Origin of the sequence: Mesorhizobium sp. M0615, from assembly GCF_040320805.1 — a bacterium.
Taxonomy (GTDB): Bacteria; Pseudomonadota; Alphaproteobacteria; order Rhizobiales; family Rhizobiaceae; genus Mesorhizobium.
Map to the genome: position 1 here is coordinate 1 of NZ_JAMYQI010000016.1, position 112209 is coordinate 112209.

At 61.2% G+C, this 112209-nt stretch carries 111 protein-coding genes and 4 pseudogenes; 32 read left to right on the forward strand and 83 right to left on the reverse strand.

Annotated features, from left to right (window positions below; all coding sequences use genetic code 11):
• Nucleotides 1-102: 102 nt before the first annotated feature.
• Entirely contained in the window at nt 103-2622 is a 2520-nt protein-coding gene (locus tag NKI46_RS25255; protein WP_352748360.1) for an AAA family ATPase, read from the forward strand.
• Between the two features lie 237 nt (nt 2623-2859).
• Here NKI46_RS25255 and NKI46_RS25260 read toward each other — a convergent pair whose 3' ends face one another.
• The 3 genes from NKI46_RS25260 to NKI46_RS25270 form a co-directional block, all read right to left on the reverse strand.
• Complete coding sequence (locus tag NKI46_RS25260; protein ID WP_352748362.1) at nt 2860-4296, reverse strand: hypothetical protein; 1437 nt, start codon at nt 4294-4296, stop codon at nt 2860-2862.
• Nucleotides 4262-5467 (reverse strand): MFS transporter, encoded by a 1206-nt coding sequence (locus NKI46_RS25265; protein ID WP_352748364.1) that lies wholly within the window; start codon nt 5465-5467, stop codon nt 4262-4264. Before NKI46_RS25265 ends, NKI46_RS25260 begins: the two co-directional genes overlap by 35 nt.
• Nucleotides 5468-5574: 107 nt before the next feature.
• Nucleotides 5575-6462, reverse strand: coding sequence for a helix-turn-helix transcriptional regulator (locus NKI46_RS25270; RefSeq protein WP_352748367.1), 888 nt, complete (start codon nt 6460-6462; stop codon nt 5575-5577).
• A gap of 278 nt (nt 6463-6740) precedes the next feature.
• On the opposite strand from NKI46_RS25270, the gene NKI46_RS25275 reads away from it, so the two are divergent.
• Nucleotides 6741-7736, forward strand: a complete 996-nt coding sequence (locus tag NKI46_RS25275; RefSeq protein ID WP_352748370.1) for a class I SAM-dependent methyltransferase — start codon at nt 6741-6743, stop codon at nt 7734-7736.
• Between the two features lie 41 nt (nt 7737-7777).
• Nucleotides 7778-8707 (forward strand): LysR family transcriptional regulator, encoded by a 930-nt coding sequence (locus tag NKI46_RS25280; protein ID WP_352748664.1) that lies wholly within the window; start codon nt 7778-7780, stop codon nt 8705-8707.
• 145 nt (nt 8708-8852) lie between these two features.
• On the opposite strand, the gene NKI46_RS25285 is transcribed toward NKI46_RS25280, so the two are convergent.
• Both NKI46_RS25285 and NKI46_RS25290 read right to left on the reverse strand, forming a co-directional pair.
• Nucleotides 8853-9032, reverse strand: a complete 180-nt coding sequence (locus NKI46_RS25285; RefSeq protein WP_352748373.1) for a transposase — start codon at nt 9030-9032, stop codon at nt 8853-8855.
• Nucleotides 9032-9553 carry a hypothetical protein gene (locus NKI46_RS25290; protein ID WP_352748376.1) on the reverse strand — a complete coding sequence of 174 codons (522 nt, stop codon included), beginning with the start codon at nt 9551-9553 and terminating at the stop codon, nt 9032-9034. The genes NKI46_RS25285 and NKI46_RS25290 overlap by 1 nt, the downstream gene beginning before the upstream one ends.
• Before the next feature lie 44 nt (nt 9554-9597).
• On the opposite strand from NKI46_RS25290, the gene NKI46_RS30975 reads away from it, so the two are divergent.
• The gene (locus tag NKI46_RS30975; protein ID WP_502896841.1) at nt 9598-10026 is read left to right on the forward strand and encodes a hypothetical protein; all 429 of its coding nucleotides are present in this window, start codon (nt 9598-9600) and stop codon (nt 10024-10026) included.
• Between the two features lie 660 nt (nt 10027-10686).
• Nucleotides 10687-11091 carry a GNAT family N-acetyltransferase gene (locus NKI46_RS25300; RefSeq protein WP_352748381.1) on the forward strand — a complete coding sequence of 135 codons (405 nt, stop codon included), beginning with the start codon at nt 10687-10689 and terminating at the stop codon, nt 11089-11091.
• Between the two features lie 47 nt (nt 11092-11138).
• Here the strand turns inward: NKI46_RS25300 and NKI46_RS25305 are convergent, their stop codons facing one another.
• From NKI46_RS25305 to trbB, 14 genes and pseudogenes are all read right to left on the reverse strand, one after another.
• On the reverse strand, nt 11139-11786 hold the full coding sequence (locus tag NKI46_RS25305; protein ID WP_352748384.1) for a glutathione S-transferase family protein: 648 nt from the start codon (nt 11784-11786) through the stop codon (nt 11139-11141).
• Nucleotides 11783-12223, reverse strand: a complete 441-nt coding sequence (locus tag NKI46_RS25310) for an SRPBCC family protein (RefSeq protein ID WP_352748386.1) — start codon at nt 12221-12223, stop codon at nt 11783-11785. Before NKI46_RS25310 ends, NKI46_RS25305 begins: the two co-directional genes overlap by 4 nt.
• Complete coding sequence (locus NKI46_RS25315) at nt 12220-12558, reverse strand: ArsR/SmtB family transcription factor (protein WP_352748388.1); 339 nt, start codon at nt 12556-12558, stop codon at nt 12220-12222. Before NKI46_RS25315 ends, NKI46_RS25310 begins: the two co-directional genes overlap by 4 nt.
• Nucleotides 12559-12609: 51 nt before the next feature.
• Nucleotides 12610-12843, reverse strand: a pseudogene (locus tag NKI46_RS25320) (DUF2274 domain-containing protein).
• Nucleotides 12833-14086 (reverse strand): TraB/TrbI/VirB10 family type IV secretion system protein, encoded by a 1254-nt coding sequence (locus tag NKI46_RS25325; protein ID WP_352748390.1) that lies wholly within the window; start codon nt 14084-14086, stop codon nt 12833-12835. The pseudogene NKI46_RS25320 and the gene NKI46_RS25325 overlap by 11 nt, the downstream one beginning before the upstream one ends.
• Entirely contained in the window at nt 14083-15222 is a 1140-nt protein-coding gene (gene trbG / locus NKI46_RS25330; RefSeq protein WP_352748393.1) for a P-type conjugative transfer protein TrbG, read from the reverse strand. Before trbG ends, NKI46_RS25325 begins: the two co-directional genes overlap by 4 nt.
• Nucleotides 15219-15902, reverse strand: a complete 684-nt coding sequence (gene trbF, locus NKI46_RS25335; RefSeq protein WP_352748395.1) for a conjugal transfer protein TrbF — start codon at nt 15900-15902, stop codon at nt 15219-15221. Before trbF ends, trbG begins: the two co-directional genes overlap by 4 nt.
• Before the next feature lie 2 nt (nt 15903-15904).
• Nucleotides 15905-17266 (reverse strand): P-type conjugative transfer protein TrbL, encoded by a 1362-nt coding sequence (gene trbL / locus NKI46_RS25340; protein WP_352748398.1) that lies wholly within the window; start codon nt 17264-17266, stop codon nt 15905-15907.
• 1 nt (nt 17267) lies between these two features.
• Nucleotides 17268-17663, reverse strand: a complete 396-nt coding sequence (gene trbK-alt / locus NKI46_RS25345) for a putative entry exclusion protein TrbK-alt (RefSeq protein ID WP_352748401.1) — start codon at nt 17661-17663, stop codon at nt 17268-17270.
• Between the two features lie 10 nt (nt 17664-17673).
• Nucleotides 17674-18432, reverse strand: coding sequence for a P-type conjugative transfer protein TrbJ (gene trbJ, locus NKI46_RS25350; RefSeq protein ID WP_352748404.1), 759 nt, complete (start codon nt 18430-18432; stop codon nt 17674-17676).
• Nucleotides 18433-18466: 34 nt separating this feature from the next.
• Nucleotides 18467-20881 carry a conjugal transfer protein TrbE gene (gene trbE / locus NKI46_RS25355; RefSeq protein ID WP_352748406.1) on the reverse strand — a complete coding sequence of 805 codons (2415 nt, stop codon included), beginning with the start codon at nt 20879-20881 and terminating at the stop codon, nt 18467-18469.
• Nucleotides 20882-20895: 14 nt separating this feature from the next.
• A complete protein-coding gene (locus NKI46_RS25360) occupies nt 20896-21192 on the reverse strand; it encodes a VirB3 family type IV secretion system protein (RefSeq protein WP_023832366.1) in 297 nt (98 codons plus the stop codon).
• Complete coding sequence (locus tag NKI46_RS25365; protein WP_023694927.1) at nt 21192-21524, reverse strand: TrbC/VirB2 family type IV secretion system protein; 333 nt, start codon at nt 21522-21524, stop codon at nt 21192-21194. The genes NKI46_RS25360 and NKI46_RS25365 overlap by 1 nt, the downstream gene beginning before the upstream one ends.
• Entirely contained in the window at nt 21521-22537 is a 1017-nt protein-coding gene (gene trbB, locus NKI46_RS25370) for a P-type conjugative transfer ATPase TrbB (protein WP_023715508.1), read from the reverse strand. The genes NKI46_RS25365 and trbB overlap by 4 nt, the downstream gene beginning before the upstream one ends.
• A 343-nt stretch (nt 22538-22880) precedes the next feature.
• On the opposite strand from trbB, the gene NKI46_RS25375 reads away from it, so the two are divergent.
• Nucleotides 22881-23009 (forward strand): hypothetical protein, encoded by a 129-nt coding sequence (locus NKI46_RS25375; protein WP_023694925.1) that lies wholly within the window; start codon nt 22881-22883, stop codon nt 23007-23009.
• Between the two features lie 223 nt (nt 23010-23232).
• Here the strand turns inward: NKI46_RS25375 and NKI46_RS25380 are convergent, their stop codons facing one another.
• The 27 genes and pseudogenes from NKI46_RS25380 to iolG form a co-directional block, all read right to left on the reverse strand.
• Nucleotides 23233-23550, reverse strand: coding sequence for a helix-turn-helix domain-containing protein (locus NKI46_RS25380; RefSeq protein WP_023707464.1), 318 nt, complete (start codon nt 23548-23550; stop codon nt 23233-23235).
• A complete protein-coding gene (locus NKI46_RS25385; protein WP_502896839.1) occupies nt 23547-23894 on the reverse strand; it encodes a type II toxin-antitoxin system RelE/ParE family toxin in 348 nt (115 codons plus the stop codon). The genes NKI46_RS25380 and NKI46_RS25385 overlap by 4 nt, the downstream gene beginning before the upstream one ends.
• A gap of 112 nt (nt 23895-24006) precedes the next feature.
• Nucleotides 24007-24462, reverse strand: a complete 456-nt coding sequence (locus NKI46_RS25390) for a ribbon-helix-helix protein, CopG family (protein ID WP_352748410.1) — start codon at nt 24460-24462, stop codon at nt 24007-24009.
• Between the two features lie 7 nt (nt 24463-24469).
• Nucleotides 24470-26449, reverse strand: a complete 1980-nt coding sequence (locus NKI46_RS25395) for a conjugal transfer protein TraG (RefSeq protein WP_352748412.1) — start codon at nt 26447-26449, stop codon at nt 24470-24472.
• A gap of 27 nt (nt 26450-26476) precedes the next feature.
• A complete protein-coding gene (locus NKI46_RS25400; protein ID WP_352748415.1) occupies nt 26477-28216 on the reverse strand; it encodes a relaxase/mobilization nuclease domain-containing protein in 1740 nt (579 codons plus the stop codon).
• A 243-nt stretch (nt 28217-28459) separates the two neighbouring features.
• Complete coding sequence (locus NKI46_RS25405; RefSeq protein ID WP_352748418.1) at nt 28460-29233, reverse strand: lytic transglycosylase domain-containing protein; 774 nt, start codon at nt 29231-29233, stop codon at nt 28460-28462.
• 3 nt (nt 29234-29236) lie between these two features.
• Nucleotides 29237-29572 (reverse strand): DUF736 domain-containing protein, encoded by a 336-nt coding sequence (locus NKI46_RS25410; protein WP_352748421.1) that lies wholly within the window; start codon nt 29570-29572, stop codon nt 29237-29239.
• 70 nt (nt 29573-29642) lie between these two features.
• Nucleotides 29643-30188, reverse strand: a complete 546-nt coding sequence (locus NKI46_RS25415) for a S26 family signal peptidase (RefSeq protein ID WP_352748424.1) — start codon at nt 30186-30188, stop codon at nt 29643-29645.
• Nucleotides 30185-30706, reverse strand: coding sequence for a DUF2840 domain-containing protein (locus NKI46_RS25420; protein ID WP_352748427.1), 522 nt, complete (start codon nt 30704-30706; stop codon nt 30185-30187). The genes NKI46_RS25415 and NKI46_RS25420 overlap by 4 nt, the downstream gene beginning before the upstream one ends.
• Nucleotides 30703-30945: a hypothetical protein gene (locus NKI46_RS25425; protein ID WP_352748430.1), complete on the reverse strand. Its 243-nt coding sequence runs from the start codon at nt 30943-30945 to the stop codon at nt 30703-30705. The genes NKI46_RS25420 and NKI46_RS25425 overlap by 4 nt, the downstream gene beginning before the upstream one ends.
• Nucleotides 30942-32091 (reverse strand): annotated as a pseudogene (locus NKI46_RS25430) (replication initiator protein A). The gene NKI46_RS25425 and the pseudogene NKI46_RS25430 overlap by 4 nt, the downstream one beginning before the upstream one ends.
• Nucleotides 32092-32108: 17 nt before the next feature.
• Nucleotides 32109-32390, reverse strand: coding sequence for a helix-turn-helix transcriptional regulator (locus tag NKI46_RS25435; RefSeq protein WP_352748432.1), 282 nt, complete (start codon nt 32388-32390; stop codon nt 32109-32111).
• A gap of 141 nt (nt 32391-32531) precedes the next feature.
• On the reverse strand, nt 32532-33077 hold the full coding sequence (locus NKI46_RS25440; protein WP_352748435.1) for a DUF2285 domain-containing protein: 546 nt from the start codon (nt 33075-33077) through the stop codon (nt 32532-32534).
• The gene (locus NKI46_RS25445; protein WP_352748438.1) at nt 33049-33297 is read right to left on the reverse strand and encodes a transcriptional regulator domain-containing protein; all 249 of its coding nucleotides are present in this window, start codon (nt 33295-33297) and stop codon (nt 33049-33051) included. The genes NKI46_RS25440 and NKI46_RS25445 overlap by 29 nt, the downstream gene beginning before the upstream one ends.
• Nucleotides 33298-33432: 135 nt before the next feature.
• Nucleotides 33433-33693 (reverse strand): DNA -binding domain-containing protein, encoded by a 261-nt coding sequence (locus NKI46_RS25450; RefSeq protein WP_352748441.1) that lies wholly within the window; start codon nt 33691-33693, stop codon nt 33433-33435.
• A 177-nt stretch (nt 33694-33870) separates the two neighbouring features.
• Complete coding sequence (locus NKI46_RS25455; protein ID WP_023816712.1) at nt 33871-34197, reverse strand: DUF736 domain-containing protein; 327 nt, start codon at nt 34195-34197, stop codon at nt 33871-33873.
• 604 nt (nt 34198-34801) lie between these two features.
• Nucleotides 34802-35242 carry a hypothetical protein gene (locus NKI46_RS25460; protein ID WP_352748444.1) on the reverse strand — a complete coding sequence of 147 codons (441 nt, stop codon included), beginning with the start codon at nt 35240-35242 and terminating at the stop codon, nt 34802-34804.
• 134 nt (nt 35243-35376) lie between these two features.
• Nucleotides 35377-35544 (reverse strand): hypothetical protein, encoded by a 168-nt coding sequence (locus tag NKI46_RS25465; RefSeq protein WP_352748447.1) that lies wholly within the window; start codon nt 35542-35544, stop codon nt 35377-35379.
• Between the two features lie 476 nt (nt 35545-36020).
• Nucleotides 36021-37037, reverse strand: coding sequence for a Gfo/Idh/MocA family oxidoreductase (locus NKI46_RS25470; protein ID WP_352748450.1), 1017 nt, complete (start codon nt 37035-37037; stop codon nt 36021-36023).
• Between the two features lie 58 nt (nt 37038-37095).
• Nucleotides 37096-38220, reverse strand: coding sequence for a Gfo/Idh/MocA family protein (locus tag NKI46_RS25475; RefSeq protein ID WP_352748666.1), 1125 nt, complete (start codon nt 38218-38220; stop codon nt 37096-37098).
• Nucleotides 38221-38313: 93 nt separating this feature from the next.
• Entirely contained in the window at nt 38314-39318 is a 1005-nt protein-coding gene (locus NKI46_RS25480) for a substrate-binding domain-containing protein (protein ID WP_352748453.1), read from the reverse strand.
• A gap of 62 nt (nt 39319-39380) precedes the next feature.
• A complete protein-coding gene (locus tag NKI46_RS25485) occupies nt 39381-40472 on the reverse strand; it encodes an ABC transporter permease (RefSeq protein ID WP_352748456.1) in 1092 nt (363 codons plus the stop codon).
• Nucleotides 40462-41202, reverse strand: coding sequence for an ATP-binding cassette domain-containing protein (locus NKI46_RS25490; RefSeq protein WP_352748459.1), 741 nt, complete (start codon nt 41200-41202; stop codon nt 40462-40464). The genes NKI46_RS25485 and NKI46_RS25490 overlap by 11 nt, the downstream gene beginning before the upstream one ends.
• A 304-nt stretch (nt 41203-41506) precedes the next feature.
• Nucleotides 41507-42493 (reverse strand): hydroxyacid dehydrogenase, encoded by a 987-nt coding sequence (locus NKI46_RS25495; protein ID WP_352748462.1) that lies wholly within the window; start codon nt 42491-42493, stop codon nt 41507-41509.
• The gene (locus NKI46_RS25500) at nt 42493-43305 is read right to left on the reverse strand and encodes an HpcH/HpaI aldolase family protein (protein WP_352748465.1); all 813 of its coding nucleotides are present in this window, start codon (nt 43303-43305) and stop codon (nt 42493-42495) included. Before NKI46_RS25500 ends, NKI46_RS25495 begins: the two co-directional genes overlap by 1 nt.
• Before the next feature lie 10 nt (nt 43306-43315).
• On the reverse strand, nt 43316-44752 hold the full coding sequence (locus tag NKI46_RS25505; protein ID WP_352748468.1) for an NAD-dependent succinate-semialdehyde dehydrogenase: 1437 nt from the start codon (nt 44750-44752) through the stop codon (nt 43316-43318).
• Complete coding sequence (iolG, locus tag NKI46_RS25510) at nt 44745-45764, reverse strand: inositol 2-dehydrogenase (RefSeq protein WP_352748471.1); 1020 nt, start codon at nt 45762-45764, stop codon at nt 44745-44747. The genes NKI46_RS25505 and iolG overlap by 8 nt, the downstream gene beginning before the upstream one ends.
• A 108-nt stretch (nt 45765-45872) precedes the next feature.
• Here iolG and iolD point away from each other — a divergent pair, with 108 nt between their 5' ends.
• From iolD to NKI46_RS25525, 3 genes are all read left to right on the forward strand, one after another.
• Entirely contained in the window at nt 45873-47717 is a 1845-nt protein-coding gene (gene iolD / locus NKI46_RS25515; protein WP_352748474.1) for a 3D-(3,5/4)-trihydroxycyclohexane-1,2-dione acylhydrolase (decyclizing), read from the forward strand.
• 122 nt (nt 47718-47839) lie between these two features.
• Nucleotides 47840-48745, forward strand: a complete 906-nt coding sequence (gene iolE / locus NKI46_RS25520) for a myo-inosose-2 dehydratase (RefSeq protein ID WP_352748477.1) — start codon at nt 47840-47842, stop codon at nt 48743-48745.
• Nucleotides 48742-49557, forward strand: a complete 816-nt coding sequence (locus NKI46_RS25525; protein ID WP_352748479.1) for an SDR family oxidoreductase — start codon at nt 48742-48744, stop codon at nt 49555-49557. The genes iolE and NKI46_RS25525 overlap by 4 nt, the downstream gene beginning before the upstream one ends.
• A 64-nt stretch (nt 49558-49621) precedes the next feature.
• Here the strand turns inward: NKI46_RS25525 and NKI46_RS25530 are convergent, their stop codons facing one another.
• Both NKI46_RS25530 and NKI46_RS25535 read right to left on the reverse strand, forming a co-directional pair.
• On the reverse strand, nt 49622-50497 hold the full coding sequence (locus tag NKI46_RS25530) for a MurR/RpiR family transcriptional regulator (protein ID WP_352748482.1): 876 nt from the start codon (nt 50495-50497) through the stop codon (nt 49622-49624).
• Nucleotides 50498-51072: 575 nt separating this feature from the next.
• A complete protein-coding gene (locus NKI46_RS25535; protein ID WP_352748483.1) occupies nt 51073-51921 on the reverse strand; it encodes a hypothetical protein in 849 nt (282 codons plus the stop codon).
• Nucleotides 51922-52059: 138 nt separating this feature from the next.
• Here NKI46_RS25535 and NKI46_RS25540 point away from each other — a divergent pair, with 138 nt between their 5' ends.
• From NKI46_RS25540 to NKI46_RS25550, 3 genes are all read left to right on the forward strand, one after another.
• Nucleotides 52060-52860 (forward strand): carbohydrate ABC transporter permease, encoded by an 801-nt coding sequence (locus NKI46_RS25540; protein WP_352748485.1) that lies wholly within the window; start codon nt 52060-52062, stop codon nt 52858-52860.
• Nucleotides 52861-52971: 111 nt separating this feature from the next.
• Entirely contained in the window at nt 52972-53535 is a 564-nt protein-coding gene (locus tag NKI46_RS25545; protein WP_352748487.1) for a COG4705 family protein, read from the forward strand.
• Between the two features lie 214 nt (nt 53536-53749).
• Complete coding sequence (locus tag NKI46_RS25550) at nt 53750-55228, forward strand: prolyl oligopeptidase family serine peptidase (RefSeq protein WP_352748489.1); 1479 nt, start codon at nt 53750-53752, stop codon at nt 55226-55228.
• A 115-nt stretch (nt 55229-55343) separates the two neighbouring features.
• Here the strand turns inward: NKI46_RS25550 and NKI46_RS25555 are convergent, their stop codons facing one another.
• The 4 genes from NKI46_RS25555 to NKI46_RS25570 all read right to left on the reverse strand — a co-directional run bounded on the left by NKI46_RS25555 (nt 55344) and on the right by NKI46_RS25570 (nt 59065).
• A complete protein-coding gene (locus tag NKI46_RS25555) occupies nt 55344-55928 on the reverse strand; it encodes a cytochrome b (RefSeq protein ID WP_352748492.1) in 585 nt (194 codons plus the stop codon).
• Between the two features lie 559 nt (nt 55929-56487).
• On the reverse strand, nt 56488-57648 hold the full coding sequence (locus NKI46_RS25560; protein WP_352748495.1) for a sugar ABC transporter substrate-binding protein: 1161 nt from the start codon (nt 57646-57648) through the stop codon (nt 56488-56490).
• Between the two features lie 95 nt (nt 57649-57743).
• Nucleotides 57744-58355, reverse strand: a complete 612-nt coding sequence (locus tag NKI46_RS25565; RefSeq protein WP_352748498.1) for a sensor histidine kinase — start codon at nt 58353-58355, stop codon at nt 57744-57746.
• Entirely contained in the window at nt 58298-59065 is a 768-nt protein-coding gene (locus NKI46_RS25570) for a CHASE3 domain-containing protein (protein ID WP_352748501.1), read from the reverse strand. The genes NKI46_RS25565 and NKI46_RS25570 overlap by 58 nt, the downstream gene beginning before the upstream one ends.
• A 67-nt stretch (nt 59066-59132) precedes the next feature.
• Between NKI46_RS25570 and NKI46_RS25575 the strand changes: the two genes are divergently transcribed.
• Complete coding sequence (locus NKI46_RS25575) at nt 59133-59714, forward strand: tetratricopeptide repeat protein (protein WP_352748504.1); 582 nt, start codon at nt 59133-59135, stop codon at nt 59712-59714.
• A gap of 711 nt (nt 59715-60425) precedes the next feature.
• On the opposite strand, the gene NKI46_RS25580 is transcribed toward NKI46_RS25575, so the two are convergent.
• The 11 genes and pseudogenes from NKI46_RS25580 to NKI46_RS25630 form a co-directional block, all read right to left on the reverse strand.
• The gene (locus tag NKI46_RS25580; RefSeq protein WP_352748507.1) at nt 60426-61340 is read right to left on the reverse strand and encodes a DUF2493 domain-containing protein; all 915 of its coding nucleotides are present in this window, start codon (nt 61338-61340) and stop codon (nt 60426-60428) included.
• 343 nt (nt 61341-61683) lie between these two features.
• Nucleotides 61684-62718, reverse strand: a complete 1035-nt coding sequence (locus NKI46_RS25585; RefSeq protein WP_352748669.1) for a DUF7146 domain-containing protein — start codon at nt 62716-62718, stop codon at nt 61684-61686.
• Complete coding sequence (locus NKI46_RS25590) at nt 62718-67046, reverse strand: strawberry notch-like NTP hydrolase domain-containing protein (protein WP_352748510.1); 4329 nt, start codon at nt 67044-67046, stop codon at nt 62718-62720. Before NKI46_RS25590 ends, NKI46_RS25585 begins: the two co-directional genes overlap by 1 nt.
• Nucleotides 67047-67218: 172 nt before the next feature.
• The gene (locus NKI46_RS25595) at nt 67219-67485 is read right to left on the reverse strand and encodes a DUF6117 family protein (RefSeq protein WP_352748513.1); all 267 of its coding nucleotides are present in this window, start codon (nt 67483-67485) and stop codon (nt 67219-67221) included.
• Nucleotides 67482-67898 (reverse strand): hypothetical protein, encoded by a 417-nt coding sequence (locus NKI46_RS25600; protein ID WP_352748516.1) that lies wholly within the window; start codon nt 67896-67898, stop codon nt 67482-67484. Before NKI46_RS25600 ends, NKI46_RS25595 begins: the two co-directional genes overlap by 4 nt.
• Nucleotides 67899-67998: 100 nt before the next feature.
• Nucleotides 67999-68478: pseudogene (locus tag NKI46_RS25605) on the reverse strand (UCP036055 family protein).
• Between the two features lie 96 nt (nt 68479-68574).
• Nucleotides 68575-70704, reverse strand: a complete 2130-nt coding sequence (locus tag NKI46_RS25610; RefSeq protein ID WP_352748519.1) for a ParB/RepB/Spo0J family partition protein — start codon at nt 70702-70704, stop codon at nt 68575-68577.
• Nucleotides 70705-70880: 176 nt separating this feature from the next.
• On the reverse strand, nt 70881-71252 hold the full coding sequence (locus tag NKI46_RS25615; protein WP_352748522.1) for a DUF2958 domain-containing protein: 372 nt from the start codon (nt 71250-71252) through the stop codon (nt 70881-70883).
• Nucleotides 71249-72226, reverse strand: coding sequence for an ArdC family protein (locus NKI46_RS25620; RefSeq protein ID WP_352748525.1), 978 nt, complete (start codon nt 72224-72226; stop codon nt 71249-71251). The genes NKI46_RS25615 and NKI46_RS25620 overlap by 4 nt, the downstream gene beginning before the upstream one ends.
• Before the next feature lie 186 nt (nt 72227-72412).
• Nucleotides 72413-74404, reverse strand: a complete 1992-nt coding sequence (gene ligD, locus NKI46_RS25625; protein ID WP_352748527.1) for a DNA ligase D — start codon at nt 74402-74404, stop codon at nt 72413-72415.
• Between the two features lie 372 nt (nt 74405-74776).
• Nucleotides 74777-75238 carry a hypothetical protein gene (locus NKI46_RS25630; RefSeq protein WP_352748530.1) on the reverse strand — a complete coding sequence of 154 codons (462 nt, stop codon included), beginning with the start codon at nt 75236-75238 and terminating at the stop codon, nt 74777-74779.
• 402 nt (nt 75239-75640) lie between these two features.
• Between NKI46_RS25630 and NKI46_RS25635 the strand changes: the two genes are divergently transcribed.
• Both NKI46_RS25635 and NKI46_RS25640 read left to right on the forward strand, forming a co-directional pair.
• Complete coding sequence (locus NKI46_RS25635) at nt 75641-76051, forward strand: hypothetical protein (protein WP_352748533.1); 411 nt, start codon at nt 75641-75643, stop codon at nt 76049-76051.
• Nucleotides 76052-76174: 123 nt separating this feature from the next.
• Nucleotides 76175-76321, forward strand: a complete 147-nt coding sequence (locus tag NKI46_RS25640; RefSeq protein ID WP_352748536.1) for a hypothetical protein — start codon at nt 76175-76177, stop codon at nt 76319-76321.
• A gap of 201 nt (nt 76322-76522) precedes the next feature.
• Here the strand turns inward: NKI46_RS25640 and NKI46_RS25645 are convergent, their stop codons facing one another.
• The 4 genes from NKI46_RS25645 to NKI46_RS25660 all read right to left on the reverse strand — a co-directional run bounded on the left by NKI46_RS25645 (nt 76523) and on the right by NKI46_RS25660 (nt 79499).
• On the reverse strand, nt 76523-77122 hold the full coding sequence (locus tag NKI46_RS25645) for an SOS response-associated peptidase family protein (RefSeq protein WP_352748539.1): 600 nt from the start codon (nt 77120-77122) through the stop codon (nt 76523-76525).
• Nucleotides 77123-77325: 203 nt separating this feature from the next.
• On the reverse strand, nt 77326-77508 hold the full coding sequence (locus tag NKI46_RS25650) for a hypothetical protein (protein WP_352748542.1): 183 nt from the start codon (nt 77506-77508) through the stop codon (nt 77326-77328).
• A 451-nt stretch (nt 77509-77959) separates the two neighbouring features.
• The gene (locus NKI46_RS25655) at nt 77960-78541 is read right to left on the reverse strand and encodes an arginase family protein (RefSeq protein ID WP_352748545.1); all 582 of its coding nucleotides are present in this window, start codon (nt 78539-78541) and stop codon (nt 77960-77962) included.
• A complete protein-coding gene (locus tag NKI46_RS25660; RefSeq protein ID WP_352748547.1) occupies nt 78441-79499 on the reverse strand; it encodes an AraC family transcriptional regulator in 1059 nt (352 codons plus the stop codon). Before NKI46_RS25660 ends, NKI46_RS25655 begins: the two co-directional genes overlap by 101 nt.
• A 321-nt stretch (nt 79500-79820) precedes the next feature.
• On the opposite strand from NKI46_RS25660, the gene NKI46_RS25665 reads away from it, so the two are divergent.
• The gene (locus tag NKI46_RS25665) at nt 79821-81560 is read left to right on the forward strand and encodes a tetratricopeptide repeat protein (RefSeq protein WP_352748550.1); all 1740 of its coding nucleotides are present in this window, start codon (nt 79821-79823) and stop codon (nt 81558-81560) included.
• 59 nt (nt 81561-81619) lie between these two features.
• Here NKI46_RS25665 and NKI46_RS25670 read toward each other — a convergent pair whose 3' ends face one another.
• The 12 genes from NKI46_RS25670 to NKI46_RS25725 all read right to left on the reverse strand — a co-directional run bounded on the left by NKI46_RS25670 (nt 81620) and on the right by NKI46_RS25725 (nt 93092).
• The gene (locus NKI46_RS25670; RefSeq protein ID WP_352748553.1) at nt 81620-81997 is read right to left on the reverse strand and encodes a DUF1622 domain-containing protein; all 378 of its coding nucleotides are present in this window, start codon (nt 81995-81997) and stop codon (nt 81620-81622) included.
• Nucleotides 81994-82971 (reverse strand): formylglycine-generating enzyme family protein, encoded by a 978-nt coding sequence (locus tag NKI46_RS25675; protein ID WP_502896840.1) that lies wholly within the window; start codon nt 82969-82971, stop codon nt 81994-81996. The genes NKI46_RS25670 and NKI46_RS25675 overlap by 4 nt, the downstream gene beginning before the upstream one ends.
• A 273-nt stretch (nt 82972-83244) precedes the next feature.
• Nucleotides 83245-84105 (reverse strand): bile acid:sodium symporter family protein, encoded by an 861-nt coding sequence (locus tag NKI46_RS25680; RefSeq protein ID WP_352748556.1) that lies wholly within the window; start codon nt 84103-84105, stop codon nt 83245-83247.
• A gap of 78 nt (nt 84106-84183) precedes the next feature.
• Nucleotides 84184-85599, reverse strand: a complete 1416-nt coding sequence (locus tag NKI46_RS25685) for a DUF1254 domain-containing protein (protein WP_352748559.1) — start codon at nt 85597-85599, stop codon at nt 84184-84186.
• A gap of 103 nt (nt 85600-85702) precedes the next feature.
• Nucleotides 85703-87076: a DUF1254 domain-containing protein gene (locus NKI46_RS25690; protein WP_352748562.1), complete on the reverse strand. Its 1374-nt coding sequence runs from the start codon at nt 87074-87076 to the stop codon at nt 85703-85705.
• A 78-nt stretch (nt 87077-87154) separates the two neighbouring features.
• Nucleotides 87155-88711, reverse strand: a complete 1557-nt coding sequence (locus NKI46_RS25695; protein WP_352748565.1) for an arylsulfatase — start codon at nt 88709-88711, stop codon at nt 87155-87157.
• Between the two features lie 61 nt (nt 88712-88772).
• Complete coding sequence (locus NKI46_RS25700; RefSeq protein WP_352748568.1) at nt 88773-89003, reverse strand: hypothetical protein; 231 nt, start codon at nt 89001-89003, stop codon at nt 88773-88775.
• Nucleotides 89004-89009: 6 nt separating this feature from the next.
• Nucleotides 89010-89489: a YidH family protein gene (locus NKI46_RS25705; RefSeq protein ID WP_352748571.1), complete on the reverse strand. Its 480-nt coding sequence runs from the start codon at nt 89487-89489 to the stop codon at nt 89010-89012.
• Between the two features lie 135 nt (nt 89490-89624).
• Complete coding sequence (locus NKI46_RS25710) at nt 89625-90845, reverse strand: alpha/beta hydrolase (RefSeq protein ID WP_352748574.1); 1221 nt, start codon at nt 90843-90845, stop codon at nt 89625-89627.
• A 17-nt stretch (nt 90846-90862) separates the two neighbouring features.
• Nucleotides 90863-91822 carry a SphA family protein gene (locus tag NKI46_RS25715; RefSeq protein ID WP_352748577.1) on the reverse strand — a complete coding sequence of 320 codons (960 nt, stop codon included), beginning with the start codon at nt 91820-91822 and terminating at the stop codon, nt 90863-90865.
• 34 nt (nt 91823-91856) lie between these two features.
• On the reverse strand, nt 91857-92711 hold the full coding sequence (locus tag NKI46_RS25720) for a hypothetical protein (RefSeq protein WP_352748580.1): 855 nt from the start codon (nt 92709-92711) through the stop codon (nt 91857-91859).
• A gap of 132 nt (nt 92712-92843) precedes the next feature.
• Nucleotides 92844-93092: a hypothetical protein gene (locus NKI46_RS25725; RefSeq protein WP_352748582.1), complete on the reverse strand. Its 249-nt coding sequence runs from the start codon at nt 93090-93092 to the stop codon at nt 92844-92846.
• A gap of 461 nt (nt 93093-93553) precedes the next feature.
• On the opposite strand from NKI46_RS25725, the gene NKI46_RS25730 reads away from it, so the two are divergent.
• The 5 genes from NKI46_RS25730 to NKI46_RS25750 all read left to right on the forward strand — a co-directional run bounded on the left by NKI46_RS25730 (nt 93554) and on the right by NKI46_RS25750 (nt 98523).
• Nucleotides 93554-94345 carry a DUF2092 domain-containing protein gene (locus NKI46_RS25730; RefSeq protein WP_352748585.1) on the forward strand — a complete coding sequence of 264 codons (792 nt, stop codon included), beginning with the start codon at nt 93554-93556 and terminating at the stop codon, nt 94343-94345.
• Nucleotides 94342-94674, forward strand: a complete 333-nt coding sequence (locus NKI46_RS25735) for a hypothetical protein (protein ID WP_352748588.1) — start codon at nt 94342-94344, stop codon at nt 94672-94674. The genes NKI46_RS25730 and NKI46_RS25735 overlap by 4 nt, the downstream gene beginning before the upstream one ends.
• A 19-nt stretch (nt 94675-94693) precedes the next feature.
• Complete coding sequence (locus NKI46_RS25740) at nt 94694-95689, forward strand: HAD family hydrolase (protein WP_352748590.1); 996 nt, start codon at nt 94694-94696, stop codon at nt 95687-95689.
• A gap of 56 nt (nt 95690-95745) precedes the next feature.
• Complete coding sequence (locus NKI46_RS25745) at nt 95746-96165, forward strand: hypothetical protein (RefSeq protein ID WP_352748593.1); 420 nt, start codon at nt 95746-95748, stop codon at nt 96163-96165.
• A gap of 132 nt (nt 96166-96297) precedes the next feature.
• A complete protein-coding gene (locus NKI46_RS25750; protein ID WP_352748596.1) occupies nt 96298-98523 on the forward strand; it encodes a mechanosensitive ion channel family protein in 2226 nt (741 codons plus the stop codon).
• A gap of 378 nt (nt 98524-98901) precedes the next feature.
• On the opposite strand, the gene NKI46_RS25755 is transcribed toward NKI46_RS25750, so the two are convergent.
• Nucleotides 98902-99294, reverse strand: coding sequence for a response regulator (locus NKI46_RS25755; protein ID WP_352748599.1), 393 nt, complete (start codon nt 99292-99294; stop codon nt 98902-98904).
• Between the two features lie 387 nt (nt 99295-99681).
• The gene (locus tag NKI46_RS25760; RefSeq protein ID WP_352748602.1) at nt 99682-101937 is read right to left on the reverse strand and encodes a heavy metal translocating P-type ATPase; all 2256 of its coding nucleotides are present in this window, start codon (nt 101935-101937) and stop codon (nt 99682-99684) included.
• Between the two features lie 67 nt (nt 101938-102004).
• Between NKI46_RS25760 and NKI46_RS25765 the strand changes: the two genes are divergently transcribed.
• Nucleotides 102005-102430 carry a MerR family transcriptional regulator gene (locus tag NKI46_RS25765; RefSeq protein ID WP_352748605.1) on the forward strand — a complete coding sequence of 142 codons (426 nt, stop codon included), beginning with the start codon at nt 102005-102007 and terminating at the stop codon, nt 102428-102430.
• An 18-nt stretch (nt 102431-102448) separates the two neighbouring features.
• Here NKI46_RS25765 and NKI46_RS25770 read toward each other — a convergent pair whose 3' ends face one another.
• Nucleotides 102449-103057 carry a class I SAM-dependent methyltransferase gene (locus NKI46_RS25770; RefSeq protein WP_352748608.1) on the reverse strand — a complete coding sequence of 203 codons (609 nt, stop codon included), beginning with the start codon at nt 103055-103057 and terminating at the stop codon, nt 102449-102451.
• 134 nt (nt 103058-103191) lie between these two features.
• Between NKI46_RS25770 and NKI46_RS25775 the strand changes: the two genes are divergently transcribed.
• The 10 genes and pseudogenes from NKI46_RS25775 to NKI46_RS25820 all read left to right on the forward strand — a co-directional run bounded on the left by NKI46_RS25775 (nt 103192) and on the right by NKI46_RS25820 (nt 110559).
• The gene (locus NKI46_RS25775; RefSeq protein ID WP_352748611.1) at nt 103192-103662 is read left to right on the forward strand and encodes a hypothetical protein; all 471 of its coding nucleotides are present in this window, start codon (nt 103192-103194) and stop codon (nt 103660-103662) included.
• Nucleotides 103663-103862: 200 nt separating this feature from the next.
• Nucleotides 103863-105221: a multicopper oxidase family protein gene (locus tag NKI46_RS25780; protein WP_502896838.1), complete on the forward strand. Its 1359-nt coding sequence runs from the start codon at nt 103863-103865 to the stop codon at nt 105219-105221.
• Between the two features lie 31 nt (nt 105222-105252).
• Nucleotides 105253-105693: a DUF411 domain-containing protein gene (locus NKI46_RS25785; protein WP_352748617.1), complete on the forward strand. Its 441-nt coding sequence runs from the start codon at nt 105253-105255 to the stop codon at nt 105691-105693.
• A gap of 38 nt (nt 105694-105731) precedes the next feature.
• Nucleotides 105732-106172: a DUF411 domain-containing protein gene (locus NKI46_RS25790; RefSeq protein WP_352748620.1), complete on the forward strand. Its 441-nt coding sequence runs from the start codon at nt 105732-105734 to the stop codon at nt 106170-106172.
• Nucleotides 106173-106183: 11 nt separating this feature from the next.
• Nucleotides 106184-106897: a TlpA family protein disulfide reductase gene (locus NKI46_RS25795; RefSeq protein ID WP_352748622.1), complete on the forward strand. Its 714-nt coding sequence runs from the start codon at nt 106184-106186 to the stop codon at nt 106895-106897.
• Nucleotides 106898-107237: 340 nt separating this feature from the next.
• Complete coding sequence (locus NKI46_RS25800) at nt 107238-107987, forward strand: SCO family protein (protein ID WP_352748625.1); 750 nt, start codon at nt 107238-107240, stop codon at nt 107985-107987.
• A gap of 164 nt (nt 107988-108151) precedes the next feature.
• Complete coding sequence (locus tag NKI46_RS25805) at nt 108152-108808, forward strand: DsbA family protein (protein WP_352748627.1); 657 nt, start codon at nt 108152-108154, stop codon at nt 108806-108808.
• Between the two features lie 23 nt (nt 108809-108831).
• Nucleotides 108832-109555, forward strand: a pseudogene (locus tag NKI46_RS25810) (cytochrome c biogenesis CcdA family protein).
• A gap of 22 nt (nt 109556-109577) precedes the next feature.
• Entirely contained in the window at nt 109578-110141 is a 564-nt protein-coding gene (locus NKI46_RS25815) for a hypothetical protein (RefSeq protein WP_352748630.1), read from the forward strand.
• Between the two features lie 70 nt (nt 110142-110211).
• Nucleotides 110212-110559, forward strand: coding sequence for a MerR family transcriptional regulator (locus NKI46_RS25820; RefSeq protein WP_352748633.1), 348 nt, complete (start codon nt 110212-110214; stop codon nt 110557-110559).
• Here NKI46_RS25820 and NKI46_RS25825 read toward each other — a convergent pair.
• Nucleotides 110504-111892, reverse strand: a complete 1389-nt coding sequence (locus tag NKI46_RS25825; protein ID WP_352748636.1) for a calcium-binding protein — start codon at nt 111890-111892, stop codon at nt 110504-110506. The genes NKI46_RS25820 and NKI46_RS25825 overlap by 56 nt on opposite strands.
• Nucleotides 111893-112209: the final 317 nt, after the last annotated feature.

Here is a 112209-nt window from a genome sequence, read left to right on the forward strand (position 1 = left end):
CGCGGGAATCAGGTGACGTGAACAATCACCAGCCTGCCATGACCGCCCCCTCTCAGCGAATTTGCAGAACTCTCAGCACACTACCCTTTACATGGATTGAGCATGAGACTTTCAACCGTCTATGCGCGCTTCTACAAGTCGTTCAACTTCGACCATATCCGCAAGGCGACGCCCCACGCCCAGCCCAAGGGCGACTGGGAAATTTTTCGTGACGCCTGGTATCCCTACGTTGAGGTCGAGTTCGATAGTCGGATTACGACCATCGTCGGCGCAAACGAATCTGGGAAGAGCCACCTTCTGACTGCGGTCGAGAAGGCCGTGTCAGGGATTGGCTTCGAGCAGCGCGATCTATGCCGCTACTCGCCTTTCTTCAGCGTGGAGCGGGAGGCGACTTGCTGGCCGCACCTTGGCCTCGGTTGGAGTATGGTCGAGCCGGATGAGGCGGCAGCGATCGCCCACGTCGCCGGCACAAGAGATGTACAGTTCGACCGCTTCATGATGTTCAGGGAGAGGCCCGAGGTGCTCGACATTTGGATCCCAAACCCGGATGAAGGGTGGAAAAAGCACGTGGTCGAGGCGTCCTCCGTGGCACGAGCGCTCGCCGACATCCTGCCGAAGCCCTTCCGTATCATGCCGGACGTCGCCTTACCCGCAGCGGTCCCCCTGCACTGGCTGGCAAATGGGGACGCCCAGCCCAGCAGCATCTCCGACCGCAGACAGCGCACGACGCTCCTCGAAGTCGCCGGCAGCTTCGCGGAGATGCTAGGAGATGATAAGATATTCGCCGCCAACGCTCCCAATATACGGCTGGCGCTGTCACCAATCGCGAACGCCCTCCGCGAGGCTCGCCGCGTAGATGGCGCGGAGAAGTCGCTCGCTCTCGCGCGCGATTTGCTCTTGAAGCTCGGCAACGTCGAGCCGGCCAGGCTGAAGGATCTGCGCGAGGCGATCGCGGACGGCAAGGAGGGCTACGCCAACGCGCTAGTGGAAGCCATTAACGAACAACTGGAGCGCTATCTCAACTTCAAAAAGTGGTGGGTCCAGGACCGTGATTTCTCGCTGAAGGTCACACCGCGCGAACACGAGTTGGTATTCACGATCAGGGACCGTACGGGGACCGAGTATACCTTCGACGAGCGCAGCAGCGGCCTCAAATACTTCCTCTCATATCTCATCCAGGCCCAGTCGCACCGTCCACAGACTGAGCGCGAAAGCCTCTTGTTAATGGACGAACCAGATACCTACCTTTCCGCCGAGGCTCAGCAGGACCTCATGAAAGTCCTCCAGGATCTTGCCGACCCTCAGGACGGCCGCCCACCGGTGCAGGTGATCTACGTCACGCACTCGCCGTTCCTGCTGGACAAAAACTACGCCGAACGTATCCGAGTGCTCGAGAAAGGGCGCGGCTATGACGGCACACGGGTTGTTCGAAACGTTTCGCGAAACCACTATGAGCCCCTTCGCTCTGCTTTTGGTGCGTTCGTCGGCGAAACGGCCTTCGTGGGCTCAGTCAACTTGCTCGTCGAGGGGGTTACGGAACAGGTGCTTCTAGCGGGAGCCGCCCGAATCATGCGGCAGAGGCGTCCCGGCGTAGCGGCCGAGACCCTCGACCTCAACAATCTAGTGATTGTGCCCTGCGGATCGGCGAGCGAGATTCCTTACATGCTTTACCTGATCAGAGGTCGGGATACCGACAAGCCGCCTGTTGTCGCCCTCCTTGATTCTGACACCGCAGGCAACGATGCGGCCAACCATATGCGGACAGACAAGAAGGCGAAGCGCCTAATTGACAGCCAACACATCTTGCAGCTGGGAGCACTTGAACTCGCAGACGGCGTCGAGGTGAAGGAGATCGAGGACCTTATCCCCGTTGAACTCGCCACCGCCGCGATGAACGCGTGCATCGGCGAGATCACGCGGTTTCGCGATACGGAAGCTCCTACCATCTCCCTTCAAAGCATTCAGAGTCAGATTGAAACCGGCAAGTCGATGTTCGCCGCCATTCAGGCGGTCGCCAAGGCGGAGAGTGGACATATCGAGAAGCTCGGCTTCGCGCGTGCCGTCGTCGAAATAATCGAGCGAGACAAGGGTGATCTCCAGGGGCCCATCGACATCTTTCTCGAGCGTATGGCAATGCTCTTCAAGGTCGTAAACAAGGCGAGGCGGCAGGCACAGCGGGAAGCGAACCGCGAACGCCTGGGGGCAATGATCATGCGCTATCACAGCATCTTCATCCGCGATCACAAGAGCAGCGGGACTTGCGAGCAGGGCGCCGAGATTCTCGAGGAAATCCAGAGCCAACTCGACGACACGCCACAGTCCGACGACGTCCGCATCCGCATCCAGGTCGTCCGCCGCGAGTTTGCCCTGGACGAAGATCCTTCAGCGCCGATACCTCGCTTCGAGGCTTTTGTGGAGAGTCTGGCGAATCTCAGATTGCCCATGCAGGAGGTTGTCGAGCCCGACACGAAGAGCGAGGCCAAAGTGGCCGCATCCATATCGAGCCCGGTCAAGGGTAAGGCGGCCTCTGCTGAGGTTGTTGAACTCTCAACCGAAACTACCCCTTCGGAATTGGTCCAGTCGCCGCCGGCGGCGACCACTAAAACAACAAAGACTGCCTGACACGCCCGTCAGATCGAGAGCGCTGCAGTTCAGCACGTTGCTACTATTGGCCAGCCGCAATAATTCGGGAGATTCTCGATCTGTGTGCCTGTGTATGGCCTTTGGGTCGTGCGTCGGACTGACTGGAGAACGTCAGGTTTCGGGATCCGGGTCTGGCGGCTCCAACTACCGACATTGGGCGCAAAGCAGCCCTTCGCATTCCGGCACATATGCCAGCCGCTAGATCATATAAACAGTTCAGGAGAAGGCCCATTCCTCGTCGGCCGGCGTGACCAGCCCGTTCCGCAGGCGGCTGTGAAGTTCATGCCACGACGGGTCTGACACGAAGCCTTTCATGTCTCCACATGCCTCGGAAAAGGAAATGTCGCCCAGACGGTCGATAAAATCACTCATCCCGCCGTTCCTGCTATTTAGGAATAGCTCGAGCGGATCATCATCACACTCAATTACCCGATGTCCCCAAGCTCCCGGTACGTCGTCGGTTGCGAGAGCCTGCCGGAGATCTTCATCCACGCCTGCGGCCTCGAGCGCCCGGCAGACGACATAGCGCATCAGCGGGTAGTAGATCGGCTGATAGCTGCCTCCAAGCGCACGCACGCCGGGCAGGATCGACAAAACCAGAAACATCAGCAGGAGATTCGGAACAAGACTGCGGTTGGCCAACCGCTCGAGGATGTCGCAGGCTGTGAAGCACGCCACCTTCATACCGGTCGCAGGATCGATGAGTTCTCCGGCGATCAGACGCAGCGGAAGGCGTTTACCATTTTCATAGAGCCAGAAGAAGTCGGTACCGCGCGCCAGCCAGCCACTCCAGGGGCCGGACGCAACCCCGTCGAGACCGGCAAGGATATTGGAAGCGAACTTCGGGTCTTCCAGCAGTCTCATACGCAACCAGGAGTTTTCGTCCGACAGATGGTCGGCCACCAGGTCGGCGATATCCTCGTCGTCGATCTGCAGGAAGGCAAAGTGGTCTCCGAACATTTTTGGCCAAAGGATGAGATTGGCTGCCTTGATGGCATGCGCCGGCCGCTCGAATTGCGTCTTTGGCAGAAGGCTACGAAGCAGCGTGAGCGCGTCCCCCTCGGTGTTCGGCTCCCTCGGTAACAATTCGAATCTATAGGGTCCCGGCCCGGCTAGCAGGCTGTATCCGATCATCCGGCTGCGGCTGAGGCCGAAGACGTTGACCGGCTTCCCGTCAACGGTGAGCCAGCCTGGTCCCTTGCGTGGCTTTTCAACGAGGTTCACCGTCGACACGGCGTAGGAAACATAGGTCGAACATCCGTGCGCCGAGAGACCAAGGAGGCTGAAGATATGCGTGTAATAGGCTTCTGGCTCCATGAGGAGAAACAAATGAGGGCCGGTCTGCAACACGCGGCGCCTTTCGAAATCCCTGCAGATTTCCGAGACGGTGTCGGTCGACAAGCCGTTTCGTGTCGCTGCCTTCCTGATGATGTCCAGTAGTTTGGTGAACGCTCGGACCCGGATTTCTGGCATGGGAACCCAAGCCGGCGCCGTAAACAGGCGAAACGCATAATCGCGGATCGGCCGGGAATGGTATCGGCTCATCCAGGGGTAGAGTGCCGTCAGCGATTCCAGGACTGCCTGTTTCGCATCTACGCCTGCTGTTAGCTCTTCCACCTCACGATTCACCTTTTTCTTGTGGCTGACCGGCACCGACGCTCAAACACAAAATACTGATGAGGAGCACTACTCCGAAGCTGAAGAAAATCGTCGAAGGAAATGCTCGATCTCCAACAGCGGCGGCGATGCCGAAGGCGAGTAACCCGAGCGCCACGGCCACACTATGCATAGTGCCTTTGACCCGGCCCAACAGATAAACGGATACATGCGACTGCAATGTGACTTCAACGCTGACGCGTCCAAGATTGTATAGAAATCCGAGGGCGGCAAAAAGGATCACTGTCCAAGGCGTGGGCAGAGATGTCAGCGCCATGAGGACCAGCGCCGTTAAGCTCAAAAGCATGAGATGCCGCGCGTGGGTACTCATCGCTCTTTCAATTCGGAATAGAGAGACCGCGCCGATCAGTGAGCCCGCCGACCATGCAGCCTCGAGGTAGCCGAAATCCACGGCAGTTCCCTTCTGCTCCTGGAAGACGAAGCTAGATCCCATGACGCTGACAAGCACCGCGCTTGTATAGAGAAGTGCGTAGACGACAATGAGACGCCGCAGGCTCGGATCGATTTGGGCTGCCGAGATTTTGGCGATGCGGACATCGCGCGAAACCGGTTCCAGCCGCATCATGGCTAGGCAGCCCGCTGAAAACAAAAAGAAGGCAGCAAGAACGGTGAATGGCAGGGCTGGAGAGCGTTCATGCAGCAACGGCCCTGCAAGCAGAGCAGCGCCGAGGTTGCCGAACTGCATGGCGAAGAAGACGGCGGAATTCGTGGCTACAAGATAGCGGCCGTCAGCTATCACGGGGATCAATGATTGAGAGCTCGTAAGCGCGACACGGTCGCAAAACGAAAAGAGGGCCGCTGACAGGCAGATGATCAGCAACACGTCCATGTAGAGGAGCGCGCAAGCGGTAGCCAGCATAACGAGGAAGCGGCTGAGGTCTGCCGCAACGTTCAAGCATCGCCTGTCAAATCGATCCGCCGCTACGCCGGCCAAAGGGCTCGCGATGAATTCGACAACGCTGACGATCGCAAGGAACGTCGCCACGCCGGCAGTTGCGTATCCTCGGTCGACGAGAATCCAGGCGGAGGCGATGTAGTAGCCGTTTCGGGCAACAGCCGCCGATAGCGTGCTGGCCAGGAAACCGAGGCAGGGATTGGACCGGCCGGCCCGTCCTTTGCCATGATGATTTCGAACCATGTTTGACATGAGCGGCGTATCCGGGCTGACCGCCGATGGATACCTTCTTCCGCCGAGCTTGCTTTACTGTGATGTTGGGGTTTGCCGATACTTGCTGAGAACCAACAAGCGGCGGCCTAGATTCTGCTGTTACGACGAAATTCCGTGGGGGCCGTGCCGAAAGCCCGCTTAAAGGCGGTCGTGAAATGGCTCGAGCTGCCGAAACCACATTCCATCGCGATTTCCGTCGCCGACAGATTAGTCGATCGCAACATGTCCGCGGATTGCTCCAACCGTCGCTGCGCAATGAATGCGTGCGGCGTCATGCCTGTCGACTGCTTGAAGGCCCTCCAGAAATGGAACCGGCTAACCCCAATTTCTTTTGCCAGATCGGCGAGCGTAGGCCTGCCATCCGACAGCGCCTCGATCATTGCCACCGCGCGCTTGAGATCGAACGATGACAAACCGCCTTTTACCGGTTCCTGATGGACGCCGTTCAACCTTAACATTTGGCCAAGCAATTGCGTGGCCTGGCACTCCACCATCGTTGCGCTTATGGGGTCGGGCTGCTTGAGCTCCAAGGCAATCCTCTGCAACGCCAACTCTACAGTGCCGTCCCGAAACCCGATCGACGGCGGCAGCACTGCCGGGCGATGGCGAGCCGTTCCCGCAAACACATCGTCGGCGAACTCTTTTGCAATCGAGACCAGGAGGTAGGAAGCGGTCGCGTCCCCCTCGTCCCACCCATTCCAATCACTGCCGGCGGGCATGAAGATTATCGAACCGGCCCGGCGCGGCAAAAAGGCAATCCGGCGCCCATCCACGATGTCTTCTCCGCGGCGCGCCGTGCCCTTCAGGTTCATCAGGAACAAATGGTTTGGCTGCAGGATTCTTGTTTCCTGGCGCTCAAGCCCGGTTCTTTTGACCACGTCCGCCCGCACGCTCCCCCAATTCTCATACTTGTGGGCAAGCGATTGGTGCCGTGAACGGCGGTTCTCGGTCGGGTCGAGCGCAAGAGTATTCACGTATCCACAGCCTCCTTACAGGCGAGTGGCCAGTCGTCGCATGATGTGGCGAACCATGGGTTGCTGAACAACACGCAAATAACTCTGGATTGGTAGAAGATGTGACTTTAGTGAAAAAATGGCAAAGGAGTGAAAGCCGCCTGTATCCGGCAGCCCTACCAGTTGGCTCAGCCAATACTTGAGCGCGGTGAAATATTAGACCCCACTTATTTTCGTGGAATTTCCCTCGTCGACGTATCGGCATCTCACCAATGGAACGGTGCTGGAGGCATACTGCGATGCGTGGACTCGACGACTTTCTGGCTGAGTGCGACCACGGCCCACGGATCAACGGACTGGCAGGCTTTTTCGCGGCGACCGCCGCTGGCAAGAGCGGGATGCCAACCCGCAAGCCCGTCGCCGACGCCCGCCTTCTGCCCAGCGATGAACTGCTGCGCGGCCTGGTCAGCCTGCATGCGGCACGACAAGGGTTTTTCGACCAGCACTATCACGGCAGCATTCCTTACAGATTGGAAGAGGAGTGCCGGATGGCCTACGCAGTGCTGAAATACGCACGGGATCGTGGTGGTCCGCATTCCCTATACAGCCTTGGAACGGCGGAAGGCACGATGGCGAGGACACTGTCCGAACTGTCGGAGGGACAGGTACGCTCCCTGTCGTGCAGCCCGAACGCGGAGAATTACAATTGCTTCATGGCTTATGGCGAACCGCCGCACGCCGACTTTTTCGTCGGCCCCTTTCATCATTTGACGAAGGACGTCCTGCGTTCAGATCCGCGACTGGCAAATTTTGCCCACGGGTTCGACATTATTCTCGAAGATACGACCTTTCAGATGTACTCGCCAAACAGAGCAAGCCAGATCGAATTCGTCACCCAGCACCTCAAGCAGGACGGAATCTTCGTCTTCGTCGAAAAGTTCCGGGCAACCGAGGAGCCGGACTACAGGCGTCGCGAATACCAGAAGGATTTTGGGTTCAAGGCGCGCTATTTTCCCCCAGATGAAATCGAGAAGAAGCAAACCCTCGTTCTGGATACGATGTTCGGCAATGAGGTGACTTTGGCACAGATGGCCGACGCCATACGCCAGCATTTCAGCCACTGCGCCCTGACGTGGAACAGCGGAAATTTCTGTAGCCTTGCGGCGAGCAATAGCGAGGAAAACCTGAACCGGTACCTTTCCCAGATGGCCACTCCGGCAATTCCGCACGAGTACGTTTACGAAACGAGCTTGCGTCCGCCCCTGCCCGTGAGCGTCCCCGCCGCGCAGGAATAGGCTCCTTCGCCTTGGGACAGGTCGACAACACGCTCCGCCGTTTGGACCATGTCTTCGCAGCTGTCGATCATGGTAGCCTCAGGCAGGCCGCAAGAGTTCTCAGAGTGAGGGAATCCTGTGTCAGCCGCAACATAGTCGCTCTCGAGCAGTTGCTCGACATGCAGTTGTTTGAGCGCGACGTCCATGGCGTTCGGCTGACCGAGGCAGGCCGGGCCTGGGTCGATCTTGTCCGGGCCCATTATGAAGGCTTGCAGGATGCATTGGCTGGAGGTAGTCGCGGTCACCAGGATGTCAAAACGCTCAGGATAGGGTTATGCGCCCAGATGGGGCGCACGTTCGTGACGCGTCTCATCGATCGTTTTGGCCGTTTGCATCCAGACGTGTGCGTCGCGATCGAAGACGTTCCACTCGAACAGTGCCTGGCGGCTATACGCCGCCGGCGCCTCGACATCGTCTTCACGCACGGGCTTGAGGACGCCGCTTTGTGCCGTAGTGAGATATTTGCGCACGAGCGCTTGTTCGTTCTCCTGCCCTGCCGCCATCCGCTTGCTGAAAGGCCTGCGGTCACATGGGCAGATCTTGCAGACACGTGTCTGCTGGTCTCAGGCGGATCCTCCCGGGACCTGCGTTTGCTGGAGCAGATCGCTGCGAATGGTGGCCCCACTGTCCAGATATGTTGCGCCAGCGAAGCAACGGTCATCCTCAAGGTGCAACTCGGTCAAGGCGTGGCTCTGGCGGGCGAGGGTTTTGCCAGGACAGTCGCCATCGACGCCACGGTGTGGAAACCGATCAGTGGGCAGCACAGCGTCAGTTCGATCAAGGCAGTGTGGCTGGAATCGAACCCAAAGCGCGCGCTTTTGCGGCTGGTTGGGACCGCAAGAAACATGGTGGCAGCAACGCGACCCGGGCCTACCCCTGTCGATGCAGGAAGTTCGGAACGCCGCGGCACGATTTCTGAAGTCACGCCATGACTCGGAGGCGCGACTAACGCGGTTCGACTTCGGTCGCCCGGCCCTTAGCCAGTTTCCGAACGCTTTGCCCTCCAGGCTGTGGCAAAACGCCAACGGCCGGCCGCATCGGCAGCCAAGTTCAGCTGAAGCGAAGCGCAGCCTCGCCTCAGTTCGGGGTAATTACCCTTGTTCCGAAGGTGTTCGCGTCGTGAAGGATGTTGAAGGCCAGAATCGATAGAGCCGCTTCCGCCTTTACCGCCCTAAGCCCTCTGGTAAGGAACCTTCCGCCCGACATCCGCTTTATGGTGCCAAATGGATGCTCGACCGTGCATCGTCGGATCGTCATCAGGCTGGGGTTGGCGTGGATTCGTGCCTCATGCGATCAAGGGCACTGTGATCGACAAGCCGATGGATGGTGCGTTGGGCACCCGGTGTGCATCTCGGCTTCAACGCGCAGGTCGTGCAGGCCGACGTGCGATAGCGGATCGCCCAATTACGAGTATGGATTCCAGACCGGCGCATGGTTTGCCCGCCGGGGCATCGGATCGTGTCGCTGTCCTCGTCGTAGAGGAACTGGACCGGCCTAAAAAGTTCTGAGTTCATCGCGCCGCGCTTGATCGGCGCAGCGACCTCAATGTTCTCGCGTTCGCAGCGGGCGACTTCCTCGGCGTTTGAATAGCCCCCGTCGGTCAGCACCTGAAGCTGATCTACCTCCAGCACGGCCTTTGCCGCGACCGACATGGGATGAAGGAGACGGCTGTCGTTCGCGTCATTGTAGACGTCGTGGTGGACGATCAGTCCGCTCGCGACGTCGACGACGCTTTGCAGATTATATGAGGGGAGCTTCGGCGCATGGGCATATCCCATCGGCTTGGCCTCCGGTTCGCCAACACGAGGACCTTCTCGTCTCGTTGCTCGAGTTCCTGCTGTCGCCCGGACAGCCGATCCTTTCGACGCTGCAGGGAGGCAATGGCGGCCTTAAAGCCCTCGCGGTGCAGCGGCTGATCTTCAAACCGCTGCGCGACAGTCTCGTCGATGATATCGAGGCGGTCGAGGCAATAGGATCTCTTTTTCAGTATGCGCGATCCCGCGCGAGCCGCTCCGCGCCCGCGATGTTCTTCGGACTGGCGACGGCGCGCATCTTTTGGTGCCGTCGAGCGCGACCGATCGGCGCCAACCAAACTCTGTTCGCGACAGAACAGCACGAACGCGGCGTTGGCCGCGACGATCGCGTCAGGATAGTCATGGCGGAAAGCGGCAATGGTCCGATAATCTGGCCACATGCTTCAAGTCGCGCTTGCAGCCGCGCTCCAGATGCCGCGATGATCGGATCTGATTGAGGTAACCCCAGATGTAGAGGCGGAGCATATCGCCAGGATGATAACCTGGTCGCCCGGTCGAGGCCGCTATAGCGCGTGTGAAGCCAAGGTCGATGGAGATCCAGGCTGTCGACGAAAGAAAGCATCTACAACACGGACGAGCGTGTCAGGCCCGACATAGTCATCGATACAGGGAGGGAGCAGATCAACATGATCTCGCGCTGTACCCTCAATGAAGCTCATTGACATCTCCACGAAGCAGATCAGGTTTTGTTTGATTCTACACTTATTTGTTCACGGGAAAGGCTTTGCGTTGATTTTCGAACACCAGCGGAGAGGCAGGATCGCGGCACTTCGAAGACCTTACAGCTTCCGAGAACAGTGGATCCTTGCCAGACCATCTGCGCCTCTCATGGTTGGATATCTGCCGTCCTTAACACGAGAGATGATGAGCAAACGAGGCGTCGATCCGCTGCTTCTGAATGCGTGGCTTTCAGCCCGATCGCTCGCCCGAGGACTGCCATCGCCGGTCCCCCAATATGGAGGCTTCCGCGTCGATACCAATTCGGATGCCGAGGTCGCCCGCTGGGTTTTCCCCGAGATGGGGCCGGGTCTCGAAGAGCTTGCTCATTCTATCAACGACCCTCGCTATTCCTGAAACTCTGCGGTTCAGCCGACGAATTGCAAGCAGTCCTGCCGATTGGTTGGGTGCTTCACGCCCCAAGCTACTTCATGCAGGCAGGCGATGAGCCCGCCGGGAGGCACCTGACCGAAGGATATAGGATAGAGACGAAACGCGTCGGCATGGTTTCAGAGGCACGGATATATTTCGAAACGGGAGCGCTGGCGGCCAGCGGTTATGCGGCGGAGACGCAGGAGGTCTTCATCTACGATCGGATCGTGACGGAGCCTCAGTATCGTCGGAAGGAGCTAGGACTCGCCATAATGACGACTTTGCATGCGGCCAAACAGCATCCCAGCATCCCCGAATTGCTCGTCGCCACGGAAGACAGCCGAGCGCTCTATTCGACGCTGGGATGGGAAACGATCTCGCCGTATTCCACAGTATCGATCGTCACGCCGTGACAACGGCTATTGGCGCTTGCCGCATCGCCGTTTAGCTGGCGCAAGTATCAAGCTACGTCTCCCGCAGCAAAGTGAGCCATCTGGTCGTCATACGCCGTTAGGAAGGCCGGTCGCGCCGTCATGCGCGCGACATAAGCGTGGCAAGCCGGGTACATCGCAAGACCATCGAACTTATCCACCTGCCGCAGCACGTCCGCCATCAGCAAGTCGGCAACTGTAAATCGATCGGCCACCAGCCACGCGCGGCCGGCCAACACCGCCTCCATCCGCTCGAGCCTGGCCTTCAGGAAGTCCTCTACGAACTTGGCCTCGGGCGATTCGCCAGGATAGCCCATGAAGCGGAACAGCGCCCATGGCTGGCTCGGCAGGTCGACTGAGTTGAGTGCGGCGATGACCCACTCCACCACTTCGGCCCGGCCGCGTGGATCGGTGGGCATCAGCGCCGGGCTCTTCTCGGCAAGGTGCAGCAGGATCGCGCCGCTCTCGAAGATGGTGAGGTCTCCATCGGTCAACCACGGAATCTGGCCGAAGGGTTGGGCAGCGAAATGCTCAGGGCCTCGCTCTCGAAACGGCGTGCTCTCCACGCGGTAAGGCAGCCCCGCCTCCTCCAGCGCCCAGCGCACCCGTAGGTCCCGCACAAGACCGCGCGGCGGCTCGGGAACCCAGTCGTAGGTGGTGAGGATAAGTTCGCTCATGGGGCAACTCCAAGGAAGACGGGAAGCTTGTCGAGAAGGCCGTTCCAGCCGTGCTCATGGCTGTCGCGAGCTTCCTCATCGGGCAAGCGTTCATGGGTGAGGGTGAGCTCCGTTCCGCCGTCGAATGGCTCCAGGCGGAAGGTCACCAGCGATTCCGGTTCCGGCGCTCCGGGCACGTCCCAGGTGAAGACCAGCTTCTTCTCGGGCGCCACCTCGCGATAGACGCCGGTCGGATTGTGCTCGTCACCGTTCAGCAATCGAAACACGACGCTGAACCGGCCGCCCGGACGAACGTCCGCCTCCACGCTGAGGGTCGGCCCAGCGTCGGGACCCCACCATTGCAGCATCAGGTCCGGCTGGGTGATCGCCGCCCAGACCTTGGCGGGCGGGGCCTTGATCCGGCGGACTAAGGTGAGGCTCGGCAAGCGGTCGGTCATGGCTCGCCATCCTGTTCAACAAGGGCAGTCAGCCGATCGAGGCTAACCGACCAAAAGCGTTCGTAGCGGTTGAGCCAGGCGATCGCCTCTTGCATCGGCGCCGGCGAGAGGGTCACCGCCACGGTGCGACCGGTCTTGGTCCGGGTAATCAGGCCCGCGTCTGACAGGACATCGAGGTGCTTGGTCATGCCGGGCAATTTCAGCGAAAACGACTCGGCGAGGGCGCTGACAGAGAGGCCGGGTTCGTCGATCAGACGCTGCAGGACGCCACGCCGAGTGGAGTCGGCCAGAGCCCAGAAGGTGCGATCCATGCCGGAGGAATGATACTTCGCCATGCAGCGAAGTATCATTCCTCCGGCTAACAATGTCAATCAGCGAATGGCTTGCTAGGGGTTTTGCGCAGCCTGCCTCGCAAAGCCCCGATCCGTCGCAATGAACCGTCCCAACATCGCAACGATGAGCCGCGGCGCATCGGCTGGCCGTTGCCCGCTTCGCGGCCGAGGATCTCAGCATGAAGCGGTCAGATTGCGGTGCAGTGCCGCAGGGAGTTCCACCATGACCTTGACGGCTTTGTCGTTAGCAATTGGCCCCAGTTTCAGCTTGGCCATTTCAGCCTCCATAAGGTTCAAGCACGAGATCACGCGTGACGATGACGCGCACCGGGTATCCCGGTCGGATGGTGAGTGTCGGCGCTATATTGAGCTGCCGCTGGACGATCTGCTGGCCTGTCTGGCTGATGCTGTCCGAGGCGCCCTGGCGAAGAGCGCGCATGATGTCGCTCTCCTGGCCCGATGAGCCTGCCTGTGCCCCGATGCTCAGAACTGTGGAAAGTGCTGCAGCCTTGAAGAGCTCGCCCCAATGATAGTCAACGCCATCCTGAAGGCCAGCATAGCCCTCGGCGTCCGCGCCAGGCTCACGTTCCAGAACGATGGAGCGGCCGTCAGGAAAAATCAGCCTCGTCCAGGCCAGCAACACGCGACGCTGGCCGAAGCCGACACCATTGTCATACTGGCCGATGAGACGCGTGCCCTGCGGAATGAGCCGGATGTGTCCGGTGGGGCTGTCATAGACATTCTCCGTCACCTGTGCGGTAATCTGACCCGGCAGGTCCGAGCGAATGCCGGTGATGAGGGCGGCGGCGATGACGGCGCCCGCCTGCAGGACGTTTTCCGACGCCGGCGCCGCGACGCGATCTGGCGACACGGTGCGCTTGTCCGGCGGCTGATCGAGGAACGCGCGCTGCCGGTCCTGCGCCGAGGGCGTGGCCGGCTGCGGCGCGAGCCCAAGGCTGGCGAGATCAGTCGGTGACGGGGTGGCTGTCGTGCCTGTTCCAGGCTGAGGGGCCATCGTGTCACTTGCAGGCCGCGTTTGCGTGGACGCGAACAAGCGCGCCGTCCTCGCCGCTTCCAGTTCCTGCTCCCGGCGCTGCTCCTCCTGGTCCGGTCCAACGGGACCTGTCGATGGCGCGGGGCCGCCATTCTGCGCGGCGAGGATCGGGCGGCCAAGATCGCCGGGAAGCGGTGGGCCAAGCTTCGGAACGCCCGCATAGTCCTTCGGCAGGCCGGCGAGCCCATCGGGCATCGAACGATTATCGGTTGAATACAGCTCCTGACCCTGGCCTTGTTCACGGTTCTGCAGCGCATAAATCAACGCACCGCCGACAGTGAGGCTTGCGGCGAGCCCTAACCCGGCCAGCGCCTTGCGGGACAGACGCGTCACCCGCGGCGGCTCGGCGCGCAGCCGCATGGCCGCGGCCGGCTCGCCTGTCAGCGGCCGGGCGCCATCCTCGACCGACGCCTCCGGCCGGGCGTCATCCGCCGGCCCCCGGCCTTCTTCCTTCCCGGGATCCAATCTCTCGCTCATGATGACGACCCTCCCCCGTCTGTTCGGAGGTTCGTCGCTGGCGGGGTCTCAGCAGGGCCACGCATCCATGAAAATCGACTGCTCCTCACCCCGTCGGTGCGGGAGATGCGGACGCGCTGCTGGTTCTTGCCGGCGCCGAAGCGCAACTCGGCGGCGGCAAACAGCCGGTCGACGATCATGTAGTTGCCGCGCACGCGATAGTTGACCAGCTCGGACGTGTCACCTTCCGGCCCGACCACGAAAAGTGGCGGCATCTCGCCCTGGCCGATGCCCCGCGGGAATTCGATGAACACTTGCTTGCCGTCGTCGAAGGCGCGCAACGGCCGCCATGGTGCGCGATCGCCTGTCACCTCGTAGCGGAAATTGACGCGAGAAAGATCGATGCCCGTCGAGACCGGCTGCACAGCTTCAGCCTCTTGGTTCTGACGCCGCAAAGCGATGAGTTGGTCCTGCGGGTATTGCCAGGAAACCGACGCCATATATGTCGACGGCGTCGAGCGCAGTTCCATGTGATAGGTACGCCGATCGGTATTGATGACGAGATTGGTGAGAAGGTCGGCGCGCGTCGGCTTGACGAGGATGTGGACTTGCTTGGCCCCGCCCGTACCGCTCTCGGTATCGCCGATGATCCAGCGCACGGTGTCGCCGGCGGCGACGGGACCGGAGCCGACGAGCTGCTCGCCGGGCTGGAGCGCGATATCGGTGATCTGCCCTGGCGAGGCATAGACCTGATAGAGCGCGCCATCGACGAATGGATAGACCTGCATCGAGTTGATGAAGCCGTTGCGGACAGGCTGGACGCGCGCGGCCGCATTGGCCAAGTTCACGCGCGCGGCCGGATCGGTCGGTTCCGGGTCGGGCTTTGCGGCCTTGCCGACCGGCTTCAACTGGCCTGGAAGCGGCAGCGGCTTGGACAGCTCAACCACCTTGACGGGCGGTGGCGGATCGACCGCCTGCACGGCCGGGACCGGATCGTCATAGGAGATCTCCGGCGGCTTCTGCTTGGTGGCGCAGCCCGCAAGCGCCGAAGTGCAAAGCAAAAGTGCTGGAAAGGCCATTTTGCGGAAGGCCGACCTTGTGTGGATGAGGAAAGCCGGACGCCCCCAGGGGGCGGCTTTGCAGAGTGCGGGCATCATTGTCCAAGCTCCTTCGACCAGTTGATGGCATTGATGTAGATGCCGAGCGGGTTCTTCCTCAGCGCGTCGGCGTCGCGCGGGGGCTGGACGACAATGGTGAGGATGGCGGACCAGCGCTCGGTAGAAGCGAGTGAGCCGTCCTGATAGCGGCGTTCGACCCAGGCGATGCGGAAGCTCGACGGCGATGCGCGGATGACCGACGACACGTCGACGGCGACCTGCTGCTTGCCGACCTTGGTGAAAGGGTCATTGGCGCGCGCATAGTCGTTGAGAGCCAGCGCACCGCCCTGCGTCGCGAAGTCATAGGCGCGCAGCCAGTTCTGCCGCACGATGACCGGATCGGCGGGGATCGACCTCACCTGTTCGATGAAGTGCGCCAGGGAGAAGGCGATCTGCGGATCTTTCGGCTGATAGTCGCCGGCCGCAGGCCCCACAGCCTGCGCCTGACCGAGACGATCGACCTGCACCACCCAAGGCACGATCGAGCCGTTGGCGGATTGCCAGACGAGCGCGGCGGAGAACCCCGCGGCGAGCGCCAGGCAACCAAAGGCCATGGCGCGCCAGTTGCGCGCCTGCACGCGGGCCGAACCGATGCGCTCGTCCCAGACCTGGGCAGCGCGCTGGTAGGGTGTCTCGGGTTGTGGGGACTTGCCGTAGTGCGTTGACGGTCGTTTGAACATGCTCAGTCACTTTCAGAGAGGTTGATTGAGGAGCCGCCGCCATGGCTGTCGCCACTGCGAACGGCGTGAGCGGCGGCCTGGACGCCATGGGTCATCCGTTGCGAGCGCTTCATGCGCTTTGCCCAGGCAGGCTGACTTTCGGTTGCGGAGGAGGCGAAGGGAGCGGAGCCGGCTTCGACAGCGTTCGCGCCGATTGTGCCAGCGGTGGAGGATCCACCCGTCGTCTCGAAGGCAGCGCGAGCGCCCGACTGGTAGCTGTGCTTCACGCTGCCTGCCGCATGATTGGCCGCGCGCTTCAGCGGTGAGATGGCACCTTGGGCGCCGGCGCTGATGACACCGCCGACACCGGATGCAACCCCGGAAAAGCCAGACTCTCCGGCAGCGCCGAGGCCGTAGGCTGTGGATGCCCTGCCCGCCATGGCGGCACCGCCACGGGCCGCCGATGCAGCACCGCCGCTGACAGCCGCGCCTCCAGACACGACTGCGCCGGCGGCCGCTGCGCCCACTGCTGCCATGCCGCCGGCGGCTAGCCCGGTGCCGACTGCCGCACCCGCGCCGAGCTGCGGGCCGCCGGAGACGAGACCATTGGCAATGCCCGGTCCAAAGATCCCAAGGCCGAGCAGTGACAGCGCGGCCAGCACGATCGCCATGGCATCGTCGATCGACGGCGTGGTGCCGCCGAATCCCGAGGTGAACTCGGAAAAGAGCGTCGAGCCGATGCCGATGATGACGGCGAGCACCAGCACCTTGATGCCGGACGAGATGACGTTGCCAAGCACCCGCTCGGCCATGAAGGCGGATTTGCCAAACAGACCGAATGGGATCAGCACGAAACCGGCGAGCGTCGTCAGCTTGAACTCGATCAGCGTGACGAAGAGCTGGATCGCCAGGATGAAGAAGGCCAGTAGCACCAGCGCCCAGGCGAAGAACATGCAGGCGATCTGGATGAAGTTCTCGAAGAAGGACCAATAGCCCATCAGGTTCGAGATCGAGGCCAGCAACGGCCGGCCGGCGTCGAGCCCGGTCTGCGCCACCTTGCCCGGGCGCATGAGATCGTTGACGGTAAAACCCGTACCCGAGGCCTTCAGACCAAGCCCGGCGAAGCTTTCGAAGACGATGCGGGCGAGATTGTTCCAGTTGGAGATGAGATAGGCGAAGACGCCGACGAACAGCGTCTTCTTGACGAGGCGCGCCATGATGTCGTCGTCCGCCCCCCAGGACCAGAAGAGCGCCGCCAACGTCACGTCAATGACGATAAGCGTCGTGGCGATGAAGCCAACCTCGCCGCCGAGCAGGCCGAAGCCGCTGTCGATGTAGCGCGTGAAGACTTCGAGGAAATGGTCGATGACCCCCATGCCGCCCATATCAGCGGATCTCCGGCCGGGGCGGCTCGACCTGCATCTCAGGAGCGGTCACATCCGCTCCCTCCCCTTCTTGCCGGTCGCCTGACGCCGGCACTTCAGGGAATAACGTTTTCGGGGCAACGGCAGCAGGCGCCGGTGCCGAGTCATGTTGACCGAGAAACCGGCGCCGGCTCTCTGCCCACGCTTTCAGACAACCGGGATCGCGAGGACCGGCCTCGCCGATCCCGGAACAGCGGCGCAATTCGGCCGCGAGCGGGTCTTCTGACGCGATGGAACGGTCCCGTGTCCCAAGGGCGTCAAGCTCATCGTCCTTGCTGCTCATCTCGATCGCGGTCACTGTCAAAGCGACCGCGATGAAGACGACCGCACTGACACGAGCGAGGATCTTGCCATCCATCTCGCCGGCCTCAGTTCTTGCCATAGAACATCTGCGCACTGCCGGGCTGGTAGCCCGAGCCCTGCGTCAGGAAGCGGCGGCGCTGCTCTCGGCCCTGGTCGGCGGCGGTGGCCTGCTCGGCCGATTGCAACGCTTGCGCCCGACCGTTCGCGGCGACGACAGCGGCGAGATCGGCGAGCTGCTGCACTTGGAGCGCGAGGAGCTGGTTGCCGGCCTGTGTTGCCTGAAGCGCGCCGGTCGCACCCTGGCTCTGGCCGACCAGCGCCGACATCTCGTTGCGATTGGTGTCAATGTTGCCGACGACGCCCGCCTGCACACGCATGGCATCCTGAAGGCCACCGACCGTGTTGCCCCAGCGCGAACGCGCGTCGGCGACGAGTTGCTGATCCGAAGCCGACAGCGAGACGTTGCCGTATTTCTGCTGGAAGGCCTGATCGATCTGTTGGACATCATAGGCAACGTTCTGCGCCTGGCCCAGCAATTGCTGCGTACGCTGCACGGACTGCTGGAGCTGTTGCAGCGAGGAGAACGGCAGGCTTGCGAGATTGCGGGCCTGGTTGATAAGCATTTGCGCCTGGTTCTGAAGCGAGGTGATCTGGTTGGTGATCTGCTCGAGCGAGCGCGCTGCCGTCAGGACGTTTTGCGAATAGTTGGAGGGATCGAACACGATCAAGGCGTGTGCCGGCGTCGTCAGCATCGGCGCGACGGCGGCGGGAGCGACAAGCAGGGCGGCAGCGAGCCGCATGCCAAGGGAACGGCGCAGTTTCATGGGGACTTCTCCTTGTTGGTGACGGCGGGGCTGGTTAGGCGGGAACGAGTTCAGCGGCCCAGCCGACGCCACGGTGGTTGAGCCAGGCAGCGAGGAAACCGTCGTGGCCGTGCTCGGCCACGATGCTGGAGATCGCGGCCTGGTCGGTCTTCGCGGATACGGCGCAAAGCGCGAGTGCCACATCCGACAGACCGAGTTCGAACAGCCGGTTGCCGCGACGGGACTGGCAATAATAGTCGCGCTTCGGCATTGCCCGCGCGATGATCTCGATCTGCCGATAGTTGAGGCCGAAGCGGCGGTAGATTGCCGTGATCTGCGGCTCGATGGCGCGCTCGTTCGGCAGCAGAAGCCGAGTCTGGCAGCTCTCGATGATCGCCGGCGCGATCGCCGAACCATCGATGTCGCTGAGCGACTGCGTGGCGAAGATGACGCTGGCGTTCTTCTTGCGCAGCGTCTTTAGCCATTCGCGGAGCTGGCCGGCAAAGCCCTCATCGTCCAGCGCAAGCCAGCCTTCGTCGATGATGAGGAGGGTTGGCGAGCCATCGAGCCGGTCCTCGATGCGATGGAAGAGATAGGACAGGACCGCGGGCGCAGCACCCGTTCCGATCAGCCCTTCGGTTTCGAATGCCTGGACCGACGCCGATCCGAGCTGCTCGCGCTCGGCATCGAGCAGGCGGCCGTAGGGACCCCCAACGCAATAGGGGCGCAGCGCCTGCTTGAGATCATTTGATTGCAGCAGGACGAACAGACCGGTGATGGTGCGCTCCTCGACAGGCGCGGACGCCAGGGAGCTCAACGCCGTCCAGATATGCTCCTTGACCTCAGGCGTCATCGCCACGTTCTCCCGCGTCAGGATCGACACGATCCAGTCGGCGGCCCAGGCGCGCTCGTGGACATGATGAATGCGGGCGAACGGCTGAAGGCTGACGCTGTCGATCGCCCCATCGCTGAGATCGCCGCCGAGATCATGCCAGTCGCCGCCCATGGCGAGTGCCGCCGCGCGGATCGAGCCGCCGAAATCGAAGGCGAAAACCTGCGAGCCTGCATAGCGGCGGAACTGCAGCGCCATCAGCGCCAAAAGCACGGACTTGCCGGCGCCGGTCGGGCCGACGACCAGCGTGTGGCCGACGTCGCCGACGTGAAGCGAAAGCCGGAACGGGGTCGAGCCTTCGGTCTTGCCGAAAAGCAGAGGGGGCGCTGCAAGATGCTCGTCCCGGACCTCGCCCGCCCACACCGCGGAAAGCGGAATGATGTGGGCGAGATTAAGCGTGGAGATGGGAGGTTGACGGACGTTGGCGTAGACGTGACCCGGCAGGCTGCCGAGCCAGGCGTCAACGGCGTTGATGGTTTCGATGATCGCCGTGAAATCGCGGCCCTGGATGACCTTTTCGACCAGGCGCAGTTTTTCGTCGGCGATGTTGGGATCATCGTCCCACACCGTCACCGTCGCGGTGACATAGGCCATGCCGGCATAGTCGGCGCCGAGTTCCTGCAGCGCCATGTCGGCATCGGCGGCCTTGTTTGCGGCGTCGGTGTCCACGAGGACGGACGCCTCGTTGGTCATCACCTCCTTGAGGATCGCCGCCACTGACTTGCGCTTGGCGAACCATTGACGCCGGATCTTCGTCAGCAGCCTGGTGGCATCGGTCTTGTCGAGCAGGATCGCGCGTGTCGACCAGCGATACGGAAACGCCAGCCGGTTCAGTTCGTCGAGCAGACCCGGCGTGGTTGCGGTCGGGAATCCCGTGACCGTGAGAATGCGCAGATGCGACGCGCCAAGCCGCGGCTCGAGCCCGCCGGTCAGCGGCTGGTCGGCCAGCATGGCGTCGAGATACATCGGCGTTTCGGGAACGCGGACACGGTGGCGATTGGTCGAGACGCAGCCATGCAGATAGGTCAGCGTCTCGGCGTCATCGAGCCAGCGGCACTCCGGCATGAAGGCTTCGACAAGGCGCAAGACGCGGTCGCTGCGATCGGCGAACCCGGTCAGCGCCGCGTTGGGGTCGAGGCCCTTCTTCTCGCGGCCTTCGTAGAGCCAGCTTTCCGCGCGGGCGGTGTCTTCGGCGGGCGCAAGATAGGTGAGCGTCAGGAAGTAGCTGGACTCGAAATGCGCGCCGGCCTCCTCGAAGCCCGCCTTTCGCTCCGCATCGACTAGCGTGGAGGCCGCATCCGGAAAGCTGCTGTCGGGATAGCGGGTCGAGGCATGGCGCTGCGCTTCGACGAAGATCGCCCAGCCGGAGCCGAGACGGCGGAAGGCATTGTTGAGCCGGCCGGCGACGGCAATCAGTTCGGCCGGAACGGCGCTGTCGAGATCGGGGCCCCGAAAGCGCGCGGTCCGCTGGAAGCTGCCATCCTTGTTGAGGACGACGCCGGCACCGACCAATGCCACCCAGGGTAGGAAGTCGGCGAGCCGGCTGCTACGGTTGCGATATTCGGCAAGGTTCATCATCGGTGCGACCTCGCTCAAACAGTGAGATGCGCTGGGATGCGCAAATGCCGGCGAACGACGTCGACGAAAAGCGGATCGCGCTTGGCGGCCCAGACGGCGGCGACATGGCCGATGGCCCAGATGGCGATGCCGACGAGCCAGAGACGCAGTCCCAGCCCCACGGCGCCCGCGAGCGTCCCGTTCATGATGGCAATGGCGCGCGGGGCGCCACCGAGCAGGATCGGCTCGGTCAGCGCCCGGTGCACGAGGACCGCATAACCCGGCACTGCGTAGTCCGGCATTGGGCCGCTCTGTTCGACAGCGCCCGCCATCAGACCAGCGCTCCGCCGCCGAACGAGAAGAACGACAGGAAGAAGCTCGACGCCGCGAAAGCGATGGACAGGCCGAACACGATCTGGATGAGCCGGCGGAAGCCGCCCGACGTGTCGCCGAAGGCGAGCGTCAGGCCGGTGACGATGATGATGATCACCGCCATGATCTTGGCAACCGGGCCTTCGATCGACTGGAGGATCTGTTGCAGCGGTTGTTCCCACGGCATCGACGAGCCGGAGGCATGGGCGGGCGCGGCCATCACCAGGATGAGCGTGGCACCCGTAACTGTCATGGCGAGACGATGGCGCGTGAGGCGCAGGCGTTGGATCATGGATTTTCTCCTTCAGGGTTTTGGACGAGCAAGGTCGGGCCCTCGTCGCCATCGAGGACGGCTGGCGCGACCCGGTAATCACCGTCCGGGCGCAGGCCATCGACACGGGCGAGTTCGGACAGCCGGCGCGCGGAACCGCGGCCGGAAAGGACGGCAACCAGGTCGATCGTTTCGGCGATCAGAGCGCGTGGAACCGTGACGACGGCTTCCTGGATGAGCTGTTCCATGCGGCGGAGCGCGCCAATGGCGCTGCCGGCGTGGATCGTGCCGAGGCCGCCGGGATGGCCGGTGCCCCAGGCCTTGAGCAGTTCGAGCGCCTCGGACCCGCGCACCTCGCCGACCGGGATGCGGTCGGGGCGCAGGCGCAACGATGAGCGGACAAGATCAGATAGAGACGCGACGCCGTCTTTCGTGCGCATTGCCACGAGATTTGGCGCGGCGCATTGCAGTTCGCGCGTATCCTCGATGATGACGACGCGATCGGCGGTCTTGGCCACTTCAGCGAGCAGCGCGTTGATCAGCGTGGTCTTGCCCGTGGAGGTGCCGCCTGCAACGAGAATGTTGGCGCGGTTGGCAACGCCCTGGCGCAGCGTGTCCGCCTGGCGCGCCGACATAATCCCGGCCGCGACATAGTCCTCAAGGGTGAAGATGGCGACGGCGGGCTTGCGGATCGCGAAGGCGGGCGCCGCGACGACGGGAGGAAGAAGCCCCTCGAAGCGCTCGCCCGTCTCGGGCAACTCCGCCGAGACGCGTGGGGCGCCGGCATGGACTTCGGCACCGACATGATGAGCGACGAGGCGAACGATGCGTTCGCCGTCCGCCGCCGACAGGCGCTCTCCTGTGTCGGACAAACCCTCGGACAGGCGATCGATCCACAAACGCCCATCGGGATTGAGCATCACCTCGACGATGCCGGCGTCGTCGAGATAGCGCGCGATCGCGGGTCCGAGCGCCGTGCGCAACATGCGTGCGCCGCGAGCCAGACCTTCTGAATTGTGAGGCGAAGCTGCCATCCTGTCCCCGTTTCGATCCGGGGAACATCGGCGGCCCCTGGACGGGGATGATTAAGAGAGCCGTATCTCGAGTGGTTTCAACACCTATGTCGAGGCGTAGTGACGTAGCGTGCAAATACAGGAGATTGGCGGTGCCGACGTAAACGGCGCAAGGCGGCCATTATTAGTTCTGCTTTAGGTACGGCGATTATATTATGGTCCTCGACAGGACGGGACCCGTAATCCACGTATTAGACTGCGCATGTCACGCCGTACAAAGGCGAATCCGCTGCGACAGCTGCGAGGGTTGCCCAGCGTCTCTTGATTTTGTACCCAGCCAAGATCGAAAACATGGAGCCTGATTATGGACGACTACGACAACGAAAAAGGCGCAAAGCCTGAAGACGTGCGCGCCTCGTTGAAGGGATGGGCTTGGTTTATTGCTCTGACGCTCGGGATCTTTGGTGCCGCCTACGCTTGGATTGAGGTCTAAGCGCGCGCCTTAGGTCCGGGGCTTAGAGAGCCGACGCTGGCGCGCTGCAACACCGTCGATAGCCTCGAAGTCGCTGCGAAGCCCAGCTGCGAAATTGTCGCCGTAGGTCTGACGAAGGGTGTCCACCTTCGTGCGTGCTTTTCGCTAATCCTACCGTCCTGTTGCGGTGGCGCCCATCCAAACCTGGACAATCAATTGTCCGCTCGTAGGCAAAGCTGTCTGATCAAGCGGCTTCAGCACGAGTTGACCGTCGAGGCTTGTGGCGAACCACCACGTCGACCTTGTAGTCGAGCCGGTCCAGACAGCGAACCAGCCTGTCTATTGAAAACTTACCCGTGCGCCCGGTGACGATCGCGGAGACGTCGGGCTGTTTCATTCCAAGCAGTTCAGCCGACTTCGCCTGGGTCAGGCGCCGGCGCTTGATAATGGCGCGGATCTCGCGGGCCAGCTTGGCCTTGAGCAATTCCTCTTCGGGATTGTCAAAGCCGAGGTCCGCAAACACGTTGCCGCTGCTCACTTCGGCGGTGATGTCTTCTGTCATGACTTTGTTCCTTTCCCATAGTTTTCGCGGTAGTGAGCCTCGGCCGCCTTCAATCGCACTGTCACGAGATCGATTTCGTGCCTGGGTGTCTCCCTGCCCTTCTTCGACTTCTTCTGGAAGCAATGAAGCACGTAGATCACCCCGGCAAAGCGCACGGCATAGACGGCCCGGTAGGTATCTCCGTCGAAGTCGTCGACCACCTCAAGGATGCTGCGGCCGCCAAACCCTTTCAGGGCCTTGACAGCCGGGTGCTCCTCACCATTCTGGGCGTCGTCGATTGCGACACCCATCAACCGGCGAACATCGACCGGAAACTCGCGCAGGTCGCCCTTCGACGACCCCATCCATACTGCGGGCTTTTGGTTTTTCATTCGCCCTCGCCTTATAGCATACAGACTATACTTTTCAACGAAGAATCCTGATCGAGGCTTGTAAAATCTCAGTCCGCCCGTCCATTTAGCCCACGGGCCTGCCGGGCTGGTTTGTGTCCAGGCCGCCATCGATATCCTCGGAGATTTCCTGTCGGAGCTTTGGACCTTTCGCCAGGCGCCGGCCGAGCGCTGTGACGAAGGCATCATAGCGCTCGCCAGCCTTGGCGTGGGCTGCCTGCGCCGCAGGCTCGGGCAACGCTGGTGTTGTCGCCAGCCAGAAGCGGACGAAAACAGCGAGCGTCTCCACGGCAATCGCGACATCGCGCTCCTGGCGCGTCATACGGCGATCGAGCTGGTCAAGCCGCTTGGTGATCGCCGCCTCCTGCCGCTCGGCGGCATCGGGTGAGAGAAACGACTCGATGGCCGCCTCCGCGACGAGCGACCGTGAAAGATCACGGCGCGCCGCATGTTCGGCCAGCCTGCTCATGACCTTCGAATCGAGATAGACGGACAGGCGTTGCTTGCGAGGTGGCTTTACCATGGCAGCGTCACATATCCACGCCGTCGCCGGGGTCGAGCGACGCCTGCCGCGCAACGCCTTGCATCAGGCGCGCCAGTCGACGGTTGCGGGCAACCTCGTCCTCTACATCGTCCAGGTCGATCTCGAATTCATTCCCGGTCGAAGGCTTCACGACCTGCTCGACTCGACTGAGCTCGGGTTGCCGACGACGCTCGGAATCAGTTGTGTCGTCATCCGTGGCCAACGGCGCCGACATGGCTTCGGCAATCTGCGGACGGGAAGGCAGAGGCAGTCTGGTCCAGTCGTCGGGCCTCCCCTCCGCCGCCGCTGCCAGCACCGGCGGCGGCAGGATACGCTCCCGGAGGCGAGCATCCTCATGATAGCGCGCCTTTTTGGCGCGGATCGGCGGAGCACCCGCGACCATGACAATTTCGTCGGTCGCCGGCAGCTGCATGACTTCACCCGGCGTGAGCAGCGGGCGAGCCGTCTCGGAGCGGGAGACCATGAGATGACCGAGCCACGGCGACAGCCGGTGGCCGGCATAGTTCCTCATGGCCCTCATCTCGGTCGCTGTTCCCAGAGCGTCGGACACCCGCTTGGCGGTGCGCTCATCATTGGTCGCAAAGCTTACCCGGACGTGGCAGTTGTCGAGGATCGAGTTGTTGGCGCCATACGCCCTCTCGATCTGGTTGAGCGATTGAGCGATGAGGAAGCTTTTCAGGCCGTAGCCGGCCATGAAGGCGAGCGCCGACTCGAAGAAGTCGAGGCGGCCAAGCGCCGGAAACTCGTCGAGCATCAGGAGCAGCCGGTGCCCTTGCGCCCTCACCTGCAGATCTTCCGTCAGGCGGCGGCCGATCTGATTGAGGATCAGGCGAATGAGCGGCTTGGTCCTGTTGATGTCGGACGGCGGCACGACGAGGTAGAGCGTCGTCGGATGCTTGTCGTCGACAAGGTCGCTGATGCGCCAGTCGCAGCGGCGCGTGACCTCGGCCACGACAGGATCGCGATAAAGGCCAAGGAACGACATGGCGGTGGACAGCACGCCGGAGCGCTCGTTGTCTGATTTGTTCAACAGCTCTCGCGCGGCGCTGGCGATGACCGGGTGCGGACCGGCTTCACCCAGATGCGCCGTTTTCATCATCGCAGACAGCGTCGATTCGATCGGACGCTTTGGATCGGAAAGGAAACCGGCGACGCCGGCAAGCGTCTTGTCCCTCTCGGCGTAGAGGACGTGCAGGATCGCCCCGACCAGCAGGGCATGGCTGGTTTTCTCCCAATGGTTTCGCCTCTCAAGCGAGCCTTCGGGATCGACCAGGATGTCGGCAATGTTTTGAACGTCTCGGACTTCCCATTCGCCGCGGCGCACCTCGAGCAGCGGGTTGTAGGATGAGGATTTCGGATTGGTCGGATCGAACAGCAGGACACGGCCATGCCTGGCGCGGAAACCTGCGGTGAGCTGCCAGTTTTCGCCCTTGATGTCATGGACGACGGCTGAACTCGGCCAGGTCAGCAGCGACGGGACGACGAGGCCTACACCCTTGCCCGAACGTGTGGGCGCAAAGCACAGCACGTGCTCCGGTCCATCGTGGCGCAGATAGGCGCGGTCAAACCGCCCAAGCACCACTCCATCGGAGCCGAGAAGGCCCGTTGCCTTGATCTCCTGCTTGTCGGCCCAGCGGGCGGAGCCGTAGGTCTCGACCTTCTTGGCCTCGCGCGCCCGCCAGACCGACATGCCGATGGCGACGGCGACGCAGGCGAAACCGCCGGAAGCCGCGATAAAGGCTCCCTCCACGAAGATCGACGGCGCGTAGGCATCGAAGCCATACCACCACCAGAAGAAGGACGGCGGAAGGTAAAACGGAAAGCCCAGGACATGGAACCATGGCCTGCCGAGCTCGGGCTGGAACGCCAGGCGCCAGGCCACCCATTGCGTCGCGCTCCAGATGGTGATCAGCACGATCATCAAGACCGCGAGGATCTGGCCCCAGAGTATCTTGGTGGCGGACATAGAAGCGGTCCTTTCTTCAACATGAGGTTAGAGGCCGAGGCCTCGCTTGCGGCCGAAGCTCCAGTCGATGCCGCCGTCATCGCGAGCGGTGCCCGAGACGTGGCGGCCAAGATGCTTTTCGAGGGACGGCGTCCAGGGCACCAGTTGGAACCCGAGGCCGTCATCGAGCATGGCGAAGCGGCCCGACGCGAGCGTGAAGCGCTGCCGGTAGGAACCGGTGACATATTCGCCGCCGCGGGCGCGGTTGAAGGCCTGGCCGGTTTCGGCCGAGAGCTTTTCGCCGAGCGTCTCCAGTTCGCGGCGACGCAGCGTCTCGATGAGGCTGCGGGTGAAGGTTGTGCGTTGGCCATGTCGCTCGCCGAGGCCCTGTTCGACCAGATGGTCGGCGCGGCGCTGCATCGCCTGCCGCACCTCGGCGCCGAAGCCGCCTTCCGCCAACGCAGTCGGTTCGCGGGCGATGTTCTGGCGGTCAAGCCAGGTCGCGCCGGCGGCGGTGACCTGCCGCTCAATATCGAGATCGGAACGGACAGCGAGTGCTGCGCGCCCATGTCCCTGCGCGTCATGGAACTTGCGCAGCTCAACGATGGAACCCGGAGCGCTGTCGCCGGCGGCATCGAGATCGGACAGCTTGATGTGATGGGTGCGGCCGTCGGTGCCATCGACCACGGCGTAGGCACTGCCCTTCAACTCGTCATCGAGACCGCGGTCGACCAGCCGACCGACGATCGGCGTGTCGAGGCGCTCCGCCGCCAGCACATAGGTCGCCGAGCCGCGCTCGATGCCCTGCTCCGTCAGGGCGCGGTGCATCCGCTTGATGATGTCACCGCGCTCGCCAAGCTCGCGCAGCGTCGCCTCGGCCTTGTTGTGGATCATCCATTGGCCCGGGCCGATCTGTTCGGCAAGGCCAAGGGTTTCGAGCTTGCGCACCCGCCCGACCTTCAGCACGTGAAACTCATCGGGCTGAGCGTTCGCCGGGGACCCAAGATCGACAACGCCTGTGTCGCGGCCGTTGCGAACAAGCTGCCGGTCAAGCTGGGTCCAGCGTTCGGCTTCGACCTGGCGCTGCAGATTGCGATGGATGTCGAGATCGGTGCGCGGGCCGAGCTCCTGGGTAACAAGATCGGCCGCGCGGGCGCGCATCCCCTCCTTGATGTAATCGCGCGAGATCACGAGATCCTGCCCGTCATCAGTCTGGCCGCGCAGGATGATGTGAAGGTGCGGGTTGTCAGTGTTCCAGTGATCGACGCCAGCCCAATCCAGTTTCGTGCCGAGGTCCTTTTCCATCTGCCCCATCAGATCGCGGGCGAAGGATCTGAGGTCCGCCATGTCGGCGGCATCTTCGGGCGAGACGATGAAGCGGAAGTGGTGCCGATCATCGCCGCACCGCTCGGCAAAAGCACCGCCATCCACCTCCCCGGTCTGCGGCCCGAACAGCCTGGCCTTCTCCCCGTCACGGGTGACGCCCTCGCGGCGCAGATAGCTGAGATGGGCGGCAAGCGGCGCGGCGCGCGCGTGATGGCGCACCAGCCGCGTCTTGATGATCACGGCGCGCGAGCGGCCGGTGAGGAGACGATTGGCGCGCACGCTCGCCGAGCGGCCACGCCCGAAGGTCGAGCGATTGCCCGGACTGATCCGGCCGGAGCGGGAGATGCGGGCACCGGCCTTCTGGGCGGCGGCAAGCGCCTGCGCGATAAAGGGCCTGGCGCGCTGGGCACTGGGCGAGCGGATACGGCCGGGCCGGATGCGGAAACCATCCTCGTCAGTCATCGTGAAGATCCGCACATCGTCTCAAGGCACCGAAATCACAGGTGAAACGGTGTTCCGGCGAGGCGTGCGAAACCTTCGCACCTCGCGGAAATGCCACATAACCTCTTGAAACAGCACAACCGATCGACGCCGCACCTCGCGGCCTTTTATCTCGCCATCTTCCGGTTGTTCTGCACATTTTCCGCCTCCACCCACCCCATGGTGCGCTGGAGCTTGCCGTTGCGCGAAGACGCCCATGTGCGCTCATGGCTGTATCCCTTCGCCCGCTGGCGCCACGAAGAGGCCTTCGGACAGCGGCACGATGGCGGACACATCGCGCAAGGTGGGCGCAGAGCTCGCGTCATTTGGTGGTCGCTCAGTTGGCACCCGAGCGACAGCTTGTTTGCGATCCGGCTGACCGACGAACAGCGAGCCGCGCTTCCAGGGAATGGCCTCGACAGACGTAACGGCGAAAGGGCGCATACCCTCGCTTTCACCGATCAGGGGCGCAAATGCGGCGACATAGGCGCGGGTCTCGGCCGGTAACGGACGCCCAGTGAGGTAGGCCTGGTAGCGTGCAGGTCCCGCATTGTAGGCGGCCAGAAATCCCGGAGAGCCGAAGCGATCGTGCAGTTCGCGCAGGTACGCCGTTCCAGCCAGGATATTGTCCCGGGCATCGAATGGATCGTGGCCGAGCGACCAGCGGGCGCGCAGTTCATCCCATGTGCCGGGCATGATCTGCATCAAGCCGCGGGCGCCTGCGCTGGACACGGCGCGCACAGCCCCCGCACTTTCCTTGCGCATGATGGCGCGTATCAACGCGGTCGGAACGCCGAAGCGGCGCGAGGCTTCTGCGATATGCGCGCCGAACGGATCGCGTTGCGACGATCGTGTGAGAGGTGTTTGCTGCGCCAAGGTCGCCGCCGGCATGACGGTCGCGACGGACAGGCCGCAAAGGAGGAGCAGAGCCATGCGCCGGGCAGCGCGAAGCGGCCCGGGCGCACCGCGATGGCTCGTCGACGGACGGCGAGCGCGCATCGTTCAATCCTTCTCGCTACGGTCGCGCGGGCGCGCCCAGTGCAGCGACCAGGACGTCTTGTCGTCGCCATTGCGAAAGAGGTTGGCGCGTATCGGCTGCGCGAAGGTCGGGTCGTCGAGCTGGATCGAGACATAGTCTCCGGCCTTTTCGCTGGAGCGTTTCCAGCCGGCGCCAATCTCGGGGCCGTCCTCGTTTCCGGCGTGAATGCGGTAGTCAGGCGCATTGTCCGTTTCGCTCGCCTCTGCCGCCACAATGGCGATATCCAGGTTGAGACTGAGCGTGTGGATGCGCCCGCGATAGCCAGTCTTCTGGCGCGTGAATTCTCCGATCTGTTGCATGTCAGGCTCCTGTTTTAGAGTGGTGCGGTGATGAAGGCTGGCGGCACGACGCGCGCCGCCGGTCGCGCGCTCACCGCGTTGGCGCGCGCCATTCGAAGCGGCCGTTGCCGTCCTCGTCGGTCCACAGCGGGACGGCGTGGCCGATGATCTGGCTGGTGGCGAGGAGGCCGAAGTAACGACCGTCGAGGCTGTCGCGGACATGCCGGTTCATCAGGAAGACTTCGCCGCTCGCGATGCGGCGGCAGCCCTGCCAGACCGGCAGGTCACGGCCGGCCCGGTCACGCGTCAACGCCATGCCCGCCTCGATACCATCGACAGTGATGGTGAGGTTCGAGCGACAGACCCATTGCCCCGATACGCCAAGGATGCGCTTCAGGAGTGGCACGCCCCTCGGCAGATAGCCGCGATCGGTGAGGAACGCCGCGAGCGGCTCGGGCGCGTCGACGGCCACAAGATCGGTGACCTCGAAGGGTCCGTCGAAGTCGATCGTGTAGAAGCCGATCGGTGCGCTGGCTGACGCATTCCAGATGAGCTTCGCGGGCATGGAAGTGAGGCCGGGATAACCGACGCCCATGGTTGCTATCACGCTGGCTAAGATGATCCCGGCGCGCGTCACGGCTCGGTCCTCTTGCGCAGCAGGAAGGCACGATGTTGGTCGAGTGTGTAGCTGCGCGGCGCATGGCCGGCGGTTATCCGGTTGTGGATGTGCCGCCAATGATCAGGCGACACCAGCTGAGGCTCGATGCCGAGGCGCTGGATGGCGTCGATCGCCTGCAGCACGCGTTCGACCTTGGGCCAGCCCTCGACCTTCAAAAGGATGTCGCCGCCGGGGCGCACGAAGGGCAGTGTCTGATAGGCTTCGCCACGTGTGACCGCACGCACGATATCGATGCGTGAGATGATCGTTCCGAAGTCGTTCGCGGCCCAGCGAACGAACGCGAAGACCGTGCCGGGGCGAAAGGACAGGATGCGGCGGCGACGATCAACGATCTGTTCGCGGGCGTGCGTGCCGAAACGGATCCAGTTCTCCTGTCTCTTCTCGACCCAGGTCAGTTCGACATGGACGAGATCGTCGCGAGCGTGGTGCGTGGCCGGGAACGCGTCGCGCATGCGGGGAGCCGCGATGCCAGTCATTTCGGTTCTCCTGATGTGGTGGGAAATTCGCGCGCGAGCCTCGCGCGCAGCGTGTCGGCGACGATGATGTCGTGCTGGAGAGCGGCGATGCGGTCGCGCTCCTGAGCCGTCAGCTCGGTGGTCGGGCGCACGACGAAAATCGCGAACTGATTTCCCTTGGAGGTCAATTCACGGGCGAGATGCAGCGTCAAAGTTGCCTTGCCGACACGGCTCTTTCGATTGAGGGGTGCGGCGCTCATCGGGTGGCTCCCGAGCGCGGATCAAGCGGCGGAGTCGGACCTTCGGAAGCGCTGGTTGCCGTGATGCGACCGCCAGAAACCGATGGCGCATTGGAGGTCTTGTCGGTCTCTATCCCGAGTGCGTCGCTGGTTCGGCGGATCAGCCTCTGCACATTGCGCGCGCGCTCTTCAAAGTTAGAATCTGGGTTAGAGTCTAAGTTAAGGGCGCGATTTCTGCTTTGCTTTCCTAGGGTTAGGCCCCGTTTCGGTTCCTGATAGCACGAGCCTGCGGTTCCCGATGGCACGATAGGTCCGGTTCCCGATAGCACCAGGCCTTCCACAGGAGCCGATCCGCTCGAAGGCAAGCAGAACCCGGCCGCCAATCTCCACTTCCAGCGCAAGGGTGTAGCCGGGCAGCGGCTGGCGGCGGATGATGTCGCGCAGCTCGAAGGCAAAGCGCTTGTAGGGCGACAGGCTGCCGGATTTCTGGTGAAGGTGACGGAAGTCGAAGCGCCAGCCGTCGCGCTGGCGTCCGCCATGCTTGCGCACCAGCCGATAGAGCCAGCGCTCCAGCCCCCCAGTCAGGTCGAAATAGGCCCGATTGATCGTCAGCACGAGCGCGTCATCGAGGACCGCCCGGTAGAACCAGTCGGGGACGATCAACTCGATCCCCGCGGGCTTGCCATGGCGGTCGATGCGCTCCTGCCACTCATTGATCCAAGAGAAGCGGTGACGCCGGCCCTCGGCGGGCTGACGAATTGTCGTCGAGACGGTGGTCGACTGCAGTCGATCAAGCCCCGCCTTCAGGCGCTGATAGTCGCGCAGGCTCTTGCCGCGGCCGACGAAGGTAAGGATCTCATAGGGCGTTGCGGCCATAAGGCGCGAGGTGCGAAGCCCGGTGTCACGGGCCTCGACGATCTGGCTCGCGGCCCAGATCAGGATGTCGGCGTCCCAGATGGTCGCCATGCCATGATCGGGTACGGCCTCGACCCGGATCGTGACGTCCCCGGCGGCAAAATCGATCGGGGTGATGCGATGGGTCTTGGAAAGGGAGAAGAACGGATAGGCCATGAGATCCTGCGCGTCTCGTGGGGCGAAGTCGCCAGGCAGCGCCCGGAAAAGGTCGAGCTGCCCGCGGTCCGAAAGGGATTGGTTTCGCGCCACCATTGGAAATCCGCGCGCGGTCAGCGTGCGTATCGTCCGCCACGCGCCGGCGGCGTCGGTGTGTGACGCTTGGCGGGCAGGACCGACCCACGCGGATCGGATGTCGAGGTGACAGCGCCGCGTTCGGCCCAGGCCTGAAGGTCGTCGACGGCATAGACGACGCGGCCGCCGAGCTTTCGGTAGGAAGGACCAGTGCCATAGGTCCGGTGCTTTTCGAGCGTGCGGGCGGACAGGCTGAGGAAATCCGCAGCTTCCTTGGTGCGCAGGAAGCGCGGCGGCAAAACGGCGATATCGGGTCGCATGGGTCGAACCTCCGTGGGGTTTTGGGCAGCCGCTGGCGTTCAGCGGTGGACGGAGACCACGGTGGCGGAGAGTAAGCTTCGTCAGGGATGGGGAAATTGAGGGGGGCTAAAACTCCACCCCTTTTGCGCGGCCGGACCCCGCTAGGATCGGCGGCGATGACGCAGGATTTGCAAATAGCCGCCGCCGATCATGGCGGTGGCGCCTTCGACGAGACCGATCACCGCATCGCGCAGCGCGGAGGTCTTCCAGGGATCAGCGGCGACGCGCTCAGACCCGTAAAGGGCGACGCCAATGTCGCGGTAGCTCGCGCCGTTGGCACGGGCGTCTGCGGCCTGCATCATCAGACGAAACCGGCGGCGCTGCTGTACTGTCATACGGGTGTCCGAAGATGTGGGGCGCCCCTGCAAGGAGCGCCAGAAACGGGTGAGTGCTTCGATCCGTCCCAACGTTTCTGCATCCAATGGGATCAGCGCCGCCAGGTGGCCGTGCGGGTCACTGCCGGGCAGAAGGAGAAGTTGGGTCGCGACACCCGCACTGTGGACAGTGTGACGTCCTTCCGGGCTGTCATGGAGCACGCCCACGGCGGTCAACGGCGCCGATCGCAAGGAAGACAGGAATTCCGGCGCCGGCACGAGAGAAACCACAGCTGGATCGACTTCAGGCGACCAGAAAACGTCTTGCGCCAAGGCGGACAAATCCGGCCTGGCCGGGAAATCGTAACCCCCACTGCCGCTGTGCCTCAGAGGGGAACGGTGCTTTTTCGGCTCTTGTGGTCAGGAGCGCTTGGTAGTGCCGTTGATAGGGTTCGTGACGCCGCAGACACTCCCAGGCGAGCCCCTCGATGGGCAATGTATCGAAATAATCATAGCTGTCATTGTCTCGCCAATGCGACGTATCCGGCCTCATCCAAGAGCTCCTCGCAAGAAAAGCGTAGACCCCGCCTCCAAACGATTCCGGGTTGTAGCGATTGGCGGAAGACCCTTGCCGGGCATCGGGTGATGCCGTTCCGGCATCACCCGCGAACCCATAGGCGCTGTGGTGCTAGTTGCCGGGTCGACGCAAGAGATGACGGTAGCCTGCACGCGCCATCCAGCGCGCTCGCGCCAGATGGCTGTCATGAATGCGCCGGGCGCGTTGCGGCTCCTTGGTCAGATCAATGCCGAAAAGAATTTCGACCACCTCGCGCCAGTCCGCGCCGTCGTCGGCGGCGTCAAGCAGGCGCATATAGAGCTTGACGTGGTCCCGATCGTATTCGGTGAGTTCGTCACTGGTCGGCGCGGTTTCGTCAAACGGATCGATCATCGCTCGCCTCGTCTTCCCAGAGTGAAAGCCTGCATTTTACAGAAACAATTCTGCGCACGGAGGCCGGTTGATCAGCATCAGGCGATGCGGTTTCGGCATCGCCCTCAGCTTGAGTGAACCGAACCGGACCGTCCGCGGAAGAGGCCCCGGCCTTCCGGCCGGGGCCCGCGCGGGTCCTCAGTCGCTCCGCCGCGCGTTCGGGCGGGACCAGATGAGCGAGAAACCCTCACCTTCCTCGTCGTCGAAGAGGTTGGCGTAGATCGGGGCGTTGAAGCTCGGATCGTCGAGCTTGAGACCGAGGTAGTCGCGGCCCTCGTTGGAGGTCTTCGACCATGCGGCGCCGATCTCGGCGCGGCCGACCAGCACCCGGTGGCTGGGAGCGTTCTCGCCAGTGGCGCGTGTGTCTGGGACGATGCGCACGTTCTTGGCTTGAACGCTGAGGGTGACGATTTCACCGGTGAATTCGTTCGAGGCGGACTTCTTGAAGGTGCCGATGGTAGCCATTGTAAGTCTCCGTTTTCTGTTCCCGAGCCCGCACCGTGCGGCCTCGATGGCGATCACTTGGCCGGAGGGGACCGACGTCGCATCGCTTGCGACCGGAGCAACGCGGAGGACGGCGCGGGAACGGCTTTCTTGTCTCGCGAGGAATGGCGGCGCTCGGGGTCCCCATGCGCTTGCGGCATGGGGTGGGAGCCGGCAGGGGAAGAAAGTCGAGACGCGCCGTTGCGGCCTAGGCGGTCGAGGCTTCAGCCGTCCTTCGGCCAGATCAGCCCATTGAACAGGCCGTTTGGAGCGCTCTTGGGACTGATTGGCAACGGAGACGTTGGCGTGCACGCGCCTCCGGCAGATCGCTACAGGCTTCACCGGCATCGCCCACGCATTCCAGGCACAGATTCCGCGCACCTGCAACGCCGCCTTCACCGCCCGCGCTGCCGTCCTGCCACCGCCTGGTCGGCCTGGCATGGGCATCGGCCGAAGGCCAGGTCCACAAACGAGGCCGCGTCGACATTTGGCCTTGCTCGATCCTGGCATGGAATCCGATTGGTCCCACAAGAATGAGGTGGCTAGGCCTTCCACGGTCTGGTCCATCCGCCTCGCTCGCGCGGGTCTAGGCTCGAACCACGTCCCTGCCGGATTGGTCGGCGGCTGTCATGCCCGCGACCCTGAGATATGCCGTGACGCCGATGGCGGTCGCGCCAATGACGGAAAAGACGATCTGCCAGGCTTCTGAAGGCATCATGTGCTTCGCGATGCCATGGGAGGCATGGTAGCCGGCAACGACCGCAGGCGCGATAAAGACCAGCGTGATCGCCAGCTTGGCCCACATGGGGCTGATAACGCTGAGGAGGATTTGGCCGACGCCGAGCGTCAACCCGGCTGGGAGGCTACCGACGAGGATCGCGCCAAGCCAGCCGGCACCGGTGTTGAATGCCCAGGTGCCTGCGCTGACGCCGACGAACAACGGAAGGGCGAAGATAGCAAGCGTGAAGAGCAACCAGCACAGGATGCCGATGGTCGCGATACAAACGAATATGCCGAGGATGATCATGGTGATGTCTCCGAGAGAATAGCTCTGGCGATTGCGCCTTCCACCACCACCTCGGCGCAGCGCAGAGCATAGCAACGAAAACCACCGGCGAAAACGGCCAAAGCTCTGTTTCGCCAGCGGCAATGTTCGCCCCGTCATGGGGCGAACGGGTCAATTTCGCCGATGATGGCGGTGTCGTCGCCGTCATACTCGTTCGCCGGTACGACCGAGAGAGTGCCATCGCCGGCACGAAAAATGACGATGGCGACCATGAGGGTGGCGGCGAGGCTGAAGGCGAAGGCATGTGCGTCGGCGAAGGACATCGATCCGGCTCCTGTTTAGAGCGGAGGAACATCCCCCGCTGACAGGCGCCCGATGTGTTCGGCCGATGGCCGCAATCACCGCGAAGGCGAAGCCGCAGCGGCGGCACGCTTCGCGTAGTCCGACCCCTTGCGGGTTGATGGCGTCAGGCCGTCGGCTGGACCAAGGATCAGCGTCGTATGGCAGGGGTGGTGCTGTGCTTCTGGTGGTGACGGACGATCTCCGAAGCCGCCCGTGCGATTCCTCGCGCACGAACGCTGCACCTAGGCTCGAAGCGCCCCTGTTCGGCGGAAAGCCGGCGCCGGGGTAGTCGGGGGCCAGTTTCGAATGACCGAAGTGGGGGCCGAAATCGGACTAGCAGCTCTGTGACGTGGACCTAAAAGAGCGGACACAACCATCAACGCGGCATCGCGCTCTGGGCTGAGTTGCGCCACGAATGGCGGACGGCTTGCACTGGACTCGAAAGGTTACGGCATTTTCATCGGAACACAGGGCGATAAAGGTTTGACGGGCTTACCGTTTCAATCGCAATCCTTCGATTTCCCGCTAGTGCACGTACCCCCGCTTCGGCAGCGACAGCCGCGCAATATCCATCCCAGGCGTCTGCGGCAATTTCCGGGAATTCACCGGTTTGGACGAATTTCAAGAAGGCACGGTTCTGACGGCGATAGGCCTCTGCGTAGCGGCCTCTCCAATCCTCCTCGTAGCGCCTGACATGCTGCAGGCCTGCGTCGACCGTCGCAAAGGCCAGTGCGCTGATCGATGTAGCGCCTCTCTCACCAACCAGTTCCGCGCGCACATCATATCCGTAGGCGGCATTGTTGTTGATCTCTATGTTGACCAGTTGTCCGTCCGACGTCTCCAAAACCATCAGAACGGGTGCGACCCTCGAATCCGAGCGGCGCGGTTGGAAGGCGGAGATGCTGATGTATTCGACGCCGACCACGAAGCGCGCCACGTCAAATTCATGCGGAGCTGAATTGGTGATCGCCATTGCTGCTGTAAAATCGGTTTGGGGAGTTTCCACGTTGCGATGGAAGTTGTGCATCATCAGCGCTCGACCGAGCCGCCCGCCGTCCAATGCGGCTTTCATTTCGGTGTAGGACTGGTCGAAGCGGCGCATGAAACCAACTTGGACGAAGCGGCGGCCGACAGCTACCTCGCTTTGCATGACTTCAAGGCATTCCCGTGAGAACTGCGACAATGGCTTCTCACACAGAACTGGTTTCGAGGCTCGGATGCTGGCGAGCGAAAGCGGAGCGTGTGTAAAATCAGGGCTCGCGATCAACACGGCGTCGACATCCTTGCGCGCGATTGCGTCTTCCGGATCGATCAAGACGTGTTTTGCACCGACGCGATCCGCCAAATGACGTGCACGCTCTTCAGAGGCATCGCAGACGACTTGCAAAGTCACTCCCGGCAGGTCTTCGGCGAAGATCCGGGCGTGGTCACTTCCCATGATGCCGGCACCGATGACTGCAAGGCGAATTGACATCAAGAGTCTCCACTTCGCGCTACTGTTAGCGAGCAGCCGTCTTTGCAAAGAGCATTGTTTACGCGCTAACTTCGATCCATGCGCCGCTGCCAGAGGACCTTCTTACGTCCTCGACCAAGGTCTGGATACGCGCGCCGGATCGGAAGTTCGTCGGTTCTGGGCCAGCTCCGGAAATGGCTTTGACGAAATTCGCGAACTCAATCGCCTTCAGGTCGTTGAAACCCAACTGATGTCCCGGTGCGACACAGAACAGCCCATAGGGGTCATGATCAGGACCGGCTTCGATACGCCTGAACCCACGACGTCCGGCCCGGTCCGCAGCACTGTAGAAATGCAACTCGTTGAAGTGTTCCTGCGAGAAACCCAGCGCTCCCTTGGTGCCGTACACCTCGAAATCATGCTGCATCTTTCTGCCGGTGGCGATCCAGCTAGCCTCGATAGTGCCGGAGGCGCCGTTGTCGAATCGAACGAACATCCGCGACAGGTCGTCGACTTCTACATTTCGTCGGCCGCCGGAACCGTCGGGGCGCGAACTGATCACCGTCTCGCAATCGCCTAGAACCCGTCTTATCGGGCCGAGAAGATATTCGGCCGTAGCAAGCGCGTGGCTTCCGAGGTCTGCAAGGGCACCGCCACCGGCTGGATCGTGGCGGAACGTAAACGGGGCTTCTGGATCACCCATATAGTCCTCGGCATGGATGCCGCGATAGCTGCGGATCTCGCCAAGCTCTCCGGCCCGGATCATGTCACGTGCCAAGCGCAGCATCGGATTACAAAGGTAGTTGAAGCCGACTTGAGTACACACGCCCGCCCTCTCGGCTGCTTCAGCCATTTCCAAGGCGTCGGCGGCCAGCGGTGCCAGCGGCTTTTCGCAGTAAACGTGCTTGCCGGCGGCAATGGCGGCGAGCGCCATTTCCTTATGGAAGGCATTCGGCGCAGTGATATCGATCAGGTCGATTTCGGGATCGGAAACCAGAGCGCGCCAGTCGCCACTCGATTTTTTAAATCCTAGCGCTTGGGATGCCTGGAAGGCGATGTCATCGGCCCGGTCGGCGATGGTGTGGAGAACGATCTCGAATGGCAGATCGAACACACGTTGCGCGGTTGCGAAGCCGAACACATGGGTCTTGCCCATGAAGCCTGAGCCGATCAGGCCAATGCGCAGCTCAGGTCTGACTGTCATGCTTCCAGGCTCATAAGGTGTAAGTTCGGAATGGTCCATTGAGGACCGTCCATGGGAGCAGGAGGCGGGATTTCTCCCGCCTCCTTTCCTGGTTTACTTCGCGATACAGGTGTCGGCCGTCTCCGGCGTGCAGACGTCAAGTCCCGTGTAGGTCGGATCCGTCGGAGCCGGCTTGCCGTCCTTCATGTCCTTGAGCGCGAACATGGTCTTGTAGCCCATTTCGAATGGACGCTGACCGACCTGGCCGAGGGAGTACCCTTCCTTCATTTGTTCGATCTGCGTGGGCAAGGTATCGGCAACGACCAGCGCCAGTTCCTTCTTGGCGATCTTGTCCTTGTACGGCTCGACCGCGGCGCGGTTGGCGTCCGGCACAAATTGCGGGAAGCCACCGGTCGGCACGAATGCGTCAAGGTTCGGCATCTTTGCCATAAAGTCCTGGAACTGCTGTACCGACAGCGGGAAATCGTCGTTGGTGTAGAGCGGGCAGCCAGGCGCCTCCGTCCAGCCGTTTTGGCCGGTCAGGGGATCCCCCGGCGATGCGGCCGACTTGGTCCCGGAGAGCGTGTCGCGGATGCCCTGCATGCGCTCGTTGTGGTTTGCCGCTGCTGCGCCGCCAGACTGGATGCAGATGGTGCCGCCTTTCGGCTTGATCGTTTGCACGATCTTGGCGAGGTTCTCGCCGATCTCGTAGTTGTGCGTTCCGACATAAGCGGCGCGCAGATCCTTGTTCTCAGGCAGCACGTCCGCGTCCCAGGTCAGCACAGGAATACCAGCTTCCTTCGCGGCCTGCAGCGCGACGGCCATAGCTGCCGCGTTCGCCGGTGCGACGGCGATGCCATCGACCTTCTTGGCAACCAGATCCTGCACGATCTGGACCTGCTCCTCACCGCCACCGTGCTCGCCGGGTCCGATGTACATGCACTCGAATGCGCCGTTGGACTCGGCCTCCGCCTTCTTGCAGCCGTCACGAGCCTGGTCGAAATAGGGGTTGTTCATGTTCTTCGGCACCAGCGCGAATGTGTATTTCTGCTGGGCGTAGGCCTGTCCGGCCGTCAGGGCGGACGCGGCGACCGCAGCCGCCAAAAGATACTTCTTCATAGATGTTCCTCCGTTTGTTGTGTTCACCTCAGGATTTTCCACCAGCCTGGGCTGGCAGAGATCTAGCCGCGCTTGATGATGAAGAAGGACTTCAGCGATCTGCCGGACGTCCCCATGCCAAGAAGCACAGCGAGAATGATGAAGATGCCGACGAAGGCACCCTGCCAGTTGGAATCGATGCCCGCCATCAGCAGGGCATTGCGCACGACCTCGAGGAAGGCCGATCCGATAACCGCGCCAAATGCGGTGCCATAGCCACCCATCAGGCTGGCGCCGCCGATGACGGTGCCGGCGATAACGCGCAACTCGTAACCTGTTCCCACCGCGTTGATCGCCGAGCCGCTGTAACCGAGCAGGAGCAGGGATGCGATCGAGGCACAGAACGACGAAAACACGTAGGCCTGGAACTTGATCTTGTCGACGGGGACGCCAGTCATGCGTGCCGCGGCCTCGTTGCCGCCGATAGCGAACAGATGGCGGGCCCATGCGGTGAAGATGAACACCCAGCCGAGGGCAAGCGCCATGACGACCATCACCCAGAAGTGGGACGAGAACTGCGGTATCCAGTTGGGAACCCAACCGTCCGGCGAATGTATTGGCCACTTTGCCTGGCCGATCGCCTTTACAATCGGCGCGTCGGGCCCGAACTGATAGAGCATCTGGTTGCCTGACAGCACGACAGCCAATGATCGCGCGACCGACAGCATGCCGAGCGTGACGACGAAGGATGGCATGCCGATATAGGCGACGAAGAAGCCATTGAACGATCCACAGGCGATGCCTGCGAAAAGGCCAGCGCTAAAGGCGACGTACCATGAATGATGCGCGGTCAGCAGCACCCCGGCAACGATGGCGACGAGGCCCATGACTGAACCCACCGATAGGTCTATCCCGCCCGTAATCAGGACCACGGTCATGCCCAACCCCATGATGGCGATGGGCGCGAAATTGCGGGTGATGTTGGTTGCGTTTTCGGCTGTACCGAAACTCGGTTCCAGCATGCTCATGAACACGACAAGGACGAAGAGTGCGACCGAAACCCAGAAAGCCTGACTGGTCCTCAACTTCTGGAATGCGGACTGTTCCACGATGCCGACAACATCGGCGATCGAGGCGTGGCTTTCCGGCGCGGCTTGGGTCTGGTTAGGCTGCACGGATCGCTCCCGTGATTAGTCCGGTGATTTCTTCCGGCGATGTCTGATCGGTGGGTTTGTCGGCAACCTTGGTGCCGCGCCTTAGAACGACGATGCGGTCGCAGACGGCAAAAACGTCTGGCATGCGGTGGCTGATCAAGATTACCGCGACACCGCGCGCTTTCATGCGTCGGATCAGATCCAGAACTTCCGCGACCTGGCGCACGGAGATCGCAGCAGTCGGTTCGTCCATCAGGACGAGTTTGGCGTTGGACAAACGGGTCCTGGCAATCGCGACAGCCTGACGCTGACCGCCCGACATTTTCTTGACGAGATCACGCGGCCGCGTTTCCGATTTCAGTTCGCCAAACAGTTCCGCGGAACGATCGATCATCGCCTGCTTGTCGAGGATCCGGAACGGCCACACGCCCTTCTTCAGTTCACGACCCAGGAACACGTTTTGTGCGGCGGTCAGGTTGTCGGCCAGCGCGAGATCCTGATAAACGACCTCGATCCCCGCCGCGCGGGCGTCGAGCGGCTTGTGGAAATGGCAGGCCTTGCCGTCGACCCTGATCTCGCCTTCGGTCGGGAGAAAATTCCCGGAGATCAACTTGACCATGGTTGACTTGCCGGCGCCGTTATCGCCCATAAGGCCTGCCACTTCACCAGGCTTGATCGAAAAGCTGACGTCTGACAGCGCACGGATTGCCCCGAAGCTTTTGCCAACGCCCTGCACTTCAAGCAAAGACACGTGGTTCTCCTCCCATCGACCCGGCGGCTCTTGGAGTCTCGCCTCGCCTCATTTTGCAATGGATATTGCATATGAAGTTCTTCAGCAGCAATGCCTATTGCAGAGTTGTGCAATTTGCAACAAGTATTTTTGACGTGATGTAAGTATCTGTTTTAAAAGAGATTATTTTTCCGCACGGCCCCGTATATAATCGAGATTGTTGATCGTCCGGCTGCGCAGCCTTCTGGTCTGTTGCAACGATCTTGTTACATTGCCAAGCAGCCGTTAGTTCCGGCGACGCTAGTTCGCGAGAGGCCGGATCTGATCAATGGCTGTCCAACAGCGCGCGTTGTCCATTCAGCTCTTTGCCGTTGACCACCAGTGTGGGGTCGATCCTGCTCTCAAAGAAATCGAGCACGTTCTGGACCGCCGACACGGCCATCCGTTCACCGCATTCGATGGTCAGCCCAGCAATATGAGGCGACAGGATCACCTGATCGCAGGACAGCAGCGGATTGTCGGGAGCCGGGGGTTCCTCGTCGAAGACATCGAGGCCAGCGGCCGCGACCTTGCCGGACTGAAGGGCTGCGAGGAGTGCCTTTTCGTCGACCACCCCGCCGCGCGCGGTGTTCACGATCCAGGCTCCTGACTTCATAAGGGAGAACTCGCGCTCAGCGATCACAGGAACCTCTCCCTTGGGAGCATGCACGGAAATCGCATCCGCCCACTGAAGCGCCGATGCCAGATCGGAGACGGCTTTCGCAGGTCCTTCCGGCCATCCAATTTTTTCGAGATACGGATCGTAGGCGGCGATTTCCATGGAAAAGGCAGCCGCCATCTTCGCGAGATGTCGGCCGATGCGGCCGTAGCCCAGGATCAGCAGATGTTTGCCTGCCAGTTCTGAAGCTTCCAGCTTGTTGCGCCAGTTCCAGCCGCCCTCGCGGACAGACCGGTCGCCGCGCACAGCCCGCTTGGCGCAGGCAAGGAGCATCATCATGGCGTGCTCGGCGACGGATATGGAATTGACGTCTCCGACAACAGCAAGCGCGATGCCGCGCTTGTTGAGGGATGGCAAATCGACGGAGTCGTAGCCGACACCGTGGCGGGACACGATCCGGAGCTTGCCAGCCTTCTCGACGGTCGGAGCCGAGAGAGGCTGGGTGCGGATCACCAATCCATCGGCCTTGTCGATCAGGTGGGCATAGCTTGGCTCCGAAACCTCCTCGACGTAGTCGTAGGTGATGCCGGCGACCTGATCGAGCAACGCTATACCAGCCGGGTGGAGCTTCCCGGCAACCAGAACATGCGGCATCAGTACCCTCCCTCGGAACCGGCGCTGACGCTTGATCCGCCCGTGAGTTCCCTGAACTTTTTGACATTCGCTTCCGCCGCACCGGCCAGCATGCGTACGTCGTTGGAGACGGTGGTCATGTTGTAGCCCCACCCGATCGCACGCGCCGCGTAGGCCGGCGTTCCACAGTGCAACGCCGCCGTGATGCCGGTTCTTTTGCAGGCCGCCGCGATGCGCTGGATGGCCTCGATCATCTCCGGCTCCTCGCGGTCGAAGGCGGGCGGCAGCCGGCCCTGGGTCATGCCGAGGGTCAGGTCAGCCGGCCCAACGTAGATCCCATCCAGTCCAGGGGTCGAGACAATCGCGTCGAGGTTCTCAATCGCCTCGGCGGTCTCAATCATGGCAAAGGCAAGTATTTCGCCGTTGGATTCCGAAGCATAATTGGCGCCGGCCGCGAAGTTCGCACGTGTCGGACCAAAGCTTCGGCTGCCCAGCGGCGGATAGCGCAGGTAGCTAACAAACTCGGCCGCCTGTTCGGCGGTATTCACCATCGGACAGATGACGCCGTAAGCACCCGCGTCGAGCACTTTCATGATGATGCCTGGCTCCAGCCAAGGCACCCTGACGAGCGGCACCGTGGCGGAGGCCCGCATAGCCTGGAGCATGGGCAACAGGCCGTTGTAGTCGAGCGCTCCATGTTGGAGGTCGACGCCGATGCTGTCGTAACCTTGCGCCGCCATGATCTCGGCGATGAAGCTGTTGCCGATGGAAAGCCAGCCATTGATGGTCGGCTTCCCTTCCGCCCAAAGCTGCTTGAGCCTGTTCTTGATCATGAAACGCCTCTTAGAATACGATTTGAGCCAGCTTGGTATCGAGATAGTCCCGGATACCTTCCGCGCCGCCTTCCCGGCCCATGCCGGAATGATTAGTCCCGCCAAACGGCGCCTCGGAAGCGGCGAGCGCAAAGCTGTTGATGCCGACCATTCCGGCTTTCAGCGTCGCGACAACTCTGCGGGCGCGTCCTGCATCCCGGGTGAAGGCGTAGGCGGAAAGCCCCATCTTCGAGGCGTTTGCCCGATCCAGGACCTCCTCTTCGGACGAGAAACTGGTGATTGCCGCGACCGGACCAAAATTCTCCTCGGCAAAGACGGTCATGTTGTCTGAAACATCTGTAAGGACCGTCGGCTCAAAGAAATGACCGGAGTTGAAGGCCGGCGAGCGGCGACCGCCGGCGGCAATCCTGGCCCCGGACTTCTCCGCATCGACGACGATTTTTTCGATCTCGTCGAGCCTCCTGGCATTGATCAGGGGACCCATCTGCACCGTCGGATCGAGACCATCGCCCAGCTTCAGGGCTTTCGCTCGCGCGACGAAACCCTCGACGAAAGCATCGTGGACCTTTTCGTGGATGAAGAAGCGGTCTGGCGTGACGCAGACCTGCCCGGCATTGGCGAATTTCGTGGGCACGGAGACGTTGAGCGCACTTTCGATGTCCGCGTCGTCGAAGACGATGAGAGGCGCGTTGCCGCCAAGCTCCATCGACACCTTCTTCACCGTATCGGCTGCGTCCCGCAGCATTTGCTGCCCGACCCGTGTAGACCCGGTCAGCGACACCTTGCGCACAAGCGCCGACGCCATCAACGGAGCATAGGTCGTGGCCGTCGAACCGACCAGAAGGCCGACCGCGCCTGGGGGCAGCCTCCCGGCACGAATGCAGTCCATCATCACCATCGCGACGCCTGGCGTCTGGCTTGACGGCCGCACGATGACCGAGCACCCAGCAGCAAGTGCCGGAGCGACCTTGCGGGCGACGAGAAAGGCCGGAAAATTCCATGCCGTGAACGCTGCCGCGACGCCGATAGGCTCGTGCAGCACTTCGAAGCGGCCTTGCGGGACACGGCTCTCGATGATGCGGCCGTAAATGCGGCGAGCCTCTTCTGCGTACCAGCGGAACTGATCCGTCGCCAGCATCCACTCTCGTCCGGCTTGCGCAATGGGCTTGCCAGTCTCCAATGTAATCATCCGGGCGGCTTCGTCCTGCCGCCGGCCCATTTCGTCGGCGATGGCGTGAAGCGCGTCGGCGCGTTCGAACGCGCTCTTTGCCCGCCACGCGGCAAGGCCGCGTTCAGCCGCCGTCAACGCTGCCTGCGCATCTTCCAGCGTGGCTGCCGGCGCTTCGCCAAGTGGACGTTCGGTGACCGGACTGGCTACCGTCGCCGTGCTTCCGTCGGAGGCGGCGCACCATTCCCCACCTATGAAAAGTCCATATTTGTCATACATTGCCGCCACCAATCTCGCTGGTGTGGACCACGCGACGTTCGGCTATCGATTTCTTCGCGGCTTCGGCGAGAACGAGCGCAAGGCGTCCGTCCTCGAAAACGACCGACGGCTGGCGTCCATTTTCGATGGCGTCGACGAAGTCGTCGATTTCAGCGTTGAACGCTTCCCTGTATCGCTCGATAAAGAAATGGAGGTAGGGTTGCGCCCGATCGCTCAGCCCATCGGCATAGATACGGGCCTCATGCGCGCGTCGGTTTTCGGAAATCGCCATGCCGGCCGATCCGAAAGCCTCGACCCGCTGATCATACCCGTAGACCGCCCGTCGCGAGTTGTTGATGATGCACTGCTTGCCGCTGGCGGTGCTCAAAACCACGGTTACCGTATCCCAGTCATTCGTCTCGGCCATCAGGTCGGCGTCGACCAGCCGGCTGCCGGTCGCAAAGACCTCAACAGGCTCTTCACCGAGCATGAAGCGAGCCATGTCAAAATCGTGGATTGTCATGTCGCGAAATATGCCACCGGACACGCGTATGTAGGCAGCTGGCGCCATGCCGGGATCGCGGGACGTGATGATCACCTGGTGAAGCTCGCCGAGCTCGCCGCTCTGGATAGCCGCCCGCACGGCAGCATGTCCGGGGTCGAAGCGGCGGACGAAGCCGATCATGATGGGCAGCTTGTTTCCACGGATGTTTGCCGCACAGCGATCGACACGCTTCAGATCGAGGTCGATGGGCTTCTCGCACAACACCGGCTTTCCGGCCGCCACCGCCCGCTCGATGTAGTCGACATGGGTATCGGTCGCCGTTGCGATCAACACGGCGTCGACATCGTTTGTGTCGAACATGGCGTCAGCCGAATCCAACGCGGGGACGGAGAGCATGGTTGCCACTTCGTCGGCCGCGGCGCGATTGACGTCATAGACCGCCGCCAGTTTCGTTCGTGGGTGTGCAGCGATGTTGGCCGCGTGCATGCGCCCGATGCGCCCGCAACCGAGCACGCCAATTCTGAGCATTGAATTCCTCCGCAACAATATTTTTGCAATGATCGTTGCAAAACGGTTGATTTGTCAATGGTTATTTCGTAATAGTCTGCACAACGGAAATTCGCCAGGGAGGAAGCGATGACGAAGACCATTCGTCTGACCATGACGCAGGCGCTTGTGCGCTATTTGAGCAATCAATTCACCGTCATCGACGGCGGCAAGGTTCCGCTGTTTGCGGGCGTGTTCGCGATTTTCGGTCACGGCAATGTCACCTGCCTGTCGGAGGCCCTGGAGGCCGCGCAGGACGTCCTTCCCACATGGCGCGGCCAGAACGAGCAGTCCATGGCACTAGCCGCGATCGGATTCGCGAAGGCCAAGCGCCGGCGCCAGATCATGATCGCCGCCACCTCTATCGGCCCGGGCGCTCTGAACATGGTAACCGCCGCTGGCGTCGCCCATTCAAATCGCCTTCCGGTACTGATGATTGCCGGCGACACCTTTGTCAGCCGCCGGCCGGATCCCGTGATGCAGCAGGTGGAGCACTTCAGCGATCCCACAATCAACGTCAACGACGCGTTCAAGGCGGTGACTCGCTACTGGGACCGTATTGTCCATCCCGAACAGATCATCTCCTCGCTGCCCCAGGCGGTGGCGGTTCTGCTTGATCCGGCCGACTGCGGGCCGGCCTTCATCGCCCTCCCCCAGGACGTGCAGGAAATCGCCTGGGATTATCCCGAGTCATTCTTCGAACCCACGGTCCATGCGATTCCCCGACCCCGGCCGGATCGCGCGCGTCTCGAGGAGGCGGTGCGTCTTCTCAAGACGGCCAAGCGTCCGCTGATCATTTCGGGCGGCGGCGTGCGTTACTCCGGTGCGGAAGCCACGCTTGCTAAATTCGCTGAAGCGCGTGGCATACCGCTTGCCGAAACCATCGCCGGCAAGGGCACCGTGACGCACGACCATCCCGCCCATGTAGGCCCGATCGGCATCGTCGGCTCGACATCGGCGAACGCGCTTGCCGGCGAAGCCGATGTGATCGTGGCGGTCGGTACGCGGCTCATGGACTTCACGACGGGATCGTGGAGCGCGTTCAGCCCCGACGCCAAATTCGTCTCGATCAACGCCGCACGGTGGGATGCCACGAAGCACCGGGCTCTCGCCGTGGTCGGCGATGCGCTGGAAACCATCAACGAGGTCGGGGCCGCGCTTGGTGACTGGAAGGCAGACAGCCGTTGGACCGAAAAGGGCAAGGTTGAGTTTGCCAAATGGAACACCGCGCTCGATGGCTTCCAGAAGCCCACGAATGACCCGGTTCCGACCTACGCGCAGGTCGTCGGCGTGGTCAACGCGAAGGCCGGCGAGCGAGATCTGCTGATCACCGCGGCGGGCGGGCTTCCCGGAGAAGTCATGAAGAATTGGCGCGTGAAAGAGCCGAACACGTTCGACTGCGAGTTCGGATTTTCCTGCATGGGCTACGAGATCTCTGCCGGATGGGGTGCGGCGATGGCGGATCCGACCCGCACGCCGATCGTGATGATCGGCGACGGCACCTACATGATGATGAATTCCGACATCTACTCTTCGGTTCTCGCCGGCCACAAGATGATCCTGATCGTCTGCGACAATGGCGGTTACGCGGTGATCAACCGGCTCCAGAACGCCAAGGGCGGCGCATCCTTCAACAACATGATCAAGGATTGCCGGGTTAAGGAGCCGTTTCCGGTCGATTTTGCAAAACACGCCGAGGCCATGGGCGCCCTTACGCAGCGGGTTGAGAGCCTTGCGGATCTCGGCCAGGCCGTGGAGTGGGCCAAAGGGACAGATCGCACCACGGTGATCACCATCGTCTCCGATGGATACACCTGGACACCCGGCGATGCCTGGTGGGATGTCGGCGTGCCGCAGGTCAGCGAACGGTCCGAGGTTCGTGAGGCTCATTCCGCGCAAGCCGAAGGCCGCAAACGGCAGCGCATAGGAGTCTAGGTTTTTCTCACGCCCACCGGGCCTCTGCCGGAACGATGCCGCACTCCCTGAGCATTGTTCCGGCAGTTTTTTCGCGGCGCTAAAAGTTGGCGGCGGCAGCTGAAATGATGATGGAGTTCAAGATGAGAGCCAAGCTTGGCATCGCGCCGATCGCCTGGTGGAACGACGACCTGGCGGAATTGAGCGACGACGTTTCGCTGGAGGAGTGTCTGCGGCAGGCACGCGAGGCCGGCTTCACCGGCATGGAGACCGGCCGCCGTTTCCCGATGGACGCGGCGGTACTCGAACCAATTCTGAGACAGAACGGCATGCGCGTCTGCGGCGGCTGGTTCTCCGGTCTTCTGCTTGACGGCGATATCGAAGCGGAGAAAGACCGCATCGCTCAGCAGATGCAACTCTTCAAGGCCGTGGACGCGCCCTGCATCGTCTACGGCGAGACTGCCGGAACCATACAGGGCGACCGTTCCGCGCCGCTTTCCACCAAGCGGCGGCTCTCGGAAGACGAGATCAAAATCTATGGTCGCAAGATGACTACCTTCGCCGAATGGTGTTCGGACGAAGGCATGCCGATTTCCTACCACCACCACATGGCCGCGCCGATCGAGACCGAGGAAGAGCTCGACATCCTGATGAAGCATTCCGGCGAGGGTCTGGCCCTGCTCTACGATGCCGGCCACATGGCCTTTGCCGGCGGCGACGTACTGCGAGTGATCGACAAGCACCACGCCCGCATTTCGCACGTACACACCAAGGATATCCGCCAGGCAGTCGTAGACGGGCTAGACCGCACCCGGGAAAGTTTTCTCGACGCGGTGATCAAGGGAGCCTTCACCGTGCCGGGCGACGGCTCGCTCGACTTCGAGGCGATCGTCAAGCGCTTGGCCAGCCACGGCTACGAAGGCTGGTTCGTCGTTGAAGCCGAGCAGGATCCCGTCAAAAGTCCGCCGCTCGAAATGGCAAAGATCGGTCACAAGGAATTGCTGCGCGTCATGGCCGCGGCTGGCTACACAGTGGAGGACAAGGCATGAACCGGATGGATGGTAAGATCTGCGTCGTCACCGGATCGACGCAGGGACTGGGCGCGGCTATCGCGCGCCAGCTCGCGCAAGCCGGTGCGGCTGGCGTCGTCACGCTTGGCCGCAACGAAAGCAAGGGCCGCGCGGTGGCCGCCGACATTTCGCACGCCACGGGCGTGCCCGTGCACTATGTCAACGCCGATCTTGGAAACGTCGAGGATTGCCGCCGCGTGATCGCGGAAGCGGAGCGCGTTTTCGGAAGGATCGACGTGCTGGTCAATGCAGGCGCGCGGACGGACCGGGGCACGATCCTCGACACGTCGCCAGAATTGTTCGACGCCCTGTTCGCCGTGAATGTGCGCGGACCCTATTTCCTCATGCAGGAGGCCATTCGGCACATGATCCGCAATGGCATCGAGGGTTCGATCTGCAACATCGGCTCGATCTCGCAGCAGGCCGGCCAGCCCTTCATCAACGTCTACTGCGCCACCAAGGCGGCACTGGCGACCCTGACCCGCAACACGGCGTTTTCCGTCATGAAGAACCGCATTCGCGTCAACCAGCTGGATATCGGCTGGATGGGATCCGACCATGAGCGGGAATTGCAGGCGAGCGAGAAGGGTGATCCCGACTGGGAGGCGAAAGCCGTTGCCAACCTACCCTTCGGACGCCTGATCGACCCCCGCGAAGCCGCGCGGGCGGTAAACTTTCTCGTTTCGGACGATGCCGGGCTCATGACGGGTGCCGTCGTGGATTACGACCAGACCGTGCTTGGCGCCGCACCCGGCCCCATGGCCGTGCCTGAGAAGGCGATGACGCTCTGAAGGCATCCGGACGTTCAGAGAATGGGAAGTGATTCCCTTTTGGGGCTGTATCCTGTCTCGGCGCCTACTGCGCTGTCACTGTTGGAATTCGGGGATTGAGCGTGTTCTTCTGAATGCGCGCGGCCAAGCCCATGGTGACGGCCTGCGCGAGGCACATCGGTGCAGCCAGTGAGCGCGAGAACGTGTATTCGTGCTCCGGCACCGCGAAGAGCACCCGCGCGCTCTTGGCGAGAGGCGACAGAGTGCTGTCCGATATTGCCACGATCGGCACGCGGCGCTGAGCAGCCTCCTCCACGATATTGACAACCTCGTTGGCGTAGAAGCGGAAAGACACGGCGAACAGCAGGTCCGTAGTCCGCATCGCCCGCCCCATATGCGTAGCCAATCCGCCGCCGGGGTCCAGCAGAACGCAGCGCTTGCCCAACATCGTCAATATGTAGCGAAGAAGGTCGACGACTGGCGCCGAGCGCAACTGGCCGAGGAGGTAGATGACATCCGCTCGTTCCAGCAGGTCGACCGCCTCGCTTAGCCGATCAGGATCGATCCCGTTCAGGAGATCCTGAAGGGAAGCTATGTCGCGCACGACAAGATCTTGCATAAATCCAAATTCACTTTGGTCGACCCGCCCTCCAAGCTCGGTTTCCAGAGCCTTGACCCGAGCCTCGAAGCCGGGCGCGGCGGTCGACAGCCGTTTCTGAAAGAGGGACTGAAGTTCCTTGAACCCCTCATAGCCGAGCGCTTGGGCAAAGCGCACGAAGCTCGACGCGTGCACACCGCTAATGTCGCCGATTGAATTCACAGATTTGACAGCGACGTCGTTAGGGTTCTGCGTGAGATAGAGTGCGATCTTTTGGTATGACTTGCTCATTTCATCGTAGCGATCGTGAATGAGCCGGATCAGTTCCTCATAATCTCGCGGCGCTTTCGTGGCGGATTTCATCTCTCAATCTTTCGCAATATTCATTGCATCATGACGTATTGACGTTGATTGCGCTAGCTAAATCCGTCGCCAAGGCACCCCCTATTCAAGATGTTTAAGCGGCCCAAGGAAACGTCGATAGCTGCTTCCAATGGGCTCTGCGAGACAACGCCCTCTACTGGGGACGGCCCGAGCTTGACCTAACGCGATCGCAGCCTCGTAGCTTGCTGTCGATCACGAGATCGAACAGCCACCGATCTCTCGTGCGCCCCTATCGAGATTGCCCAAACCTACCGCTGCTTCAGGGGCTTCTTTACGCCGACCTTTAGGCCGACCTTCCATGCTGGGCGACCCAATGCAGCAGGATCATATTGCGGCGGTACCCTTGGTTCTCCTTTGGCCACCATTGGCCGTTGGAGAATGCGCGAACGCCAGGTTCCGAGTGGGCCGAATCCAAACTGGCTGGTTTCGGCCTGCAAAACGAAAACTGCCGTTTGGCAACCCACCCCTTTGGACGATAGACCGTCTGCAACGGATGATTTAGTTGGGTTCGAGAGTCCATGAACAACTCCATGAACCATGCGTGACGAACATAATCAACGATCCCGCGCTGTGAACAGTGCCTCGTCAGGACCAAGGTCGTTGCGGACCGCACGTTTGATGGTGGCCGGCACCGACGGGTCGTCAAGGTCGTAATTGCCAAGACCGCTTAGGGCGGCGCGCCGGTCGATCTCAGTCCCGATGAAATCCATGACAACGCGAGCCGCGGCAATGACCCGGGCTGGGCCATGGCTGAGGCTAATGGTTAGTCCGTTCATTCGCCTCGACTTACGCCCACGCGGATAGAGGAACATCGTGGAGGCTTCCCGGCCCGTCCCACGGTGATAGTCGATATTGATCAACCGATCGCCAACGCTGCCAACAATACCACGATAGGTGATGAAGGCTGACGACGCGTCCGCCGCCTCGTCCTCTCCGAGGTAGCGCTGTTTGACCGATGATACCAGCATACCCTCACTCTCGTACCAGTGCACCAGCTCTCGCTTGATCCGGTGGCCGCCGAGGTAGGTGTAAAAATACTTGAAATAGAAGCCTCGATACTCAGCCACCTGAGACAGCCCGTTCCCTAAGACGGCGCGACGAAGATCATCCCATTGCCGTGATGCCGGCGCAGGCTCCACCATGGTTCGGGGCTTGAAGGATGCCGCAAACGCGGCGCTTGGCATGAACAAATGTTCGGGTTCGAGGCCGAAAAAGTCGTTGATCAGCTTGTAGTTATGCCGCGAGGGAACCGCCGTGCCAGCCAAGTAGCGGTTGAATTGCTGGCGGTTAATTTTCAACCGCCGGCATACCTCAGACACGGAACGGTAGTGATCGCAGCAGAACTGGAGATTTGCACAAAAATCGCCCTTGCGTTCGGCGAAGATGAGGTGAGGTGGAAACATAGCAGACCTCCACTTTTTTAGCTACCTGAAGCGTAGATCGCTAAAAGTCGCTTAATCTAGCGCACAAGCCTTTGATGGCGTCAAGAAGCAGCGCGTGAGACGCTCCGAACCGCTAACGCACTGGTTCTGGCGATGAAAATGATGCGTAAACTAATACTGACCGGGCTTGCTTGGGGTATGGCATTAAGCCTATCCGCACCGATCTTCTTGATGGTGCTGACAGCACTGAAATCGAATATCGACGCACTTGAGCCGTCACGGCTCCTGTTCATCCCAACGCTGGACAATTTTATCGCAGCCGCTTCCCGTAGCGGCATTCAGCGGCCACTGTTGAATAGCGTCGTGGAGGCCGGCGGAGCGACGGCTCTGTGCTTTTTATTGGCCCTGCCAACGGCCTATGCACTGGCCCTCTGCAATGCCAAGCAAAGAAGGGCGGTGCTGCATGGCATGCTGATGACCCGGTTCATGCCCGCCATCGGCGTGGCGATCCCGATGTATCTGATCTTCAACGCTGTCGACCTGATCGACACCAAACTCGCGCTCATTGTCATCTATACCATGACCAATCTGCCGATCGTGGTTTGGATGCTATTCTCATATCTGCGCGAGCTCCCACCTGGTATTCTGGAAAGTGCCCAGATGGACGGTGCGACCGTACGGCAGCAGATTATGTTTGTGCTGGTGCCCTTATGCTTGCCCGGCCTTTGCTCGACCGCACTTCTATCGGTCGTCCTGTGCTGGAATGAAGCATTCTGGAGCGTGCAGATGACATCGTTAGAGGGTGCACCCCTGAGTGCTTACATCTCGACCCTGTCAAACGATCCGTCATGGGGAAGGCTGTCCGCAGCTTCTCTGCTGGCGATCGGTCCCATTCTTCTGATCGGCTGGCTGACGCAGCGCCAGTTCGTGCGTGGGCTGACGTTCGGTGCCGTACAATAAGTGATCACACGTCCGAAGGGCGTGCGTTGAAACAGCTGCATTTAGGATTAACGATAGAGTCCCGGCCCGATTTTGCGGTTGTGGATCCAGTCTGGTTTCAGCGTGCCGCTTATGGCATCGGCGCCGCAGGCTGCTTCAACGGTCGCGAGCAGCGCGTCAGCATGGTTCCACGAAGTTACAATCGTGGCGGGTAACGGTTCGGCCGCCAGGACCAATACCGGTGACCTTATGTCCGATGGCTTGGGACTCGGGCATGTTGCCGGACTGCCCTGGATCATCGGCGCTCTTGTCCTGGTATTCATAGTCGAGCGCACGAGCCCCTGGAAAACAGCGATCTTTTTCTGGGCCGCCATCATCATCATTCGTACCGGCGCCACGAACATCGGTGACGCGTTCCACGACTACAAGATCGACTTCTCGATCTCCCTCCCAATCGTCCTGGCCTGCTACATCGTGGCGGTGCTGATCTATCGCACTTATTGGCTTCGGTCGGGATCGACGTCGGTCAGCGTCAACGCGATTTATTGGATCACAATGATCCTGGCTGGCGTGCTGGGCACAATCGGCGGTGACGCTGCATCGTTCAGACTTTCTCTTACACCGGCTGGCACAGCGGTATTGTTTTTTGCCTTTGCTGCATGGCAACGACCTTATGGGGACAGCGCGGCAAGCTGAGCGAACCGATCCCCTATTGGACGACCCTCGCCCTTATTCGCACCGGCGGCACTGGGGCGGGCGACGCGCCGCGCACAAAATCGGGCCGATGCCTAGTACGTTTCTGACGGGGATCATTTTCGTGGCCATGGTCGTTTACTTCTATGCCGTCGAAACCGGCAATTCGGCGCCTGTCACTCAAGACGCGGCTGCTTGACATTGGAAGGAGGCTCCCATGGTGGATGTATCGAGACGTGACTTCGTGGCGCTTGGAGCGGTTCTGGCTGGAGCCGCTTCAGCGTCAGGGCTCGGCGTCAAGGAAGTTCGCGCTGCGCAGGGTGGAAACGGCTTTTTGGCAGCCTCATCTGCCGGACCAGATGGAGCGGGCGACGGCCGCGACAAAGGTCCAGGCCTCCAGGGCATTCATGCGTTATGCGAAGTCACAGGCGGCGGCGAGAAGGTCTACGGAATTGCCGTTGAGTATGACGTGGATATCGATCCTGTCAGTTTGGCGATCGAAACATATGCCGCAGCTGTCTTCCCCGCCGCCGCAGGCTTCTTCGCAGGCATGCCCCAGGAACCCGACAAGAACGCTACGAGCGGCCCCGCCACGCTACGGGCCGTTGCCGCCATCTATACCAATGCGGAGCCTGCTCTGCGTCCGGACCGGAGAAGTGTCGCCGGCCGGTTCGTCATCAGCGAATTTCAACACGACCCCGACCTCAGCCTTCCCACCACGGACAGCGACAAAGTCGCACTGGCGCAGAACAGGAACGTCCGGACAGTGAGCGGGTCGGTCTATGGTGCGACTGGAACTGTATGGACCAACGCGGGCAGGCGCGGAAACAGCGCCGTCATCCGCGGCGTCGACGCTTGGGAACAGAACCATTGGTGGTGGGACGATGCCCGTTCCGCGTGGCTCGAATACAGCATCTATCTCCCAAAATCCTTCCTTGAAGAAGGCGGGGAGAACAAAGCCTACCCTCTCGTCCTCGCAATCACCCATTCGGGGACCAGCTACGACGGCACCTGCGCTCAGACGCTGACTGAACAGTGCATCGCCAGCATCTGGAGCTTGCCGGAAGAGCAGGACAGGCATGAGTGCGTGATCATCACCCCGCGCTATGAGCGCACCACGATGAATGATTATTGGGAGCACACCTACGACGTTGAGAACACGTATCGGCTAGTGGAATCGCTTCTCAGCAACACGTGGAATTACGGCAATCCAAACTTGGACGATCGCAGAGACAAGGTCCTGACGATCGATCCCAATAGGGTCTACTGCACTGGATGGTCGATGGGCGCCATGACTAGCCTGTGGCTGATGGCAAAACATCCCGAGACCTTTGCAGCCGGCCTGATCATCGCGGGACAGCAGAGACCTAGCGATGTTGTCACCCTCGCCAAGCAAAAGGTCCTGATCATCACGGGCACGGACGATGACAAAGCGACACCCTGGAATGAGAAATGCGTGCCGGTCTGGGAAGATGCCGGGGGCAAGGTAACGCGGCCTGCTGAGCGGCTTGACCCGGCACTCATTTTCCCGATTAACGACCAGAAAGCGCTTACCGACCAGATCGGCAGCTACCTGTCTGAGGGAAGCAACATCACGTTCCTGACATTCAAGGCGGTTGATCACATGGGTTCTGCCCGGAAGTTTTTCTACATCAACGCCGCAAGGGATTGGCTGTTCAAGCAGGCGAAGGGATAAGCTTCCTTCACAAAGTGAGGATCCGGACGGGAAACTGCCCGCCCCCACAAGGGACCTGCGAGGTTTCCAACCGGCAGGCATCTTAATGGTTGTCGCAGTCGGCGATCTGCGCAGTTCAACGCATCGGTTCAGCCACTCGGCGTCGCACCAGCATCCGATCGAGCACCTTGTCCTTCAACACATAGTGGTGCACCAGAGCGGCTCCCGCATGCCCAAGGGACAGGATGACGATCGCCCAGGCCACCCAGTTGTGCCATTCTTCGAACTGATGCGCCAGCGGACGGTTTTCCTGGAGAACTGCCGGGATGGCGAACAGTCCGAAAAACGTGAATGCCTCGCCTTGCGACCATCTAATCAGGAAGCCCAGCACGGCTTCGACTGCCAAAAGCATATAAAGCACGACATACATCCACCGCGACAGCACGCCGGAGAAGCCGGCTTCCGCACTCAAGCGACGACTGCCTGTGAGCCGCCAGACGATGCGCAAAAGGATAAGGACGGCAAATAGAATGCCGATCGAGACATGCGCCGACTCCAGCAGCGGTCGCCACACCCGGTCGTGAGGTGTGACGTAGTTCCAAATCAGAGAAGTGGCAAACAGGACGAGCACCAACAGCGCCGTAAGCCAGTGGAAGACAAGCGTCGGACCGTCGTAATACTCCAGTTCGAGCGTTCTATCCCTGACGCTAGGCTCGGCCATCTTTGTCCTCCCCCTTTGCTGGTGAACGCGACGGGGATACAACTGCATGTGCATAAACCCTAATGTCGAGCCCGCTTCGTGATCAAATTACGGCAACTGTGTCTGGTTCCTGGAATTTGATTTCATCTTCTGGAATCCTCCCATGAGGCGTACCGCAGGTCTTTCCTCGCTGCTCAGATATTAGCGGTTCGCATCCCGTGTCCAGGAAACGACGCGTTTCGTGAACACGGAAAAGCGGTCGCAGCGATTTGCTTTGCGCCCCGGCTGCACCCAGTTGATCCAAACGTTTTCGATCCGGCAAGCTAGCCAGGATGGCGATAACATAACGGGCTCCTGATGGGAAAGCCGCCCGCAAATCGTGCGATGCACAGACCGTAGCAATGATGGGCGGCCAGTCCATGAATTTCGGATAGTTGTCACGCGGTTGGGGTAACACGCACGGCACAGTCCATCGTCGTAGGTGGCCACAAGGAGTACCATGCGGATGGCGGACAACCCTTCAGTTCTAATCTGGCCTTGTTGAGCTACCGCAGAATTTTGCTCCCAAATACTCGTCTGACTATTTCTGCTCCGATGACCACGGGAAATTCACATAGTGGTCGCGGCTGTCATAGCAGATATTCCCGTACATCTTAAGATAGGCGTCCCGACGTATATGGTCGGCGTATACCGAAGCAGGGTCGATAAGGTCCGCCTCGTATTGGGAGAGGTTGGTGCTGGTCAGAGCTATGGGGAGGATGTCCATCGCCTGTGGAATGCTTTTGCCTTCGAGCCAATCGGCCGCAAACTGCCCCATGGCATAGCCGAAGACCGGCGAAGACAGAGATATGCTGGCCTTGTAGGGACTGTTGGCTTTCCTGATCTCGGTCACAGCCTCCGGCTCTCCATCTATTCCGCCGAGGAACTGATCCGGCCGGTCTTTCCCCGCCACCCGCAGCGCCTGCAGCGCGCCCAGCACCACCGCATCGCCCCCAAGTACCACATCTATATCCGGATTGGCTGCGAGGATGGTCTGCATCGTGGCGAACCCGCCTTCCTTGGTGACCGGTTTTGGCGCGATATCGGCCACGATCGTCACGCCTGGCAATGCATTCAGACCATCGCGCATTGCCGCGAACCGCGGCGCCAGAAACTCCATCGTGTCCTGGGTCAGCAGAACGACCCTGGCCTTGCCGCCAAGCTTGGTGGTGATGTGGTCGATTGCAGCGTCGGTCAGCACCTTTCCCGTCCGATACTGTGGGGCGTTGAGAAGCAGCGTTGCCGGGGGCGGAACGATGGTGCCGACAAACGCGCCCGACCATATTGCGTGCTGAAGTGCTGCGCTGAACGCTGCAGGATCCGGCGAGGTCCCAACCATGGCTCCAACCTTCGCCGTAACCAGAGACTGAACCTGGGCTATCGCCTTGCCGACATCGTTTTCCACCAGAACGCGCCGATACTCTAGGCCGCGATTTTGTGCGGCAAGCGACAGGCCATGATCGACTCCCTGCAGGAAGTCGCGGTCGTTCTCCTGCACATAGGCAAGCACCTTGTTGAGACCAGGCGGAACACTGCATGAGGGAGCATTCGGATTGAAGGCAGGGAATGACGTCCGCTGGGTTATGCCAGGGGCGCCTTCCTTCGCGCTCGCGCCAGTAAGCCCGCTCATCATGGCAGATAGGAGCAGAGCAATCGATGGCCCGGTCGGCCATCGACATACAACCCTCTTCCGATCAAACATTGTGTGCCCTCCCTCGACAGCCGCCGCTGCCGGTGACGATTACCACCTTGACGCTCACGATCTCGGTAATCGCGCCATCCCACTTGCGATGCGGTCTACGGTTTTGCGATAGCGCGTCTTGGTTTTGTCGAAAACATCAAATGAGCTGCGGTCCCGGGCTGGAGATCTTTATAATTGAGTTTGGCGCCGAGGCTGATGCACATGGCACTGATGATCCTGCTGCCGACGCCGGTCCCCTTGGCCGGCGCGCCATCGGCCCTTCCAACACCGTCGTCCTCGACCAGCAATTCCGCTTGCTCTCCCGGCAGCCTGCCCAGCCGCACGCGGATCTCTCCGACGCCATCCGGATATGCATATTTGAAGGCATTGGTGACCAGCTCGGTGACAACAACGCCGAGGTTGATGCTGATATCGGTCTCGAGGTCGATTGGCTTGATTTCATAGGTCAGGCTCACGCCATGAACCTGGCTGCGCAGGGATGTCCGCAGATGATCGAGCAGCCCGGTGAGATACTCGTCCAACGCAACCGAGCGGACGTCGGAAGATCCATACAGCCGCCTGTGCACGAGCGAGATGGCGAAGATGCGCTCCTGCGTTTCGGCGAGCGCTTCTTTAGAGGCGCGATCCTCCACAGCCTTTGACTGGAGATTCACGAGAGACGAGACAAGAGCCAGGCTGTTGGCAACGCGGTGGTTGACCTCTGACAACAACACTTCGGCACGATCGCGCGCCTTTGCCAGGTCCTGAGCGCGTTGACCTCGTCACGCGTTTCGCGCAGTTCCCTGGTGTAGCGAGCAGCCCCATGGGCCGCCCCGCCAACCACAGCGACAATGACAAGCCCGCCTATTGCCGAAACCAGCCGCAGCCATCCGCTGTTGGCGCGCTGTTCGGCAACGCCCGACGTCAGCCGATCATCCGCCTGCCCGATGATCCCCGAGAAGAACACATTGGCTTCGTCGGTCAGGGCCTTGCCTTTGTTGGTGCGGAAAATAGCCAGTATCTCCGCATCGCGCTGGTCGCGCTTGAGTTCTATGGCTTGATCCAGCTCATCGAACTTGGTGGTTATGATTGCCGACAGCCTCGGCAGCGTAGCGATGGAACCAGGATACGAAGTCAGCAGGGTTTGCAGCGCTTCGAGATGGCGTTGCGCCTGGGCTTTGGCGGTTTGGTAAGATCCCAGATAGATCTCGTTCCCTGTGATGATAAAGCCACGCTCGCTCGCCTCGGCGGTCTGCATTGCATTGCGCAACTCGACGGCCGCAACCCGTGTGTCGCGCGCTGCAATCGCGTCATCGAAATAGGACTGAGCTCTCTCGCCCAGCCAGAAGTTGGTGGCGACAATGGCCATGAGGGCGACGAAGCCGATCAGCAGCGACGCGGATGTGAATCGGACAAGCTTGCGGTTGGAAACGGGCATCAGCCACTGTCTGCCTGATTTTAAGCGAGGGCGCCATCATGTAGTGGTAGCTTATATACGGGACGGGATGCAGGAGAAAAACCGCCGTGGCGCAATCGAGCATGCTCACGCTGCAATTGCGTATGGCCTCTCGGACCCGATGGCGCTTACCTTCGGAGCTTTCTCGATTGCCTTGGTCGAACATAATCGGACGGTAGCATTCGATGCCTTCGAAGAGGCTGTCAAAATATGTCCGTCATGCGGTCCCGCGTTTATCTTCGGCAGCGCCCCCTTAAGCTTTGCCGGTCACGCCGAACTTGCCATTGATTGGGGCGAGCGGGCGCTACGGCTGAGCCCGTTCGATCCTATGAGCTACATCGCCTTTCACGGAATAGCGGTCGGAAACTTCCAACTTGGCCGCTACGAAGAGGGGGCAAGAGCGGCGCGCAAGGCGATCCAATCAAACCCTGGATTTAGCTTTTCTTATGCACTTTTAGCAGCTCCCCTTGCGAGGCTCGGCAGAATCGATGACGCGAAGGACGCTGTCGCGCGGCTGCGCCAGCTGCAGCCCAATTTTAGCATCGGTCGACAATGTGAGGCGGTCGGTATCATACCCGTTGTCGCGGAACCGCTAATGGAGGCGTTGCGCACCGCAGGGCTCGATGATTAGACAAACTAAAAGCAGGCTGAAGTTCACCGGCCTATCCTGCCCTCATGTGGCCGATCTCAGCTGGCTGATGGCAAACCGGCCGACACCCGTGTTCATCCCGCGCGGGCATCTGTCGCGGACCGCGAACTCAGGCCCCATCAACGGAGCGGCCCCTCTCTGGCAACCACTGGCTGGCAGCCTCGACAACACTTCAGCGACTGCTTTCTGGGGATGCTGGTCCTTACCGCTTCCAGATCCGGCCGTACATGCAGTCTTTCACTGTCGAGTGGTCAAGCTCGGCTGCAGCTGGCCGATTGTGTTCCTGCCCGCGTAGGTCACTTAAGATTCAGCTTGCGCACGCCTTCGAGACCGAGACAAACCAGCGCCCCCGCGCCTCCATCCGAGAATGGTCGCTCTTGCACCAGCGGCAAATCGTATCTTGGAAATTCCGAAACGGTTCGCCGCCACGCCGTATCGATCCATTCCTTCCAGCCAAATCGAGGCATCGGTCAGGCTGATCAATGCGTAGCCGGCGGTCTTCCTTTTTGGGAAGTTCGGCCGCGTCGCGCTCGTCCTGCATGACCCGCGCCTGCAAGGGGCGGCCGCACCCGCGCTTGACGTTGGAATGGCCGACATGAGGCGCGAAGCCGCCATCCAGTCGTGTTCAAATCCAGTCGAGGTTTGATCGGAGCTATGCATGTGTACGTCTTACGCGGGTGAGGAAGGCAGCGCTTACGAGCCACCGAGCCGATAGACCGGAATGCCGAGCTTGCGGGCCTTGTCCGCGAGGTTTTCCTGAATGCCGGTGCCCGGAAAGATGGTGACGCCGATCGGCATGACGGCCAACATCTGGTCGTTGCGCTTGAAGGGAGCGGCCTTGGCATGTTTGCTCCAGTCGGGCTTGAAGGCGACTTGCGGCACCTTGCGATGATCGGCCCAGCGGGCGGCGATCTTTTCGGCGCCTTTCGGTGATCCGCCGTGCATCAGCACCATGTCGGGGTGCTTGGCGCGGATTTGGTCGAGCTTTGCCCAGATCATCTCGTGATCGTCGGTGTCGCCGCCGGAGAAGGCGATCTTGGGGCCGGCGGGCACCATGACCTCGGTTTCCGCGCGCCGCCTAGCAGCGAGGAAGTCGCGGCTGTCGATCATTGCGGCGGTGAGATGATGGTGGTTGACCATCGACCCAGTGCGCGGTCGCCAGGCCGAACCGGTGTACTGATCGTAGTGGTCGGCGGCCTGGTCACGCATCAGCTCGAAGGCATCGCGCCGTTCGATCATGGTCTGGCCCTGGGCGGTGAGTGTCTCCAGTTCAACCGCCTTGATCTCGCTGCCATCCTGTTCGCGCTGCAAGCGGCGCTGGGCCTGCTCGTTGTCGTCGAGCTGCCGCTCGATCCTTTGTACAGCTCGGTGGAAGACATTGGTGACGGACCAGAGCAGGTCATCGAGGTCGGGTTCGAGGCGCGTGTCGGCCAAGGTGGCGATGAGAGCGTCAAAGATGTCGGCCACGGCTCCGGCCACGTGGTCGCCGCTGGGGAGCGGTCGCGGGTCGGGCTCGTCGGCATAGGGGCGCCAGCCATAGAGCTGGAGTTCGGTCAGGATGTGATCGGTCGAAGAAGCTGCGTGGTGCGGTTCGTCGTGCTGGCTCATGGGGATGGTCCCGTCGGTTTGACCGCGACCCTCGCGGCCTTCATGGCGACGAGAGCCCACAGGCGGGTTGGCCCGACACTCGCAGCGAAGCGGAGGGCCGGAGCGTAGCGGAGGATGGCGGCGGCCGGCTATTTTGCATCGCGATGGAAAGGCGTCGCAAGCTATCGCTGGCTTTCGCCAGCAATCGCGCGCCGCCGGAAAATAGTCGGCCGCCGCCATTGCCTGGCCGGCCAGCTTGTGGGCCGATCGCCCTCTCGAAGGCCGGATCGCGGTTCTCTACCGGCAGTCCCGCATCCAGGCAACGCCGCCGGCACCGTGCGCCGCTGCACGCTTCCCTTCCGGCTCAAGCAACCCGCTTCAGATAGCGGAGGCGGTCCTTGCCTATGAGCTGGTCCGCAATCGCGGCCCGGAAGGTCGTCAGTCCGAAATGGCGGAGATCTTCGTTGAAGTCCTCCATCGTCGGCGACAGCACGATTGCCTCTATTCCGGCGTCCGTCGCGCGCTCGAGCAGGCTGTCTCGGGCACCGTCACCGGCCGGATCGTTGTCGCGGATGACATAGAGCCGCCGCAGGTTCGGAGGGAACAGGATGGCGGCAAGATGGGCTGCCGAAAGTGCCGCAGCCATCGCCATGTCGGGCAAGGCGCATCTGAGCGACAGCGTCGTCTCGATGCCTTCGCCTGCCGCCATGACGCTGCCGGGTACGCCGAACCGGACGGCGTGACCGAGAAGGTCACCCATTGCCCGACGCGGCGTGTCGACGAGCGCCTTGCCGGTGCCGTCCGGTGCGAGCCAGGTGCGGTGCGCGCCGGTCAGATGTCCATCAAGGTCGGTGACAGCAGCGATCATTGCCGGCAAGGTCTCGGTCGGTCCGTGATCGTCGGGCCGGTAGTAGCAGCGCGGATGGAACCGCAGCGATCCGGTGCCGGACAAAGTCGCAATGCCACGTCCACGCAAATAGGTTTCCACGAGGGTGCCGATAATGGGCTTCGACATGGCAAGCAGTCGGCGAGCCGCTTCCGGAGATCCAATGGGAACCTGCCTGATCGGCTCGGCCGGTCGGGCTGGCATGGCATCTGGCATAGCGAGAAACAGGCGCGCCTCGTCGGCGACGTCCCGGAAGTTGACCAGTCCGAGGGATTCGCGGATGACGTCGAGCAGGTCGCCATGCTCGCCGGTCGCGGCGTCGGTCCATTTGCCTGGCGGTCCCTTCGGGGATGGCTGCAGACGCACGAACATCGAGCGGCCCGGCGCATTGCGGACGTCGCCGACGGTCCAATAGTTGCCCTGGCGACGGCCATTGGAGAGGTAGTGGCGGCACACCGACTCGGCATATTCGGCGAGGCGGTGTGCGAGGTCGGGTGCATCGCGGCGCGGCATCATGCGGCCTCCCGCTCGCTGACCCGATCGATTGGGAAGCGATCGATCACGCGCTCCAGCACGGCGAGCCCGTTGGCGTCGATCGGCACGAACATCCTGAGCTTCCACGAAATGATCTCGTGGAAGAGACCGTAGGCGGTGAGGCGCTCCCGCATCGTGTCGGTGAAGCCCGACAGTTCGATGCGCCACGCGCCCATGACGCGGCTGCGGCGAAGCTGGAGACCCTCGGCGAGATCAAGGATCGTCCGCCCGTCGATCAGCGCCGCGAGCGCCTGCTCGGGCGATAGGGATGCGACGCCTGTCGCCGTGGCGTTCGCGGCCCAGGCCGGCGAGACAAGGCGGCCAATGATGCGCTCGCCCTCGTCGGTCTGAAGTCGAAAAACGCGGGTCGACTCGTTTGGCAGACGCTTCCAGATCGGCAACAACAGGCCCGTCACCATGTGCAGCACGGCATCGGCAAACTCGGGAATCTCGGCGACCTCCGCATTCCATGCTGCAGCGAAAGCTTCACGGTGGGCCTCGACCCAGCGGGTTTCGCCCATAGCCTTGAGCGGCATGTTCTGGCCTTCCATCGGCCGGATCAGGCGGACCCGCCGCTCGATCTCGCCGTCGTCGAGCATAATGCTGGTGGTTGGGATCTGCACGGCGGCGCGGCCAGATTGCTCGTTGATCAGTAGGATGGCGCGCAAATCGCGAAGGTGATGGAGCGCCGCATCGAGCATGACGGGCCGAGTGCGCTTGCGCTGTGTGATCGTCAGCAGCCGCGTTTGGGCGCCGGTGCGCGGATGGGCGTAGATGACCTGCCGGTCGGTGATGACGAAGCTCTCGGCCCGCAGGATCTCCAGCCCGGTGTCATAGGTGCCCGAGGCGATGGCGCCATCGATCCGAGCGGCCAGAAGCTGCTCGAAGGCGCCGAACAGCACGCCCTGCAGTTCGATGGTCAGCGCCAACAGGCGATTGAGGAAGGTGGTGATCGGCGGCAACTCGTCCTTGATGCCGTTATTATCCATCAGCTTGAGACCCGTCGCCGACTCGAAACGTTCGAGCGAGCAGCCCTCGACCTTGCCGCGTATGATCAGCAGATAGAGTTGCCGTAGCGCATCGCGGGCATAGTGGCTTTCCAGATTGTCCTCTGGCCGGAACAGGCCCTGGCCACCGGTCTGGCGCTGGCCGCGCGTGATTGCGCCCAACGTGTCGAGACGGCGGGCAATCGTCGAGAGGAAGCGCTTTTCCGCCTTCACATTGGTCGAGATCGGTCGGAAGAGCGGCGGCTGCGCCTGGTTGGTGCGATGCGTGCGGCCCAGGCCTTGGATCGCGGTATCCGCCTTCCAGCCGGCCTCGAGCAGGTAGTGGACACGCAGGCGCCTGTTCCGGGCCGAGAGTTCGGCATGATAGGAACGACCCGTCCCGCCGGCGTCGGAAAACACCAGAACGCGCTTCTGATCGTCCATGAAGGACTGCGCCTCGGCCAGATTTGCTGACCCTGCTCGGTGCTCGACGACCAGGCGGTCGCGCTTGCGCACGATGCGGCGCGAGCGGCCAGTGACTTCGGCCACGAGGTCCGCGCCGAAATGTTGTACGATCTGGTCGAGCGCGCCGGGGACAGGCGTCAAGCTGGCGAGTTTCGCGATCAGCTCGTCGCGCCGGGCGACCGCCTCGCGGCTCTCGACCGGCTGGCCATCGCGGTAGACCGGGCGCGACGACAGATTGCTCTCCGAATCCGTGAAGGGCTCATAGAGCTGCACCGGGAAGGAATGAGCGAGGTAGTCGAGGACGTATTCGCGCGGCGTGATGTCAACGCGAACATCGTTCCATTCCTCGGTTGGCCACTCGGCCAGCCGCCGCTCCATGAGCGCCTCACCCGTCGAGACGATCTGGACAACGGCCGCATGGCCCTCCTCCAGATCGCCGGTGATGGATTTGATCAGGGTCGGTGTCTTCATGCTGGTCAACAAATGGCCGAAGAAGCGCTGCTTGGCGCTTTCAAAGGCGCTTCGCGCGGCCGACTTGGCCTGGGCATTGAGCGTGCCGGTGCTGCCAGTGATGTTGGCCGCCTGCATCGCAGCATCGAGATTGTTGTGGATGACGCCGAAGGCCCCAGCGTACGCGTCATAGATGCGGACCTGTTCGGGCGTCAGCTCATGCTCGAGCAGTTCGTATTCGACGCCGTTGAAAGAGAGCGAGCGGGCCGTATAGAGGCCAAGTGCCCTGAGGTCGCGTGCGAGCACTTCCATCGCCGCCACGCCGCCAGCCTCGATCGCCTCGACGAACTCGGCGCGGGTCGAGAATGGAAAATGCTCGTCGCCCCAGAGGCCGAGCCGCTGGGCATAGGCGAGATTGTGCACTGTGGTGGCGCCAGTCGCCGACACATAGACGATGCGGGCATTCGGCAGGGCGTGCTGTAGCCTCAGGCCGGCAAGGCCTTGCTGGGAGGGAGCGGCGTCGCCGCGTTCGCCCTTGCCGCCACCGGCATTTTGCATGGCGTGCGCCTCGTCGAAGATGATGACCCCATCGAAATCCGGACCCAACCATTCGACGATCTGCTTGACCCGCGAAACCCTCTCGCCGCGATCGTCGGACCGCAGCGTGGCATAGGTGGTGAACAGGATGCCGTCCGCCAGCGTGATAGGCCTGCCCTGCGGGAAGCGGGAGAGCGGAGTGACCAGCAAGCGCTCCATGCCGAGCGCGGACCAGTCGCGCTGCGCATCCTCGATGAGCTTGTCTGACTTGGAGATCCAGACCGCCTTGCGACGGCCCTGCATCCAATTGTCTAGGATTACGGCGGCGGACTGGCGGCCCTTGCCTACACCGGTACCGTCGCCGATCATGAAGCCTTGCCGGAAGCGCACGGCCCGCGCCGCGTCATCTGCCGCCGCGCTAATTACGTCAAAGGTATCGTCGAGCGTCCAGGCGCCGGCGAGATACTCGGCGTGAGCCTCGCCCGCATAGATGACGGTCTCGAGCTGCGCGTCCGAGAGCAGGTCAAGGACGTTCTTCGGCAGGCGCGGCCGATAGCTCGGCTTGGGCGGCGCGACCGAGGCCATGGCCGCCGATTGCACGAGTTGGGTGGTGTGCGGCTGCGCGCCGGGAATGCGGATCGCCTGAAGCGCGTAGTCCTCGTAGATGGCGTCGCTGATGTGGCGCCCCTCGGCCGCTTGCCAGTCGACAGCCTCATAGGCGAGGTCGATGGCTTCCGGTTCGGCGATCGACATGCGTGGCGTGGTTCTCGCCGAGCGTGCGAGATAGCCGTGCACGGTGCGGGGCGCGGCGACCGCCGATGCCGCGCTAGAGACGGCGGCCATCACGACCGGCGACCGGGCGGGAAGGCGCTCCTCAATCCACGTGAGGAGCGTTGCCGCATCCGGAGCGATGCCGGGAGCATCCGGGAAGAGGAAGGGATCATCCGCCGGCACCCTGTCGATGACGGTGAGGCGCGTCGGGAAGGCCGTGCCGTGCTTGGCATAGACCGAGCCATCGATGGCGGCGGAGAAGACGACGCGACCACGCTCCTGCAGGCGGGTGAAGGCCGGGGTCCAAGCCGGATGTTCGGGGGTGAAACTCGCCCCGGTGATCGTCACCAGCCGCCCGCCGGGCGCCAGGCGTGCCAGCGCCGAGGCAATGTGCCGCCAGGCCGCGTCGGCCATGCGGCCCTCGACATTGGCCATGACCGAAAAGGGCGGGTTCATCAGCACCACGCTAGGCACGGCGCTGACACTGAGATGGTCGTCGATCTGGGCGGCGTCGAAGCGGGTGACGGGAACGGCCGGAAAGAGGCACGAGAGAAGTGCCGAGCGCGTCTCGGCAAGCTCGTTGAGGATGAGCGAGGCGCCGGCTATCTCGGCCAGGATGGCGAGCAGCCCGGTGCCGGCGGAAGGCTCCAGCACACGGTCGGCGGGCGTGATGGCGGCGGCCGTTGCGGCGACCAAACCGAGCGGAATCGGCGTCGAGAACTGCTGGAAGGTCTGTGCTTCTTGGGATCGGCGGGTATGCGTCGGCATGAGCCCAGCGATCTTCGACAATGCGGAAAGCCGGAGAGCCGGCGACGCGGCTCTGCGGAACAACGCCTTTCCGTACTTGCGGAGGAAAAGGACCGTCGCGGCTTCGCAGGCATCGTAGGCCTGCTTCCAGTCCCAGGCGCCGGCGGAGTCGGAGGCGCCGAATGCGGCTTCCATCGCCGAGCGCAGCTTTGGCGCGTCGATGCAGTCGCCGCGCTCGATTTGGGGAAGCAGCAGGCCGGCGGCGGCGAAGATAGCGCCGGCTGCACCGGTTTGGGGGAGCGGGAGCGGCGCGACTGCGGGAACCGTCGCAGCGGGAGAGATCATGTACATGGTGTGAACCTCGGGAGAGCGGGGACAGGATCGAGCCGTGCGGCGCTCTCTCTGGACCGCGCGGATTCAAACCATCCCGGCTCGCCTCTCCCTCTCAGGGCCTTGCTGAAGCCAAAATGAAACAAGCGCCCCGCCATGAGGTGGAGCGCTTGCCGGCATCAACCGATCTCAATCATATTCCGCCGTCAGGCTCCGACTTCTGTAGGAAACCGTTGGCGTCGTCGGGATCGGGCGGCAGGTAGGCATCATAGGGATTGCCGTCGGCAAGATGACCGAACGGCGTGAACACGTAGTCCGCGCCCTCCCGCCCGACCGCGCAGATTACATAACGCCGCTGCCCGGTCGCCGCGTCGGTGCATTCCATCAGCGCGAGGTTGCCGTGTCCGGCGGCACGAAGAAGCGTCTGGAAGTTGCTGCGGGCATGGTCTGGAATGCTCATGGCGCATCCCCGGGTTCGACTGGATCGCGGGCGCCCTCAAGGATCGCTTCGCCGCGCGCGATCGCCCGTTCGGCCTTGCCGAGCCACCCCGCCGGCGGCGGTCGGCGGGCCTGGGCATCGCCGACGATGATCTTGAGCAAACCCAGCATGAGTTCGAATTGTGCGGCCTTGCGCTGCACCGCTTCCCCAAAATGTGCAGGAACCGGAATGGCCTGTCCACGATAAGCGGCGCTGGCACCCTCCCAGATGCCGGTGACATGAGTTTCGCCCGAGGACTCGCAATCCTCCCGCTGTCCCGACCAGTCATCGTCCTCGATGGCTAGCCGGCAGGCGACCTCAGGCGTGTCAGCCGAATAGGTTGCGTGCCGGAAGATCAGCAGGTGGTAGGTCGTCTCGATTGTGAACTCGGGCATTGGCGGCTCCTGGAAAAGCAAACTGCCCGGCGCTCGTCTCCGAGCCCGGGCCGCGATGGTTGAGGATTGATGTTCTAGGTGTGGGTGTGACGCCGCGCGGTTACGGTGCCGCTCGTCCTTCGACGAGATCGGCGCCAACCTCGTCGGCGGTGACGTCTTCAAGACGCGCATTGCGGTACCCGGTCTTGGCCAACCAGAGTGCGGCCGCCTCTCGGCTCTAGGCGAGGTGCAACAACTCGTCGTGGTCGCCGCCGACCTGCTGCAGGACCCGGACCATACCGATCGCGGGTCGCTCGACGATCTCGAAGCTGAGCGCGCTGTCGACCGAGTGGCTACGCATGACGGTCACGAGGACGATCCCGCCGGAGGAAAAGTTCCCTTCGTTGAGCGTGATCGAGGCCGGGGCGCAGTAGTTGGGAAGGTCGCGCGGTGGTGCCTTGCGGACCAGGCGGCCGAGGCCGTTGCGGCGCTCCCAGTCCGCGAGCTTGCGGGGAAAGCGCGCGGGCGGTCTGGGGGTGCCGTCCGAATACCGGATCAGCGAGCCGAGCGGGGCGTTGTCATAGACGATGTGGGCGGACATGGATGTGTCTCCTGAAACGAAAATGGCCCGGCGATACACCGGGCTGTGAGGTGAAGAAGAAAGGGCTGAGCGACCCGGGCCGCTCCGCCAACGGTGCTATTCGGCGGCGACCGCGTGTTCGGTAGTCTCATCGGCGGCCGAGCCGTCCTCGTCGTCACGGGCGAGGAATTCGGGAAGGTCGGCTTCCTCGCCCTCATCCGGCTGCGCGGCCGGCGCGTCATCGCCGCTGAGGCTGAGCGGTTCGGGCAACCAGCCACTATCGGCGAGGAGGCGCTCGGCCTCCTTGGCCATGTCGGCCTTCTTGAGATGGTCGATAAGCTGGGCGGCCTGCTCGCCGGCGCCTTCGCGCACGGCTTCGAGAATGCGGGACTTGGTGACGCGGCCGAGATAGTTCTCGACCGTCGGCCGCCAACCCGCATCCACCATGTCGAGCCCGGTGGCACGAGACAGCCGATCGGCTTCGCGCAGGCGCTGATCGAGCCCATGCTGCGAAACGCCGCTGCCATAGGGGTTGGGCCGTTCGAACAGGGCGTTGATCCCATAGCTGACGCAATGCGCCAGCAGCGCCTGCCGTCTGGCTTCATCGAGCCCGTCGAGCCAAGCCCATAGAGTCTCGTCGTCACCCAGTGGAATGACGCCCTTCCAAACCTCATGGCGCTCATCGACGGCCTTGGCCGCGGGGCTGTCCTTGAGACCGACGTCCTGCGACGGCAGGTGGACATGCCGGACGAAGGCCTCGACGCAGCCGGTCGCGGAACGCTGACCGAAGGTGTCGAGGACGAGGCGATGCAACAACGCCGTGATGGCCACATGCTGGTTCTCGGCCACGGCGTTGCGCAGCGCCAACGTGCGATGCGCGGTGAGTTCGATGACCAGGCGCTCGGGCAGCGGCTTGATGGTGTCGCCGTCATCCTCCTCAGGCTCGGACGCCTGCGCGCCGATGGTGATAATGGCGCCGCGGACCGAAGAATCGTGTCTACCATCCTCGTTCTCGGTGGCGCAGCTTGGCTCGCCGGAGTCGCAGTCGACCGCCTGCATGGCTTCGTCCTCGGGGCGCACATAGCCCCGATCGACGACGAGATCGCCATCACGATCGATGCTGATGAACACATCGGCGCGGGCGATCTCGGCCCGATCGTAGTTCATCGGCCGGCTCTCGAAGGCCTCAAGCGCGGTCTCGATCTGACCGAGGCGCTGATCGACATCGTCGGGGAGTTCTTCGGATTCGCCATACTCGGCTTCCAGCCGATCGTACTCCGCCCGCAGGGCTTCGCGTTCCGCCCGCTCCGCGTCGGTCAGATCGACGGGGGTGCCGGCCAGTGCCCGCAGACCGTGATTGTGCCCGTAGGGCAGATCGACATCGACCACGATCCACTTCCAGCCCTCCGCCGCGATCTCGTCGGCGATCGACTTCAGCCTGTCGCGGACCAAGCGGTCGAGCAGAGCGGGGTCCTGCAGCCAGCCGCCATTGTCGGCCTCGAACAGGTCGCGCAGCACCACGCCGCCGGCGGCGACATACGTGTCGACACCGACGAACAGCGCCCGGCGATCGCTTGCCCGGACAGTGGTCTCCGTCAGCAGGCGCCGGATCTGCTGCGGCTCCTTCGACCAGGAGTTTTCGAGTGCCTCCCAAACCTCCTCCTGACGGGCGTGATCGTCGGTCACGGTAAAGGCCATGAGCTGCTCGAGCTGCATGCCCTCCTGCTCGTAGATCTCGTGCAGCTTGCGCGAAACTTTTGCGAGCCGCAGGCGCTGCTGAACAAAGGTAGCGGACACGAAGAAGCGTGCCGCAATCTCTTCGTGGCTGGCGCCCTGGTCGTGCAGGGTCTGGAAGGCCCGGAACATATCCAGGGGATGTAAATCTTCGCGCTGAAAATTCTCGGCCAGCGAATCCTCCTCGATCGGGACCGCGCTGTGGGCGTCGCTGACGACGCAGGGAACTGGCTCGGTCTTGACCATGCGCTTCTGCTTGACCAGCAGTTCCAGCGCGCGATAGCGGCGCCCGCCAGCCGGCACCTCAAACATGCCGGTCTCGTCGCCCTCGCCATCCAACACTGGCCGGACGTTGAGGCTCTGGAGCAGGCCGCGCCGTGCGATCGACGCGGCGAGGTCCTCGATCGTTTCCCCGCGCTTGATGCGCCGGACATTGGACTGGCTCAGCATCAGCTTGTTGAAGGGGATGTCACGTGAAGCGTTGAGGGTGATCTTCTGCTTGGGCGTAGCCATGTGGACTATCTCCGCGACGGGCGGCCGAGACTCTCTCGACCTCCAAACCCGTCAAAAAAGACGGGCGCAGCCCTCTCACTCTGAGGACTGCGCCGCACACCGAAGATCCGGAGGGGGACAGGGCCGCAGACACGGTTTTGCGCATCTGCGGCTCTACGCGTTTTCAAACTGAGATCTCACTCGCCGTCTCGGCCAGACTGGGCGGCGTGGTAGAGGATGCGTTCCGCGTCGCGAAGGCTTCCGGCCCGGCGGGCGGCCTCTGCCCAGACCGAAATCGGTAGGTCGGTGGCAAAGAGGATGTCGCGCTCGATGCCCATGCCGAAGGGCAGCCGGATCGACGTCATCTCAAGGAGCGAGAAGGTGCCCTGCTCGGGATAGCCGAGATCGGCGAGACCGAACATGGTGTCACCATCGGCATCCAGCTCGGTTGCGAGCCAGATTCCTTCGCCGAGCGGATTGAAGAGCTTCACGACCGGCACGTGATCGGCGTTGCGCTCGCGGCCATTGGCGAGCAGGCGCTCGCGCAGTTCGTCGGTGAGGAGGATCATGCCGCCCTCCTCTCGATCTCGGTCTCATCGACCTCGGCGGGGCCTGCCCTGGCTCCGCTGTCGGGTTGCGGTAGCAAGGCAAGCAGCCAGTCGGCCGCCTTGCTGGCCTGGGAGGCCGCGCGAACGATGGCGCGGTTGTCTTCGCGCAGGACATCGAGCCAGGAGCCGAGATAGTCGGCATGGCGCACCGTCGGCACGATACCAAGCGAGGCGCAGCAGAAGGCAGAGTTCATCTCTGCGACCAGTTCCTCGAACGCATATTTCTTGGTGCCGAACGAACCGTCGAGATCCCGGCCGAGCCGCGAGGCATGACCGGTGGCGTGCCCCATCTCGTGCAGCGCCGTGCGGTGCCAATTGATATGCTCGAAATAGGCGGCCGGCGGCGGCACCCGCACATAGTCCTGTGCCGGATCATAAAACGCCCGGTCGCCACCGATGCGGAAGGCGATGCCGGTCGCCTTGATGAGGGCCTCCACCTGGGACTCGATCTGGCCGGGCGGCGGCGGTGGCGCGGCGACCGCTACGTCCCTCGGCAACCCCTCGCACTGGGCGGCATTGAAGACGGTGTAGCGCTTGAGGAACGGGATGGCCGCCGCTTCCTCGCCGGTCTCCGCGGCGCGCTTCTTTTCGTCGTCGGGGAGAAAACGATCAGCATAGACGACGGTCGTGCCGTGCTCGCCCTTCATGACGTTGCCGCCGAGCGACAGAGCCTGCCTGAAGGTGATCCAGCCCTGGCTTGGAAAGCCGTGCTCGACGACGGCGCCCCAGAGAAGGAGCACGTTGATGCCGGTGTAGGGTCGGCCCGTGGTGGCATTTTTCGGCATGGCCAGCGGCGCCTTCGCTGCCGCGGTGCCCCAGGGCTGAACCCAGGGGAAGCGGCCTGCTTCCAGTTCGGCGATGATCTTGCTGGTGATATCGTCATAAAGGTTCGTCCGGTCCGCGCCGGCGCGAGCGTTGCGGTGATGTCTGGACATCGCGGTTCCCCGCGACGGGCGCCGGAGGCCTCTCCTCCAGCCCTCAACCCGTCACGGCAAACCGGTCCGTACTCTCACTCTAGACGGCGTTGCCGGGGCTCCCGCAGAAGGGGGACGCTCTCGAACTTGGGGCAAAGGCGGTCCGCGCCAAATCAGCAAATGTCGCTGACCATCTAGTAATTGTTGCTACCGGACTGCGTTGCGGATGCGGTCGGTAAGCGTTTGTTGGACGTCGAAATAACCTTCCCAGGCTTCGGGCAACTGAGCCCGCGCGGCGGCGGCGAAAACATCGAAACCGTTGGCGCTTTCGCAGGTGGGCAACTCACCCCAGCTGACGGGCACCGCGCAAGACGCCCCCGCGCGTGCCCGAGTCGACCAGGGGCAGATTGCAGTGGAGCCCTGGCCGTTGCGCAGGTAATCGAGAAACATTCGGCCCTTGCGCTTCGCCTTGCTCATATTGGCGACGAAGCGCGACGGATCTGTACGGGCCAGCAGTTCGGCGAAGTCCTGGCAGAAGCTCTTGACCTCGTCCCAGTCTGCCTCCGGGAGGAGCGGCACGACCACATGAACGCCCTTGCCGCCGGACAGCAACGGCCACGACTGCAGTCCAAGCGCTTCCAGAACGCTCCGAATGTCGAGGGCTGCCTGCTTGACGGCAGCAAAGCCTAAGCCCTCGTCGGGGTCGATGTCGAAGATCATGCGGTGCGGCAGATCCGGCTGCCGGCGCCGGCTTCCCCAGATGTGGAATTCGAGCACGTTCATCTGGACGCCCGCGATCAGCCCAGCCAGGTCATCGACCCACAAGATGCGGCTTTCCTTACTGGACATCTTCTCCAACTGGCCGTCATGGATGGCCTTGGGCATGCCCGGCAGTCTGTGCTTCTGAAAAAAGGTCTGCTGCAGGTCGCCATCGGTATCGCGCACCAGCGACAGCGGCCGATCCTGAATGTGCGGCAGCATCTTCTCGGCGACCGCGGCGTAGTAGGCGGCGAGCGTGGCCTTGGTCACCTTGGTCGCCGGATACATGATCTTGTCCGGATGCGTCAGCTTGACGCCGACAGCAGCGGCGATCTCCTTGCCTATTCCCGGATCGAGGTTGGCGGAGCCAGGAGTTGCCGGCGTCTTCGGCATTTCCATCACCACCTGGTCGGCTCGCTTGTCTTCGCGCATGCCCTCAAAACTTGGATGCCGCAAACTGCCGTCCGGTGTCACTTCGGCATAGGTAACCTCGGCAACAAGTTCGGGCTTCACCCATTTGGCACGTCGGGCAATGTCTCTCGGGACGGACGCGAAAGCCGATTTCTCAATACGGCGTTTCTCGAGCTTCGCGAGGATGTCCTTGCGCTCCGCCTCGGTGAAGCCCGTGCCGACGCGGCCGCGATAAATGAGCTGACCATTGTCGTAAGTGCCGAGGATCAGCGAGGCCATGCCCCGTCCCGTGTCACTTGGGCGATAACCGCCGACGACGAACTCCTGCCGTTTCGTGCACTTGATCTTAAGCCAACTCCAGGTGCGGTCGCCGACGTAGGAGCTGTCGGCGCGCTTGGCGATGACGCCTTCGTGGCCGCCCTCGCACATGGCGTCGAACACCCTTTTGCCCTGGTCGACGATGTGGCTGGAAAATTGCAGACTGTCGTCAGGGCGGCGCGCGCCAAGCAGGGACTCAAGTCGTTCCTTGCGCTTTAGGAGTGGCTGGTTCGACAGATCTTCGCCATCGAACTCAAGCAGATCGAAGGCGTAGAACTTGAGGGGCATACCCGCGGCAATGCCGGTTTTCAGCATGGAGAAGTTCGTGCGGCCCTGGCTGTCGATGGCAACGATCTCACCATCAATCAGAACCGCGCCTTTGGTCAGTCTCTGAAGCGGCGGCAAGATGACCTTGAACTGACGGGTCCAGTCGTGGCCATTGCGGGTATAGACGACGACTTTCGAGCCGGAGATGGCGACTTGGGCACGATAGCCGTCGAACTTCATCTCGAAGAGCCAATCCTCGCCCACCGGTATGTGGCCTGTCAGCGTGCATAGCTGGAAGGGACGAAACTCCGGAAGCCGATATGTAGGGACAGATTCTGAGTCTCTGCGCCGTCTGCGGCTTTTACTGAGGGTGCCGTCTACAGCCGACATGCGGAACTCGGATACATAGTCCGACTCAATACCCTGCCCGGGATTCGGTTCCATGCCCAAGCATCCCGCGCCGGCGACCGTCGGCGCTCAAAGGAAGAAAGGCGTATAAGCCGCAGTCCTGCGCGCGGCCGCAACAGCGGACCATTGTCGCGCGCAGGACGAAGGAAATTCGCCCCCGCCGCGGGCGGTGAACAGGACAGCCGTAGGAGCGTCAGCATAGCGCCGACCGCAGGACGGGACGTGGGACCGACTGTCCCCGTCCGCGGTGGTCCGCAATGTTATGCGTCGACGCCGACCGGCTGAGATTGCCCGCATTTCGGTTCTCGACAGTCCGGCCGCTGATCGGCGACGATGCGATGGATTTGAATAATGCCAGGGCCGAGTTGGCCAGGAAGAAATCGATCTGATCTTGCACCTATTCGGCTCTCAATTGCGTGGCAGCTTGTGAATTTCCAGTCTGACAGGCCCTCCCCTGTCACAACTGGTGCAGAAAAGCGCTCGCTCGACCGAACCGAACAAAGCGCCTTTTCCATAGCGCTCGATGAGCCCGGCAGGTTTTACCGTTGCATGGTGCGAACAAGATCTGCACCAGGCTCGCAACACATGCCACTCGCGAAGATCGCCGAGTGCCACATCGAGGCCGGCGTGAACGCTGCCATCGATGATGGCTTGCGGTGGGACCTTGACCTCGCCTGGTGTCAGGATTTTCTCCATCACATGCCGACTGTTGTAGTGGATCAGCAACATGCCCGGCCGGCGCCGGATGGCAGCTTGCCAGGCGGCCTGACTAACCGTCGAATCGGGGGAACGCGAAATCGTCTCCGACAGAGCCTGCTCGTCGCGATCCCATACCTCGATCCGAAAATTATCTTCCGCGGTTTTTGCCATAGCTTCGCCGGCCAGCGCGATTGACGCCGAGCCACGCTCCTTTGCTGCTCCAGATCACGCTGAAATAAGGAACATATTCCTCTCTCGTCAAGGGCGCTCTTGACTCTGTGTTCGCTTTTTGTTCACCATCGGCGGAATTAGCCAGAGGAGGCGAACCATGGAACTTCGCTTGCACATTGAAGACGCCACGCTCCAAGATCTCGCACGGCATTGCAGCAGCCGAAGCGGTGTTTTGTACGCGCCGGCATTACGGCTTTACAGGGCGCGGAGGGTCTGTTCGCGTTGAAAGGCTGCGATATTAAGGCTTTCCAGAAGACGACAAGCCGACCGAGGACGAGGACCGAGCTGCCACGGTCTGGTTGGAAGCGGATGAGGCTGCAACGGCCGCATGTTGCGCGGGCTTTGCCGGCGGAAAAAGCTCCGCACCACCAGGTCAAGGAACTGATCAACGTCCCCCGCACGAAGTTGCAGGCCGAGGCGGTTCCAGACACGTGGTCGGAGCGCCAGCAGTTCAATCCTGGCGTCGTCAAGCGCCTGGAGATCACGACCGGCCCGGACCGCCAGATTGATTTCGATATTGCCTTTGTTCTTGGCTGGGTTCCCGAGCGGCCGACCCTGGATCGGGTTGAGCCGCTTTCGGAGGCTGGAGACCGTATCCCCTTCTTCACCGGCGACCTTGCCCAGATCGAAGAGATGGCCGCAAAGCGCTCAAGGACTGGACAATCGAGATCGACCGGGATCCCTGTGATGCCCACGTTTTCGACCCGGCGGCCAGCGATGACGGTGATGAATTGCGCTGGCGGCATGGCGTGATTTCGATGGCTCCTTGCATATGGAGAAGCCGCCGGCAAATCCTGCAATCGCGCTGACGTTGGCAATGATGCGCGGCCAGTCCATGCATTTCGAATAGTGGCCAAACGCAGTCGAGGCTCACCAATGCCATCGGTCATAGACCGCGACTGGCCACACCAGGTTGCGCTGCCGGATGACCTCTGCACTGACCAGAACTTCACCATGATCGCGAAGTTCTGCCAGGAACGAGGGCTCAAGCACCAGCACGGCATGTGCAGGCAATATGGCTGAACGGCAAATATGAAACCTATCGGCTCCATTGCTTCAACGATGCCGCGTCTGCAGAGGCGTTTCTTGATCCTTCGAGGGGCTGATGTTCGACCCGAGGCGGGATCGGGAGAATGGAAAGGTGCGGGGCGTCTGGCGCCGCACGGGCGAATACACCCCAGTTCTCGATCTTGGCCCGCTCAGCGTACCGGAGATCTTGCGCAGCTAAGTCACGCGCTTTCGGGGCCGAACTGTCTCGACGGAGAGCGATCCGGCCGGAAGCGGCCGCAGCAGTTCAGGCTCAGGCTTTGTCAGATTGATCCAGGACGCCCAATTCTCCGGCTGAAGGACCACAACCTGCCGATTGTGATACGGTGCGACATCCGGTCCGGGATCGGTCGTCAGCATGGTGAATGTGGGCGGCTTGTTGTCGACTGCCTCACGCCAAAGCCCCGCGATAGCCATGAACGGCGAGCCGTTGAGCGTGAAGCGATGTTTCGCTTTCGGATATTTCGTGCCTGTGAATTCGAAGAACGCGGACGCAGGCACGAGGCAGCGTTTGCTGTTTCCGAATTGCCGGCCTTCGGAGCGGAAGTTGAACACAGGCCCGCCTTTTGGTCCGGTCGGTGGAAATCCGAACGCCATCGATGCCAGTTCGATAGCGCCATCCACGGCACGCATTATTGGCGCCGGGTCACTGATGCGGACGTCGTCGGCTTTGGGCAAATCAAGTTCGGTTTGGTGGCTGGGGATTTTGAGCGCCAGCGACGCCATCATCCGGCAATATTCAGCCCAGAGTACATGCTGTTCGTAATCGTTGCACATGGGAGGCTCCGGATCCGGGCGACCTGTTTACAGTACGGCTATCGAGGGCACGATGAAAAGCAGATTGGCGCTCAACTGCGGACGGCCAAGGAGGGATGTCTGCGTCCTTTGCGGCCTGAACGAAGTCCTTGCGGGCGCCGCGGGTTTCTTTCAGGCCCTCGAGCACGCCGAGAGATAGGATAGTTGTGTAAGGCTGGTGCTGATCAGGATTTGGCTTGCGGGTTTTTCAGTTTTTTGAGATAGCGCGCTTCCCTAAGAATCGAAGCGCGATCAAGTCCCACTAATGAAATAATCGTTCGTATCTCGGCTTCGGTGACGCCTGTCTCAAGAACCAATGCTTGAATGGTTTCGGCGGGGAGGCTTGGCCTCCTCGGTGTGTCGTCCATCGTGCTTGCTTTCAGGTTGGGGCAAGAGTGCGATGGTCGCTCACAAGCGTCAACGCCCAAGGGTTTAATGTTGACGACGCTTAACCGGATACACCTTATTCCGCCATTTAGCGAGCTATAGTCGCTTTTATTGCGAAAACAGCTTTCCTCTTGGAGCCCTGCAGCGTTGAGGGACCGAGGTCTCCATCGCCGCCATGGTGCATCACGCGGCCAATCAACCCCGGCCTGCCCCTGCGTCGCGGCCGCTTCATGCCGATGATTTCGCCACGATCATTAATCGTGTCCCCTTTCGGAGAATTGTTGTCTTGGTATTTTGGAGGCGTAGCGACAAATCAAAAAGATGCTTTTGCGCCAATGAGCCCGCGGCCGGACGGCCCTCTACCTACGAGTGGGAGTGCGGGGATGTTCCGGCGGCCTTTTTTCGACCGACGCGGTGGTTCCGCCCCGAGGTTCAAACCGACGATTTCTTCAGAATGGAGCCGATGGCCAATGATATGATCCGCCCCGCAGTCAATGCGGAATTGCCGTCCGGATCTTTCGACGGAACAAATTCCACGGCCGCGATGCCGCACATCGTTGCTTTCGCAGCAACAGATTTTATCAGATCGACGACCTCCCAGTACAACAGCCCGCCCGGCGCCGGGACAAATACAGCAGGCATGATTGTCGGGTCGAGCCCGTCAAAGTCGAGGTTTATGTGGACATTAGACCCGGAAGGAATGGCATCCAGGATCGGCTGAATGCCTTTTTGGCGGACGGCCTGTTCCGGAAAGAACCTGACGCCCCAAGCTTTGGCATCGGCGACTTCCTGGGGTCCGGCCGAACTTAAGCCGCGCGCGCCTGGCGCAAAGCTGTTTCTTGTTTGCAGAAATAGAGGCCGAAAAGTTGGCCCAAACTGGCCACGCGCCGAGATCCACTCGCGTGCTGTTGGTCTAACGTGAATATCTCGGCGCCTTGTGGCGGGTCTCCGAGGGAAGTTCGCCGAAGATCCGCTTATAAAAAGCGGCAAATCTCCCAAGGTCGGTGAACCCATGGTCGAGAGCAACCTGGGTAACTCCTGCACAAGCTGGGTTCGTGACACTCAGCGCGCGATGAACATCCGAGAGGTTTCTAAGGCGCAAATAAGCGACAGGACCCAGCCCGAGCGTCTGCTGGAAGGCGCGGTGGAGTGTGCGCCGCGACACCACGAGAGCCGCGCATAGTTCCGAAATGTGCACGGGACGATCGATTTCCACGCTGTCGACATAGTCTTCTACATCTCGAACCAATTCTGCGCCGGAGCAATGATTGTCTTCGCGTCCATTGGACACTTCATCGACAATGCCCATGATGAATGCTTCGATTAGCGATCGTTCGAGATATCGTACCCCTGCCACGCTGCCAGGCACCGCACCGCCCTGAAGCTGAGAAATATGACTTGCAACCTCGCCACAGGCAAATGCCCGAACCGATGGCGACCGGTGAAACCTGGAAATCCTGGTCCAATACCTTGGGTCTTGCAGAACGGTTTCTCCCCCCGCGAAATCAGCAAGCGCCTCTTCGGCGAGCGTGATCGTCGCATAGCGTGAGTGACCTGTGAAACGTCCCTCCTGTTCGACAGATTTGGGAAATACGATGACGTCGCCGGGAACGACGTCGTAGTCCCATTGCGAGACCTCGCCGCTGCTCTCCAGCATCATGCCGATCGTCACCATATTCTGGTTCATCACACCGCGCGCGCGGACATCGGGCCCGAAATCGCCGGTGCTCAAAGAAAGCTGGCCAATCTGTGCATGCATCAAATGGCCGTGGAATTTGCCCGGTGCCAGTTGGACGATCTTCAGATCCGCGCCCCGTACCGCTTCACGCAGGTCCTCCGCGGTCCGAAGCGTTGCGGTATGAACCTCAAGCGCCACCGACTCAGGTGACCCAGCCGGAAAAGCCGCACTGCTATTCCCAAAAAAACTCAAAGGTGGCGATTGCGTGGTTTCGTTGCTGTTTTCACCTGACATGGGCCGATCCTAGGACCCTCCCCCCGTGGACTCATGCATAGCATCTTCTGATCCAGATGTATGAGAAAACACCACCAATGGTTAAGTTTAAATCGTGGTGTAGTTGGCGAGCTTAAGAAGGACTCGAGCGGGCGCTGCATCTTCAATCTAGCGCCGGCGGGACAATAGCTTCGGTTGCATTTTTCTAGCTACGGGAAACTGTTCAGGTTGGTTCGGCGGCTTCAGGTGGCACAAATCGCATAGCACGGCAGCCAACAGAAGCTTAGTTTGAATCCATTGAGAATCTCACGCGGGAACCCGACAAATATTGTGGAGGGTGTTGTGGACACTGAGGCCGAAGCCGAAGTCAGATCGATTCAATATTTAACGATCGACTGCTGCGAGGCGCGCGAGGAACTGGAGTGGGTACTTTCGGACCCGCAATTTCAATGTTCAGAACGTAACAGGAAATTCCTGCGCTTTGTTTCAGAGGAGCTTTTCGCGGGACGCGAGGGAGCACTCAAAGCATACTCCATAGCCGTCGATGTCTTCGGCCGCCCGTCTTCCTTCGATGCTTCCACCGATCCAATCGTACGGATAGAGGCGACCCGCCTTCGGTCTGCATTGTCCCGCTATTACGAACTGTACGGGTCGAGCCGCCAGGTCAGCATTGAATTGCCGAAAGGCAGATATGTGCCGATGTTTTCAAGGCAGCATCGGGACGAGAAGGATCTGGGTGATCGCGCAGACGGCGTGTATACCCCTCTAGAAGGCACCACAGGGATCAAATCCGTTCGCCCGACGATGGGCCTAAGCACTACTGCCATTCTGAAAAGAATCAGCCTTGCCGGTGCAGCGTTGCTCGCGGTAGCTCTGTTTGCGGGGTACAACCTGCTCAGCAGCGTGAACTCGATGCCCATCTCTCAAAGGCCGACGGTGGCGGTCGATCTGCAGCTGGACGGCGCCTATGATCATGAGGCGACCGCCCTGCGTGACCTACTCATGAGCGCGCTTTCTGACTTCAGCACGCTGCGGCTGTCAGCGTCTGACGCTTATGTCTCAAGTACGACTAGTGACGCCCCCGCTGCGCCGCCTAGCAGCCGCTACCGACTGGTGCTGAAATACAGCTCGGATGCGGTCCAGAAATCAGTCTGGTGGCAGGTGGTCGACCAGCAGACAGGTGAAGCACTTCAATCCGACAACGAGCGCGTCCGTATCGATGCGATTTCATCCACCGATCCTTCCGAACTGCTCGTCTCACGCCTAGCCGCGCGTATCGCCTCTGCCGGGGGTGTGATCAACAGTATCGAAGCCGCCCGTGATCTTGAGCATCCGACGCTCGGCAATGGTTGCGTGCTGCGAGCCAACCTCGCCCTGAGCATGCCGACGCCGCAGCTCCTCGATCAGGCCAGGCGCTGTCTCGAACGAACACTGGAGCAGCGGCCCTACGATGCCGATGCCCATGCGATGCTGGCACTGATACTCTTGTCGATCAATTCTCCGGAGACGCCGGAGGTCTTGGCCGCGGCGGCTCATGAACATGCCAACCGGGCGGTCGCACTGGCTCCGGAATCTTCCAGCGCCTTCATGGCCAAGATGACGGCGGAGTTTCGGATTGGGCATCTGGAAGCAGCAATATCGGCGGGCCGGCGGGCGATGGCGCTCAATCCTCACAACACCACGGTAGAAGCAAAATTCGCCAGAATGCTCTATTCCGCCGGACAGCTGGACGAGGGGGTAAAGCTCGCCGGCAAAGCGCTTCAGTCCGAGGGATGGCCGTTGCCGGACGCGGAATGGACACTGGCGTTCGATGCCTATCGCCAGGGTCGTTTCGGAGAAGTGATGCCGCGCCTGCAACGAGTGACAGATCGACCGTGCTATCTCACCGATCTGTTGATGGCGGCCACATTGGGGAGCATGGGGCGCCAGCAAGAAGCGTCTGCCGTTATATCCGGTATTCGAAAGACCGACCCCGACTTCGATCGAAATTTCCATTTGGACATGTCCCGCCGCAGCCTCGACCCCCAGTTGGTCACAGTGCTCGCGAAGGGTTTGGAATCCGCAGGCGTTCGTCCTCGGTAGGACGATTTTGTTTTTACCACATTATCCAGCCAAATGTGTCCATTTGGCTGGATAATGCTCTAGCTTGCTGTAACTTTGCCGGCTTCGGTTTCGCGCTGGAGATCGCGGGCCTCTCGCTGATCTCGCTCCAGAAAGAAATTCAGGAAGGTGCGGATCACGGCAATTGCACCCAAGCGGCCGACATCATCCCAGCTCGGCGCGATGGAGGTCTCGATAATATCGGCCGCGAGTTGGAATGTTAGGCCTGCGATCAGCCACCGTGCATGGCGCATCCAGACGGAGCGAATGGCGTAGTGACCTTCCGGATGGCTGAGCATTACCCTGACGCCGTTCACGAACGCCTCAATGGTACCTGCCAGGATCATAGCCAGGGCCAGCAGGTCGATGATTGGCGCGCTGATTTCCGTCAGGCGGCTCAGCCATTCGGCAAGGATCATGAACGGTCTCCCCCTGGACGGACAATGCAGCGGAAACCAAGATGGGAGATCGAGGTGTCGACCGGTTGTGCCATGCGTGCCGCGGGGCGGTAGCGTCGGCAGTAGTTGGGCGCGCAGAGATGCGAGCCTCCCTTGGTCACCTTGCGCGGAATTTTCACCTCGGGCTGGCGTGGGTCGTAGCTGGCTTCGCGCACAGCGCCGCGCGGGTTTTCCGCGGTGCAGCACGGGCTGTCGATCCTGCCGTGCTCCTGGTACCAGTCCGTCGTCCATTGCCAGACATTGCCGGCCATGTCGAAGAGGCCGTAGCCATTGGCCGGAAACGAGCCGACCGGGGCGGTGTACTCGTATCCGTCGTCTAGCGTGTTGCGGTGCGGGAATTCGCCCTGCCAGGTATTCGCCATGTGCAGGCCGTCGGGCGTCAGTTCGTCGCCCCAGACGTAGTCCGCGCCTTCAAGCCCACCGCGCGCGGCAAACTCCCATTCGGCTTCCGTCGGCAACTCCTTGCCCGCCCAGCTTGCATAGGCGTCGACGTCCTCGTAGGCGACATGCACCACTGGGTGATCGGCCAGTTTCTTGATCGAACTGGCCGGGCCTCGCGGATGGCGCCAATTAGCGCCGCGTACATAGACCCACCAGTTGTAGTGGTTGCGCATCTCGACCGGGCCGACCGGCTTCTTGAACATGGTCGAGGACGGTGAAAGCATGTCAGGCAAGGCGCCGGGATAGTTTTCCGGGTTTGCCGGCTTTTCGGCCAACGTGATGTAGCCGGTCGCTGAGACGAACTTTTCGAAATCGCCGTTCGTCACTGTGAACCGGTCCATCCAGAAACCATCCACCCTGACCCGGTGGACCGGTGCTTCCTCGGGATAGAATTTTTCAGAGCCCATCAAAGACGAGCCGCCTGGAATCCAGATCATACCGTCAGTCGGCGAATTTTTCGAAGCCGGCATCATTTCCAGTTGATCGGCGATCATCCCGTCAGGCCTGCTGTTTCCATCCATCATCAACCTCCTTGCGCTCTAGTCACGGACAAAGCGCGGCCGTCAATCGTGCCAGCAGGGCTGCTGGGCATGGCCTTCTGCTCACCCCGGGTCGTTGGTTCCAAATACAATGATGACAGGTAGATCGCGACCATCCCCGCAATGGCCAGGATATGGATCCAAGCGTCCATCCTGTTCAGTTGACGGCGACAAGTCATTTAGCTCACCCACTCATCCCGCTATGTCGAGGAAGTCCCATAAGCTCAGTCATCGCGCTGCACTCGACTGTGTAGCGGCATGGGTGCGCCTGCGCCAGTTCACGTAGGGAATGCAGATGATCGCGCTGGCGATCAGGTGCCATAAGACGACGGCGATCACCGCCTTTTCGTCGGGAAAGGTCGCGCTGGCAACGGCCAAGGCGACGCCGGGATGGCGGGCGCTGCTGGCCAGTGCCAACACCGTACGGTTGTCCGGGTCAGGTCCGCCAAGGGTGTGACCAACGAGGACGCCGGCGACGGTGAATATCGCAAGCGCCACCAGCGTTCCATTGCCGACCATTGCGGCCATGGCAGGCCATATCTTGATCAGAACCGGAATGAAGGCCGCTATAAGAAGAACGGTTGCAAACAGCGAGAGCGGGTGCGCAAGTCGGGTCGCGAAGGACGGAAAGAATTGCCGCGCCGCCAGCCCGATGACGAGCGGCAAAAACACACCCGTGGCCACGACGGAGGCCACCTTCGCAGCCGGCACGCCGATGCCAAGGCCGGCCCAGTCGCCAAGCAACGCGATACCGAGCGGCACGACGATGATGGACAGTGCGGCCATGATGACGAGCAGACTTGCCGTGTAGGAGACCGTTCCGCCGGCCTTGGTCTGCTTGGCAGGCAAGATCGGCGGCACCGGAGACAGTGACAGCGCCACAAGCGCGATCTTGACCGCTGGGTGAAGATCAAACAACAGCACCATCGCCACGGCGATCATGACCATGATGACGTTCATTGACAGGAACGAACGAACGAGCAGGCCTGGCTGCCGCAGCAAAGAAATCGCATCGCGCCAGCTCGCGTGAAGGCCAAGCGCCAATACCATTAACCCCATGCTGAGGTTGATCGCGATTGGGATAAGCATTGCGATCGTCATATCTTTCGCTCTATCTGCGTGCGTTCCAAAGCTTTGTTGGCTGGCATGATCGATCCCCCTGTTCCGCTAATCGATCCGCTCGAAATCTGGTAGCTTCCAACTGGCGTCGAAATAGGCTTCGGTGGGCTCGTAGAGGCGGAAATAAGAGAACCAACCCTTGCCGAGCGCGGTAGGGATCCAGTTCTGTTCGAAGCCTTTGGGCGCCTTCGGCCCGCAATAGACGTCGACAGACCCGTCGCCATTCTTCCTGAGGTCCATCCGCGAAGAGCGGTCGGCGATCTGCTGCTGGTTGAGGATCAGCGAACGGGTGTCGAGATCGTACAGCGTGACCGACCAGAACAGGTTGGCCGGGGGATTGGGCGGCACGCGCAGCCGATAGGAATTGCCGCCGTCGAGCCAGTCGCCCGCCTTGTCGCGATAGGCGCCGAGGTAGGCGGAGGACGGGCCTGGCCGGTTGGGAGACATGTCGGCCGCCGCTGAATAAGCCTCGTAGAACCAGGAGGCCCGCTCATCGAGGCGGCCCCAATATTCCGCCGGATCGTCCGCATCCAGGTTCAGCGCATGGTCCCAGTGCGCACCGTCGTGGTACTTCACGCAGGCAAAGCGGCGGTCGCAGGTGTTGGCCTTTGCCATGGCCTCGCCTAGAAGAGCGCCCTGTTCCAGCAGCTCCTTCTGCCGCGCATCGGGAGCAAAGGCCTTGCCCTTCTCGATCCCAAGGGGCTTCAGCATTTCCAGGAAGAAATGGTCGCGTTCGCCCAATTGTTCGCGCTGGACGATGCCGTCAAGCCGCTCCCAATAGGTCAGGCCGCGCGGCGGGATGCCGCTCCATGGACGGTCGGCCGCCTCTATCAGCGACGTTGGCGGGGGGCTATCGCGCGCGGCATAGGGATAGATGCGCAGTTGCGAGAGAACAGTCTCGGCCTGTCCGGGATCGGTGACCGTGATCCGCACGCCGATCATGAAACTCAGGCTCGGCACGCTCAGGATTTCGTGGGTGCGGGTATCGCCGGGCTGTTCCTGGCCGGGGCCGAGGATCAGATATTTCCCGCCAGGCTCGCAACCCTCTATTGCTTCCTGCCAGATACTTACTAGGCCGCCACGAATGCCGCTCGGTGGCAGTTCCAGGACAAGCGGCCCCGACCGGGTGAGATCCACGAACCCGACATAGTAAGGCGTGGTTGCATTCGGCGTCAGGATGCCGCGCTTGTCGGTATAGCTCAGATAGGCAACGATCTGCCCGTTGGCGGCGCCTAGCCCCTCTGACGCATGTTGCCATTCGGCAAAACCTACCAGCGGGAGCGCCCAAAGATAAGCCTGGCAGGCGCGCTGAAAATCACGCTCGTCAAACAATCTCTCCAGCGTCTCCGGCGTTGGGTAACCGTTTGCGAAATCATGAGTGAATTGAAGCGCGCCGATGCGCGTATCGAGCTTTTGCTGGGTGCCGGAACCGGTCCGTATGGGGGCGATGCCAAGCGTTGCCATATTCTGTCTCCCAGATATCGAGTAGCGACATGGCGCTCTCTTTGATTTCTATTTCGGGCCGCCAGTGATTTCCGCGGGCGACGCCGCGCTCGCTTCAGCGGCATTACCCGCCTGTCGGCTGGAGCTTCGGCAGTTTCCACTTACCGGTCATCGCTGCTTCGCTAGGACCGTAGACGCGCAGAACGAGGCTGTATTTCGCTGCCGGCGAAGGTAGCCAATTGGCCTCCTTCTCGGCGCCCGGCGAGGTTGGCCCGACATAGATGTCGAGCGAGCCGTCGGCGTTATAGGCAAGGCCATCGGTGCGGTCACCGATCGAGTAGCGCTTCAGCGGATTGGCGAAGAGAAACCGGTCCGGCAGCGTGTAGAGCGTCGCCGACCAGAAGAACTTTGCTGGCGGCAGATCGGGCTTGTCGAAATGCACGACGGAAGGCGCCGTGCCGTCACCCAGCCAGCCGCCATACCAGGCCTCCGCGATCGAATTGCCGTACAGACCTTTCATCGCGGCGACGGCGCGGTTGAGGTAATTGTTCTTCTGCTCTTCGCGCGAGCCGAACAACCCGTTGGTATCGAATGTCTTGGCGGCGAGCACATCGATCTCGGCCTGTCCGTCCTTCACGCCATCCGTAATGGCCGCGAGAATAACGGGATCGACCTTCGCGGAATCCCACGGTTGGCCCGGCCCGATTCCGATCTTCGCAAAGCGCTGGCGAAGTTCGACCTCGGATGGGTCGGGCGGTAAGGCAAACTGCAGCAGGAAGTTCAGATAACCTATGAAGCCGTGCGAACGCGCAGTGGCAACGTCATAGGGCGGGAAGGCGATGGCAGGCGCTGGCGGAGGCGCCTTCTGTCCAACGAAAGCGCTCAACGGCTTCAACTTGTATCGAGCCTGTAGCGCCTTGACGCCGGCCGATCCGTCCGGCCCGATCGATGTGCGGGTCAGCGTTCCGACGATCTCAGTCTCCGCATGAAAGACCTGTTTGATGCCCGCTGGCGTTTCGCCCTTCCAGTTCGGCCCCGCAATCAGATAGCTGCCCGCATCGAAGCCGGTTGAGCGCACGCCGGTATAGGCGAAATTGAATGTGAACAGGTCGATCCACTGCATCACATAGTAGCGGTCCTTGGGTACGGCGGGCACGCTGATCACATAGGGTTCGGCGCGCAGGTCCAACCAGGCCCACGAATAGGGTGTGTCGTTGTTGGGGGTGACAATGTCCTTGTTGTCGGGCGTGAACGGCTCGGAGTAGTGCCGATACACGCCGAACCCGCCGACATATCCGGGATCGGCTTTGTCCACTGCCTGTTTGCGCCAAGTCTGATAGCTTTCCATCATCGCGTAGGCATAGACGTAGGCATCCTTGGCGATCGCCCGCGCTTCGTTTGGGCCGACATTCGCGGCTGCGGCGGCTGCGCCGGACCACGAAGCGGCAAAGGATACCGATGAGAGCAGGACCAACGTCTGCCTGCGGTTCAAGTCCATGGTGTGCTCCACGATTCCTGCTGCAACGGAAGCCGGTGGCGGCGTGCTGTGCGCGCGCCGCGTTGTTTTCGTGGCTTGCTAGTGATTGGCGCCGCCTGCGGCGTCACTCATCTTGGCCAACGCGGCCGACAGGTCGAAACTGCCGGCATGCTGCGCTTGCGGAAATTCCTTGAAGGTTTCTATGAACATGCCAACCGCCGTCTGCGCGACGAACAGGAAGTACATGTTGTGCAGCACCCATTCGTAATAAGTATTCGATGTGGTGTCCGCCCGCTCATAAGGATCGGTGCGCAGGTTGAAGAGCTTCGGTAGCCGAAGGGGCGTAAATGGCTCCGCCCATATCTGCAGCGTTCCTTTGCAGCGCTGTTCCATGAACACGAGCTTCCAGTTGTCGTAGCGGACCGCTAGAACGTCGCCATCGTCGCTGAAATAGATGTAGAGCTTGCGCGGACTGTCGTCGGCATCGCCAATCAGGTAGGGCAGTAGATTGTAGCCGTCGATGTGGTTCTTGTAGGTCCGACCGATCGCCTTGTAGCCCGTCTTCAACTCCTCGACGACCTCGGGAGCGCCAGCCATGGCCAGAAAGGTCGGGAGCCAGTCGTGATGCTGCACGATGCCGTTGGCGATCGACCCGGCCTTGATGTGGCCCGGCCAGCGGACCAACATCGGAATTCGGAACGCGCCTTCCCAGTTGGTGTTCTTTTCCGAGCGGAATGGCGTCATGCCGGCATCTGGCCAGGAGTTCATGTGCGGGCCATTGTCGGTCGAGTACATGACGAAAGTGTCGTCGGCGATGCCGAGCTCGTCGAGATAGTCGAGCATCTCGCCGACGTTCTTGTCATGGTCAACCATCGTGTCGTGATAGTCGGATTGCCAGCGGCCCGCCTGACCTTTGTGTTCGGGCTTCGGGTGCGTGTAGAGGTGCATGTGCGTTGTGTTGAGCCACAGGAAGAAAGGATTGCCTGCATCGTTCTGGCGCTTGATGAAATCCTTGGCGTTGGCGACGAAGTCGTCGTCGCAGGTTTCCATGCGTTTCTTGGTCAGCGGACCGGTGTCCTCGATCTTCTGCTTGCCTACCCTCCCCCAGCGCGGATCAACGGTCGGATCGTCCACGTCGGTCGCCCAGGAATGAATGACACCGCGTGGGCCGAACTTCGCCTTGAACCCGGGAATGTCCTTCTCGGTCGGATAGTCGTCCATCTCCGGCTCTTCCTGGGCGTTGAGATGGTAGAGGTTGCCATAAAATTCGTCGAAGCCATGATTGGTCGGCAAGTGCTTGTTCAAGTCGCCGAGATGGTTCTTGCCGAACTGTCCGGTGGCATAGCCCTGGTTCTTGAGCAGCGCCGGAATGCTGACGATGGTCTCCATCATCCCCTGTGGCGCGGCGGGGATGCCGACCTTTGACAGGCCCGTGCGGTAGACACTCTGACCGGTGATGAAGGAGGAGCGGCCCGCCGTGCAGGACTGCTCGCCATATGAATCGGTGAACAGCATGCCTTCCTTGGCGATGCGATCAATGTTGGGGGTCTGATAGCCCATCAGTCCGTGGGTGTAACAGCTCAGGTTCGACTGGCCGATATCGTCGCCCCATATGACGAGGATATTCGGCTTGCCGGTCTTCGGTGATTTCGCCATCCTGTTTCTCCTAGGTTACCGCTATCTCAAGTGCATGATCGCCAATGGCCAACGCGCCTTTCTACGGAATCACGTGCAGCCATTTCAAAATCCTGGTGAGGATGCCCTGCTCTTCTTTCTGGATTGATTGTAGCGCTTTCAACGTGTCGGCCATGTCATGGAGAGCCTTGCGGTTCTCCGCGCTGTTTTCATCGGAGAGCCCTGCGATGGCGCTGTCCTGCGCCTTGCGCAGTTCACGAATTGCGGCTCGCAGCGCGAGGATGCGAGGAGTTTCCATTTCAAGGTTGCCCATCCTTTCTCATGTCGCCGAGCCGTCAGTGAACGGGCCGACATTGAAGACCATGCTGCTGATGGCGACGAGGCCAACCAGAAGCAGGATCACGGCGGTTATGAGCGTGAACGAAACCGGGTAGCCGGTCTCAGCATGGATAAGACCGGCATCACGCATGGCGCCACGCTCGCGGCGGAGGCCGGCCATGAAGAGAACATGATAGATGATGCCGGCGATCAGCATCAGGATGCCGAGAAGCACCAGTGTGACGCCAAAATTGCGGGGTGCGGCGGCATGGGCCAGCGTGCCGGCGTCCCGCAGTTTCTGGAACACCTGGAAAATGGTGAAGCCGAAACTGATGAGCGACAGCGCGGTGCGGATCACCGACATCAGCGTGCGATCAGCGCTCATGCGAGTACGCTGGAACGACATCCCGGTACGGCGTGAGGACAATTCGGTGTTGATGCGATCGGACGGCGATTGTCCGGTGACAAGTTCAACGCTCATTGCAAAGATCCTGCGAACGGGACGGTGTTGAATTCGACCAACACTCGGATGCGGCTGCGGGATTTCGAAGTACGTTACCGTAACGATACGTGCCGGAGGGCTGAACTGGCGGCATTGACGGCCGCCGGAGCGAGATCACTCTGCCGCAGGATCGGCCTTTAGTATTGTCCCGAGCTGATCGGGGGCCGCGGCATTTCCTCTTCCCTCGACAATCGAAATGGGGGCACTGACGGTCCTCGCAGCGACCTTGCCGACCGTTCCTACCGTGCCGGCAATCACCATGCCCAGTCCGTCGCCAAGGCCTACTCGCGAGTCAGTCAGGATCTGACCGGAGGCCAATTGAGATCCCAGCAACTTCACGATTTCAGGGCTTTCGGCAAACTTGCTGTGGTTCAAGCGATCGTCCGTCTTGACGTTGGTCAGGTCGATAACGGTTATTCCCGCCGCTTGAAGCTTCGACTTGTAGGGCTCCTTCGACGGATCGATCTGCCCCACCCGGTCGACATCGCCTGAAATCAGGCGCGAGATCGCAAGCGCCCGATCGTCCCGCGAGATCATGATCGTAAATTTCGGCTTTTCCGGCCCAAGTTCGGTCCACTGGCGACCGAAGACATCCACATCAAGGTCGGGCGATGCAAGAATTACGTTCCTGATCTTGGGAGAAACCCGCCCGTCCTGCAAGGCCATTTGCCTCAGCCCCTCCATGGCGAGCCAGGTTCCCATCGAGTGCGCCATGACGGTAATGTCCGTCACAGTTCGGTCATTGGCCAAAGCCTTCAATGCCCGCTCGAAGGCGGTGCGGGAAAAATTGGTGCTTTCCTTGTCGTAATTGTAGTCCAGGACGCTCGCGCGCGATGGCCAGGTGAAGAGAATGGGCGTGACCTTCGCCCCAGAGTCGTGGACGAATTGCGCGAAGCGAAAAACCGAATCCTCATAACGGTTGTTGAAGCCATGGACGAAGACGAGCACATGGCCGGTTGAATTGTGGGAGTGGAGCCAGTCGCCGGCCTGCGGAATCGAAAGGTTCTTCGCGGCGACAACAGCGAATTCCTTTTGGGGATTGGGCGGCAGCTTTTTCGGCCATTCGACCGTGCCAGACAGACGGTTCGGTGGAATTGAAATGGTCAGGTCGGTCAACGAAAGCGTCGGGCTGCGCTCACCCGTGAACAACGTTGCGGGATCGCCCGAAGGTTTGCGGCTCGTCGCCACCAGCATCGTTACATCGGACGCCGACGCTGCCATCGTATTGGCCGCTATCGGCGCCAGCACGCCTTCAGGTCCCCCTGCGCACGCCGACAGCGTGAGCAGGCACAGTGTCGCGACGATTTTGCTAACCAGTTGCACATTGCGTAGCACCTGATTTGTCCCGCCGCTCAAAATTTCCCGGACATGTCGAAGAACACTGCGTCGCCTTTCATGCGGTGCTCGACCTCGACCTCGTGGGCCCATCTCAATGTTAAATCGACCTCGGTTCTCTCGCGGAATTTGGCCTTGTATTTAACCAGCGGGCCGACCGCAATCGAACTTCCCCTGAAGCCGCCATGGGCGTCGGCGAACGTGCTGCGGTCATCTTCGATCTGGTCCAGAAAGCCCGCGATCGCTCCCACCGACAGGTTCTCCGTCACTGCCTTCGTGACCGAGAGATCGAGATGAGCCATCGCGCCGCTGTAGTAATCGGTGTCCTGGTTCTTGGTGTTGATGTCCACACCAAATTTGGCCGAGAGGTCCAGCCCGTGCTGCGGGATAAGATAGGTGAACCCGATCGCCGGAGTGAACGTCCAGTAGTTCATGCCGATGAAGGCAAGGTCTCCCTCTTTCCATTCACCGGTAGGAGCGGTAACCGTCAGCGAGGCCGACAGCCAGGTGTTCATGGCATCGTTATGCCAGCCGAGTACGAGGGGCGCGAAAGCGATGTCGCCGAGCCCGGTTACGTGCTGATCCGTCCCGAACGGACCAACCTCGGCAGTGGCCCCGGTCCGGCCCAACGGGATGGCAAGCTGGACGGCGTATGTCCAATTTCCCGGCAAGTGCAACTCGGGCACGTAGACCCCAGCCAGGATCGCGGCATAGGTATCACCAGTAAGGCCAGCCGCCACGGAGCCGTTTCCGAATGGCACCTCGCCACTTGCTTCGCCATGGTAATAAACGTTGGATATTGCCCAATAAGCGGCGCCAGGCGTGGGCGGTACAATGGCTGCGCCAGGACCGGCGAAGGCGCCGGGGATATAGCGTCCGGCAACGGCTTCGGTGGCATTTGCCTGCCTCGCGAAAGGGAATGCCACAAGAGCAGCTGTCGCGATTGCGAGCCAGGCCGGCGATCCTGCTTTAGTCATCGTCTCCCTTTCTGTACCGGGGTCTCGTGGACCGCTAGAAATTGACCAACGAAACGCCGACCTCCACGTTGAAGTCGTAAGGCCGGTCATTGCCGATACCGACACCTGGCCTGATATAGCCGTTGACTGCGCCGCCGTTGGCCAGCTTGCCCATATTGAAGCCCAGAGCGATCTCCCAGGACATTGGCGCCGTATCGGCTTCAAAATCATAACTTGCGGTCAAATCCGACGTGAGCCACCAGCGTTTGGCGTGAGGTTTGTAAACGACGTAGAGATCGAAATCGCCGCGATTGACATCGACCCGATTGCTGTCGCCGGCGAATGAAAGACTTTGGATGTAGGCAGGCGCGATGATGACCTCCGGGCTGGCAAAATAGGCCCAGGTCAAGCCGGGCGCGGCGACCCATTTGCCGGTGCCAAGCACATCCTCGGAGGCGCTCGGCGCATAGATCTCGGTGCTGAGGATAAATGCCTGCCGCCTGGTTACATATGGAATCCAGCTGAGCTTCGCCGCAATGTCGCCAAGGCCGAATTCGTTGTCGCCTGCCAGATTGGTTGCATCGAGCGGTACGGTCAGACGGATCGAAGCTTTTCCGTCGAGAAACGGCTCCGTGTAACGGAGGTTGGTAATGTCGTAGTATCCGTCGCCGGGTAGGAATCGATACTCGTTCGAGACCGCGAGGGTTCTTGTCAGAACAGCAGGGTTCGTCCCCGAAGTATCCTTGGCCTCCTGGGCTTCGGCACCGCCGGCAACGGGTAGAGCAATAGCAAGGGCTATGGTGAGAACACTACAATTTGAGCCTGACGCTGGAGCATCTGCAGCCGGTTCCTGAGGGCGAAAGGCGCCTGCCAGCAGGGTTGCACCTACGCCCGAGCGAGTTTGTCCCATCAACATCCCCGGTCACGACCCCCTCTGCCGCGCGCCGCAAGCTTTCGGCGCGTCACACGATTGAATCGGAATGGCGGGATGCGAAGTACGTTACAGTTACAGAGGCCGCAAATTCGACCTTGCCGCCTGACGTCATTGGCAGATGCGGATAATGTCGTTTTCCAGTTCAATGCACAGCTCTTCATATTCAGAAATGACGTCTTGGTCGGCGTTGATGTCACCATTACGCAACCGATTAAGCATTGTGCTTGCGTCTTCATACGCTCCGCACAGGCTGAGGACATTCGGCTTAGTCGCACAAGCAACCTGAAGCCTGCCTCGCAATACTGGCAGTTTCAGCATGAGCCTTATCAGGCCCCGACGGTTCGCTTCGTTGTCCATGGCTCGATCCGGTGCGGTTCCTCCGCGCGAATAACCATCAGCAGAAGTTTCAAAGTGGATGCGGTCTGAGGGTGATGCCGTAGCTTCGTTCACCAACGATGCTCGTAGTTGGTCGACATGCCAGTACTTAACTGTAGCAAGGCGAAGCGGGTTTGGCCCTCCGCCCTCTATCCGGAACGCATCAGCCTTTTCGAGATTACGAACCGGAGCGCAATTATCTAACGAAACCTGCCTGCGGCGATTGATTAGACGGCCCTGTTACTGTTTCGTATCGGTATGTTCGCAAGCCCAGCCTTGTGGAAGCAAGCCCAGAACTTACTCTGACAGTCGACGCGCTCGGTCAATCGAACCGGGCCTCTCCGAGGCCCGTCTTCCGTGTCAATCGGCGCATCGGCCGCAGCCAACGGCTCTGCAGTTCGGAGTCGTTGCCGGCGCGACACACCAAACCGTTGGAGTTCGCGATGCCAAGACATCTCATATCCAAAACCCTCATCCGTCCTTGCGGCTGGCTCCTTGCCGGCGCCCTGACTGTCCTTCCGATCGGCAACGCGATGGCCGACGATGCCAAGGATCTGCTCAAAGCTATGTCAGACTACCTGGCCAAGCAGAAGACTTTCTCATTCAGCTACGACTCCTCCGTGGAAGCCGTCACGCACGATTTCGAGAAGCTTCAGTTCGCCAGCTCGGGCAAGGTCGAGGTCGCAAGGCCCGACAAGATCAGTGTGTCGAGGATTGGCGGCTTTGCAGATGTTGAGACAGTCTTTGACGGCACGACCCTGTCCATCCTCGGCAAGAATTTGAATGTCTACAGCCAGGTTGAGGCCAAAGGCACGCTCGACGACCTCGGTGAGCAACTTTCGAGCGCCGGCATTGACCCGCCCGGGGCCGATATTCTGGCCTCAAACGTCTTCGACACACTTATGGACGGGGTTACCGACGCCCGGCACATTTCGAGCGCCTATATCGACGGCGTCGAGTGCGAGTATCTTGCCTTCCGCTCGCGTGACGTCGACTGGCAGATCTGGATCCAGGCAGGCGATCAGCCGATCCCTCGGCGTTATGTCATCACCAGCAAGCACGTGTCGCAGGCCCCCCAATACACGCTTGAGACCAAGGACTGGAAATTCGGGTCCGCGGTTGCGGCGAACGACTTCACGTTCAAGGCGCCAGCGGACGCCAAGAAAGTCGACCTGAGCGAAATCGCGCAGATCGATGAGGTACCGAGCCCTGAAGACGATGGAGACGATCAATGACCAGGTTTGGCAAACTCCTGACGGCTTCGATTTTTGGCGGGTTTCTGTGCGCTGAAATCGGGCCTGTTTCCGACCTCCCATTCCTCGGAGTTCTGAACCCGGTTTCGACAGCGCAAGCCAGAATCGGTCGTCCGTTAACACCGCTGTCCTATGCCGGTGTGGCGCGCCGTACCGCGCGTCGAACAACAAGGCGGGTCATTGCACGGCAGATCGCCGTGCTGCCGCCAGCGTGCGTCTACGGCCTCTACTATGGCCACTACTACTACAATTGCGGTGGCATTTATTATGCGAGGACGGGTGGCGTCTACGTCGAAGTCGTCGTTCGGTGAACTCCAGATGAACTGGGTCATGGACAGACGTAGCCTGCTCGCCAGCATGCTGGCGGCCGCCTTGCCGGCTTCCAGCGTCGTATCCGCGCGCGCCCAGGCCGCCGCCCTTCCATCTTGGCAGGAGGGGCCCGCCAAAGCGTCGATCATGGAGTTTGTCGCAAGGGTTACTAGGCCGAACAGTCCGGATTTTGTCTTGGCTGACGAGCGCATCGCGGTGTTTGACAATGACGGGACGCTCTGGTGCGAACAGCCGATCTATTCCCAACTCGCCTTTGCATTGGATCAGGTGAAGTTGCTCGCGCCGGCTCATCCGGAATGGCAGACGCAGGAGCCGTTCAAATCCGTGCTCGCGAACGATCTGGCAGGGGTGGTTCGCTCTGGCGAGCAAGGGATATTCGAAATCATGACCGTCACGCACGCCGGCATGGCTACCGATGAATTTGACCGCGCGGTCATGGCCTGGACCAGGACGGCGCGCCATCCCCGCTACCATCGTGGCTACACCGAACTGGTTTTCCAGCCGATGTTGGAATTGCTGGAGTTTTTGCGGCAGAGCGATTTCAAGATATTCGTGGTGTCGGGCGGAGGAATTGATTTCATGCGTCCCTGGATGCAAGCCGTCTACGGCATCCCGCCCGAGAGAGTCGTGGGGTCATCGGGAATGGCCAAATATGTGGTCGGTGCGGATGGCAGGCCCGCCTTGATCAAAGACTCCAAGATCGATTTCGTCGATGACGGTCCCGGCAAACCCGTCGGAATCCACAAGTTTATTGGCCGCAGACCGATCTTCGCATTCGGGAATTCCGACGGCGATCTGCAGATGTTGCAATGGACCGCAGCAGGAAGCGGTGCGCGATTTATGGGGATTGTGCATCACACCGACGCTGATCGCGAATACGCGTACGATCGCAACTCGTCGGTCGGAAAGCTCGACAAGGCTTGGGACGAAGCGATGAAGGAGCGCTGGATCGTCGTCGACATGAAGCAGGACTGGAAAGTGGTCTTTCCTTCCTGAAGCCACGGGCCTCGTTGAAGATTCAATTTTAAATCTGGATGCATTGAGGTTTGAGGATGATGTTCGGAAAACCGTTTCTTGGCGCGACGGCTATCACAGCCATGCTTGCCGGAGGAGTGAGCCATGTAGCTGCGGCCTCCATCGAGGCGCTGCAAGGCGCATGGACGATGAATGGGACAGGATGCGATGACAACTTCAAGAAGCGAGGCAAAGGGTTTGAGTACAAAGACCGGAGTTCCACGCTAACGACCGGAATCATCGTCTCCGGCAGCAGGGTTCTCGGACCCAACTCCAGTTGCACGGCGGAGAAAATCTCACAGAGGGGAGATCATTTCTCGGTACTGTTGAGCTGCTCGGATGCCGTTCTATTCAGCAGCTTCTCGGCATCCTTCCGTGTCATCGACAAGACTCATTTCGAGCGCTTCGACCCTCAATTTCCGGAGGTTTCCGTCATTTACTACAAGTGCGAACCTTGAATGCCGAACTCAGGTCGGGGCGAGGCTCGGCTCAGCCGCACAGAGGGGGTCGCAATGAGAATTGCTCAAGTAACTCCGAAGGATAAGTTGGTCCGAGCGCGCCCGGCAGGACGTCTCGGAGATCTGATTGCGATGTTTGTCCTGATTGCCGGGCCGCTCGTTTTTGCGATCGCCCTCTTGTTGGCTGGTCAGGCACAGGCGCAGGCGACGGCAACCGTCCCGCCTGAAAGGGTCAAACAGTTGTTCGAGCTTCTCGACGATCCGTCAGTGAAGGCCTGGGTGGCCGAACAACGAAATCAGGACGCCGGATCGACGGGCGCGCCTGCCGAGGCCGGTGCTTCGCCGGCCGACGCATCGTCGGACGCCGTGACCCCACCCGGCCAGATGAATACGATGGCATCCTCGACGCTCGATCGGATCAAGCGTCATATCGAAAGGATCGTGCGAACTCTGCCCCTGCTGCCAGGCCAGTTCGCCCGCGTCCGGGCCCATACCATGCAGGATATGTCCAGCAAGGGGCCTGTCAGCGTACTTATTCTGATTGTGATGTTCATCGCTGCCGGCTTTGCGTTCACCTGGGCGACATACAAGCTCACCCGTCCATTTCGTCTTTGGATTATCGCTCAACCGAAGGATACGCCCATCGGGCGAGCCAAGAAGATCGGTGGTCGCGCGCTTTATTCCAGCATGCTGATCGTCTCGTTCGCGCTGGGCAGCGCCGGCGCGTTCATGTTGTTCGACTGGCCAATGCTTATCCGCGAGATTGTGCTGACGTTTCTGATGGCGGCGGTTGTTACACGGGCTGTGCGTCTGTACGCCATGGCCACGCTCGTCCCGTCCTTCATGAACGTCGAGAACGCCGTCGAGGTGCGTGCTTTGCCGATCACCAACGAGACGGCTGACCATTGGGCCTATTGGCTACCCCGTATCGTCGGCGTCTTCGCCTTCTTCGGCGCCGCGTTTATCCTGTTGCCGGGTCTCGGCATCGATCAGGACGGAATGACGGTCCTGTCGCTGGGCGCCGATTTCGTGCTGCTGTTGCTTTTTCTGCTTGCCGTTTGGCGTCGGCCAGGAACGCAGCGAGACGGTGTGCACCAAAGCGGTCGCACGGCAGCGACATGGCTATTGACTGCTTATTTCGTCGTTCTGTTCCTGCAGCGCAACGCCGGCCTTTATATACTCTTCTGGTTTACCTTCGCCGCATTCTTCCTGCCCCTGGCAATCGTGCTGACACAGCGCGGGGTAAATTTCGTTCTGCGGCCGGGTTCGGAAGATGCTGGCCGGCCTACGATCCCGGCGGTGACGATCGCTGTCATCGATCGCGGTATCCGTATGATTTTTATCCTGGTGGCGGCTTACCTTCTTGCCCGTGTCTGGGGTGTGGACATGCAATCCATGCGGGGCGGCGATACGACGACCATGCTCATATTGCGCGGCTTGATCAATGTCGTGGTCATTGCGCTTGCAGCCGATTTCGGCTGGTCGATCATCAAAGCTTTGATCGAAAGAAAGCTGGGCATCCAAACATCGCACGAGGTGATAGGCGACGAGAACGTCCCACCCCCCAACTCGCATCAGGCGCGGCTGCACACGCTGTTGCCGATCATCCAGAACATTTTGCTCGCAGTGATCGTCGTGATGGCGGTGCTGATGATGCTGGCCTCTATGGGCATCCAGATCGGCCCGCTGATCGCCGGCGCCGGCGTCGTCGGCGTCGCCGTGGGCTTTGGCGCACAAACAGTCGTCAAGGACGTGATCTCAGGTGTGTTTTATCTGCTCGACGATGCTTTCCGTGTCGGCGAATATATTTCATCGGGCAGCTACCGGGGCACGGTGGAGAGCTTTTCATTGCGCTCGGTCAAGCTGCGTCATCATCGAGGCCCGCTGTTCACGATACCTTTCGGTGAGCTCGGGGCGGTGCAGAACCAGAGCCGTGACTGGGTCACCGACAAATTCAACATCACCGTCGGCTATGACACCGACATCGACGTCGCTCGCAAGCTGATCAAGCGCATCGGCATCGAACTGGCGCAAGATCCCGAATTCAAACACTGGGTGATCGAACCGATCAAGATGCAGGGCGTACAGGAGTTCGGCGAGTACGGCATCGTCTTGAGGCTCAAGGCCACAACCAGACCTGGAGGCGCCTTCAGCATGAAAGGCAGATTCTTCTTGCGCCTCCGCCAGGCCTTCAAGGAGCAAGGCATCGAACTGCCATTCCCGACCGTCCACGTTCAGGGGCTGCAGAACCCGCATGGGACAGAGAATGCGCCTTTGGCGATCACACCCGAATTACGAATGGCTGTCGCCCAGTCGCACACCAATCGGCGCAGAAAAAAAGCCAGCACAACGGAGTAGGAATCTGTGGCGCCAGCCCGAAACGCTAGATGCTCGCAGCGGAGATGGCGCTTTATTGGCTCAACCGTCGGAGACGCGCAATTGGCGGCGCGTCGCGTTTCGCGCCCGCTAGGAAGAATGATCTAACAGGCCGTTAAATCTGTTTGTTCACGGTGCGTATTAGAACCAGATTGAGCACAAACCAGATTCAAAACGGATATCTTCGAGCCGTGCCAGAGTAGGATCCGCTTGCCGCCGTGGGCTAGCAGGTGGACCTGCTAAGCGTTCTCCAACGTCGGGCGCCACGTGCGTTCTATCTCGAGAAGTCAGCGGCATAGGCCGTGTAGTTGCCCCAGTCGAGCATCAACGAAGGCACGTCCGGGCGGCATCCAGATGCTGCTATGCTGTTTGAGCAGATGGATCGGCAGCATTCAGCAGTTGCGATACGGCAGTGATGATCTGGCCGGGCGCAAAGGGCTTTTGAATCATGATGCTCTTTGGCACACCTTTGGATGTCCATTCCGCAGACGACACGCTGGTCACGTAAATGACAGGCAATCCCGGGAACAATTCGCGAGCACGTTGCGCCACGTCCCAGCCGGTCTTTTCTCCTTTGAGATTTATGTCGGTCACAAGTGCGCGTACATCTGCCGGCGACGCCTCCAAGCTCGTTATCGCGAGTTCACCACTGGCAACGGTCGTGGTTGTATAGCCGCCCTCGTGAAGAGTATCCTCCAGATACACTTGAGTCAGCGGCTCATCCTCGACAACCAAAACCAATAGGTCTTCCATGCGCCGTTCCCCGACTGAGTGTGCGCCAACTCATAAATGCTGATTGGTTCCAGGTGTGAACGCTTTTATGTGCTTCGGCTCGTCATGGCGCTTTTTGGCCAGGCGAACAGCAGCTTTCAACTTCCTGCTTCGACAGCGTAACTGTGGATCCCAAGGCTGTCAGTTAGATGGTAAGATCGGCGGCCATCTTCAGTCGTCCCCCGTCCCTTACGTCGACAGCAGAGGAGGACATCTTCGGTCATGCGCATGGGGCGTTGGGCAGGAGCCGCCAACAACTGCCCATCGCTGTCGGGCGCTGTTGTTCCTAACCGGTGAAACAATAGCCGCGATTCACCTACCAGCGGGGGAGAGCTATCCTTCGAGAGTTCCACCCAGACGCGTGGTTCGCTATGATCGGGCCGCGCCTTTCCAGGCCAGCAAGCGCATGGCGTTCGCCGTCACCAGCACTGTCGCCCCGGTATCGGCCAGAATGGCGGGCCACAGGCCGGTGATGCCGGCTATGGTCGTCACCAGAAACACCGCCTTCAGCCCCAGCGCCATGGTGATGTTCTGCTTGATGTTGGCCATCGTCGCTTGAGACAGCTTTATCATCGCGGCGACGTCGCCGACCCGGCCATGCAAGACCGCGGCATCGGCGGTTTCCAGGGCAACATCGGTGCCGCCGCCCATGGCAATACCGATATCGGCCGCCGCCAGCGCCGGCGCGTCGTTGATGCCGTCGCCGACCTTGGCGACGATGAGCCCCTGCCCTTTCAACTCGACGACGATGCGCTGCTTGTCCTCAGGCAACAGTTCAGCGCGCACCTCGATGCCGAGCTGCTTGCCGATGGCGGCCGCCGTGCGCTGGTTGTCGCCGGTCAGCATGACGGTTCGAATACCTGCATCGGTCAGCGCCTTGAGACCGGCCAGCGCGTCCGGCCGGGGCTCGTCGCGCATGGCGATGAAACCGGCGAGCGCATCGTTGATGAGCAGCACCGACACCGACTTGCCTTCGTCATTGAGTTCGGCGATGCGGACCGCCTGGTCAGCCGGCAGCGCGACCTTTTCGCCGGCAGCCATCGGCGAGCCCAGGAACACGTCCTTGCCGCCGACGTGGCCGACGACACCCTTGCCGCCGAGCGCCTTGGCTTCCGCCGCCGTGGGTACCGGCACACGATCGGCTTTGGCTTTCCGCAGAATGGCCAGGGCTAGCGGATGGCTGGACCCGGTCTCAAGAGCCGCAGCCAGCGACAGCACTTCCTTTTCGCTGACACCGATCGCTACAACATCCGTCACCACGGGCTTGCCTTCGGTCAACGTTCCAGTCTTGTCGAGAGCCACGGCTGTGACTTTGCCGAGGCCTTCCAACACCGCGCCGCCTTTCATCAGCAGACCGCGCCTGGCGCCGGCAGAAAGCGAGGCCGCGATTGCCGCCGGCACCGATATGACGAGAGCGCAGGGACAGCCGATGAGCAGCAGCGCCAGGCCCTTGTATATCCATTCGTTCCAGTCGGCGCCGAAGGCCAGCGGCGGGACGACTGCGACGAGAGCCCCGACGGCGACGACAGCAGGTGTGTACAAGCGCGAGAAACGGTCGATGAAGCGCTCCGTCGGCGCCTTGCTCTCCTGGGCCTCCTCGACCAGCTTGACGATGCGGGCAATGGTGTTGTCGGACGCCGCCGCCGTCACGGTGATGCGCAACACGCCGTCGCCGTTGATGGTGCCGGCGAATACGTCGGCGTCGACGCCCTTGCGCACCAGCACGCTTTCTCCTGACACCGGCGACTCATCGATTGCACTTTCGCCTTCAACGATCTTGCCATCGGCTGGAATGCGATCGCCAGGCCGCGCCAGAATGATGGCGCCAACCTTGAGGGATTCGGCGGGAACTTCGCGCGTAGCGCCATTCTCCTCCAGGAAAGCCGTCTTGGGCACCAGCGTGGTCAGCGCCTGGATGCTGGAGCGTGCCTTGCCGGCGGCTACTCCTTCCAACAACTCGCCGACCAGAAACAGGAAGACCACGGTGGCGGCTTCCTCGCCGGCGCCGATGATGACGGCGCCGACCGCCGCGATGGTCATCAGCATTTCGATGGTGAAGGGAATGCCGGCGAGCGCGGCCATCACGGCTCGCCGTGCAATCGGCACCAGGCCGATCAGCATGGCTGCAATGAAAACCCAGACGCCGGTGGCCGGCCAGAAATAGTGAATCCCGAACGCTGCGGCCAATGCCACGCCGCTGGCGATCGTCAGCCGACCCTTGGCGCTGTTCCACCATGGCCCGGAGGTCGGCGTGCGGTCGTGGCCGTGCAGGCCCTCCATGTCATCGTCATGGTCATCCTTGGTTGTGCCGGCGTGGTGGTGGTCACCATGATCGTGGCCGGGGTGGTCAAGACCGTCCTTGGCGCCATGGCCGGCCGGCTTGGCATTCTGTGCAACTTCGCTTTTGAGCTGAGCCACGAAATAGCCGAGGCCGGTCACCCTCTTTTCGATCGCCGCGAGGTCGCTTTCCGGAGTGTGCCTGACGGTCATGGTGCCTGATGTGACCGAGACGTTCACGTCCTCGACGCCATGCATGCGCCGCACGGCGCTGTCGATTTTCGTCGCGCAGCCGGCAAAATCCATGCCCTCGACGCGATAACGGGTTTGCGCGGCGGTTGCAGCCATCGTCTCACTCCTTGAACCATTTTGGCGCCACGCTACCTTCTCTAGCGACTAGAGGAGCAAGCGAAAAATGACGAGCAGCGTTCCGATTGGCGAAGCGGCACGACAGAGCGGGGTGAAAGTGCCGACCATCCGTTACTATGAGCAGATCGGTCTGCTGCCCACGCCGGTTCGCAGCGAAGGTAATCGCCGGCACTATGAGGCGAGGGATTTGCGCCGGCTGGCGTTCATTCGCCACTCACGCGAGTTGGGGTTCGATATCGAAGCCATCCGCACCCTGCTGACGTTGCAGGACAATCCCAGCCAGCCCTGCGCAACGGCCGACACGATAGCCCAGGCGCGGCTGGCCGACGTGGTTCAGCGGATCCGCAGCCTCACGGCATTGAAGGCCGAGCTGGAACTCATGGTCGAAGGCTGCCGGCATGGGAAAGTCTGCGAATGCCGGGTGATCGAGGTGCTGGCCGATCACAGCCAATGCGAGCATGCCCGGCACTGATAGGCTGGCATCACTTTCTCAGGCCGTTGGCTGCTCAAACACGGCGCCGTAGTGATAGGGCGGTATTTCGACCACATGCCTTAGCCGCAGGCCGCTCGCCTCGACCGCCTCGATGGTTTGTTGCGGCGACAGTCTCAATTCGGTCCTTGGTCCACGAGGTTCGCCGAGGATCACCGTTTCCTCGCGCTGGCGCCGGTGCCAGTTGACGATGGCGAAGACGCCACCGGGTTTGAGCGTTGCATGCAGGGCTCGAGCCAAGCGCAGCCGATCGGGAACGCCGTGAAAGGCGTTCGCCATAAAGACGAAATCGGGTCGTCTCGAAACCAGACTGGCAAGCCCGTAGGCATCGCCTGCCACAAAGTCGCAATTGGTCATGCCGTTTTCGGTCACACGCTTGCGCGCCAAATCCAGGAAGTGCGGATCGATGTCGATCGCCGTGACGTGATGCGCGATCCTGGCGATCGGCAGCGTGAACCAGCCATCGCCACAGCACAGATCGACCGCCTCCATACCCGGTTCGAGCCCTACCGCGGCCAGCACGCCATCAGGGTCGGGCCACAGAGCTTCCCACCAGCCGGCAGTAGGCATCTCGGTGCCCTCGTAAAATCCTGGAAGATTGCTGGTCATTTTTCCCGCTTGCAGGTGCCCGGTGCCGACCGTTTCAGCAAAAGCTATATCGCCTCACAAGCGTAGTTGTCGCGCTCGCTGCATCATCGATGTTGCGTTGGCCGGTGTTCGACGCAACGCGATTTGGATCGAATATGCGCGCGGCCGATCACCACGGCCGCAGAATTGGGCTTGCAAAAGCTGCTTTTTGCGGTCAGCGTGAACGAATTATGGCCCTGCTGGCGCTAAAACATTTGCTCACAATGCTGCTCGCGGTGTTCGTAACCGTTGGCGTGAGCGTGACCGCCGTGCAGGCGAGCACCATGACGATGAAGATGACCACGGGTGCTGCAGCCAGCATGACCGTTGCCTCCGAAACGGGCATGAGCATGCCCGGCATGGGAGCGGCGAGCGACAGCGATTGCAAGGCCTGCCTCAAGGGCCCCGGCGACAACGGAAATCCTATGCACTGCCCGCCGACCTGTGTGGCTCCGATCCTCGCGGTGTTACCGCTCGAATTCACCGTGATCCGGGCACCGTTGCCGTCGGCATTGCCGACGCCGTTCCTTCACGGGCGAAGTTCCCTGCCCGACCCATTCCCTCCCAAACCCATCGATCTCGTCTGACGCAGTTTCAGCCGTCCCGCGGCTGATTTCTCGCGTTTGATTGCCGCTGGCGCTTTACGCCGGCGAGCACACAGCAATTCGACGTCATGAGGCTTGACGTCGATCGAGATCGCAAAGGTTCAAGAGTGAATACCAATTTCCATGTCCTATCGCGCCGCAGGTTTCTCGTCGCGGCGGCGGGCGTTGCGGTGTCCACGTCAATGCGCCCCGCGTGGGCAACCGGCATCGACGAACACCGGATCAAGGTCGCCCCGGGCCATGCCCTCCTGAAAAGCGGCGATGGCCCCCAAACCGCCGTGTGGACCTATGACGGCACCATCCCCGGCCCGACGCTGCGCCTGCGGCAGGGCGACCCGGCCCGCATCATCGTCGAGAACGGGCTGGACGAGGAAACGACAGTCCACTGGCACGGCATCCGGCTGCCGAACGCCATGGACGGCGTGCCGGGGCTCACGCAGCCGCCCATCAAACCGGGTGAGAACTTCGTCTATGAGTTCACGCCGCCCGATGCCGGCACCTTCTGGTATCACCCGCATGCCGACAGTCTCGTGCAGCTCGGCCGCGGGCTTGCCGGCGCGCTGATCGTCGAGGAGACCGAGCCCGTTGCGGTCGACCGCGACCTTATGTGGTTGCTGCAGGACTGGCGGCTTGCCGCCGACGGGAAGATCGCCGCCGGGTTCGGCAGCGCGATGGACGCGGCGATGTCCGGCCGAGTCGGCAATGTCGTAACCCTTAACGGCAGCACGCCGGCCGACGTGAGCGTGAAGGCGGGCGAACGCATCCGACTGCGGCTCGCCAATGCCTCGCTTGCCCGCATGATGGCACTGCGCTTTGAAGGCCATCGCCCGGTCGTCGTCGCAATCGACGGCCAGCCCTGCGATCCGCATGAACCGGAAGGCGGCCGTCTGGTGCTGGCGCCGGCGATGCGCATTGATGTGGTGCTAGACATGCAAGGCGACCCTGGCAGCCGTCATGCTGTGACTGATGACTTCTATGACGGCCTCGCCTACACGCTGACCACGCTTGCCTATGACAACGCGCCGCCGCTGCGCACCCATCCTCTCGACGCGCCTGTCGGCCTGCCGCGCAATCCCTTGCCCGAACCCGATCTCGTCAGAGCCGAGCGCCAGGAGCTTGTGCTGCAGGGCGGGATGATGGGCGGCGGCAAGCTCGCCGGCGTCGGCGGGATGATGGGCATGGCGACACCCGGCATGAATGGCACCGCTGCGTGGGCGATCGACGGCATGTCGATGACTGGCGACGGCCACGCCGGCATGGCGCCGCAGTTCACGCTGAAACGCGGTGCCACCTGTCATCTCACCATGCGCAACGAAACCGCGTGGTGGCACCCCATGCATGTCCATGGATTCAGCATGCTGGTGCTGTCGCGCAACGGCTCGCCGGTGCTGCACCGGCAATGGCAGGACACGGTGCTGCTCGCCCCCAAGGACACGATTGAATGCGCCTTCGTCGCCGACAATCCCGGCGACTGGATGCTGCACTGCCATGTCGCCGACCATCAGATGGCCGGTCTCATGACGGTGTTTCGCGTGAACTGAATTTGAACCGCTACATCAAGGAGAACTGCAAATGAAAATGACCTACCGCCTCGCTGCCCTCGCCGTACTGATCGCAACGCCGCTGCCTGCATTTGCCGCCACGATCAACGCTGTCATGTACAAGAACCCGAGTTGCAGCTGCTGCGAGACTTACGCAGCCTATCTCGAAAAGAACGGCTTCAAGGTTGAGCTGAAGCCTTCCAACGATCTGGACCAGGTAAGCGCCGGCCTCGGCGTTCCGCCGCAACTGCAGGGCTGCCATTCAGTGACGATTGACGGTTACGTCGTCGACGGTTTCGTACCGGTCGAACTGATCAAGAAGATGCTCACTGAGCATCCGGCCATCACGGGCATCGCGTTGGCTGGAATGCCGATGGGTTCGCCGGGAATGGGCGGCGAGAAGACCGAGCCCTGGACGATTTACGCCTTCACCAGGGATGGCAAGGCGCCGACCGTCTACGCGACCGAGTGAAGGCAGCATCGATCCCCTTCTTTTCAAGGAGAACTGCAATGAAACTGATTTACTCCCTAACCGCCTTCGCTCTAGCCTTTGCCATGCCGCTGCCGGCGGTTGCGGCGACGATCAAGGCAGTGATGTACAAGAACCCGCAATGCAGCTGCTGCGAATCCTATGCCAGGTATCTGGAACACAACGGCTTCAAGGTCGACATCAAGCCGGTCAACAATTTGTCGCAGATCAGCAGCGAAGCCGGTGTGCCGGCTGACCTCGAAGGCTGCCACACGCTGATGGTCGACGGCTATGTAATCGATGGCCTGGTCCCAGTCGACATCGTCAAGAAACTGTTGACCGAACGGCCTGCCATCACCGGCATCACGCTGGCCGGCATGCCGACCGGCGCGCCCGGCATGGGTGGCGAGAAGGTTGGTCCTTTCATCGTCTACGCCTTCACCAAGGAGGGTAAGGCGCCGACCGTCTACGCGACCGACTGAAGGCAACAGCAATGTCTGCCGATATGTCGGATTGCCCTGCCCGGACTTGGCTCACCATGACGTTCCTGTCCTTTGCCGGATTTCTTGTGCTGCTGGTCCTGCTGCTCGCCATTGCGGCGCTCGGAAAATCCTTGCTGTGGACGTCGAACCCCAAACGGCCGTGGCGACCTGCTGCCGGAGTGGAAGGAGCGGCAGCCATGAAGATTGTCGCTCTCGCTCTCTTCGGCGCCTTGCTGGCGGCGTCTCCGCCCGCGAAGGCTGGCGAGCCACCGCAGAATTTTGCCGTTCAAGAAACGCCACAGCCGCTTCCCGAAATCCAGTTTCAGGATGGTGATGGTCAAGCCAGAACACTCGCCGATTTTTCCGGCAAGGTCGTGCTGCTCAACATCTGGGCGACGTGGTGCGCTCCCTGCCGCAAGGAAATGCCGACGCTTGACAGGCTGCAGGCCAAATTGGGCGGGCCGGACTTCGAGGTCGTCGCGCTGTCAATGGATCGTGGCGGCCCGGACAAGGTGAAAAAGTTCTTCGCCGAGATCGGCGTCGAGCATCTCGCGCTGAACATCGACACATCGGGCAAGGCGATGTTCGCGCTCGGCGCCCTCGGCCTTCCCATGACCTTGCTGGTCGACCGCAAGGGCAAGGAGCTCGGCCGGTTGATAGGCCCCGCAGAATGGGATTCGCCCGAAATGGTTGCGTTCATCCGCAGCTATTTCGCTGCCAACTGAGAAAGGAATTCACTGTGACCCCTACAGAACTGATCCGAACCAAGGAGGCCTCGTCCGGCCGCGATGCCCGCGCCTCCATTCGCCACTATCTAGGCAGCCGACGTGGCTTGGTCGCATTGGCGGCGGCCGTGATCGTCGCCGGCCTTGCATTCAACTGGAGCTGGTTGGTCGCGGCAGGTGTCGCGCCTTTGCTGATCAGCGTTTTGCCGTGCGTTGCAGCGTGCGCGCTTGGACTGTGCATGCACCGTATGACCGGCAGATCGTGCAAGACCGATGACGTTTCGCAAAAAACTGTCGACGCTCCGGATCCACTCCCCGCCGATCTGAAAGGTAGTGGTTGATGTTCTTCCAGGTAGAATTCGAGACAGAGCGCGCTTCGTCGACTTGGGACGGATGGACGCGTTTGCTGCGAAGTCTGATCGCCGTCACGGCGCTGATTGTGGGCTTGGTGCACGGCGCACAAGCCCATTCGCTCGAAGAACTCGACGCCATGCTCCAGGGCGACGAGAAGTATTTCCAGCAGATTGACAGGCCAACACCTGACTTCACGCTACGCACTGCCGAAGGACGCATCGTGCATCTGGCTGATCTGCGTGGCAAAGTTGTGGTACTTCATTTCATCTACACATCGTGCACGGACGTCTGTCCCCTTCATGCCGAGAAAATCGCCGAGATCCAGAAGTTGGTGAACGGCACCCCAATGAAGGACCAGGTCACCTTTGTCAGCATCACCACAGATCCGACGAGAGACACGCCGGACGTGATGCGAAAGTACGGGCCAACGCATGGGCTGGATCCCGTCAATTGGTTGTTCTTGACCACGACCCAAGACCAACCGGAGGACGCCACCCGCGCCCTGGCAGAAGCCTTTGGCCACAAATTCACCAAGGCGGACGATGGCATCCAGGCGCACGGCATCGTCACCCATGTGATCGACAAGGAGGGCCAATGGCGCGCGAATTTCCATGGCCTGGATTTCGCATCGATCAATCTCGTCACCTTAGTCAATGCGCTGACCAACAGTGTCGAGCGTCCGCACCATGAGCAGGAAACTGGCTGGCTGGCGAAACTGAAGAACCTTTTCCGATGACCGCCATCATCATCCCAAGGGAGGAGAACCCTATGATCCACAATCCAAGGCAATTGTTGAGCAACGCCATTGGCAAAACGGCCCGTTCCCTCATGCTAGTAATCGCAACGGCATGGCTTGTGTTGGGTTCCGGATTCCAGAGCCAGGCAATCGCTGCAGGCGAAATGTCCCAGGACGAATTCAACAAGCGCGTGCACGACTATATCCTTGCCAATCCCGATGTGGTCATGCAGGCCCTGCAGAGCCTGGACGCCCGTCAGCGCGAGGCCGATGCAAAAGAGGCGAAGGCCGTTCTGGCGGCCAAAGCTGACGAAGTCTTCCGAGACCCGGCCAGCCCGGTCGGCGGCAACGCCCAGGGCAATGTCACAATGACAGAGTTTTTCGACTACAATTGCCCCTATTGCCGCCAGGTGGCACCGATCATGGCGCAGGCAGCAATCGACGACCCGCAGCTTCGGATCGTCTACAAGGAATTCCCGATCCTTGGCCCAGATTCCGTATTTGCCGCCAAGGCGGCGCTCGCCGCCGACCAGCAGGGCAAATACGCGGCGTTCCACAAGGCGCTATTCGGCACAAAGACAAGGGTGACCGAGGCGGTCGTGCTCAAGGTCGCGGCGGAGGCTGGCCTCGACGTACCGCGTTTGAAGACCGACATGCAGCATCCGGATATCCAGGCCTCGATAGACCGAAATGTGGCGCTGGCTCAGGCGCTGAAAATCAACGGAACGCCGGGTTTCGTCGTCGGCGATCAGATTTTCCCAGGCGCCACCGACCTTGCGACCATGAAGAGCTTGATCGAGCAAGCCCGGGCCGCCAAATGAGCCTACGGTCAAGGTACTGATCAATGCCGGAGATCTCCAACATTGGCGTGCTGGCCGCCTTCGCCGCGGGCATTGTTTCGTTTCTTTCGCCCTGTGTGCTGCCTCTCGTGCCCGGCTATATGTCCTATGTCGCCGGCAGGATGCCAATGGAAGGGTCGGCAGATTGGACAGCCCGCTTGTCGGCGACGGGCCTTAGCCTCTGCTTCGTGCTCGGATTTTCGACCGTCTTCATCGTGCTCGAAGCAAGCGCCACCGCGATGGGGCGGTTGCTGCTCAGCTATCGTGTCGAACTTAACCTGGTTGGTGGCGCCGTCGTTATCCTGTTTGGCCTGTTTCTCACTGGGCTCATCCGCCCGAACTGGATGATGCGTGAGGGCGGTCCCTCCTGGTGGAAGAGCGATCTCCGCTTACACTCTCGGCTTGGCCTTCGCCTTCGGTTGGACGCCATGCCTTGGCCCGATTCTCGGCTCGATCCTTTCCGTCGGCGCGGCGTCCGCCACCGTAGCCAATGGCGTCGCCCTGCTTGCGATCTATTAGCTCGGCCTTGGCGTTCCGTTCCTCCTTGCCGCACTGTTCACAAACAGCCTGGCACGGCGGCTGAAGGTTATGCGCCAAGCCGGCCGGTTCCTGCAGCCTGCTGCAGGATTGACCATGGTCGTCATGGGCATCGCCATGATCACCGGACAGATGTCGACATTTTCATTCTGGTTGCTTGAGCAGTTTCCCGTTTTCACACAAATCGGCTGAAGGCCGAGACTGGAGGTCCGTCATGACCCGAACAATGCAACCGAATAGACGGCTCGTTGTTCTTGGCAGCGTTTTCGGCGCCGTGACGTTTGCAGGCTTTTTCAAGGGTTCAGAATTGGCTATCGCGGAGGACCCTGGCCTAGCGAACCGTTTCAAGGATCTCAGCCAAAACGGCAACAGCACGTGCTCAAGCAAGTTCACCGAGTCCATCGCGACCATGCCCAGCACGTCGCGGATCAAGGGCTCGTGCTGCAGCCCAATGGAGGTGAAACGCTATGTCGAGCAGGTCAACGGCCTGGTCAAATACCGCGACATCCCGATAGTCCCGGCCGATCCCTACGACATCCCGGCAGGCATCGCGCAGAAGGCGATGCCTTACTACGATTTGAAACTCACCGTCGTCGAACAGCAGGCCTACGACCACGCGATGGCAAATTCTAACGAGAAAGGACCATGCTGCTGCCAGTGCTGGCGTTGGAACATGTACGGTGGACTGGCGAAGTACCTGATCCGTGAACACGGTTTCACGGGTGAGAAGATCGTTGAACTGTGGGACCTGTCGGACGGCTGCGGCGGGGCCGATTGAGCTGCGACGGCATGTTGACCTTCCAGCTACCGGAAGGTCTACCTTCTCTCGCGACACGGAGATTTCTGCCATGAACATCGGTCTCGCATCCGAAAAATCAGGCTTGCCCCCCAAAACGATCCGGTACTACGAGGATATCGGCCTCCTAAGCCCCGCCCGAACAGACAGCGGCTATCGAGATTATTCGATAGCCGACATTCATCGTCTGCGATTTCTGCAACGTTCCCGAAGCCTCGGGTTTTCGGTTGAGGAATGCCGCCAGTTGTTATCACTCTACCGCGACAAGGATCGTGAAAGCGCAGACGTAAAGGCAATTGCGCAAGCCAAGCTGGTGGAGATCGACAGGAAGATCACCGAACTGATTAGTTGCCGCCGTTGTGGATGTGATCGATCCCCGCAGCGTTGCCTGCGTATATGATCTCTCCCTGCACAGTGATCGTATCCCACGCCTTCGACCTAATCGGCGCTGACGAAAAGCTGAAAAACTCAATACCAAAATCACCTTCTTCGTAGTCCTCGACGATCACATGACCAATGTCAGCAACATTTTCAGAATTGAGATAGCTGTATGCGATGTAGAGGACGTCGCCATCAACCAAATAACTGGCACCAAAAAGGTTTGAGGCCTGGTCGCCGCGAACTAGGAATGAACCTGTGGGCTCTTCCATCGTTCCTACGAAGTGATCATACGTCGAGATCTCTTCCCAAGGCGAAGGGGCATCTGTGACGCTTGTCAACGCGACAGTCGTTTCCAAAAAACCTTCAACGGCTTCTTCGTGTTGTGATTGCAAAGCAGGCACGTATTGTGCCCATTCTGAAGGACTTTGCCTAAACCCGCCGAGTAACGGGATTCCCAAATTATCGGCCCTGTCACCTAGACCGTCGGCGCCAGACGGTATGCGAATAGCGTCGGCGCGAATGACAATACGATCATTGGAATCTCCTCCAATGACACGGTCATCCCCACTAACTATTATTATGTCGGCCTGGCCGTCGTCTGAGAGATAGTAGGTGTCGTGGCCTGCTCCTCCTTCCAGAAAATCCGTGCCAGCCCCATCATAAATATGATCATCTCCACCGCCGCCAAAGAGTTTCTCGTTACCATTGTACCCGATAATCAGATCATCAGTCGGACGACCGTCACCGGTCACCGATCCGACGCGGTTTATCGTCAAATCGTGGGCCTGATTCACAGTGCTTTGAATGACGTCATCTATTGGCGTATTGCCTGTATAAGATAGTATTAGCCGCTCCGGTATCGTTTCGTTTGGCAAAATTATATTGTCATAGTGAGCCCGACCTGCCTCGCCAAATGGAGACGAGGCCATAATCTCATTAGTAAATCTAACCGTTTCGCCAAGTGGATCGAAGTTAGGATCTGCCAAAAAAGCTATGTATTGCGCCGTCAATGTTGATTCATTTGTCGGGTCCGACAATCCAAGCGACGCATGCACAAGCTCATGTGTTAGAATACCTGCCAAGCTAAAATCTTTAACATTCCCCGAGAAATCTATGTATTTGCTGCCATTCCAATCGCTCGAATTTAAATACATGATGCCAGTATTTGCATTCCAGTGACTTTGACCGTTCGTCGACTGTACGATGATGTTAACAGCGGGCCCCGCGGCCGCGGAAAATAGCCTTTCTGCAGCCGATATTCCCTGAAGCGTGGTTAGAATGGTGCCTATTTCGGTTGCGAACGCACCCATTGAGCTATCGATCGTGACATTAAGTCGACCATACGCAGTCATGGATTTCTCCTTTAAAATACGCCGCCCAAGTTAAACTTAGCCAGAATTTCTTGCTCGGAACGAGATAGGGCCGCTGGAGGGCAGCTCGGTATTTTTTTGTCTATAGCCGAGTTAAATCGACTAAAGGCGGAGTAACCCTCAGTAGCGGTTTTCGATTCTGCCGTAACTGCCGCGGCTGCATGAATGCACGCCTGGAAGCGAAACATGCGCTCCCAACTCTCCGCCCAATCTGGTCCACTAGCGCCCTCCAGAATATAATTTCCACCACAAGTCGTCCTCAGGCACATAGTGACGTATTCGAAGTCACCAGATTCAAA

What these genes read in the sequence shown, in the direction of transcription:
- NKI46_RS25255 (WP_352748360.1), top strand. Translation starts at nt 103, where the DNA reads ATGAGACTTTCAACCGTCTATGCGCGCTTCTACAAGTCGTTCAACTTC.
- NKI46_RS25265 (WP_352748364.1), bottom strand. Translation starts at nt 5,467, where the DNA reads ATGTCAAACATGGTTCGAAATCATCATGGCAAAGGACGGGCCGGCCGG.
- NKI46_RS25275 (WP_352748370.1), top strand. Translation starts at nt 6,741, where the DNA reads ATGCGTGGACTCGACGACTTTCTGGCTGAGTGCGACCACGGCCCACGG.
- NKI46_RS25285 (WP_352748373.1), bottom strand. Translation starts at nt 9,032, where the DNA reads ATGACGATCCGACGATGCACGGTCGAGCATCCATTTGGCACCATAAAG.
- NKI46_RS25290 (WP_352748376.1), bottom strand. Translation starts at nt 9,553, where the DNA reads ATGGGATATGCCCATGCGCCGAAGCTCCCCTCATATAATCTGCAAAGC.
- NKI46_RS25305 (WP_352748384.1), bottom strand. Translation starts at nt 11,786, where the DNA reads ATGAGCGAACTTATCCTCACCACCTACGACTGGGTTCCCGAGCCGCCG.
- NKI46_RS25310 (WP_352748386.1), bottom strand. Translation starts at nt 12,223, where the DNA reads ATGACCGACCGCTTGCCGAGCCTCACCTTAGTCCGCCGGATCAAGGCC.
- NKI46_RS25315 (WP_352748388.1), bottom strand. Translation starts at nt 12,558, where the DNA reads ATGGCGAAGTATCATTCCTCCGGCATGGATCGCACCTTCTGGGCTCTG.
- NKI46_RS25325 (WP_352748390.1), bottom strand. Translation starts at nt 14,086, where the DNA reads ATGAGCGAGAGATTGGATCCCGGGAAGGAAGAAGGCCGGGGGCCGGCG.
- trbG (WP_352748393.1), bottom strand. Translation starts at nt 15,222, where the DNA reads ATGATGCCCGCACTCTGCAAAGCCGCCCCCTGGGGGCGTCCGGCTTTC.
- trbF (WP_352748395.1), bottom strand. Translation starts at nt 15,902, where the DNA reads ATGTTCAAACGACCGTCAACGCACTACGGCAAGTCCCCACAACCCGAG.
- trbL (WP_352748398.1), bottom strand. Translation starts at nt 17,266, where the DNA reads ATGGGCGGCATGGGGGTCATCGACCATTTCCTCGAAGTCTTCACGCGC.
- trbK-alt (WP_352748401.1), bottom strand. Translation starts at nt 17,663, where the DNA reads ATGGATGGCAAGATCCTCGCTCGTGTCAGTGCGGTCGTCTTCATCGCG.
- trbJ (WP_352748404.1), bottom strand. Translation starts at nt 18,432, where the DNA reads ATGAAACTGCGCCGTTCCCTTGGCATGCGGCTCGCTGCCGCCCTGCTT.
- trbE (WP_352748406.1), bottom strand. Translation starts at nt 20,881, where the DNA reads ATGATGAACCTTGCCGAATATCGCAACCGTAGCAGCCGGCTCGCCGAC.
- NKI46_RS25360 (WP_023832366.1), bottom strand. Translation starts at nt 21,192, where the DNA reads ATGGCGGGCGCTGTCGAACAGAGCGGCCCAATGCCGGACTACGCAGTG.
- NKI46_RS25365 (WP_023694927.1), bottom strand. Translation starts at nt 21,524, where the DNA reads ATGATCCAACGCCTGCGCCTCACGCGCCATCGTCTCGCCATGACAGTT.
- trbB (WP_023715508.1), bottom strand. Translation starts at nt 22,537, where the DNA reads ATGGCAGCTTCGCCTCACAATTCAGAAGGTCTGGCTCGCGGCGCACGC.
- NKI46_RS25375 (WP_023694925.1), top strand. Translation starts at nt 22,881, where the DNA reads ATGGACGACTACGACAACGAAAAAGGCGCAAAGCCTGAAGACGTGCGC.
- NKI46_RS25380 (WP_023707464.1), bottom strand. Translation starts at nt 23,550, where the DNA reads ATGACAGAAGACATCACCGCCGAAGTGAGCAGCGGCAACGTGTTTGCG.
- NKI46_RS25385 (WP_502896839.1), bottom strand. Translation starts at nt 23,894, where the DNA reads ATGGGGTCGTCGAAGGGCGACCTGCGCGAGTTTCCGGTCGATGTTCGC.
- NKI46_RS25390 (WP_352748410.1), bottom strand. Translation starts at nt 24,462, where the DNA reads ATGGTAAAGCCACCTCGCAAGCAACGCCTGTCCGTCTATCTCGATTCG.
- NKI46_RS25395 (WP_352748412.1), bottom strand. Translation starts at nt 26,449, where the DNA reads ATGTCCGCCACCAAGATACTCTGGGGCCAGATCCTCGCGGTCTTGATG.
- NKI46_RS25400 (WP_352748415.1), bottom strand. Translation starts at nt 28,216, where the DNA reads ATGACTGACGAGGATGGTTTCCGCATCCGGCCCGGCCGTATCCGCTCG.
- NKI46_RS25405 (WP_352748418.1), bottom strand. Translation starts at nt 29,233, where the DNA reads ATGCGCGCTCGCCGTCCGTCGACGAGCCATCGCGGTGCGCCCGGGCCG.
- NKI46_RS25410 (WP_352748421.1), bottom strand. Translation starts at nt 29,572, where the DNA reads ATGCAACAGATCGGAGAATTCACGCGCCAGAAGACTGGCTATCGCGGG.
- NKI46_RS25420 (WP_352748427.1), bottom strand. Translation starts at nt 30,706, where the DNA reads ATGACTGGCATCGCGGCTCCCCGCATGCGCGACGCGTTCCCGGCCACG.
- NKI46_RS25425 (WP_352748430.1), bottom strand. Translation starts at nt 30,945, where the DNA reads ATGAGCGCCGCACCCCTCAATCGAAAGAGCCGTGTCGGCAAGGCAACT.
- NKI46_RS25435 (WP_352748432.1), bottom strand. Translation starts at nt 32,390, where the DNA reads ATGCGACCCGATATCGCCGTTTTGCCGCCGCGCTTCCTGCGCACCAAG.
- NKI46_RS25445 (WP_352748438.1), bottom strand. Translation starts at nt 33,297, where the DNA reads ATGAGGCCGGATACGTCGCATTGGCGAGACAATGACAGCTATGATTAT.
- NKI46_RS25450 (WP_352748441.1), bottom strand. Translation starts at nt 33,693, where the DNA reads ATGATCGATCCGTTTGACGAAACCGCGCCGACCAGTGACGAACTCACC.
- NKI46_RS25455 (WP_023816712.1), bottom strand. Translation starts at nt 34,197, where the DNA reads ATGGCTACCATCGGCACCTTCAAGAAGTCCGCCTCGAACGAATTCACC.
- NKI46_RS25460 (WP_352748444.1), bottom strand. Translation starts at nt 35,242, where the DNA reads ATGATCATCCTCGGCATATTCGTTTGTATCGCGACCATCGGCATCCTG.
- NKI46_RS25465 (WP_352748447.1), bottom strand. Translation starts at nt 35,544, where the DNA reads ATGTCCTTCGCCGACGCACATGCCTTCGCCTTCAGCCTCGCCGCCACC.
- NKI46_RS25470 (WP_352748450.1), bottom strand. Translation starts at nt 37,037, where the DNA reads ATGTCAATTCGCCTTGCAGTCATCGGTGCCGGCATCATGGGAAGTGAC.
- NKI46_RS25475 (WP_352748666.1), bottom strand. Translation starts at nt 38,220, where the DNA reads ATGACAGTCAGACCTGAGCTGCGCATTGGCCTGATCGGCTCAGGCTTC.
- NKI46_RS25480 (WP_352748453.1), bottom strand. Translation starts at nt 39,318, where the DNA reads ATGAAGAAGTATCTTTTGGCGGCTGCGGTCGCCGCGTCCGCCCTGACG.
- NKI46_RS25495 (WP_352748462.1), bottom strand. Translation starts at nt 42,493, where the DNA reads ATGCCGCATGTTCTGGTTGCCGGGAAGCTCCACCCGGCTGGTATAGCG.
- NKI46_RS25500 (WP_352748465.1), bottom strand. Translation starts at nt 43,305, where the DNA reads ATGATCAAGAACAGGCTCAAGCAGCTTTGGGCGGAAGGGAAGCCGACC.
- NKI46_RS25505 (WP_352748468.1), bottom strand. Translation starts at nt 44,752, where the DNA reads ATGTATGACAAATATGGACTTTTCATAGGTGGGGAATGGTGCGCCGCC.
- iolG (WP_352748471.1), bottom strand. Translation starts at nt 45,764, where the DNA reads ATGCTCAGAATTGGCGTGCTCGGTTGCGGGCGCATCGGGCGCATGCAC.
- iolD (WP_352748474.1), top strand. Translation starts at nt 45,873, where the DNA reads ATGACGAAGACCATTCGTCTGACCATGACGCAGGCGCTTGTGCGCTAT.
- iolE (WP_352748477.1), top strand. Translation starts at nt 47,840, where the DNA reads ATGAGAGCCAAGCTTGGCATCGCGCCGATCGCCTGGTGGAACGACGAC.
- NKI46_RS25525 (WP_352748479.1), top strand. Translation starts at nt 48,742, where the DNA reads ATGAACCGGATGGATGGTAAGATCTGCGTCGTCACCGGATCGACGCAG.
- NKI46_RS25530 (WP_352748482.1), bottom strand. Translation starts at nt 50,497, where the DNA reads ATGAAATCCGCCACGAAAGCGCCGCGAGATTATGAGGAACTGATCCGG.
- NKI46_RS25535 (WP_352748483.1), bottom strand. Translation starts at nt 51,921, where the DNA reads ATGTTTCCACCTCACCTCATCTTCGCCGAACGCAAGGGCGATTTTTGT.
- NKI46_RS25540 (WP_352748485.1), top strand. Translation starts at nt 52,060, where the DNA reads ATGATGCGTAAACTAATACTGACCGGGCTTGCTTGGGGTATGGCATTA.
- NKI46_RS25545 (WP_352748487.1), top strand. Translation starts at nt 52,972, where the DNA reads ATGGCATCGGCGCCGCAGGCTGCTTCAACGGTCGCGAGCAGCGCGTCA.
- NKI46_RS25550 (WP_352748489.1), top strand. Translation starts at nt 53,750, where the DNA reads ATGGTGGATGTATCGAGACGTGACTTCGTGGCGCTTGGAGCGGTTCTG.
- NKI46_RS25555 (WP_352748492.1), bottom strand. Translation starts at nt 55,928, where the DNA reads ATGGCCGAGCCTAGCGTCAGGGATAGAACGCTCGAACTGGAGTATTAC.
- NKI46_RS25560 (WP_352748495.1), bottom strand. Translation starts at nt 57,648, where the DNA reads ATGTTTGATCGGAAGAGGGTTGTATGTCGATGGCCGACCGGGCCATCG.
- NKI46_RS25570 (WP_352748501.1), bottom strand. Translation starts at nt 59,065, where the DNA reads ATGCCCGTTTCCAACCGCAAGCTTGTCCGATTCACATCCGCGTCGCTG.
- NKI46_RS25575 (WP_352748504.1), top strand. Translation starts at nt 59,133, where the DNA reads ATGCAGGAGAAAAACCGCCGTGGCGCAATCGAGCATGCTCACGCTGCA.
- NKI46_RS25580 (WP_352748507.1), bottom strand. Translation starts at nt 61,340, where the DNA reads ATGAGCCAGCACGACGAACCGCACCACGCAGCTTCTTCGACCGATCAC.
- NKI46_RS25585 (WP_352748669.1), bottom strand. Translation starts at nt 62,718, where the DNA reads ATGCCGCGCCGCGATGCACCCGACCTCGCACACCGCCTCGCCGAATAT.
- NKI46_RS25590 (WP_352748510.1), bottom strand. Translation starts at nt 67,046, where the DNA reads ATGTACATGATCTCTCCCGCTGCGACGGTTCCCGCAGTCGCGCCGCTC.
- NKI46_RS25595 (WP_352748513.1), bottom strand. Translation starts at nt 67,485, where the DNA reads ATGAGCATTCCAGACCATGCCCGCAGCAACTTCCAGACGCTTCTTCGT.
- NKI46_RS25600 (WP_352748516.1), bottom strand. Translation starts at nt 67,898, where the DNA reads ATGCCCGAGTTCACAATCGAGACGACCTACCACCTGCTGATCTTCCGG.
- NKI46_RS25610 (WP_352748519.1), bottom strand. Translation starts at nt 70,704, where the DNA reads ATGGCTACGCCCAAGCAGAAGATCACCCTCAACGCTTCACGTGACATC.
- NKI46_RS25615 (WP_352748522.1), bottom strand. Translation starts at nt 71,252, where the DNA reads ATGATCCTCCTCACCGACGAACTGCGCGAGCGCCTGCTCGCCAATGGC.
- NKI46_RS25620 (WP_352748525.1), bottom strand. Translation starts at nt 72,226, where the DNA reads ATGTCCAGACATCACCGCAACGCTCGCGCCGGCGCGGACCGGACGAAC.
- ligD (WP_352748527.1), bottom strand. Translation starts at nt 74,404, where the DNA reads ATGGAACCGAATCCCGGGCAGGGTATTGAGTCGGACTATGTATCCGAG.
- NKI46_RS25630 (WP_352748530.1), bottom strand. Translation starts at nt 75,238, where the DNA reads ATGGCAAAAACCGCGGAAGATAATTTTCGGATCGAGGTATGGGATCGC.
- NKI46_RS25640 (WP_352748536.1), top strand. Translation starts at nt 76,175, where the DNA reads ATGCCATCGGTCATAGACCGCGACTGGCCACACCAGGTTGCGCTGCCG.
- NKI46_RS25645 (WP_352748539.1), bottom strand. Translation starts at nt 77,122, where the DNA reads ATGTGCAACGATTACGAACAGCATGTACTCTGGGCTGAATATTGCCGG.
- NKI46_RS25650 (WP_352748542.1), bottom strand. Translation starts at nt 77,508, where the DNA reads ATGGACGACACACCGAGGAGGCCAAGCCTCCCCGCCGAAACCATTCAA.
- NKI46_RS25655 (WP_352748545.1), bottom strand. Translation starts at nt 78,541, where the DNA reads ATGGGTTCACCGACCTTGGGAGATTTGCCGCTTTTTATAAGCGGATCT.
- NKI46_RS25660 (WP_352748547.1), bottom strand. Translation starts at nt 79,499, where the DNA reads ATGTCAGGTGAAAACAGCAACGAAACCACGCAATCGCCACCTTTGAGT.
- NKI46_RS25670 (WP_352748553.1), bottom strand. Translation starts at nt 81,997, where the DNA reads ATGATCCTTGCCGAATGGCTGAGCCGCCTGACGGAAATCAGCGCGCCA.
- NKI46_RS25675 (WP_502896840.1), bottom strand. Translation starts at nt 82,971, where the DNA reads ATGATCGCCGATCAACTGGAAATGATGCCGGCTTCGAAAAATTCGCCG.
- NKI46_RS25680 (WP_352748556.1), bottom strand. Translation starts at nt 84,105, where the DNA reads ATGCTTATCCCAATCGCGATCAACCTCAGCATGGGGTTAATGGTATTG.
- NKI46_RS25685 (WP_352748559.1), bottom strand. Translation starts at nt 85,599, where the DNA reads ATGGCAACGCTTGGCATCGCCCCCATACGGACCGGTTCCGGCACCCAG.
- NKI46_RS25690 (WP_352748562.1), bottom strand. Translation starts at nt 87,076, where the DNA reads ATGGACTTGAACCGCAGGCAGACGTTGGTCCTGCTCTCATCGGTATCC.
- NKI46_RS25695 (WP_352748565.1), bottom strand. Translation starts at nt 88,711, where the DNA reads ATGGCGAAATCACCGAAGACCGGCAAGCCGAATATCCTCGTCATATGG.
- NKI46_RS25700 (WP_352748568.1), bottom strand. Translation starts at nt 89,003, where the DNA reads ATGGGCAACCTTGAAATGGAAACTCCTCGCATCCTCGCGCTGCGAGCC.
- NKI46_RS25705 (WP_352748571.1), bottom strand. Translation starts at nt 89,489, where the DNA reads ATGAGCGTTGAACTTGTCACCGGACAATCGCCGTCCGATCGCATCAAC.
- NKI46_RS25715 (WP_352748577.1), bottom strand. Translation starts at nt 91,822, where the DNA reads ATGACTAAAGCAGGATCGCCGGCCTGGCTCGCAATCGCGACAGCTGCT.
- NKI46_RS25720 (WP_352748580.1), bottom strand. Translation starts at nt 92,711, where the DNA reads ATGGGACAAACTCGCTCGGGCGTAGGTGCAACCCTGCTGGCAGGCGCC.
- NKI46_RS25725 (WP_352748582.1), bottom strand. Translation starts at nt 93,092, where the DNA reads ATGGACAACGAAGCGAACCGTCGGGGCCTGATAAGGCTCATGCTGAAA.
- NKI46_RS25730 (WP_352748585.1), top strand. Translation starts at nt 93,554, where the DNA reads ATGCCAAGACATCTCATATCCAAAACCCTCATCCGTCCTTGCGGCTGG.
- NKI46_RS25735 (WP_352748588.1), top strand. Translation starts at nt 94,342, where the DNA reads ATGACCAGGTTTGGCAAACTCCTGACGGCTTCGATTTTTGGCGGGTTT.
- NKI46_RS25740 (WP_352748590.1), top strand. Translation starts at nt 94,694, where the DNA reads ATGGACAGACGTAGCCTGCTCGCCAGCATGCTGGCGGCCGCCTTGCCG.
- NKI46_RS25745 (WP_352748593.1), top strand. Translation starts at nt 95,746, where the DNA reads ATGATGTTCGGAAAACCGTTTCTTGGCGCGACGGCTATCACAGCCATG.
- NKI46_RS25750 (WP_352748596.1), top strand. Translation starts at nt 96,298, where the DNA reads ATGTTTGTCCTGATTGCCGGGCCGCTCGTTTTTGCGATCGCCCTCTTG.
- NKI46_RS25755 (WP_352748599.1), bottom strand. Translation starts at nt 99,294, where the DNA reads ATGGAAGACCTATTGGTTTTGGTTGTCGAGGATGAGCCGCTGACTCAA.
- NKI46_RS25760 (WP_352748602.1), bottom strand. Translation starts at nt 101,937, where the DNA reads ATGGCTGCAACCGCCGCGCAAACCCGTTATCGCGTCGAGGGCATGGAT.
- NKI46_RS25765 (WP_352748605.1), top strand. Translation starts at nt 102,005, where the DNA reads ATGACGAGCAGCGTTCCGATTGGCGAAGCGGCACGACAGAGCGGGGTG.
- NKI46_RS25770 (WP_352748608.1), bottom strand. Translation starts at nt 103,057, where the DNA reads ATGACCAGCAATCTTCCAGGATTTTACGAGGGCACCGAGATGCCTACT.
- NKI46_RS25775 (WP_352748611.1), top strand. Translation starts at nt 103,192, where the DNA reads ATGCGCGCGGCCGATCACCACGGCCGCAGAATTGGGCTTGCAAAAGCT.
- NKI46_RS25780 (WP_502896838.1), top strand. Translation starts at nt 103,863, where the DNA reads ATGCGCCCCGCGTGGGCAACCGGCATCGACGAACACCGGATCAAGGTC.
- NKI46_RS25785 (WP_352748617.1), top strand. Translation starts at nt 105,253, where the DNA reads ATGAAAATGACCTACCGCCTCGCTGCCCTCGCCGTACTGATCGCAACG.
- NKI46_RS25790 (WP_352748620.1), top strand. Translation starts at nt 105,732, where the DNA reads ATGAAACTGATTTACTCCCTAACCGCCTTCGCTCTAGCCTTTGCCATG.
- NKI46_RS25795 (WP_352748622.1), top strand. Translation starts at nt 106,184, where the DNA reads ATGTCTGCCGATATGTCGGATTGCCCTGCCCGGACTTGGCTCACCATG.
- NKI46_RS25800 (WP_352748625.1), top strand. Translation starts at nt 107,238, where the DNA reads ATGTTCTTCCAGGTAGAATTCGAGACAGAGCGCGCTTCGTCGACTTGG.
- NKI46_RS25805 (WP_352748627.1), top strand. Translation starts at nt 108,152, where the DNA reads ATGTCCCAGGACGAATTCAACAAGCGCGTGCACGACTATATCCTTGCC.
- NKI46_RS25815 (WP_352748630.1), top strand. Translation starts at nt 109,578, where the DNA reads ATGACCCGAACAATGCAACCGAATAGACGGCTCGTTGTTCTTGGCAGC.
- NKI46_RS25820 (WP_352748633.1), top strand. Translation starts at nt 110,212, where the DNA reads ATGAACATCGGTCTCGCATCCGAAAAATCAGGCTTGCCCCCCAAAACG.
- NKI46_RS25825 (WP_352748636.1), bottom strand. Translation starts at nt 111,892, where the DNA reads ATGACTGCGTATGGTCGACTTAATGTCACGATCGATAGCTCAATGGGT.